The following is a 115,343-nucleotide window of genomic DNA, read 5'->3' on the forward strand; positions in this document are numbered from 1 at the left end:
ATGTCCCGACTCAATCCCCGGCAGCAAGAAGCCGTGAACTATGTCGGCGGCCCTCTTTTGGTGCTCGCCGGTGCAGGCTCCGGCAAGACCAGCGTAATCACCCGCAAGATCGCGCACCTGGTCCAGAATTGTGGCATCCGCGCCCAGTACATCGTCGCCATGACCTTCACCAACAAGGCCGCCCGGGAAATGAAGGAGCGGGTCGGCGGCCTGCTGCGCGCCGGCGAAGGCCGCGGCCTGACGGTCTGCACCTTCCACAACCTGGGCTTGAACATCATCCGCAAGGAACACGCGCGGCTGGGCTACAAACCCGGCTTCTCGATTTTCGACGAGACCGACGTCAAGGCCCTGATGACCGACATCATGCAGAAGGAATACTCAGGCGACGACGGCGTGGATGAGATCAAGAACATGATCGGCGCCTGGAAAAACGACCTGATCCTGCCGCCCGAGGCCCTGGAAAACGCCCGCAACCCCAAGGAGCAGACCGCCGCCATCGTCTACACCCACTACCAGCGCACGCTCAAGGCGTTCAACGCGGTGGACTTCGACGACCTGATCCTGTTGCCGGTCAAGCTGTTCCAGGACCACGCCGACATTCTCGAGAAATGGCAGAACAAGGTCCGCTACCTGCTCGTGGACGAATACCAGGACACCAACGCCAGCCAGTATTTGCTGGTGAAGCTGCTGATCGGTACGCGCAACCAGTTCACCGTGGTAGGCGACGACGATCAGTCGATCTATGCCTGGCGCGGCGCGCGGCCGGAAAACCTGATGTTGCTCAAGGAAGACTACCCGTCGCTCAAAGTGGTGATGCTGGAGCAGAACTACCGCTCCACCAGCCGCATCCTGCGCTGTGCCAACGTGTTGATTTCCAACAACCCCCACGAGTTCGAAAAGCAACTGTGGAGCGAGATGGGCCACGGCGACGAGATCCGCGTGATCCGTTGCCGCAACGAAGACGCCGAAGCCGAGCGCGTGGCCATGGAAATCCTCAGCCTGCACCTGCGCACCGACCGGCCGTACAGCGATTTTGCGATCCTGTACCGCGGCAACTACCAGGCCAAGCTGATCGAGCTGAAACTGCAGCATCACCAGATCCCTTATCGCCTGTCGGGGGGCAACAGCTTTTTCGGACGCCAGGAAGTGAAGGACCTGATGGCCTACTTCCGCCTGATCGTGAACCCGGACGACGACAACGCCTTCCTGCGGGTGATCAACGTGCCGCGCCGGGAAATCGGTTCGACCACCCTGGAAAAACTCGGCAACTACGCCACCGAACGCAAGATCTCGATGTACGCCGCCACCGATGAAATCGGCCTGGGCGAACATCTGGACAGCCGCTTCACCGACCGCCTGGCACGCTTCAAGCGCTTCATGGACAAGGTTCGCGAACAGTGCGCCGGGGAAGATCCGATTTCAGCACTGCGCAGCATGGTGATGGACATCGACTACGAGAACTGGCTGCGCACCAACAGCTCCAGCGACAAGGCTGCCGACTACCGCATGAGCAACGTCTGGTTCCTGATCGAGGCGTTGAAGAACACCCTGGAAAAAGACGAAGACGGCGACATGACGGTCGAGGACGCCATCGGCAAACTCGTGCTGCGCGACATGCTCGAGCGCCAGCAGGAAGAGGAAGACGGCGCCGAAGGTGTGCAGATGATGACGCTGCACGCCTCCAAGGGCCTGGAATTCCCCTACGTGTTCATCATGGGCATGGAAGAAGAAATCCTGCCGCACCGCTCCAGCATCGAGGCCGACACCATCGAGGAAGAACGGCGCCTGGCCTACGTCGGGATTACCCGGGCCCGTCAGACGCTGGCCTTCACCTTCGCCGCCAAGCGCAAGCAATACGGCGAAGTGATCGACTGCGCCCCCAGCCGCTTTCTCGATGAACTGCCGCCGGACGATCTGGCCTGGGAAGGCAACGACGACACGCCGACGGAAGTCAAAGTCGTTCGCGGCAACAGCGCCCTGGCGGATATACGCGCGATGTTAAAGCGCTAGAATCGACTACTTTTTTACCGACTTCAGGCGCTGACGCGTCACCAGAGGAGGCTTCATGGAAGCCCTGCACCAGAAAATTCGTGAACAAGGCATCGTGCTGTCCGACCAGGTCCTGAAGGTTGATGCATTTCTCAACCACCAGATCGACCCGCAATTGATGAAGCTGATCGGCGACGAATTCGCCGCGCTGTTCAAGGACTCGGGCATCACCAAGATCGTCACCATCGAAGCCTCAGGGATTGCCCCGGCGATCATGACCGGGCTGAACCTGGGCGTACCGGTGATCTTCGCCCGCAAGCAACAGTCCCTGACCCTGACGGAAAACCTGCTGTCGGCCACCGTGTATTCGTTCACCAAGAAAACCGAAAGCACCGTCGCCATCAGCCCGCGTCACCTGACCAGCAGCGACCGAGTGCTGATCATCGATGACTTCCTGGCCAACGGCAAAGCCTCCCAGGCGCTAATCTCCATCATCAAGCAGGCCGGCGCCACCGTCGCCGGGCTGGGGATCGTGATCGAGAAGTCATTCCAGGGCGGCCGTGCGGAACTGGATGCCCAGGGCTATCGCGTCGAGTCGTTGGCCCGGGTGCAATCCCTGGCTGGCGGGGTCGTGACCTTCATCGACTGACCCTGTGCCTACTGTGGGAGCGAGCTTGCTCGCGATAGCGGTCTGTCAGAGACATTTGGTGGAACAGATACACCGCTATCGCGAGCAAGCTCGCTCCCACAGGGGAAGGTGCACGCCTTTATGGCGCAGTCGCCTTAAGCCCCGCCAGCAACAACCGCTGAAACAACTCCTCCTTCAGCCCTTCAGGGCTGGCCAACTGCATCCGTTCCAGATGCCCGGCAAACTCCCAGGCCTGCGGCGCATCGAGCGCGGCTTTGCCCAGCTCCAGGATCTCGGTGAGCTTGAACTTGCTCTTGAGCCAGTTCAGCGCCCGCAACAGATCCCGCTCGACCTCATCGAAATCACACCCCAGGGGGTATTCGGGAAACAGGTTCGGATGGCGTGCCTGGATCGCCTGCAAGCGTTCCGATGTGTTGTCGGCGAAGCGCGGGTCGAGGCGGAAATCCTTCGGCAACTTGCCGGCACTTTGCGCCTGCTCGATCAACCCGGGCTGGAAGCGTGAATCGCTGATATTCAGCAACGCCTCGATCACCACAGCGTCGGTCTTGCCTCGCAGGTCGGCGATGCCGTACTCGGTCACCACGATGTCGCGCAGGTGCCGGGGAATCGTGCAATGACCGTATTCCCAGACGATGTTCGAGCTGATCTCGCCCCCGGCCTCACGCCAACTGCGCAGCAGCAGGATCGAGCGTCCGCCCTCCAGTGCATGCGCCTGGGCAACGAAGTTGTACTGCCCGCCCACACCGCTGAGCACCCGCCCGTCTGCCAACTGATCGGCCACCCCAGCCCCCATCAGGGTCATGGTGAAGACCGTGTTGATGAAACGGGCGTCGAGGCGCTGCAGGCGCTTGAGCTGTTCCTGGCCGTACAGCTCGTTGATGTAACTGATGCGCGTCATGTTGAATTCGAGCAGACGGCTTGGCGGCAACTCGCGCAGGCGTTCATAAAAACTGCGCGGCCCGAGGAAAAATCCGCCGTGTATGCAGATGCCGTCAGGTTGCGCGGCCTCGTCGAGGGTGCCGGCGTTGGCCCGTTCCTGGGTCGGAACGTCGGGGTAGACCTTGCGCCGGACAATTCCAGCCTCGGCCAGCACCAACAAACCGTTGACGAACATTTCACTGCAACCGTACAGCCCTTTGGCAAAGGGCTCGACTCCGCCCTCGCGCTCGATCAGTTGCGCCCACTGGCTAAGGTTCAGGTCCGCCAGCAACGCCTGGTAACCGGCATTATCGGCCTGGCGCGCCAACAGCGCTGCCGTCAAGGCATCGCCCATGGCGCCGATGCCGATCTGCAGCGTCCCGCCGTCGCGCACCAGGGTACTGGCGTGCAGACCGATCAGATGATCCTGGAAACCCACCGGCATGTTCGGCGTGGAAAACAACGTGTGGCTGTCCTTCTCGTCGATCAACAGGTCGAAAGCGTCGATACCGACTTCCGCGTCGCCCGGCATGTACGGCAAATCGTTGTGCACCTGGCCGACCAGAAGGATGGTCTCTCCGGCCGCGCGCCGCTTGGCGATCATCGGCAGCAGGTCGAGGGTGATATCCGGGTTGCAGCTCAGGCTCAGGCGATCCGGGTGCTGGGGCTCGCTCGCCACCAACTGCGCCACCAGGTTCAAGCCGGCAGCGTTGATGTCCCGGGCCGCGTGGCTGTAGTTGCTGCTGACGTAGTTCTGCTGGGCCGACGCGCTGTGTAGCAGACTGCCGGGCTGCATGAAAAACTGCTCGACCCGTATGTTGGCCGGCAGGCTGTCGTGATGCAGATCGGCCAGGTAATCCAGCTCGGGGTAATCACCGAAGACCCGTTCGATAAAGGGTTCGAGGAAGCGCTTCTGCAGACCGTCGCCCAGGTTTGGCCGGCCCAGGCTCAAGGCCGTGTAGATCGTCAGCTGTCGCTCGGGCAGTTGTGCGATGCGCCGGTACAGCGCGTTGGCGAACAGGTTGGGTTTGCCCAACCCCAGGGGCATGCCGAGATGAATATGCGCGGGCAGACGCTCGAGCACGTCATCCACCGCCTGTTCGATTGAACACAACTGCACCATCGGACCCTCCTGGACATTCCATGAATGTGGGTTGGACCGAGCTTGCCGGGTCTTGGTTGCGATGAACAGCCCTGGAAAAAACCCAGGCACAAAAAAGCCGCTCGTAAGCGGCTTTTTTGCGCAAGATATCGGCGTATTACAGGCCGGACATCTCTTTGATGGCGCCCTTGAGGTCGTCATCCGAGCAATCGGCGCAGGTGCCTTTTGGCGGCATGGCATTGATGCCAGAGATCGCTTTGGCAAGCAGCCCATCAAGGCCGCCTTCTTTCTTGGAACGTTCACCCCACGCTGCTGCGTCGCCGATCTTCGGAGCATTCAGCAGGCCGGTGCCATGGCAAGCGTTGCAGTGTTTTGCAATCACGTCTTTCGGCGTCTTGGCAGCCCCGCCGCCAGCCGAGGCCACGACTTCCATACCCTTGCATTCCTTGCCCTGGACGCAGACCTGGCCGACGGGTTCAAGGCGCTTGGCGATTTCGTCGTTGGGCGCAGCTTGAGCGCTCGCAGCCCATAGGGCCAATACGGTTGCTGGTGCAGCCAGCATTTTCATAATTAGGTTCACGCGTACACCCTCAATGGTGGCTAGTCACGCCTGCGGCCACGGTTTGCAGGCGGGCGCAAGTATAGCGGTAAGCCCGTCACACTGAAACAACCCCAAAGTCGCAAGGGTCTTGTTTGCGATGACGGTGCCTTCCCTGGGCGCCTTGGCCGTATAGGGCCGGCGCCGCTTTTTCTAGAAATTGGCCGGTGTGGCTGCGCTGATCAGTCGCGCCGGCACGTCGAACGGATTACGGAAACGGTGGGGCTTGGTGCTTTCGAAATAGTAGCTGTCGCCGGCTTCGAGCACGAAGGTTTCGACACCCACCACCAGTTCCAGCCGCCCTTCCACCAGGATCCCGGTTTCCTCGCCCTCATGGGTGAGCATCTCTTCACCGGTGTCGGCACCGGGCGGATAGATTTCGTTGAGGAAGGCGATCGCCCGGCTCGGGTGTGCCCTGCCCACCAGCTTCATGGTCACGGCGCCGTCGGAGATGTCGATCAGTTCGTTGGCTTTATAGACGATCTGGGTCGGTTTCTCCTGAAGGATTTCTTCGGAGAAAAACTCGACCATGGACATGGGAATCCCGCCAAGGACCTTACGCAGCGAGCTGATCGAGGGGCTGACGCTGTTCTTCTCGATCATCGAAATAGTGCTGTTGGTGACGCCCGCGCGCTTGGCGAGTTCACGCTGGGAAAGGCCTTTGAGTTTACGAATGGATTGCAGTCGTTCACCGACGTCCAATGCTGGAGCCTCCAGGGAATCAGGTTGTGAGGAAAGTGAGCGTTATCATGGCGACAGCGTTCAGTATTTACAACACTTTGACTCGAATCCTGTGCGGTGAAGCGACTTTCGGTAGCTGGCGCCGCGCGTCAATGCCCGGAATAGAGCCGTGGCACCCGTCGCAGATTGCAGAAAATCTGATAGGGGATCGTGTCGGCGGCCTTGGCGACATCGCTGGCCAGGATGTTCTTGCCCCACAACTCCACGGTCGAGCCGATCCCGGCCTGAGGGATATCGGTCAAGTCGACACAGAGCATGTCCATCGACACCCGTCCGACCAGTTGGCTGCGCTGCCCATCCACCAGCACCGGCGTACCGGTGGGCGCCTGGCGTGGGTAGCCGTCGGCATACCCCATGGCGACCACGCCGACCCGGGTCGGTTGCGTGGTCACAAAACGGGCACCGTAGCCCACCGGTTCGCCAGCGGGCAATTCGCGCACGCAGATGATCTTCGACTCCAGGGTCATCACCGGTTGCAGGCGCGAGGCGACGGCGTTGGGTTCGTCAAAGGGCGTAGCCCCGTAGAGCATGATGCCCGGGCGCACCCAGTCGCTGGGTATCTGCGGCCAGCCCAGCACAGCCGGTGAGTTGCGCAGGCTGATCTGCGCCACCAGGCCCTGGCGGGCCTTGTCGAATATCGCCAGTTGCTCAGTGCTGCTGGGATCGTGCAGTTCATCGGCACGGGCGAAGTGGCTCATCAAGACGATCTTCGCCACCTTGCCGCTGGCGAGCAGGCGACGGTAGGCCGCCTGGTAATCCGTCGGATGCAGGCCGACCCGGTGCATGCCGGAATCGAGCTTGAGCCAGACCGTGATCGGCTGGCTCAGCGCGGCTTGTTCAATCGCTTCGAGCTGCCACAACGAATGCACCACGCACCAGAAATCGTGCTCGACAATCAACGGCAGCTCGCTGGCCTCGAAAAAACCCTCCAGCAGCAGGACCGGCCCACGGATCCCAGCGGCCCGCAGTTCCAGGGCTTCTTCGATGCAGGCGACGGCGAACCCGTCCGCCGTGTCCTGCAGCGCCTCGGCGCAACGCACCGCGCCATGCCCGTAGGCGTCGGCCTTGATCACCGCAAGGGCCTTGGCCCCCGTGACTTCGCGGGCCAATTGGTAGTTGTGACGCAGGGCTTGGAGATCGATCAGGGCACGGGCAGGACGCATGGCGGCAGGCTTCTAGGCGGTCATGAATAAAAAACCGGTGCTGGCTGACAGCATGAACCACCAACAGCACCGGGAGAGGGATCGTTTGGGCCGGTATTTAAGGCAACGCGGCCACGACGGACAGCTCCACCAGTATCTCCGGCTCGCACAACTTGGCTTCCACCGTGGCACGGGCCGGGGCGACGCCCTTGGGCAACCATTTGTCCCAGACTGCGTTCATGCCTTCGAAGTGGGCCTCGATGTCTTTCAGGTAAATCGTCACCGACAGCAAACGATTCTTGTCGGTCCCGGCCAGGTCCAGCAAGCGCTCGATATTGGCCAGGCTTTCGCGGGTCTGCTGTTCGATACCGGCGTTCATGTCGTCGCCGACCTGCCCGGCCAGGTAAACGGTGCCGTTGTGCACGACAACCTGGCTCATGCGGTCATTGGTGAGCTGGCGCTGGATTGACATGTTTTGCAGACTCCTGGTGTTTGCTGCCATAACGGGAAATATCGAGGCCTTCGGCGCTGATCTGCGGCTTTTTCTTCGCCATCAGGTCGGCCAACAGGCGACCGGAACCACACGCCATGGTCCATCCGAGGGTGCCATGGCCGGTGTTCAGGAACAGATTCTTGAAGGGTGTAGCCCCCACGATTGGCGTGCCATCCGGGGTGGTCGGGCGCAAGCCGGTCCAGAAACTGGCCTGGGCCAGGTCGCCGCCCTGAGGATAAAGGTCGTTGACGATCATCTCCAGGGTTTCGCGCCGGCGCGGGTTTAGGGACAGGTCAAAACCGGCGATTTCCGCCATGCCGCCCACCCGAATGCGGTTGTCGAACCGGGTGATCGCGACCTTGTAGGTTTCGTCGAGAATGGTCGAAGTCGGCGCCATCGCCGGGTTGGTGATCGGTACGGTCAGGGAGTAGCCCTTGAGCGGATACACCGGTGCACGGATCCCGAGAGGCTTGAGCAGTTGTGGCGAATAGCTGCCCAGGGCGAGGACGTAGCGGTCGGCGGTTTCCAGCTTGCCGTCGATCCAGACGCCGTTGATGCGATCACCGGCGAAGTCCAGGCGCTGGATATCCTGGCCGAAGCGGAATTGCACACCGAGCTTCTCGGCCATTTCCGCCAGGCGCGTGGTAAACATCTGACAGTCGCCGGTCTGGTCGTTGGGCAGGCGCAGGGCGCCGGCCAGGATGTCGGTGACATTCGCCAGGGCCGGTTCAACCCGGGCAATGCCCTCGCGGTCGAGTACTTCGAACGGCACACCCGACTCTTTCAGCACGGCGATGTCTTTTGCCGCGCCATCGAGCTGGGCCTGGGTGCGGAACAGCTGGGTGGTCCCCAGGCTACGGCCCTCGTAGGCTATGCCGGTTTCGGCGCGCAGCTCGTCGAGGCAGTCACGGCTGTACTCGGACAGGCGCACCATGCGCTCCTTGTTGATGGCATAGCGGCTGGCGGTGCAGTTGCGCAGCATCTGTGCCATCCACAGGTATTGGTCAATGTCGGCAGTGGCCTTGATCGCCAGCGGCGCGTGGCGCTGCAGCAGCCACTTGATGGCCTTGAGCGGTACGCCCGGTGCGGCCCACGGTGAGGCATAACCCGGCGACACCTGGCCGGCGTTGGCGAAACTGGTTTCCATGGCCGGCGCCGGCTGACGGTCGACCACCACCACTTCAAACCCGGCACGGGCCAGATAATAAGCACTGACGGTACCGATGACGCCGCTACCCAAGACCAGAACGCGCATGTTGATGCCCTCATCGCGGATAACCGCTGACGTTTGTTGTACATAGCTTTGATGGTCGCAGTGTAAAAAAGATTAGCCAGTGCTTTTCACTATATAAACGCCTATATTTGGCGAGAATTCTCGGCAAAAACCCTTTTCACGGAGGCGCATCACCTGTGCGTACCAACACCCAGACCAAACGTGAGCTGGACAAGATCGACCGCAATATCCTGCGCATTCTCCAGGCGGACGGGCGCATCTCCTTCACCGAGCTGGGGGAAAAGGTCGGCCTCTCCACCACGCCCTGCACCGAGCGGGTACGGCGCCTGGAGCGCGAGGGCATCATCATGGGCTACAACGCCCGGCTCAATCCGCAGCACTTGAAGGGTAGCCTGCTGGTGTTTGTCGAGATCAGCCTCGACTACAAATCCGGCGACACGTTCGAAGAGTTCCGACGCGCCGTGCTGAAACTGCCTCACGTGCTGGAATGTCACCTGGTGTCAGGGGACTTCGACTACCTGGTGAAAGCACGGATTTCGGAGATGGCTTCGTACCGCAAGCTGCTGGGGGACATCCTGCTCAAGCTGCCCCATGTGCGCGAATCCAAGAGCTACATCGTGATGGAAGAGGTGAAGGAGAGCTTGAACCTGCCGATTCCGGATTGATGACGGTCTCCAAGGCAAGGGGCGTCTGGACGGCCGCTTTCGCGAGCAGGCTCGCTCCCACATCGTGCGGTGGTGAATACCTTCTTGTGGGCAACGGAGATCCATTGTGGGAGCGAGCCTGCTCGCGAAAGCTGCGACTCGGTATTTCAGACCGCTAGACCAACACCTGCCGAGTGCTGGCCATGTATTCATGAATCTGCTTCTCGACCCGCGGATGAATCAGTTCCACCGGTCGCCGGCCATTGGGACACGGCAAGGTCGCCGTGGTGCCGAACAGCCGGCAGATCAGCGGGCGCTCGTCGTAGACGGTGCAACCGTTGGGCCCCAGGTGCACGCAGTCGAGCGCTTCCATGGCCGCGTCCTGTTCGGCGCGGGTCTTGCGGGGCAAGCGGGCCATTTCCTCGGGCGAGGTAGTCACCGGACCACAGCAGTCATGGCAGCCCGGTACGCACTCGAACGAGGGAATCTGCTGGCGTAGCGTACGGATTTTTTGACTGTTGCAGCTCATCGAGGCGGTTACCGAAGGAGACGGTCCAGGATTCTGCCTTAAAAGCCGCGCACCAGACAGCGCCAGCCGACCGGTGTTGCCCAGTAAGGAATCGCCAGCTTATGCTCCGTAAAATTTCTCAAACACAAAAATCAGGATTACGCACATGAACGCCCGTGTTCAGCAACCTGTCCCGAGCCACGCGCACGCCGCCTCTTATTACGCCGCCAGCAGCCTGCCGCAACCGGACCATCCGCTGCTGCAGGGTGAATTGCTGGCGGATGTCTGCGTCGTCGGTGGCGGGCTTTCCGGGTTGAACACGGCGATCGAACTGGCCGAGCGCGGCATGAGCGTGGTGCTGCTGGAAGCGCACCGGATCGGCTGGGGCGCCAGCGGGCGCAACGGCGGCCAATTGATTCGTGGCGTAGGCCATGGCCTCGATCAGTTTGCGCCGATCATCGGTGCCGAGGGCGTGCGCCAGATGAAGCTCATGGGCCTTGAGGCCGTGGAAATCGTCCGACAGCGCGTCGAGCGTTTCCAGATCCCGTGCGACCTCACCTGGGGTTACTGCGACCTCGCCAACAAGCCCAGCGACCTGGAAGGCTTCGCCGAAGACGCCGAAGAACTGCGCAGCCTGGGTTATCGCCACCCGACCCGACTGCTGCAAGCCAACGAGATGCACAGCGTCGTGGGTTCGGATCGCTACGTTGGTGGGCTGATCGACATGGGCTCGGGGCATCTGCATCCGCTGAACCTGGCCCTGGGCGAAGCCGCCGCCGCGCAGCAACTGGGGGTCAGGCTGTTCGAGCAATCGGCGGTCACACGTATCGACTACGGCCCTGAAGTGAAGGTGCACACCCAACAGGGCTCAGTCCGCGCCAAGACGCTGGTGCTGGGCTGCAACGCTTACCTCAATGGACTCAATCCGCAACTGGGCGGCAAAGTGCTGCCGGCCGGCAGCTACATCATCGCCACCGAACCCTTGAGCCAGGCCCAGGCAAAGGCGCTGTTGCCGCAGAACATGGCGGTCTGCGATCAACGCGTGGCGCTGGATTACTACCGGCTTTCAGCGGATCGACGCTTGCTGTTTGGTGGGGCCTGTCACTATTCCGGCCGCGACCCACAGGACATCGGCGCGTACATGCGGCCGAAGATGCTCAAGGTCTTCCCGCAACTGGCAGATGTGAAAATCGATTATCAATGGGGCGGGATGATTGGCATCGGTGCCAACCGTTTGCCGCAGATCGGCCGGCTCAAGGACCAGCCCAATGTGTATTACGCCCAGGCCTATTCCGGCCATGGGCTGAATGCCACGCACCTGGCCGGCAAATTGTTGGCCGAAGCGATCAGCGGGCAACACAGCAGCGGCTTCGATCTGTTCGCCCAGGTCCCGCACATGACCTTCCCTGGCGGCAAGCACCTGCGCTCGCCGCTGTTGGCGCTGGGGATGTTGTGGCATCGGTTGAAAGAGTTGGTTTAACTCAAAAACCGTGGCGAGGGAGCTTGCTCCCTCGCCACAGGTTCCTTATCGCTTCAAAGCCGCCAGAACGGCTTGAGCCCCTCCTCCCGCGCCTGCTCCCGAGTCAGCCCGATATCACGCAACTGTTCGGGTGTAAGTTCCAGCAAGGCTTGGCGTGTATGCAGACGAAACCAGAACAGGGCCCAACGGCTCAGGCCGGATGGCGGATTGCGCAACATCGCGCTGCGCAGCCCCTTCTCCTGCCCTGCCGCCAGTTCCTGACTGTGTAACGTCAGCCGCACATCGCTCAAGCCGTTCATTTTGATCGCTCCTGTTTACTTGGGTAGCCAGAGGTTTCATGATGCGCGGACGGTCAAAAGCAATACAGATTCAACTCATTATTTTTATGAGCATACAGATTCGGTATTTCCAGCACTGAATTGTCATTTTCCACCCCAACTGTATCGGTTGCAGTGGTCCATCTCATCGGGAGCGCACCATGACCCTCTACGTGAACCTCGCCGAATTGCTCGGTACCCGCATCGAACAGGGCTTCTACCGCCCCGGCGACCGGCTGCCATCAGTGCGGGCATTGAGCACGGAACATGGGGTCAGCTTGAGTACGGTGCAGCAGGCCTATCGCGTGCTGGAAGACAGTGGGCTGGCGATGCCGAGACCCAAGTCCGGCTATTTCGTCCCCGTGGGCCGCGAACTGCCGGACCTGCCGGTGGTAGGCCGTCCGGCCCAGCGCCCAGTGGATATTTCCCAGTGGGACCAGGTGCTGGAGCTGATCCGCGCCGTACCGCGCCCGGACGTGGTGCAACTGGGACGCGGCATGCCGGATATCCATTCGCCGACCATGAAACCGCTGCTGCGCAGCCTGGCGCAGATCAGCCGCCGACAAGACATGCCCGGCCTGTATTACGACAACATCTACGGCAATCTCGCGTTGCGCGAACAGATTGCCCGACTGTCGCTGGACTCCGGCTGCCAGCTGGGGCCCAACGACTTGATCGTCACCACTGGCTGCCATGAGGCCCTGTCGGTCAGCATCCGCGCCACCTGCGAACAAGGCGATATCGTCGCGGTGGACTCACCCAGTTTTCACGGGGCCATGCAAACCCTCAAGGGCCTGGGCATGAAGGCGTTGGAAATCCCCACCGACCCGCTCACCGGCATCAGCCTGGATGCGCTGGAACTGGCGCTGGAGCAATGGCCGATCAAGGCCATACAGTTGACCCCCAGCTGCAATAACCCGCTGGGCTACATCATGCCCGACGCCAATAAACGCGCGCTGCTGACCCTGGCACAGCGCTTCGACGTGGCGATCATCGAAGATGATGTGTATGGCGAGTTGGCCTACACGTACCCTCGCCCACGTACCATCAAGTCCTTCGATGAAGACGGCCGCGTCCTGCTCTGCAGTTCTTTCTCCAAGACCCTGGCGCCAGGCCTGCGCATTGGCTGGGTCGCGCCAGGCCGATATCTGGAGCGGGTACTGCACATGAAATACATCAGCACCGGCTCCACCGCACCACAACCGCAGATCGCCATTGCCGAATTTCTCAAGGGTGGGCATTTCGAACCCCATTTGCGTCGGATGCGTACGCAATACCAGCGTAATCGCGACGTGATGATCGACTGGGTCAGCCGTTATTTTCCACCGGGTACCCGGGCCAGCCGCCCGCGGGGCAGCTTCATGCTGTGGGTCGAATTGCCAGACGGCTTCGACACGCTGAAGCTCAATCGGGTCCTGCTCGACCAAAGCGTGCAGGTCGCCGTCGGCAGCATCTTTTCGGCATCGGGCAAGTACCGCAACTGCTTGCGTATGAACTACGCTGCCAAGCCAACGGCCCAGATCGAAGAGGCCGTACGCAAGGTCGGAACCGCCGCTATCGCGTTGTTGAACGAAACCCAACGCGACATCGTCTGAACTTTACCCAGGGAAGCAGCACCCGACAGCCGATCAACGTGAACAAGCGGAACGATCCTACGTGAGATCCAGCCCGATCCTGCCTGCGCTGCTGTTAGTCGTCTCGCTGCTGAGCGGCTGCGCCAGTCTTGATGTCACCCGCGAGCCCTCCCAGGCCCTGCCGGCCGCCGAATCCTCGTTCGGCCGCTCGGTCCAGGCCCAGGCTGCCACCCATGAAGGGCGCTCGGGCTTTCGGCTGCTGTCGGACAGCACCGACGCGTTCATCGCCCGGGCCGAGTTGATTCGCCACGCCCAAGGCAGCCTGGACTTGCAGTACTACATCGTCCATGACGGCATCAGTACGCGGATGCTGGTGGATGAACTGCTCAAGGCCGCCGACCGGGGCGTGCGCGTGCGCATCCTGCTGGACGACACCACCAGCGATGGCCTTGATCAGATCATCGCGACCCTCGCCGCTCATCCGCAGATCCAGATCCGCCTGTTCAACCCACTGCACCTGGGACGCGCCACCGGCGTGACCCGTGGCCTCGGGCGCCTGCTCAACCTGTCGTTGCAGCATCGGCGGATGCACAACAAGCTGTGGCTGGCGGACAACAGCATGGCCATCGTCGGCGGCCGCAACCTGGGCGATGAGTATTTCGACGCCGAACCCAACCTGAACTTCACCGACATCGACCTGCTCAGCGTCGGCCCAGTGGCCGAACAATTGGGGCACAGCTTTGACCAGTACTGGAACAGCGCCCTGAGCAAACCCATCGAACAGTTCCTGTCCCATCGCCCCACGCCCAAGGACCTGGCCAACAGCCGCCTGCGCCTGCAAGAGTCCCTGGAGCAGACCCACAAGGAAAATCACGCGCTCTACCAGCAGTTGACCGCCTACAAGACCCAGCCACGCCTGGACACTTGGCGCGACCAGTTGATCTGGGCCTGGAACAAGGCCCTGTGGGACGCCCCCAGCAAAGTGCTGGCCAAGGACGAGCCCGACCCACAGCTGTTGCTGACCACGCAACTGGCCCCCGAACTGACGGGCGTCAGCAAAGAATTGATCATGATTTCCGCCTACTTCGTCCCCGGTCAGCCAGGCTTGGTGTACCTGACCAGTCGCGCCGATGCCGGCGTATCGGTGAGCCTGCTGACCAACTCCCTGGAAGCCACCGATGTGCCCGCCGTCCACGGCGGCTATGCGCCGTACCGCAAGGCCCTGCTGCAACACGGCGTGCGCCTGTTCGAGCTGCGACGACAACCGGGCGACAGCGGCGGCAGCCCTCACCTGTTCTACAGCAAATCCTACGGCGAATCGGACTCCAGCCTGCACAGCAAGGCGATCATCTTCGACCAGCAGAAATCATTTATCGGCTCGTTCAATTTCGACCCACGCTCGGTGCTGTGGAACACCGAAGTCGGCGTGCTGGTGGACAGCCCTGAACTCTCCGGCCAAGTCCGTGAACTGGCCTTGCAGGGCATGGCGCCGGCCCTGAGCTATCAGGCCAGGCTGAAAGATGGAACGCTTGTATGGACCACCGAAGACAACGGCCAGACGCACGACCTGGACCGCGAACCGGGCAGTTGGTGGCGCCGGTTCAATGCCTGGTTCAGCATGATGATCGGGTTGGAGCGGATGCTGTAATCCAGCGGGTCTTAAGCGGGTTGGGTGGTCCCGAATGCCCCTTGGCGCAACAGCAGGATCACCAGGCCAAACGCCCCTGCCGCCATGAACAAAGGCAGCGCATGCCCGCTGATCCACTGGCTGCCCGCTCCCGCCGCCAGTGGGCCGACCAGGCAACCAAGGCCCCACAGTTGCGCGACATGGGCGTTGGCCCGCACCAGCGCATCGTCGCGGTAACGCTCGCCGATCAGGATCAACGACAAGGTGAACAAACCACCAGCACTGGCACCGAACAGCACCCACAGCGGCCAGATCAACAGGGTATCGATCAACAGCGGAACCGCCAGGCTCGATAACGTCAGCGCCACCGCACAGCCCGTCAACAGCGCCCGGCGAGAAACGCGATCGGCCAGGGCACCGATGGGCAACTGCAACAGGGCATCACCGACCACCACGGTGCTGACCATCGCCAGCGCGATGTCGGCGGTGAAGCCCTGGCGCAGGCAATACACCGGCAGCAACGTGAGGATCATGGCCTCGAACGCGGCAAACAACGAGACCGCCCAGGCAATCGCCGGCAAGCCTCGGCAGAACGTCCACAAATCGCTGAACGTGACGCTGCCGGCCTCGCTGCTCGGCGCACCGCTACGGCCCAGTAACAGCAAGGGCGCGGCCAACAGCAGACCGACGCCCACCCAGAACCCGTAGTCATGATCGGTCCCCAGCGCGCCCAGCAGCAACGGGCCGGACAACTGGCTCAGGGCGTAGCTGCTGCCGTACAGCGCCACCAGTCGCCCACGCCATTTTTCAATGACCAGTTGATTGATCCAGCTTTCACCGAGAATGAACACCAGGGTCAGGACCACGCCAATCACCAGGCGCAGCAGCAACCAGACCGGATAGCTGGGCAGCAGCGCCAGCAGGCCGATGGACACCGCGCCGCCCCACAGGCACAGGCGCATCAACGCCGCCGTGCCAAACCGCGCCGCCAACCGGCTCGACACCTTGGCCCCGAGCAACACCCCCACGGCCGGCATGGCGGCCATCACACCAATGGCGAACGAGCCATAGCCCCAGCCCTCCAGGCGCAGCGACACCAGCGGCATGCTCACGCCCAAGGCCAGGCCGACGCTCAGGACAGACGCCAACACGGCGAAATAGGTCGCCCAACGCATTCCCACGCTCCTGTGGAGGGTTATCAATCTCAGCCATCCCCCAAAACACTGTGGGAGCGAGCTTGCTCGCGATAGCGGCGCAACATTCAACAAAGTCGTCGACTGTCATACCGCTATCGCGAGCAGGCTCGCTCCCACAGGGGATTTGTATCGACCGCCAATCTTCCGCTCATCTTGGACCAATGTGGGAGCGGGCTTGCTCGCGAAAGCGGAATGTCAGTCAACTTAGCCGTTGAATGTTAACCGCATTCGCGAGCAAGCCCGCCCCCACAAAAGGGATCACAGCTTGATCCAGGTCGACTTCAGCTCGGTGTATTTGTCGAACGCATGCAGCGACTTGTCGCGGCCGTTGCCCGACTGCTTGAAGCCACCGAACGGCGCGGTCATGTCGCCGCCGTCGTACTGGTTGACCCATACGCTGCCGGCACGCAGGGCCTTGGCGGTCAGGTGGGCCTTGGAGATGTCCTTGGTCCATACCGCTGCGGCCAGGCCGTACGGCGTATCGTTGGCGATCTCGATGGCCTGCTCGGCAGTGTCGAAGGCGATGACCGACAACACCGGGCCGAAAATCTCTTCCTGGGCGATTTTCATGGCGTTGCTCACACCATCGAAAATCGTCGGTTCGACATACGTACCGCCGGTTTCCTCAAGGATGCGTTTGCCACCGGCGACCAGCTTGGCTCCGTCGCTGTGCCCCGCCTCGATGTAGGACAGCACGGTGTTCATCTGCTGGGTATCGACCAGGGCACCGACATTGGTGGCCGGGTCCAGGGGGTTGCCAGGCTTCCAGCCCTTGAGGGCTTCGATCACCAGTGGCAGGAATGTGTCCTTGATGGAGCGTTCCACCAACAGCCGCGAGCCGGCGGTGCAGACTTCGCCCTGGTTGAAGGCGATGGCGCTGGCGGCGGATTCGGCGGCAGCTTGCAGGTCCGGGGCATCGGCGAACACGATGTTCGGGCTCTTGCCGCCGGCTTCCAGCCAGATGCGCTTCATGTTCGATTCGCCGGAGTAAATCATCAGTTGCTTGGCGATCTTGGTAGAGCCGGTGAACACCAGCGTATCGACGTCCATATGCAGGGCCAAAGCCTTGCCAACGGTGTGGCCGTAGCCTGGCAGCACGTTCAGCACGCCCTTCGGAATGCCGGCCTCGATCGCCAGTGCGGCGATGCGGATAGCGGTCAACGGGGATTTTTCCGACGGCTTGAGCACCACCGAGTTACCGGTGGACAGCGCCGGGCCGAGTTTCCAGCAGGCCATCATCAATGGGAAGTTCCACGGCACGATAGCGCCCACGACCCCCACCGGCTCACGGGTTACCAGGCCCAACTGATCGTGCGGCGTGGCCGCCACTTCGTCGTAGAGCTTGTCGATGGCTTCGCCGCTCCAGCTCAAGGCTTGGGCCGCGCCGGGAACGTCGATGTTCAGGGAATCACTGATTGGCTTGCCCATGTCCAGGGTTTCGAGCAGGGCCAGCTCTTCGGCATGCTGCTTGAGCAGGCCGGCGAAACGAATCATGGTGGCCTTGCGCTTGCTCGGTGCCAGGCGCGACCAGACGCCGGAATTGAACGTGGCACGGGCGTTTTCGACCGCACGCTGGGCGTCGGCGACGTCACAGCTGGCGATCTTGCCCAACAGACGGCCATCGACCGGGCTGAGGCAATCGAAGGTTTCGCCGGACACCGCATCGGTGTACTCGCCGTTGATGAAGGCGCGGCCTTCGATCTTCAGGTCGCGGGCGCGTTGTTCCCAATCGGCACGAGTCAGGGTGGTCATGCGTGTGTCCTCCTCTTATTGAGTACGAACGCCGCGCGGTGCGCAGCGCTTCAAAAGAATTCTGCCCGGGCCAGCCTGCTTTCGGCGCTATTTTCGGCATAGGGCACCCGCCACCCTAAACCAGCGGCTGGTCATGTTTCAATATATTTGACACAACGCTGGCAAACAGCCTTGCGATGTTCGTTTTAATAAACATAGACTCGAGGCCTTCCAAGCGATCACTGGGGATCACCCGCATGAGCATTCAGGACATCGTCGATTTCAGCCAGGCCAATACCACCGCCGAACGTTATCGCCCGGACCCGGCCAAGGTGTTCAAGGGCGACCCCGAACAAACAGTGTTCAACCACTACAGCAGCCCCTGCGGGCAAATGAACGCTGGCGTGTGGGAAGGCGCCGTCGGCCAGTGGACGGTCAATTACACCGAGCATGAATACTGCGAGATCGTCCAGGGTGTTTCCGTGCTGCGGGACAACGATGGCAATGCCAAGACCCTGCGGGCCGGCGACCGTTTCGTGATTCCTGCGGGGTTCAAGGGTACTTGGGAAGTGCTGGAGCCGTGCCGCAAGATCTATGTGGTGTTCGAACAGAAGGCCTGAAGATTTGTGTCGCTGGATCTGGCCTCATCGCGAGCAGGCTCGCTCCCACAGGGATCTCAGGCGTCATAGGGTCCAGTGTGGGAGCGAGCTTGCTCGCGATGAGGCCCTCACGGACAACAAAAAAGGCCCGTATCTCGCGATACGGGCCTTTTTCGTAAGAAGGGAAAAATCAATTACTTGATTTTGCCTTCCTTGTAGATCACGTGCTTGCGAACAACCGGATCATATTTCTTGATCTCGATTTTGTCCGGGGTAGTACGCTTGTTCTTGTCGGTAGTGTAGAAGTGACCAGTACCGGCGCTCGAGATCAAACGAATCAATTCACGCATGATTAGCTCCCTTAAACCTTGCCATCGCGACGAAGTTCGGCCAGCACGACACTGATGCCACGCTTGTCGATGATGCGCATGCCCTTGGCAGATACGCGCAGACGCACAAAACGTTTCTCTTCTTCAACCCAGAAGCGGTGATGCTGCAGGTTCGGCAGGAAACGACGACGGGTTTTGTTGTTTGCGTGGGAAATGTTATTCCCAGTCACCGGACCCTTACCGGTAACTTGACAGACTCTCGACATGCCTCAGCCCTCTAAAACCACATGCCCAACCCGGCATGGGTTGGCCGCTTAATCTCTCAGTCATTTGGCGCCAGGCGCCGCGTTTCTTTAAGGGTCTTACCGGCTACACCTACAGTGAAGGAACCGGGCCCCTAGAAAAGAGCGCTGCTTTATACCAGAAAGACCACAGTGCAACAACAGCCGATGTGATTTGTCTTCGCAGGATATCCTCGCCCAACCGCCCCGAACGGCGGGGGCAGAGGCTGGCGCAGCCCCTTACCGCTCGTCGCTGCACGCAGGTTTTTTTCACTTGCGCCGGTTTTTGGCCATCGATACGTCGCCGCAGAGTGCCGGAAAATGCAAAAAGGGGATAGTCATTTAGCAGCGAGCCCACTAGGGTAGGCCTTTTCCAGACTGCACTCGCAGATGGGCCTTCGACTTGCACAGGAAACCGACCATGCGCCTCGCTGCCCTACCATTGTTGCTCGCCCCTCTGCTGATCACCCCGCAGGCTTTGGCCGCCGCCCTGAGCGTCTGTACCGAAGCCAGCCCGGAAGGGTTCGATGTCGTCCAGTACAACTCCCTGACGACCACCAACGCCTCCGCCGACGTGCTGATGAACCGCCTGGTGGACTTCGATACCGCCAGCGGCAAAGTGGTCCCCAGCCTGGCCGAGCGCTGGGAAGTCTCCACCGATGGCCTGACCTACGTGTTCAAGCTGCGGCCACAGGTCAAGTTTCACCACACCGACTACTTCACCCCGCGCCGCGACCTGACCGCCGAGGACGTGAAGTTCAGCTTCGAGCGCATGCTCGACCCGGCAAACCCCTGGCACAAGGTGGCGCAAAGTGGCTTCCCCCACGCCCAGTCCATGCAATTGCCGGCGCTGATCAAGAAAATCGACGCGCTCGATCCGCTGACCGTGCGCTTCACTCTCGATCACGCCGACTCGACCTTCCTGGCGACGTTGAGCATGGGCTTTGCCTCCATTTATTCGGCCGAATACGCCGATCAACTGATGCAGGCCGGCACGCCGGAAAAACTCAACAGCCAACCGGTCGGCACCGGCCCGTTCATTTTCAGCCGATTCCAGAAGGATGCCTCGATTCGCTACAAGGCCAACGACGCCTACTTCGGCGGCAAGCCAAAAGTGGATCCGCTGGTCTTCGCAATCACGCCGGACGCCAACGTACGACTTCAGAAACTGCGCCGCAACGAATGCCAGATCGCCCTGTCGCCCAAGCCGCTGGACGTACAAGCCGCCAAGCAAGAACCCACGCTGAAGGTCGAGCAGACCGACGCCTTCATGACCGCGTTCGTGGCGATCAACAGCCAGCATCCGCCGCTGGACAAGCCTGAGGTGCGCCAAGCCATCAACCTGGCCTTCGACAAGCCCAGCTACCTCAAGACCGTCTTCGAAGACACCGCCGAAGCCGCCAACGGCCCTTATCCACCGAACACCTGGAGCTATGCCAAGCACTTGCCGGGCTACGCCCATGACCCGGCCAAGGCCCGTGACCTGCTGGCCAAGGCCGGCTTGAAGGAAGGCTTCAAGACCACCATCTGGACTCGCCCCTCCGGCAGCCTGCTCAATCCCAACCCGAGCCTTGGCGCGCAGCTGCTGCAATCGGACCTGGCGGAAATCGGCATCCAGGCGGAAATCCGCGTGATCGAATGGGGCGAACTGATCCGGCGCGCCAAGGCCGGCGAACATGACCTGCTGTTCATGGGGTGGGCCGGCGACAACGGCGACCCGGACAACTTCCTCACGCCACAATTTTCCTGCGCGGCGGTCAAGTCCGGCACCAACTTCGCCCGATACTGCAACCCCGACCTGGACAAACTGATCAGCGCCGGCAAAACCACCGGCGAACAAGGCGTGCGTGCCAAGCTCTACGAGCAGGCCCAGGCCCAGATCCAGCAACAGGCCTTGTGGCTGCCCCTGGCGCACCCGACCGCCTTCGCGCTCACCCGCAAGGATGTGCAGGGTTATGCGGTGAGCCCGTTTGGGCGCCAGGATTACTCCAAGGTCAACCTCAAATAACCCCTGCCCCACAGCGCCCCTCCTGTGGGAGCCTGTGGAGCCTGTGGAGCTGTGGAGCTGTGGAGCTGTGGAGTCTGTGGGAGCAAAGCTTGCTCGCGATAGCGGTTTTACAGCCAACAGAAGTGTTGTATGTGACGACGGCATCGCGAGCAAGCTTTGCTCCCACAAGGGATTACTCAAGCCTGATCGTGCCTACATCCACCCACATTCCGCCATCGACAACGGCTCCCCATCGCCAACGATGAAATGGTCGAGCACCCGCACATCGATCAGCTCCAGCGCCTCCTGAAGGCGCTCAGTGAGCACCCTGTCGGCCTGGCTGGGCTCGGTGTTGCCGGAGGGGTGGTTGTGGCACAGGATCAGCGCAGCGGCGTTGTGGGCCAGGGCGCGCTTGACGACCTGCCGGGGATGGACGCTGGCGCTGTCGATAGAGCCTCGAAACAGCGCCTCGAAGGTCAGCACCTGGTGCTTGGAATTGAGAAACAGGCAACCGAACACCTCGTGGGGTTCGTGGCGCAGCATCGATTTCAGGTACTCACGCACCGCGAACGGGCTTTCCAGCGACGTTTTTTCCCGTGCCCGCTCAGCCAAATGCCGACGGCTCATTTCCTGAACCGCTTGCAACTGCGCAAACTTCGCCGGCCCGAGCCCCATATGATTACTGAATGTGATCTGATCGGCTTCAAGCAGCGCGCGCAGGCTGCCAAATTGAATCAATAGTTGTCGCGCCAGATCCACCGCGCTTTTGCCCGACACGCCGGTTCGTAAAAAAATCGCCAGCAGCTCGGCGTCCGAAAGACTCCCAGCCCCCAGCGCCAATAACCTCTCCCGCGGCCGCTCGGCGGCGGGCCAATCGCGAATACTCATGGCATCTCCCTGATTGTGGGCGCCGCTGTTCCGTAGCGGTCGCTGTGATATCGTAGCCCATCTTTTTTGCAGGCGATTTGCACCCTGGCAGGCTGCTGCCAAGGGGTTCGCCCTGCACTGACCACTGAAATCGAAAGGCAGGCCTATGCAGCGGCTGTATCGGAAACGCATCGTTCTGGGCGTCGGCGGCGGCATTGCCGCCTACAAGAGCGCCGAGCTGGTTCGCAGGCTTATCGACCAGGGCGCGGAAGTTCGGGTCGTCATGACCCGCGGTGGCAGCGAGTTCATTACTCCGCTGACCATGCAGGCCCTGTCCGGGCACCCGGTCCATCTGGATTTGCTCGACCCGGCGGCCGAAGCCGCCATGGGTCATATCGAACTGGCCAAGTGGGCCGACCTGGTGCTGATCGCCCCGGCCACGGCCGACCTGATCGCCCGCCTGGCCCAAGGCATCGCCGACGACCTGCTGACCACCCTGGTGCTCGCCACCGACGCAGTGGTCGCCGTGGCGCCGGCCATGAACCAGGCCATGTGGCGCGACCCGGCCACCCAGGCCAACCTGCAATTGCTGGAAAGCCGCGCCCTGAAAGTCTTCGGCCCGGCCTCTGGCAGCCAGGCCTGCGGTGATGTCGGCATGGGCCGCATGCTCGAAGCCACCGACCTGGCCCAGTGCGCCGCCGACTGCTTCCAGCGCCAGGCCCTGACCGGCAAGCACGTGCTGATCACCGCCGGACCGACCCAGGAAAACATCGACCCGGTGCGCTACATCACCAACCACAGCTCCGGAAAAATGGGCTTCGCCCTGGCCGAAGCTGCCGTGGAAGCCGGCGCCCGGGTGACGCTGATCACCGGTCCCGTGCACTTGCCGACCCCGGACCGGGTCACGCGCATCGACGTGGTCAGTGCCCGGGACATGCTCGCGGCCTGCGAAGCGGCCATCCCCTGCGACCTGTTCATCGCCTCGGCGGCGGTGGCGGACTACCGCCCCGAAGTCGTTGCCCCGCAAAAATTGAAGAAAGACCCTGCAAGCGGCGACGGCCTGCTACTGCAAATGGTGCGTAACCCGGACATCCTGGCCAGCATCGCCACCCGCCCCGACCGCCCGTTCAGTGTCGGCTTTGCCGCCGAGACCGAACACTTGCTCGATTACGCCGCACGCAAGCTCAAGGACAAGAACCTCGACTTGATCGTCGCCAACGACGTGGCCAACCCGAGCATCGGCTTCAACAGCGAAGAAAACGCCTGCAGCGTGATCGACCGCCAGTTGCACGCCACACTTTTCGCCCAGACCAGCAAGAGCAAGATTGCCCGCCAGCTGATCACTTTTATCGCCGAACGTCTGAACCAGGTTTAATGTCATGCACGCTCTACAAGCCAAGATCCTCGACCCACGCATCGGCAACGAGTTCCCGCTGCCACAATACGCCACACCGGGCTCCGCCGGCCTCGACCTGCGGGCGATGCTCAAGCAGGACACGATCCTGGAACCGGGCCAGACCCTGCTGATTCCTACCGGCCTGTCGGTGTACATCGGCGATCCGGGCCTGGCCGCGCTGATCCTGCCGCGCTCGGGCCTGGGCCACAAGCACGGCATCGTGCTGGGCAACCTGGTGGGTCTGATCGACTCCGACTACCAGGGCGAACTGATGGTATCGTGCTGGAACCGCGGCCAAACGGCCTTCAACATTGCCGTGGGCGAACGCATCGCGCAGTTGGTGCTGGTGCCGGTGGTCCAGGCCCACTTCGAACTGGTCGAAGAGTTCGCCGAAAGCCAGCGCGGCGCGGGTGGTTTCGGGCATTCCGGCAGCCATTGACCGGTGGTTACAGGCCGGGCGTCCTGCCCGGCCCGTTTGTGAAGCCTGTGTTTCAGGACAAAAAATGCGCAATGGCTTTCTGCTAGGTTTCCCACCCGGAATCAATGTATTAGGCGAGCGAGGCCGGGGTAACGCTGTCTCATGGCACTTTCCCACCACGAACTCTCTGTCAAAAACGCCGTCATACCCTTCAGCTTGAGCCTGCCGATGCTAACCGTCGGCCTGTCCAGTCACTTTCCTGATAGAGCGCCCCGCCCATGAACACCCCAGCCGCAATCGCCCCGATCTTCCCTGAAAGCATCTTCCGCGCCTACGACATCCGTGGCGTGGTACCGGAAACCCTCACCGCCGAAACGGCCTACTGGATCGGCCGCGCCATTGGCTCCCAGAGCCTGGCCCAGGGCGAACCGAACGTGTGCGTCGGCCGTGATGGCCGTTTGTCGGGCCCCGAGCTGGTCGAACAACTGATCAAAGGCGTTGCCGACAGTGGCTGCCACGTCAGCGACGTGGGCCTGGTGCCGACCCCGGCGCTGTACTACGCCGCCAACGTGTTGGCCGGCAAGTCCGGGGTGATGCTCACCGGCAGCCACAACCCGTCGAACTACAACGGCTTCAAGATCGTCATCGCCGGCGACACCCTCGCCAACGAGCAGATCCAGGCCCTGCATACCCGCCTCAAGACCAACGACCTGAGCAGCGGCCAGGGCAGCGTCACCAAGGTCGATATCCTTCCTCGCTACAACGACGAGATCGTCAAGGACGTGAAACTCGCCCGGCGCCTGAAAGTGGTGGTCGATTGCGGCAACGGCGCGGCCGGCGTGATCGCCCCGCAACTGATCGAAGCCCTGAACTGCGAGGTCATCCCGCTGTTCTGCGACGTGGACGGCAACTTCCCCAACCACCACCCGGACCCGGGCAAGCTGGAAAACCTCGAAGACCTGATCGCCAAGGTCAAGGAAACCAACGCCGACCTGGGCCTGGCCTTCGACGGCGACGGCGACCGCGTGGGCGTGGTGACCAATACCGGTAGCGTGGTGTTCCCGGACCGCCTGCTGATGCTGTTTGCCAAGGACGTGCTGGCGCGCAACCCGGATGCCGAGATCATTTTCGACGTCAAATGCACCCGTCGCCTGGTGCCGCTGATCAAGGAATATGGCGGTCGTCCACTGATGTGGAAAACGGGTCATTCGTTGATCAAGAAAAAAATGAAACAGAGCGGCGCCCTGCTGGCCGGCGAAATGAGCGGCCACATCTTCTTCAAGGAACGCTGGTTCGGTTTTGACGACGGCATCTACAGCGCCGCGCGCCTGCTGGAAATCCTCAGCAAGGAGAAATCCACGGCCGAAGAGCTGTTCGCAACCTTCCCGAACGATATTTCTACGCCAGAAATCAATATCCATGTGACCGAAGAGAGCAAATTCAGCATCATTGATGCACTGCACGACGCTCAATGGGGCGAAGGCGCCGAACTGACCACCATCGATGGTGTGCGGGTCGACTATCCCCACGGCTGGGGCCTGGTTCGCGCATCCAACACCACACCGGTGCTGGTACTGCGTTTCGAGGCCGACAACGAGGCTGAACTGCAGCGCATCAAGGATGTGTTCCACACCCAACTCAAACGTGTTGCACCTGATCTCCAACTACCGTTTTGATTTTTTGAAGCACTACCGGAGCCCTGAATGACCCTCGAACGCGAAGCCGCCGCCAACACCGCCAAGGTCCTGTCCGAAGCGTTGCCTTATATCCGACGCTACGTCGGCAAGACCCTGGTGATCAAATACGGCGGCAACGCGATGGAAAGCGAGGAGCTCAAGACTGGCTTCGCCCGCGACATCGTGCTGATGAAGGCCGTGGGCATCAACCCGGTGGTCGTACACGGTGGCGGCCCGCAAATCGGTGACCTGCTCAAGCGCCTGTCGATCGAAAGCCACTTCATCGATGGCATGCGCGTGACCGACGCGCAGACCATGGATGTGGTGGAGATGGTCCTGGGCGGCCAGGTCAACAAGGACATCGTCAACCTGATCAACCGTCATGGCGGCAGCGCCATCGGCCTGACAGGCAAGGACGCCGAGCTGATCCGGGCGAAGAAACTCACCGTCACCCGCCAGACACCGGAGATGACCCAGCCGGAAATCATCGACATCGGTCATGTGGGCGAAGTGGTCGGCATCAACACCGACCTGCTGAACCTGCTGGTCAAGGGCGACTTCATCCCGGTCATCGCGCCCATCGGCGTGGGCGCCAACGGTGAGTCGTACAACATCAACGCCGACCTGGTGGCGGGCAAGGTTGCCGAAGCACTGAAAGCCGAAAAGCTGATGCTGCTGACCAACATCGCCGGCCTGATGGACAAGTCGGGCAAAGTCCTGACCGGACTGTCGACCCAGCAGGTCGATGACCTGATCGCCGACGGCACCATCTACGGCGGCATGCTGCCGAAGATTCGTTGCGCGCTGGAAGCGGTACAGGGCGGCGTCGGCAGCTCGCTGATCATCGACGGCCGGGTACCGAATGCGATCCTGCTGGAGATCTTCACCGACACCGGCGTGGGTACCTTGATCAGCAATCGCAAGCGTCCTTAAGCGATACCGGTAAAAAAAGACCCCGCTCAACCTGGTTGAGCGGGGTCTTTTTTTACACCTCTTTTCCAGATGATGCTTTTGTGGCGAGGGAGCTTGCTCCTGCTCGGTCGCGCAGCGACCGCAAAAATGTTGGGGCCGCTGCGCAGCCCAGCGGGAGCAAGCTCCCTCGCCACAAGATCAAAATCAGCGGGCTTCTTAGACGCCGAACTGCGCCCGATAAGCCTCAACCGCCGGCAAATGCTGCTTGAGCTGCGGATCGTCGGCCAAAAACTCCAGCACCTGGTTCAGCGAAACAATGCTGATCACCGGAATGCCGAAATCGCGCTCCACTTCCTGGATCGCCGACAGTTCACCGTTGCCGCGCTCCTGGCGGTTCAGGGCGATCAGCACGCCAGCGGCCTTGGCGCCTTCCTGGGAACCGATGATCTGCATCACTTCGCGAATGGCAGTACCGGCAGTGATGACGTCGTCGATGATCAACACGTCGCCGGTCAGCGGTGCACCCACCAGGCTGCCGCCTTCGCCGTGGGCCTTGGCTTCCTTGCGGTTGAAGCACCAAGGCAAGTCGCGGCCGTGGTGTTCGGCCAGGGCGACGGCAGTGGTGGCGGCCAGCGGGATGCCTTTGTAGGCCGGGCCGAACAGCACATCGAACGGGATACCGCTCTCTACGATGGCCGCCGCATAGAAACGACCCAGTTGCGCCAGGGCGGAACCGGTGTTGAACAGGCCGGCATTGAAGAAGTACGGGCTGGTGCGCCCGGACTTGAGGGTGAACTCACCGAAGCGCAAAACGCCGCGATCGATGGCAAAGCGAATGAAATCGCGCTGATACGCCTGCATGAAAAAAAGCCTCAAATACCGCGGATTTAGCTAAATAGGTACACGGCGTGTATCATACACGCACGTGATTTTTGGGGCCATTTATGCGGATCATCAGTGTGAACGTCAATGGTATTCAGGCTGCAGTGGAGCGAGGTTTGCTCAGTTGGCTGCAAGCACAGAATGCCGACGTCATCTGCCTGCAGGACACCCGCGCCTCCGCCTTTGAACTGGACGATGCAGCCTTCCAACTGGATGGTTACTTCCTTTATGCCTGCGATGCCGAAGTCCCCGCCCAGGGTGGCGTGGCTTTGTACTCGCGGCTGCAACCGAAGGCTGTCATCAACGGTCTCGGTTTCGAGACGGCGGACCGCTACGGGCGCTACCTGCAAGCCGATTTCGACAAGGTCAGCATCGCGACCTTACTGCTCCCTTCGGGGCAGAACGGCGATGAAGATTTGAATCAGAAATTCAAGTTGATGGACGACTTCGCCCGCTACCTGGATAAACAGCGGCGCAAACGTCGCGAGTACATCTATTGTGGCTCGCTGTACGTGGCGCAACAGAAGCTGGATATCAAGAACTGGCGCGACAGCCAGCAATCTCCTGGTTTCCTGGCGCCGGAGCGGGCCTGGATGGACGAGATCATTGGCAACATGGGTTATGTCGACGCCCTGCGCGAAGTCAGCCGGGAAGGCGACCAGTACAGCTGGTGGCCGGACAACGAACAGGCCGAGATGCTCAACCTTGGCTGGCGCTTCGACTACCAGTTGCTGACACCTGGGCTGCGCCGCTTCGTACGCAGCGCCCGCCTGCCACGCCAGCCACGGTTCTCGCAGCATGCGCCGCTGATCGTGGATTACGACTGGACGCTGACCATCTAAGCGTACCGGCGACATCCCCCAGGTCGACCGACCAAAGAAAATGCCCGTATCGCAAGATACGGGCATTTTTTATGGCGAACGCTCCGCGCGGAAGCTCAAGCCGCGGCAAAAAACGGCAGGGCAAGGTACAACTTGATGACGATGACGTTAATGATATCGATGAAGAACGCCCCCACCATCGGCACCACCAGAAACGCTATCTGTGAAGGCCCATAGCGCTGCGTCACTGCCTGCATGTTGGCGATGGCCGTCGGCGTGGCGCCCAACCCAAAACCGCAATGCCCTGCCGCCAAGACGGCTGCATCGTAATGACTGCCCATGATTCTGAACGTCACGAAAATCGCAAACAACGCCATGACCAATGTCTGGGCCGCCAGGATAATGAAGATCGGCAAGGCCAGTGACGCCAGGTCCCACAATTTGAGTGACATCAAGGCGATCGCCAGGAACAGTGACAGGCTCACATTGCCGAGCACGGAGACTTCTCGTTCGAAGACCTGATACAAGCCAAGCGCCGAAAGCCCGTTGCGCAGGACCACCCCCACGAACAAGACGCAAACGAACGTCGGCAACTCGAAGGCGCTGTCGTGGAGCTGCCCATTCAAGAGCGTGCCGGCCAACAGGCTGACCGCAATCAGCGCCAGCGTCTCGATAAACGAAAACGGCGTAATCGAGCGCTCTTTGTTCGGCTGCTCGAACCCCTTGGGCACACGGGGCTTTTCTGCCTCAAGGCAGCCGGGGGCCTGGACACGCTTGATGAGCAAGCGAGCAACCGGCCCACCGATCAAGCCACCCAACACCAAGCCAAACGTCGCAGAAGCCATCGCAAGCTCGGAGGCGGAAGCCAGACCGTACTTCTCACTGAATACCGTCCCCCATGCTGCGCCTGTGCCGTGACCGCCTGCCAAGGTGATCGAGCCGGTCAGCAACCCCATCAACGGATCGAGCCCCAGCGCTTTTGCGAGCCCGATGCCCATGGCATTCTGGACCACCAGCAGGCCGACAACCGCCAGCAGGAAAACCCCAACTACGCGCCCGCCTTTCTTCAGGCTGGCGAAGTCTGCGCTCAGGCCAATCGTGGCAAAAAATGCCAGCATCAACGGTGTTTGCAGCGAAGTATCAAATCGAACTTCAACTTCAACCCCCCGCAAAGCCAGGAGCGCCAAGGCAACTACCAGTCCGCCCGCTACAGGTTCAGGGATATTGTAGGCGCGCAGGAAACCAACACGCGTAACAAGTCCGCGCCCCAATAAAAGCACTAGAGAGTGCGGCGACAAGTGTTCCATAGAAATCGAGCTGAAACATGAGAGTTTATTCTTTGAACATATATTCAGGGGCGAACTTTTTACCTGGACACGCCTCTTGAACAGGTTGATTGGCTCAACACTGATTGGCTTTGAATTCAAGGACCTTCAATGGTCTGAATATATCGAAATATTTCTGAAGGAATATAACTTGGCGCAACTCTATCAATCGAAGCGTCTTATTGCCAAGCATAGAGGCCGCACTGAAACTGTGCAGTTGTGACTAGAAGTGTAATAGCGGAATATGCGCACACTAACTCGCCACGCAATGGAAGACTGCACATAAAGAGAAACATTTATAACTTCAAAAAAGACAATGCCCCGATAAGCCGGGGCATTGTCCTTGAATCGCAGCGGTGATCGTTATTTGACCAGGCGCCAGGTAAACGGATACCGATACGGCTGCCCTTCATTGGCCTTCACACCACCAATGATCGTCAACACCAGCGCACCGATGGCCACCAGGCCAAACAGGAAGAAGCCGATCACCACGACCATCAGCAGCAAGCTGATCGCCGAGGCAATCGCCACGGTGATCTGGAAGTTCAGCGCTTCCTTGCCCTGGGCATCAATGAACGGGTCGGATTCACGCTTGAGCTGCCAGAGCACCAGCGGCCCGATCAGCGTGCCGAACGGAATCCAGATCCCCAACAAGGCGGACAGGTGACAAAACATTGCCCATTGACGCGCCTCTTTGCTCGGCTGGGGCAGCAGGATTTGCTCATCACTCATGACGCTCTCCTTGTCTTGAAGCGGAAATCGATCAGTCAGCCAAGGCGGCCTTTTGCAGTTCGAAGATCTCGTTCATGCCTTTCTTCGCCAACTCCAGCATAGCGTTCAATTCTTCCGGCTGGAACGGCGCGCCCTCGGCAGTGCCCTGGACTTCGATGAAACCGCCGGCACTGGTCATGACCACGTTCAGGTCAGTCTCGGCGGCGGAGTCTTCCAGGTAATCCAGGTCCAGCACCGGTTCGCCCTGGTACATGCCCACGGACACAGCGGCGATCATTTGCTTGAGCGGGTCGCCGCCCTTGAGGCCGCCGCGCTTCTTGATCACTTTCAAGGCATCGACCAGGGCGACCATGGCCCCGGTAATGGACGCAGTACGCGTGCCGCCATCGGCCTGGATCACGTCGCAATCGACATACAGCGTCACGTCGCCCAACTTGGACATGTCCAGAGCAGCACGCAGTGAACGGCCGATCAGGCGTTGGATTTCCAGGGTACGGCCGCCCTGCTTGCCACGGCTGGCCTCACGCTGGTTCCGCTCACCGGTGGCGCGCGGCAGCATGCCGTATTCAGCCGTCAACCAGCCCTGGCCCTGACCCTTGAGGAACCGTGGCACGCCGTTTTCGACACTGACGGTGCAGATGACCTTGGTATCACCGAATTCGACCAGTACAGATCCCTCGGCGTGTTTGGTGTAGTTGCGGGTAATGCGGATCGAGCGAAGCTGATCGGCAGCGCGACCACTTGGACGTTTCATAGGGAATACCTGTACAGGGGACGGAAAACTGCCGAGCATTATAGAGCCGTGAACCGTCATAGGGCAGTTAAACGTCGCTCGACTCTAAAAAGCCGACGCGAGCGAAGCCACGCAAAGGCCTGCCCGACGGGCTGCCACGCTTTGTCGCAAGCGCGGTTGGGGCATACGCCTCACTGCGCTACAATCCTGCGCCTTTGCTGCCCTTGGGCTTTTAATTTACAGATCCCAGGCCCACGACTACCGTCGTGCCGGCCTGCATTGCGAGGAACCTCCATGGTGCACAGCATGACCGCCTTCGCCCGCGTCGAAAAAGCCGGGGCCCAAGGCACGCTGAGCTGGGAACTGCGCTCGGTCAATAGCCGCTACCTGGAGCCGCATCTGCGCCTGCCCGAGTCCTTCCGCGACCTCGAAGGCGGTGTGCGCGAAGCGCTGCGCCAGGGCCTGTCCCGGGGCAAGCTGGAATGCACCCTGCGCTTCACCGAAGAAAGCACCGGCAAAGCCTTGCAAGTGGACCGCGAGCGCGCCGCACAATTGGTCGCCGCCGCCGAAACCGTCGCCAGCCTGATCAAGCACCCTGCCGCCCTGAATCCACTGGAAGTCCTGGCCTGGCCCGGCGTGCTGGTGGGTGACGCGAACGACCCGCAGGCGCTGAACACCGAGGCGATGGCGCTGTTCAATGAAGGCCTCAAGGAACTCAAGGCCGGCCGCGAGCGCGAAGGCGCGGAGCTGGCCCGGCTGATCAACGAGCGCCTGACCTCCATTGAAGAAGACGTCAGCACCCTGCGCGAACTGGTCCCGCAGATGCTCGCCACCCAGCGCCAGAAAGTCCTCGACCGCTTCACCGACATGAAGGCCGAGCTGGACCCGCAACGCCTGGAACAGGAAATGGTCATGCTCGCGCAAAAGAGCGACGTGGCCGAAGAACTGGATCGCCTGAGCACCCACATCATCGAAGTTCGCCGGGTGCTCAAGTCCGGCGGTGCGGCCGGTCGCCGCCTCGACTTCCTGATGCAGGAGCTCAACCGCGAAGCCAATACACTGGGCTCCAAAGCCTTCGACCCGCGCAGCACCCAGGCGGCGGTCAACCTCAAGGTGTTGATCGAACAAATGCGCGAACAAGTGCAGAACATTGAGTAAGGCTAACGACATGACCCACAGCACCGGCACCCTCTACATCATTTCCGCGCCCTCGGGCGCCGGCAAGACCAGCCTGGTCAAGGCCCTGATCGATGCCGAACCGCAGATCCGCGTCTCGGTCTCGCACACCACCCGCGCCATGCGTCCGGGCGAAGTGAATGGCGTGAACTATCACTTCGTCGACCGCGAAGAGTTCGTGAAGATGGCCGAACACGGCGACTTCCTGGAGCGCGCCGAAGTCTTCGGCAACCTTTATGGCACTTCGCAAAGCTACTTGCAGCAAACCCTGGACGAAGGTCACGACCTGATCCTGGAAATCGACTGGCAAGGCGCCGAGCAGGTGCGCAAGCTGATGCCCCAGGCCCGTTCGATCTTCATCCTGCCGCCGAGCCAGCAGGCCCTGCGCCAGCGCCTGACCAACCGTGGCCAGGACAGCGACGACATCATCGAAGGCCGGATGCGCGAAGCGGTCAGCGAGATGAGTCACTACGTCGACTATGATTACCTGATCATCAACGACGATTTCGCCCACGCGCTGGACGACCTGAAGGCGATTTTCCGCGCCAGCCAGCTGCAGCAGAAACGCCAGCAGCAACGTTTCGGCAAATTATTGGCCGAATTGTTGGGCTGAACAGCCCTTCCCAAAACCGCTGCGACGGCTTTACATTGGTAGTCGCAGCGCGCCGAGGGGTTTGGTTAAAAAATCAGCGCTTCCCTAAACGCTGGTGTTTTTTTAAACTGTCGAGTCCGCTCGCCCAACCGGGCAGCGCGCATATTGCATTCGCTCCGAGGAATACCATGGCCCGCGTAACCGTTGAAGACTGCCTAGAACACGTGGAAAACCGCTTTGAGCTGGTCATGCTCTCTACCAAGCGTGCCCGTCAACTGGCCACCGGTGGCAAAGAGCCGTTGGTCCAGTGGGAAAACGACAAGCCTACCGTAGTAGCGCTGCGTGAAATCGCCGAAGGCCTGATGAGCTACGAGTTCATCGCCAACGCTGAAATCGTCGAAGACGAACCGCTGTTCGCAGCGTTCGAGGACGAGTCCAACGAGGCGGTCTAAGCCTATGCCTGGTCGACGTAGCACGGCGCGGGGTCACAGCAAACGGCAGGAGTCATCATCATGCCGAGCATAGACGCCCTCGCCGATCGCTTATCGGCCTACCTCGGCACGGACCAGGTCAATCTGGTCCGCCGAGCCTATTTCTACGCCGAACAAGCCCACGACGGCCAGCGCCGCCGCAGCGGCGAGGCCTACGTCACGCATCCCCTTGCGGTGGCGAATATTCTTGCCGACATGCACATGGACCATCAGAGCCTGATGGCGGCGATGCTGCATGACGTGATCGAAGACACCGGCATTGCCAAGGAAGCGCTGCAAGCGCAGTTCGGCGAAACCGTGGCCGAACTGGTCGACGGGGTCAGCAAGCTGACCCAGATGAACTTCGAGACCAAGGCCGAGGCCCAGGCCGAAAACTTCCAGAAAATGGCCATGGCCATGGCCCGCGATATTCGCGTGATCCTGGTCAAGCTCGCCGACCGCCTGCACAACATGCGCACCCTGGAAGTGCTGTCTGGCGAAAAACGCCGGCGCATCGCCAAGGAAACCCTGGAAATCTACGCCCCCATCGCCAATCGCCTGGGCATGCATGCGATCCGCATCGAGTTCGAAGACCTCGGCTTCAAGGCCATGCACCCGATGCGTTCGGCGCGGATCAACCAGGCCGTCAAGCGCGCCCGGGGCAACCGCAAGGAAATCGTCAACAAGATCGAAGAGTCCCTGAGCCACTGCCTGGCCATCGACGGCATCGAAGGCGAAGTCAGCGGGCGGCAGAAACACCTCTACGGCATCTACAAGAAAATGCGCGGCAAGCGTCGGGCCTTCAACGAGATCATGGACGTCTACGCGTTCCGGATCATCGTCGACAAGGTCGATACCTGCTACCGCGTGTTGGGCGCTGTACATAATTTGTACAAACCGTTGCCGGGGCGCTTCAAGGATTACATCGCGATCCCCAAGGCCAACGGCTATCAGTCGCTGCACACCACGCTGTTCGGCATGCACGGCGTGCCGATCGAGATTCAGATCCGCACCCGCGAAATGGAAGAGATGGCCAACAACGGCATCGCCGCCCATTGGCTGTACAAATCCAGCGGTGACGAACAGCCCAAGAGCACCCACGCCCGCGCCCGGCAATGGGTCAAGGGTGTGCTGGAAATGCAGCAGCGTGCCGGCAACTCCCTGGAATTCATCGAGAGCGTGAAGATCGACCTCTTCCCGGACGAGGTCTACGTCTTCACGCCCAAGGGCCGGATCATGGAGCTGCCCAAAGGCTCCACGGCCGTGGACTTTGCCTATGCGGTGCACACCGACGTCGGCAACAGTTGCATCGCCTGCCGGATCAACCGCCGCCTGGCACCGTTGTCCGAACCGCTGCAAAGCGGTTCCACGGTGGAGATCGTCAGCGCCCCCGGCGCACGACCCAACCCGGCGTGGCTCAACTTCGTGGTCACCGGCAAGGCCCGCACCCATATCCGTCACGCCCTGAAGCTGCAACGCCGCTCCGAATCCATCAGCCTCGGCGAACGCCTGCTGAACAAGGTGCTGAACGGTTTCGACAGCTCGCTGGACAAGATCCCGGTCGAGCGCGTGCAACTGATGCTCCACGAATACCGTCTCGAATTGATCGAAGACCTGCTCGAAGACATCGGCCTGGGCAATCGCATGGCCTACGTCGTCGCCCGCCGCCTGCTCGGCGAAGGCGAACAGTTGCCAAGCCCCGAAGGCCCGCTGGCGATTCGTGGCACCGAAGGCCTGGTGCTCAGCTATGCCAAGTGTTGCACGCCGATCCCGGGCGATCCGATTGTCGGCCACCTGTCCGCCGGCAAAGGGATGGTGGTGCACCTGGACAACTGCCGCAACATCAGCGAAATCCGTCATAACCCGGAAAAATGCATCCAGCTCTCCTGGGCCAAGGATGTCACCGGCGAATTCAACGTCGAGCTGCGGGTCGAGCTGGAACACCAGCGCGGCCTGATCGCCCTGCTGGCCAGCAGCGTCAATGCCGCCGACGGCAATATCGAAAAAATCAGCATGGACGAACGCGATGGCCGCATCAGCGTCGTTCAATTGGTGGTCAGCGTGCACGACCGCGTGCACCTGGCCCGCGTGATCAAGAAACTGCGCGCCCTGACCGGGGTTATCCGCATCACCCGGATGCGCGCGTAGCCCATTCGTTATCAGGAGTCATTCATGACCAAGACCGTTATCACCAGCGACAAGGCCCCGGCCGCCATCGGTACTTATTCCCAGGCGATCAAGGCCGGCAACACCGTGTACATGTCGGGCCAGATCCCACTGGACCCGAAAACCATGGAGCTGGTGGAAGGCTTCGAAGCCCAGACCGTACAGGTGTTCGAAAACCTCAAGGCCGTGGCCGAGGCTGCCGGTGGTTCGTTCAAGGACATCGTCAAGCTGAACATCTTCCTCACCGACCTGAGCCACTTCGCCAAGGTCAACGAGGTGATGGGCAAGTACTTCGACCAGCCTTACCCTGCCCGCGCCGCCATCGGCGTGGCGGCCCTGCCCAAGGGCGCTCAGGTTGAGATGGATGCCATCCTGGTCATCGAGTAATAAGGCCGGCGCAGCCTCTCCCGCTGCGCCGTTTTCGTCTTGAAAGGATTCCACCATGCGCAAAGCGCTTGCTCTCTCGTTGGCAGCCCTGCTTCTGGGCGGCTGTGCCAGCGACCCTGCCGACCGTGACATCAGCGGCACCTGGATCAACCAGGCAGCCATCGACGCTGCCGCCCAGGGCGGCCCGCTTCGCGAAGCGTTGCAGGGCTATGGCCCGAACCTGGAATGGGACGTCAACACCCGGGCCGGTCAGGCGCGCTACACCAACGGCTTTGAAAACGTCGAAGGCAAATTGCTGGGCGAAGAAGACGGCGCCTGGAAAGTCGATTTCTACGGCAGTTCCGCCAGCGAACTCAAGCGTGACGGCGACCAGTTGAGCCAGGCCGCCACCGAGAACGAACCGCAGCAGGTGTTCGACCGCGCTCAAGTGCAGGTACCGGAAGGCGCGCCCATCGGCGCCAGTTTCGAGCGTGCGCTGTATGCCGCCTACCTGGGCGGCACCTGGAACATCGCCAGCGGCCCCGGCCAGGGCGCCACCGTGCAATTCCAGCCCGACGGCCAGGTCAGCGGCCTGCCGGGTGCCGATCGCTACGCCCTGTGCCTGGCCGGCGATTGCGCCTCCATGAGCGGTGGCAACGACAACATCTGGCTGCAGCAGAACGGCCAGGGCAACACCTGGATCTTTGCCCGCGACGGCAAGAAGCTGGAGATCTTCCAGACCGTCAACGCCGCGCTGGCCGATGAAATGCCTTCGTTCACGCCGGGCACTCGGCAGTGGTTGCTGGAAAAGCAGTAAGAGATAGGGCGCGTTGAAATAACTGTACGAGCGCCCCCTCCCGGCAAAGGTTCACGCGCGAGACGCAACAGGCTTTTTTCTACCCAGGCGGATCAGCTCATTGGAGAAACACAGCCCAATGATGATCAGTAGTGCGCCCGGGTACAGGCTTTCGCGCGGCACTTCATTGAGCACAACAAATGCCAGCAGTGCGGCGAACAGCGGCTCGGTCAGCTCCAAGGCTTGTACCTGGGATGGCTTGAGGTACTCGATTGCCTTGGTGGTGCAGAAAAAGCCGAGGATGGTCGGCAGCGCGGCCAGCGCCAGCAGTGCGGCAATCGCCCAGGGCGACAGCTCACCGATCACGAAGCCGTCGACCGAAGCCGGCATCAGCAAGTACAGGCTGCCGAAGAACAGCAACTGACGAGTGAAGTGCAGCCCACCGGACACGCCCATCCGTTTCATGGCTACCGAAAACGCCCCATAGCCGCAGCCCGCCATGGACGCGAGCGCAACGCCTTGGAGCGTGAAGCCCTGCTGCAGATCGGCGCCAAAGATCACTGCGATTCCGGCGATCGCCAAGGCGGCACCCACAGTGGCGTTCGCGGTGATCGCATCCTTGAGGATGATGCGTCCAAGCACAATCGAGGAAATGGAAGCACTGGCCATCAGCATCACGACTACCCCCGCCGCAGCGTAATGCCGATAGGCAGCCGTTTCGAAGTGGAACAGCACAAAGATACCGAGAAACGCGCAGATCGCTGCCTGGGTCCATTTGGCTGTCGTCGCCGGACGCTTGATAAACAGCAGCAGGGCCGAGAGCAGCAGACAACCCAGGACGGTCTTTATGACGGCGACACTGCTGGCGGTGAAACCATTGCTCATGAGCACTTTGCTGAGCACGCCTATCGTGGCGTTAAGTGCGGCGGCGGAGAGTGCAAAGATAACGCCTTTGCTGAAACTGGCTTGCATTGATGACGGTCCTTGTCGCTGTTAGGTCGTTCGATAGGATATTGGCCCACATCGACGACGCAAAAGATGACTGAAGCGGTTGCGGGTGGCCTGCAGATCACTCTTGGCTTCGGCAAGCAACGGATAATGCTCGGCGAGCTCGATGAACCAAGTCAAGACCTGGAAGATACTCAGGATGGTAGGAGCCCATAGAGGACTAGCCCTTGGCGCCGAACCACATCATCGAGCACGCGCCGAGCGGGCCCGCGTCAGCAGCGCCCTTCCAGAATTGCCGCATACCCATCGCGAAAACTCGGATACCGCGGCGTCCAGCCCAAAGCCTTCGCCCGGGCATTGCGGCAGCGTTTGCTGCCGGCACGACGCACGCTGGCGTCTTCAGACCACTCGGTAACGCCCATGTATTCCCGCAGCCAACCCACCACTTCGGCCAGCGGCGCAGGCGCATCATCGACGCCGATGTAGCAATCGTCCAACTCCTTGCCCTGGCGATCAGCTTCCAGCAGGAACGCCAGCAAGCCGGCGGCATCGTCGGCGTGGATGCGATTGGCGTACAGCGGCGGGTCGATCACGACGCGATAGCCTTGGCGCACCTGGCTCAGCAACCACTCCCGACCCGGCCCATAGATGCCGGTCAGGCGCACACGGCTGGCCGGGATGCCACTGTCCAAGGCCACTTGCTCGGCTTCGAGCATCAACCGCCCGGAATAGCCGCCGGCCACGGTTGGCGAGGCTTCATCCACCCACTCGCCCTGCTGCTGCCCATAAACGCTGCTGCTGGACACAAAAAGAAGACGCTTGGGCCGCTGGCCATGCTGCTTCAACCAGCTCAACACATGCTGCAACCCTTCGACATAAGCCGTGCGATAACCCGCTTCGTCATGGTCGGTGGCCGCGGCGCTGTACACCAGGTAATCCAGTGACCCGGTGGGCCAGTCGGCGGGACATTGCTCGCTGAACAAATCCCCCGCCACCCCGATGACGCCCGCTGGCAGCTTCGAAACCGTGCGCCGCAGGCCATGGACTTGCCAATGTTCGGCCACTAACTGGCGGGCCAGGCGGCCGCCGATATCACCGCAGCCGGCGATCAAAACAGAAGGCGCGGACATCAAGAACTCCTCTGGCAAAGCCGCAGACTAGCCTTCGCAGGGGACGAGCGGCTAGCCATGCGAGAAAAAAAGTTACTGTATTACTTTTGTTAACAAGAATTAATTGCAATAATGCCCGTCACTTTTGTTCTCGGCCTCACGAGGCCTGGAAGAACATCAACCTTCTTTTTCCTCTCAGGTCCGGCCAGCATGAAACGTTCTCTAGCCCCCGCTTCGCCAACCAATCGACCTCGTGCCTGGAGCACGGTAGCCGCCCTGCTGTTCAGCCTGCTGCTGGCACCTGTCGCCGCGTTCGCCGATGCGCAGGCACCCGCCACAACGCCGGCCACCGCACCGGCTGCTGCCCAGGCACCGGCCGACCCGGCTGCTCCCGTTGCCACGCCTGTCGCCACCGACCCGGCCCAAGCCGTCGAAGCCGACGCACCTGAAGTGCTCGAAGCCGACAACTCCCTGGGCATGGCCCACGACCTGTCGCCATGGGGCATGTACAAGAACGCCGACATCATCGTGAAAATCGTGATGATCGGCCTGGCCATCGCCTCGATCATCACCTGGACCATCTGGATTGCCAAAGGCTTCGAGCTGCTGGGTGCCAAGCGTCGCTTGCGCGGTGAAATCGCCGCCCTGAAAAAAGCCACCACCCTCAAGGAAGCCAGCGCCACTGCCGCGAAGGCAGGCACTCTTGCCAACCTGCTGGTGCATGACGCACTCGAAGAGATGCGCCTGTCGGCCAACAGCCGCGAGAAAGAAGGCATCAAGGAACGCGTGAGCTTTCGCCTCGAGCGCCTGGTCGCCGCCTGCGGTCGCAACATGAGCAGCGGCACCGGCGTGCTCGCCACCATCGGCTCTACCGCGCCATTTGTCGGCCTGTTCGGCACCGTGTGGGGCATCATGAACAGCTTCATCGGCATCGCCAAGACCCAGACCACCAACCTCGCCGTCGTTGCGCCCGGCATCGCCGAAGCCCTGCTGGCAACGGCCTTGGGTCTGGTCGCAGCGATCCCGGCCGTGGTGATCTACAACGTCTTCGCCCGCTCCATTGCCGGCTACAAGGCCCAGGTCTCCGACGCTTCGGCCGAAGTCCTGCTGCTGGTCAGCCGCGACCTCGACCACCTGCCACCCGAGCGTGGCTCGCAACCGCACATGGTGAAAGTGGGGTAATCGGCCATGGGCCTGCATTTGAAAGAAGGCGCAGACGACGATCTGGCCGAGAACCACGAAATCAACGTCACGCCGTTCATCGACGTGATGCTGGTGCTGTTGATCATCTTCATGGTGGCCGCCCCGCTCGCCACCGTGGACATCAAGGTTGACCTGCCGGCGTCGACGGCCAAGCCTTCGCCACGGCCGGAGAAACCGGTGTTCCTCAGCGTCAAGGCCGACCAGCGGCTGTTCCTGGGAGAAGACGAGGTCAAGGCCGAAACTCTCGGCGCGACCCTCGACGCCAAGACCCAGGGCAAGAAAGACACGACGATCTTCTTCCAGGCCGACAAAGGCGTGGACTACGGCGACCTGATGAGCGTGATGGACGCGCTGCGGGGCGCCGGTTACCTGAAAGTCGGTTTGGTCGGACTCGAGACGGCGCCCAAGAAATGATCACGACGCGCCAAAAGCTGACGCGTTACAGCGGTAGCCTGGCCGTGGTGCTGGGCGTGCATGCGCTGGCCATCGCCGTAGCGCTGAACTGGACATCACGCGCGCCCATCGAATTGCCTCCCCAGGCAATGATGGTCGAGCTGGCGCCGGTACCCGCCCCGCCGCCACCGGCACCGCCAAAAGTCGTCACACCGCCGCAACCTCCCGAGCCGGTCGAAGAATTGCCGCTGCCCAAGCTTGCCGAAGCGCCGAAGCCGGAGATTTCCGTGCCCAAGCCGGTCAAGCCCAAGCCAAAGCCGCAACCGCCCAAACCCAAACCGGTGGAGAAAAAGCCCGAGCCACCGAAGGAACAGCCGTCGGAGCAGAAGCCCAGCGACACCCCGCCAACCCAGTCAGTCGCCGAGAAGTCCGCGCAACCGGCTCCTGGCCCGTCGCCTGCGCAATCGGCGGCCAAGGCCAATTGGCAGGGCACGCTGCTGGCGCACCTGGGCAAGTACAAGAAGTACCCGCCCAGGGCCCAGCAGATGAACAAGGAAGGCACCAACCGCCTGCGCTTCGTGGTGGATGCCGAAGGCAACGTGTTGTCATTCGAACTGGTGGGCAGCTCCGGCACGGAGTTGCTGGACAAGGCCACCCTGGAAATGATCCGCCGCGCCCAACCGCTGCCCAAGCCGCCGACGGAGCTGCTGACCAACGGCACCATCGAACTGACGGCACCGTTTGTGTACTCCATCGACAAGCGCCGGCGTTGACCTTGCAAGCCCCTGTAACAGGGGGCTTTCTTATTTCTGGTAGCAAGCAAAGGCCCCTCTAGAGCAAGGACAACTGTGAGAGCAAAGCTTGCTCGCGATACAGGCACCTCGGTTCCAGCGAGTATCGCGTTGACCTCATCGCGGGCAAGCCTTGCTCCCACAGATCATGCATGCACATTGGACAGTGTCACACCGCACCCCCACTCTGATAACGTGCGTCTATCGATTGCAGCCGGTATGCTTGGCTCGCAACTTCACGGACGCTCGCCATGACCCTCACAGAATTACGCTACATCGTGACCCTCGCCCAAGAGCAGCATTTCGGCCATGCGGCCGAGCGTTGCCACGTCAGCCAGCCGACGCTGTCGGTGGGTGTGAAAAAGCTTGAAGACGAACTCGGTGTGCTGATTTTCGAGCGCAGCAAAAGCGCCGTGCGCCTGACCCCCGTGGGCGAAGGCATCGTGGCCCAGGCACAAAAGGTCCTGGAGCAGGCCCAGGGCATTCGCGAACTGGCCCAGGCCGGCAAGAACCAACTGACCGCCCCGCTGAAAGTCGGCGCGATCTACACCGTCGGCCCGTACCTGTTCCCGCACCTGATTCCGCAACTGCACCGGGTCGCCCCGCAGATGCCGTTGTACATCGAAGAAAACTTCACCCATGTGCTGCGCGACAAGCTGCGCAACGGCGAGCTGGACGCGATCATCATCGCCCTGCCGTTCAACGAAGCCGACGTCCTGACCCTGCCGCTCTACGACGAACCGTTCTACGTCCTGATGCCCGCCCAGCACCCCTGGACCCAGAAAAAAACCATCGACGCCGCCCTGCTCAACGACAAGAGCCTGCTGTTGCTCGGCGAAGGCCACTGCTTCCGCGACCAGGTGCTCGAAGCCTGCCCGACCCTGACCAAGGGCAGCGAAGGCGCCAAGCACACCACGGTGGAGTCCAGCTCCCTGGAAACCATCCGCCACATGGTCGCGTCGGGCCTGGGCATTTCGATCCTGCCGCTGTCGGCGGTGGACAGCCATCATTACGCCCCGGGCGTGATCGAAGTCCGTCCGCTGACGCCGCCCGTGCCGTTCCGCACCGTCGCCATCGCCTGGCGCGCCAGTTTCCCGCGGCCCAAGGCCATCGAGATCCTCGCCGACTCGATCCGCCTGTGCTCCGTGGCCAAGCCGCCCGCTGGCAAGTAAGCCACGGCCATGACGGAGCTGTCGAAAGTGCCGGTCACGGCACTCAAGGGTGTCGGTGAAGCCATGGCCGAGAAACTGGCCAAGGTCGGCCTGGAAAATCTCCAGGATGTGCTGTTTCACTTGCCGCTGCGTTACCAGGACCGCACCCGCGTGGTGCCCATCGGCCATTTGCGCCCGGGGCAGGATGCGGTGATCGAAGGCACCGTCAGCGGCGCCGACGTGGTCATGGGCCGCCGTCGCAGCCTTGTGGTGCGCCTGCAGGACGGCACCGGCGGGCTCAGTCTGCGCTTCTATCATTTCAGCAATGCGCAAAAGGAAGGCCTCAAGCGCGGCACCCGCGTACGCTGCTACGGCGAGGCGCGGCCAGGGGCGTCGGGGCTGGAGATCTATCATCCGGAATATCGCAGCATCACCGGTGACGAACCGCCGCCCGTGGATGAAACCCTGACCCCGGTCTATCCGCTCACCGAAGGCCTGACCCAACAACGCCTGCGCCAGCTCTGCCAGCAAACCCTGACCCTGCTCGGCCCCAGCAGCCTGCCCGACTGGCTGCCCACGGAACTGGCCCGGGATTACCACCTGGCGCCCCTGGCCGATGCGATCCGCTACCTGCACCATCCGCCCGCCGATGCCGACGTGGACGAACTCGCCCTCGGCCATCACTGGGCCCAGCATCGCCTGGCGTTCGAAGAACTGCTGACCCATCAACTGTCCCAGCAACGCCTGCGCGAAAGCCTGCGCTCCCTGCGTGCCCCGGCCATGCCCAAGGCCAGGGATCTGCCGGCCCGCTACCTGGCCAACCTCGGTTTCGCCCCCACCGGCGCCCAGCAACGGGTCGGCAACGAAATCGCCTACGACCTGAGCCAGCCCGAGCCGATGCTGCGGCTGATCCAGGGCGATGTCGGCGCCGGCAAGACCGTGGTCGCCGCCCTGGCGGCGCTGCAGGCATTGGAGGCCGGTTATCAGGTGGCGCTGATGGCGCCCACCGAGATCCTGGCCGAACAACATTTCATCACCTTCCAGCGCTGGCTCGAACCGCTGGGCATCGAAGTCGCCTGGCTGGCCGGCAAGCTCAAGGGCAAGAACCGCGTCACCGCCCTGGCACAGATCGCCGAAGGCGCGCCCATGGTGGTCGGCACCCATGCGCTGTTCCAGGACGAAGTGCAGTTCAAGAACCTGGCCCTGGTGATCATCGACGAACAACACCGCTTCGGCGTGCAACAGCGCCTGGCCCTGCGGCAGAAAGGCGTGGGTGGGCGGATGTGCCCTCATCAGCTGATCATGACCGCCACGCCGATCCCGCGAACCCTGGCGATGAGCGCCTACGCCGACCTCGACACCTCGATCCTCGACGAACTGCCCCCCGGCCGCACACCGGTCAATACCGTGCTGGTCACCGACACCCGACGAGTGGAGGTGATCGAGCGCGTGCGCGGCGCCTGTGCCGAAGGGCGGCAGGCTTATTGGGTGTGCACCTTGATCGAAGAGTCGGAGGAACTGACCTGCCAGGCGGCCGAAACCACCTTTGAGGACCTCACCGCCGCCCTCGGCGAGTTGAAGGTCGGACTGATCCACGGCCGCATGAAACCCGCCGAAAAAGCCGCCGTCATGGCTGAATTCAAGGCCGGCGCCCTGCAGCTATTGGTCGCGACCACGGTGATCGAGGTGGGCGTCGACGTGCCCAATGCCAGCCTGATGATCATCGAGAACCCCGAGCGCCTGGGCCTGGCGCAGTTGCACCAGCTGCGCGGCCGGGTGGGCCGGGGCAGCGCCGCCAGCCATTGCGTCTTGCTGTACCACCCGCCGCTGTCGCAGATCGGCCGCCAGCGGCTGGGGATCATGCGCGAAACCAACGACGGGTTCGTCATCGCCGAAAAAGACCTCGAATTGCGCGGCCCCGGCGAAATGCTCGGCACGCGCCAGACCGGTCTGCTTCAATTCAAGGTAGCCGACCTGATGCGCGACGCCGACCTGCTCCCCGCCGTACGCGATGCCGCCCAGGCGCTGCTGGAACGCTGGCCCGACCACGTCAGCCCGCTGTTGGATCGCTGGCTGCGTCATGGGCAGCAATACGGCCAAGTGTGAGCACGCGCTCAGTTTTCAAGACGCGCGTACCGGACAAGCTGGTTATACTGACCAACTTGTAGGAAAACGGATACAGACCATGACAGAAGCTGCCCTCGTCCCCGAATCCCCGCACGCTCCGTCTGTTATTCGGCTGTTGCTCGAGAAATTGGGCATCGGCTTTGACGAAGTGCTCGAACGCCCCGGCCTGAACCCAGCCCGCAAAGTGCAGGCAGTGTTGCTGCACGATGCCGTTGGCGCGCTCATGGTGCTGTTTCCGCAAAGCCAGCTACTGGACCTCAACCGCCTGGCCGAACTCACTGGTCGCAAACTCACGGCAGTGCCGACCGAACGCCTGGAGCGCATGCTCGGCAAACACAGCCTGAGCCTGCTGCCCGGCCTGCCGGCGCTGACCAGCTCGCCGTGCCTGTACGAAGAAAGCCTGCTGCGCGAACCGAAGTTGCTGATCAATTCCGGCGAACCGGGGCTGTTGCTGGAAGTCACCAGCGAAGCGTTCAAGACCATGCTCACCAAGGCCAGCGCCGCGACGTTCGGTGAACCCGTGAGCAACATCACCCCCAACCTGGACCGCCCGCACGACGACCGCGCGGAAATCACCCAGGCTGTGCAGGCGTTCACCGCCCGGCGTATCCAGCAACGACTGGAAGAAACCATCGAGATCCCGCCGCTGGCCGAAACCGCGCAGAAAATCATCAAGCTGCGGGTCGACCCGGACGCGACCATCGATGACATCACCGGTGTGGTGGAAACCGACCCGGCCCTGGCCGCGCAAGTGGTGAGCTGGGCGGCATCGCCCTACTACGCATCACCCGGCAAGATTCGTTCGGTGGAAGATGCCATCGTGCGGGTCCTGGGCTTCGACCTGGTGATCAACCTGGCGCTGGGCCTGGCCTTGGGCAAGACCCTGAGCCTACCCAAGGACCACCCGCAACACACCACGCCGTACTGGCACCAGTCGATCTACACCGCCGCCGTCATCGAAGGCCTGACCCGCGCCATGCCGCGCGCCCAGCGTCCCGAAGGCGGCCTGACCTACCTGTCCGGTCTGCTGCACAACTTCGGTTACCTGCTACTGGCCCACGTGTTCCCGCCGCACTTCTCGCTGATCTGCCGGCACCTGGAGGTCAACCCGCACCTGTGCCACAGCTACGTGGAACAGCACCTGCTGGGCATCAGTCGCGAGCAGATCGGCGCCTGGCTGATGCGCTACTGGGACATGCCCGACGAACTGGCCACCGCCCTGCGCTTCCAGCACGACCCGCACTACGACGGCGAATATGCCGAATATCCGAACCTGGTGTGCCTGGCGGTGCGCCTGCTGCGCTCGCGCAGCATCGGCTCCGGCCCGGATGAAGAGATCCCGGACGCGCTGCTTGAACGCGTGGGCTTGACCCGGGAAAAGGCCAACGATGTAGTCAGCAAAGTGCTGGACGCGGAAGTGTTGCTGCGGGAGCTGGCTTCGCAGTTTGGCCATTGATTGCCGGGTGGCTGATGCGCTCATTGATGGCTGACGGCCTGATGAGCTTTTGTGGCGAGGGAGCTTGCTCCCGTTCGGCTGCGCAGCAGACGCAAAACCTGCCGACGCGATCCGCCTGGAGGACCGCCTCAATCCATGTGGGGCCGCTTCGCAGCCCAGCGGGAGCAAGCTCCCTCGCCACAGGATTTCCCGACTAGACCTTCTTGGCCTTCTTCGGCTTCAAGTACTTGGTCAGCCCCTGGAACCAGATCACCAGCGCCGGGTTGCCCTTGATCTGGATCGACTTGTCCTGAATCCCCGTCATGAACGCCAGCTGCTTGTTCTTCGCCTGCATCGTGGCGAAGCCATAGGCGGCGTCCTTGAAGGCAATGGCGAACGCAGGCTCCGAGTAAGTGCCGGACTGGCTAGTGATGCGCTGGTTTTTCACGGTGAAATGCCGGGCGACCTTGCCGTCCAGGGTTTGCAGCTGGAACACCAGCTCCTTATCGCCCAACTGCTGCTGGAACGCCGGATTGGTCCGGCTGGCCTTGCCCATCAACAACCCCAGCATCCACAGCAGAAAACGAAATTTCATGGGCACAACCTCGTGAGAAAAGATCAATGGCTGGCAGTTTAGCGATTCTTCGGCTTAACGCCATCATCGAATCGCTTTAGCGGAAGATCAGCTAGTTTTCGCGAAAGATGACTGCCAAGTCACAAAAACAGAAATCAAAAGATCGCAGCCTTCGGCAGCTCCTACGTCGATTTCTGTAGGAGCTGCCGAAGGCTGCGATCTTTTGATCTTTTTACTCTCCTGTTCCTCGGACATTTCCTTCAAAACGCCGGGCTGTTCATGAACTAGGCGCGGTGGGCGTGGGCCGCTAACCTCTGTTCGTCACCAAAAAACGGTGACACGGACGTGCAAGTCCGACCTGGAGCACAATTGGTTATAGCTATTGGACGAGCATTTTTTTATGCTCGCGCCCCGTTATGGCAACTGTGCGTGGGAGACCTTCGGGTCTGCCGGATACTCCGGGCCGGTCTTGCACACTTACGCACAGTTGCCACCCTTTTCGAATGCAAGCGAGAGGATGTCAGCCCCAATACCGGAAAAATAATATGTTCAAGGTCACTCCCAATCCGCCGCAAAACGGCCACAAATCCCGCGTCCAAGCGCAGGAAGAAAAAAAGCTCGATGACGCCGCCACCCGCGCCCTCGACTACTACCTCAACCCAAAGCCCGCCTCACCGCCAGAACCCGACAGCACCAAGCTGTTCATCGTCGCCCCCCACATCGACACCGAAACCCTGCTGGCCAACGCCTCCGAAGACCTGCTCTCCATCAGCACCATCGCCGCCGACCTGGCTGACGACGTGGATGACTCACGCCGCTGTGTCGCCCTGGCTATCAGCCGTATGGCCGATGGGGTGCAGTTGTTGGTTGAGCGGGCGTTGGATCATCTAGAAACCAAGGAGGCGGTGGCGCCCGGCGCCAAGGTGTAGAGCTTTGCATTGATGCAGGCTGAACCGGCGCCATCGCGAGCAAGCTTTGCTCCCACAGATCCTGCTCAAACAGAGCTGAGGGTGTACGACCGGGAGAACCAGGTCGGCTGTTAGGCCGCCTCGCGAGCAAGCTTTGCTCCCACAGGTCCTGCTCAAACAGATCTGAGAGGTGTACGACCGCAAGAGCCAGGCCGGCTACTAGGCCGCCTCGCGGTGGACGTTGATCTCCGCGCCCCGTTAACCACGCTGGCCGAACGCAGGCATTGTGGAGTGGGCATCCCGGCATGGATGCCGGGATAGCCGCGCTGGGCCATGGATGGCCCTTCGCGGCGGGCCCACGGAGCAATGTCGGAGTGAGGGCATGCCGAGCCTAAGCGAGGCACCAAGTGGTGGGGCAAAAGCGTTTTGGTTACTTTTGCGCTCTTCAAAAGTGACCCGCCGTCAGGGCGGAACCCTAAGCCGCCGTTACCGCAACAACGGATATGTACCCAGAAACAACTGTGGGAGCGAACTCACTCGCGAAGGCGGTGTATCAGTCGACATTAATGCCAACTGAACCAGCGCTATCGCGAGCAAGCTCGCTCCCACAGGGTTTTGGCTGCTGATCAATGATCAGCCGCCATCACTCAATCAAACATTCGGGCAAGGCACCGGTGCCCAGTCGCCCAGGTCCGGGTTTTTGCACATGCTGTTGACCTGAGTGGTACCCGCACTGGCGACCTGCTTGCTTTGATCCTGTTTGGCCTTGGCGTCCTGCAAGGTTTTCTCAGTGGCGACCGCTTCTTTAGGCACGGTTGGCAGTTCTTTCTTCTTCGCCGGCGTCACTTTTTTCTTGGTCTTGGTGCTGGTCTGCGCCACAACCTGCGTGGTATCGGCAGTGGCCACAGTCACCACGTCAGTACGCTGCACACCCACTTGCTGCAGGTCTTTCTCGTAAGCCTGGGTGTAGTTGTTCAGGTCTTCGGACGCTTTGCCGTTGACCGCGACGATCAGGTCGTTCGACTCTTTCAGGCCGGCGACGATTTCTGCCAGGCGCTTGCGGCCTTCAGTGTCATTGACGGTCTTGGCCTTGCGGTCGGCAACCAGTTTGCTGAACGCGCTCTGGTAGCACTGCTGCGAAGCCTTGGCGTAGGCAGTGCTGCGGTCGATGTCCGACGCGCTTTTGCTGACGTCGGCAGCGTAGGAGGCGATGCGCATGTTGTCATCGGCGATCTGCTTCTGGCGCTCGGTGTAGTAACCGGCTGCACCACCGGCCAGGGCGCCGCCTGCGGCACCGATGGCGGCGTTGCGGCCACGGTCTTCCTTATCGGCGGTCAGGACGCCCAGCAGTGCACCACCGACTGCGCCGACGGCAGCGCCGGTGACCACGGACTTGGTCATGTTGCCTTCGGTGGAGCGCAGGTGCTGCACCGGCTCGTAGCAGTTCGGGTAGTACTCGACCTTGGTGCTCGAGGCGACCTTGGAAGTCGGCGACGTGGCGCAGCCGGTCAGTACGGTGCTGAAGCCGACAGCGACCATCAGCAAGTGACGCTTGGAAACCGAAGCCAAAGGTTTACGGGAGAAAAGCATAGTTGTGTTCTCTTTTAAGTGTTGACCAGCTCAGCGCGGCGCTATCGCCGCCTGAGTCCCTTCCAAGCTCGCTGACAACGAACACTCAAGACCGCTGAGCGTTCGATGCGAGCAATTCCTTCAATATCGCCGCCGGGTCGGCTCGTTTTTGCTGACGATAATCCCCGACATGACGAACGAATAACGTTGCACGCGCCACCAGGCTCTTGCCCAGTACCGGCTTGCGCTCCAACTCTTCCTTGATGCGTTGAAACTGCGCCTGGATCACGGCATCGGTGTAGCGCGTGCCGGTCGCCAGGTTGTCGATGTAGATCGCCACCGCGCCATCCAGCGCGCTGCGGCCGTTGTCGATGGCCGTAGCGAACAACGTGGCGCTGGCCTCGTCCTTGGCATCCAGGGCGGCTTGCCGGCTGTTCTGCAGATTGGTCAGGCGAATGTTGTAGTTGTTGACCGTCTCGGCCACCAGGGCCGACGACTGAATCAGGTTGCCCGCCGCTTCCTCGCGCTGCTGGGCGATGAGCGAGACGTTGCGCTTGAGCTCTTCGTTGACCAGGCCCAGTTCGGCTTGCAGGCGCGGGTCGGCGCTGGCGGCGATGATGCTGTCCAGGCGCTTGGTCGGGTCGTCGGCATCATCGATGGCATCGGTCAGCGACGCGAGCCGACCTTCTTTCTGCCATTGGGCAAACAACTCCTTGTAGCGCGAACGCGGCGCCGACAAGGCACCGACGGCCACACGAAAACCGGTGGTCTCGTTGCTTTGCTCGGTGCCGTCGGCGGCGAACAGCGGGTATTCGCGGCGCATGCCGGTGAACAGCGTGCCCTCGCCTTCCAGGTAGTTGCCACCCTTGACCACGAAGCCGCCATAGGCGCCCTGGCGGCGACCAGCGTGCACCAACTGGAAGGATTCCTGGACCATCTCGGCGGCGTTGCCCACCACGTCGAACAGGCCGATAGGGTTCGGCAGCTTGGTGCCGATGGGCATCAACCGCGCCGCCTGGCCAGTGCCACCGGCGACCTGGTTGAACACCGCCCAATCGGCCAGCGGCCCGTCGCTTTCACTGCCTTCCAGGCGCCGCGGAAACAGGCGCCCTTCCAGGTCCTGGCGGCTGACGGCTTGCCCACCACGAGCGGCGAATTCCCACTCGACTTCCGTCGGCAAACGCACAAAACCCAGCCCGCCGTCTTCGGCGGAAGTACCGCGACCGCTCACCGGCAGCAGGTCCTTGTGGTATTTCATCAGCCAAGCGCTGTACACCGCCGAGAAGCGCTCGGCCTCGAACTTCGACAGTTTCACCTTGGGCAACCGCCCCGCCACGCCTTGGGGCAAATCGGCTTGCAAGGTTTCGCAGGCCGGCGCCGCTTCGCCGCTGGCCAGCGATTGCGCCTGGGCCATGACCTGGGCGTATTGCCGGGCCGTGACCTCGTACTTGCCGATGAAGTACAGCATCGGCTTGAGCGGCGTCTTGGCGTCGGTCTTGGGCATCAACGGCGTGATGGTCTTGTTCCAGTCCTTGGGCAGATCCTTGAGGGTGAACTGGCCGTTGATGAAGTCGCGCCGGTAGCCGGAAATGAACGACTGTTGATAGCCCGCCTCGCCTTCGCTGAACGGGTAACCGAGGCTGATCTCGCGGTCGTCCAGGGTGCCCTGGGCGAGGATGTAGACGTAGCGGAAGACCATCTGGCCTTCGCACGGCAGCGGCAGGCTGACGTCGTCCGGCAGTGGCTTGGGGTTGTCCAGCTTGTCCGTGCTCTCATCAGCCCAGACCAAACCGGCGAGGCTCAGCGCCACGGCGGCGCCCAATAACTTATACATCGCGAATTCCTTCACACGCCTGAATGCGCGCCACCCGCCAGCCACCACAAGCCGCCGCGACGGCACTGACGCCGAGCACGGCCACCAGGGCCAAGGTGTAGTGACGCACCAACAGATGACTGGCGTATTCACCGGGCATCTGCGCAAATAAATAATTCAGGCCCGACTGCGCCAGGCCATACAGGCCAGCACTGAGCAGGGCCGCAAGTGTGGCGCTGTAGAGCGCCTGCAACACCACGAACAACAACAGCGCCGCGGTGGAAACCCCCAGCAGGCGCAACACCGACAGCTCCCGGCGCTTACGTTCGACCGCCGCCAGGGCGCCAGCAAAAATCGCCGCGAACGCGCCGGCCAAGGCCAACCCGGCGATGATCCAGAATACGATCGACAGATTGCGGCTCAGCGATTGCACTTGTGCGATGGTCTGGGCCTGGGTCGATACCAACAGGTTTTGCCCTGCGAAATACTGCCGCAGCGGCTCGACATCGCCGAGGCTGCGGGCGTACAAACGAAACGCCGGGTAGACCCGTTGCCCAGCCACGCCCACCACATCCCCCGGCCAGCCGAACGCGGGCACAGCACGGCCGTCGCGGTAATCCTCCGCCGCCTCCAGCAACGCCAGCGGCGCAAACAAGCCGTCCCGGGCGAAGGCTTCCAATGGCAGCACGTGCAGCACCTGCACGCGGGTGCGCTGCGCCTCGCTGCGACCGGCCACCTGCCGGCCGAAACTGGCCTGCAACCAATCGCCGGCCTTGGCGCCGAGCTTTTCAGCGGCGGTCTGGCTGAGCACCACTTGATCCAGGCCTTGCGGCACCGGCAAGTGATCGAACAAGGGATCGCTGGCTGCGGTGGGAATCATCTCGACCGTGACGAGCGACGCATCGCCGCTCAAATCTGCCGTGGCGGCGATCTGCCGGGTGCGCGGCAAGGCAAAGGCCACGTCGCCGCGCTGGCTCAATTGTTCGACGAACTCGGCACTGAAGCGACCGCCGCCCAAGGGAATGATTTCCCGGGTGGCCGGGTCGTTCTGCAAGCGTTCGGTGAGGCTGCTGACCAAGCCGAACTTCAGGCCGAACAGCACCAGCAACGGCGCCACCACGGCCACCAAAGCCAACACCGAGCAGGCCGACAGCCAGGCATCGTTGCGGTAATCCTGCCAGGCCAGGGAAGCCACCAGCGCGCCGCGCATCAGCAAGCCTCCCCGAGGGTGGCGGTGACACCGCCGTCGACGTCGCGACGGCAACTGATGCGCCGCACCTGCAAACCGCTGGCACGGGCCAACGCCTCGTCATGGGTGGCGATCACGCAGCAGACGCCGTGCTCGCGCGCCTGGGCCACCAGCAACTGCATGACGCGCTCGGCGTTCAGCGGGTCGAGGGCGGCGGTCGGTTCATCGGCCAGCAGCAGGCGCGGCCCATGGGCCAACGCCCGGGCACAGCTGACCCGCTGACGTTGGCCGACAGACAAGTCCGCCGGTTTTTTGTCCAGTTGATCGGCAATGTCCAACTGCCCAGCCAGGCGCGTCACGCTTGCGTCATCCTTCAAGCCCAGCAATTTGCGCGACAACGCGATGTTGCCGCGCACGTCCAGGAAGCCCAACAGGCCGCCGGTTTGCAGAACATAACCCAGGTAACGGCTGCGCAGCTCGGCCAAGGTGCCCTGTTGCGACGCACGCCACAATTTGGCGATGTCCAGCGGCGTATCGGCAGGCGCGAAGTCGAACTGCCCGACCTGATCCGGTGCCAATACCAGCGCCAGCAAGTCCAGCAAGGTGCTCTTGCCACAGCCGCTGGGGCCGACCACCGCCAGTTGTTCACCGCCGCGCAAGTGCAGTCGTGGAATCACCAGGCTGTAGCGCTGGCTGCCGGTGCCCCGGCTTTTATGCACGGCGTTCAGGGTCAGCATCACGGCAGCGTCGACAACGGAACGCGGTACAAGGCGTCACCCGGCTCGGCATCGCCGAAGCGCACCCAGTTGGCGAGGTCGTTGTGGAAGGTTTCGTAGAGGCGGATTTTCGAATCCAGCTCGTCGATGAAGTCTTCCTGCTCGGCCACGCTCAAGGACAGCCACAGGTCCTGGGTCATGTTCAGCGACTTGCTGCGGTACGGCAGCCCTTCGAGGTACTCGCCGAGAATCCCGCCGTCGGCCAGGTTGCCGCCCTTGCGCAGGGCCGACGGGTCGCGGCTCATGTAGGCACTGGCGCTGGCGATTTCCTGGAAGAAATCCTTGGGCGAACTCTGGGTCTTGCGGGCCGCGTCGACGATCAGCTTGAGCGACTGCTGCAGGTCATTGAGTTGCAGCTTGGTCAGCATCACGCAGACCTGGAACGCCGGCAGTGCCGGGTTGGTCAGGTCGCGGTCGGCGGTCCAGGCGCTGACCAGTTGCGGCGCCTGGCTGGCGGATTTACGCCCCAAAAAGTCCATGTGCATCGCGTAGCCAACCGCGGCCGATTTGTCGGCCAGGCTCGGCGCGGCACTGAGCAGTGGCACGCTTTGCGCCTTGTTGCTGCGCACCTGATGCACCAGGTCGGCAAACACCGAACCGATCTCGTCGACGCGCTCGCCGAACTTGCGCACATCGGCGCCCGGCACCGGAATGTACAGGTCGCCGATCTGCGGGTTGGCGTCGGCGGTCAGGGTGCGGTACTGGCTTTGGGCACCGCCGTGGGTTTTCTTGCCGGCGTCGCTGAGCAGGTGCAGGGCGTAGATCTTGATCTGCTTGCCCAGCGCCGCCTGGCGCACTTCGGCCTCGTTCATTTGCGTGGCGGCAAATGGATCGTTCTTGCGCAGGGCCCCGGCGTCGGTGACCAACAGGATCAAACGCCCACCGTAACCGGACCAGTCCATGCCTTCGACGGCTTCCATGACCCCGGCAAACGCATCTTCGTTGAACGAATGGCTCGACACCGTCGATGCCTTGACCTGCCGCGCCAGCTCCATGAAGCGTTGTGGGTCGCGGCCCTGCTCCAGGGTGATCAAGGTCTTGGCGACGTATTCCAGGCCCGGGGTTTTCTTGATGCTGCTGCGGAAACCCACCATGCCGAAGCTGACACTGTCCAACTCGCCACGCTCGGCGATGCGGGTTTGCAGTTCGTGGACCACGTCGCGGACCTGGTCGATGTAGGGTTGCATCGATACGGTGGTGTCCACCACCAGCACCACGGCCGTGCGGAACGCGTCGGCATTGGCGGTGGTGATCGGCGTGTTGCTCGCAGCCTTGGGGGTGTTGCCAGGGTCGATCGACGCGACATTCAGCAACTGCACCGGCTGGCCGTTTTCATCCAGGCTTTCGCGGGAATCGAAAATCGGCAACAGGTAGAACTGGCTCTGCGGCACCGCGCTCGCGGCCGGCTCCAGGGCCAGCACTTGCTGGTCCTCCTGCGGGCTCTGCTGGGCCTTGAGCAACACGTTCCTGGCCGCCGAAGGGTTAGCCAAGAGCTTTTCCACTTCGCCGGCCTGACGCAGGAACATCACCGGCGCACGGCCGGAACGTTCGGTGAACTTGAGCACCAGGCTTTGCTTCCAGTCGCTGACCTGGGCGGCGGGCAACCAGCCGTCGCTGCGCCCGTCGGTGGCTGCGCCGACCCGCACCCACGAACCGCCGTCGATGTCCTTGCGCTGATACACGTACAGCACGGAAAACGCCGGCAGCGCCTTGCCCGGTGCGGCGCCCGGCGCATCGGCGAGCTTCGCCCCCGGTTTGCTGAGCACGCGCTGGAACAAGGTTTTCTTGCCGGCCATCAACAGCGGACGCTGGCCGCCATCGGCCTCGGTCGCCACCGGTGGCTGAGCCGGCGGGGCAACGGGTGGTTTGACTGCTGGCACTTCCGGGGCCTTCGGCGGCGACACTTCAGGAGGCTTGACCGAGGTGGTCGTGGCCACTGGCGTCTTCACGTCTTTGCCGTCATCACCGGACAACCACCAATAACCCACGCCACCCAACGCCAGCGCCACGGCGACCGCAACGGCAGCCAGGGCGAACACCGGCCCCTTGCGTTGCTCCGACACCGAGGATTGAACCGTCGGTTTTATCGGCGGAGGAACTGGCTTGGACTGTGGTTTTGCCTGCGATTGTGGCGGCGGTGGTGAGTAAGCCGGGCCGCTGGGAATGTCGATGGACATGGGCGTCAAACCCGCCAAGTCATCCACATTCGGCGTCTCCGGCAGTTGCAACGACAACGGCCGGATCAGCGTCGCTTCCGCCGACTCGTCTGGCAGGTTATCCAACGCCCGCAGCAACGCCGCCGCATCCGGGAAACGCTCCGCCGGATCCTTCGCCAGCAGCTTGCGCAACACGTCCTGGTAACGGCCGTGGTGCACCGGCAGTTCCGGCAACGGTTCGGTCAGGTGCGCCAGGGCCGTGGAGAGTGCGTCGTTGCCGGTATACGGCAGTTTGCCAACAAGGATTTCGTAGAGCACCACGCCCAGGGCATACAGGTCGGCGCGGCCGTCGATGTCTTGCCCACGGGCCTGTTCCGGGCTCATGTAGCTGGGCGTGCCGACCGCGAAGCCGGCCTGGGTGAACTGGGTCCGGTCGTCCAGGGACTTGGCGATGCCGAAGTCCGAAAGCACCGCCGTGCCATCGGCGCGGAACAGGATGTTGGCCGGCTTGACGTCACGGTGGACCAGGCCCAGCCCGTGGGCATAACCCAAGGCCGAGGCGATCTGGCGGATGTAGGTCAGGCCCTGCTCCGGCGTCAGGCCCGCGGCGATGCGTTCCTTGAGCGTGCCGTTGGGCAGGTACTCCATCGCCATGTAGTACAGCTCACCGACGTTGCCGATGTCATGGATGGTGACGGTGTGCGGGTGCGACAGGCGCGCCAGGGTCTTGCCTTCGCGCAGGAAACGCTCGCAGAAGGTCGGGTCGGCCGCCAGGGCGGCGGCCATCACTTTCAACGCCACTTTGCGTTCCAGCGAACGCTGGGTCGCCAGGTACACGCTGGCCATCGCGCCTTCACCGATCGGCCCTTCGATGTCGTAGCCGGGGATGACAATGTTCAGGGTCAAGCTCATGACGGCACCTTCACGACCACCACGGTGATGTTGTCCGGCGCGCCGCGCATCAGGCCCAGGGACACCAGGCTGCTGGCGATTTCGCCGGGCTCGTCGTGGCTCAATACCTCGCGGATTTCATCGTCCTCGACGGTCTTGGTCAGCCCGTCGCTGCACAACAGGTAACTGTCGCCGGGCACCAGCAGCAGCTCGGTCAGCGCCAGGTTCAGTTGCGCCTCGACGCCAATGGCCCGGGTGACGATGTTGGCCCGTGGATGCACCCGCGCCTCGGCTTCGCTGAGCAGGCCGCTGTCCTGCAGATCCTGGACGTAGCTGTGGTCGCGGGAGATGCCTTCGAGCACGCCGTCGCGCAGGCGATACAAACGGCTGTCACCGGCCCACAGGCACATGCCGCGCAGGTCGCGGGCGGCCAACACCACCACGGTGCTGCCCATCATCGTCACGCCACGGTTGGCGGTTTCTTCACGCACGGCGGCGTTGACCCGCAGCAGGTCGCTTTGCAGCGCCGCGACGTATTCGTCCAGCGAACGCCCGACGGCAATGCTGCGCAGGCTGTCGACGATCAGGCTGCTGACGTAGTCGCCCGCCGCATGCCCGCCCATGCCGTCGGCCACGACCCACAGGCCGTTTTCCGGCAGGTCCAGGCAGGCGTCTTCGTTGACCTGGCGGACCATCCCGACATGGCTCTTGCTTGCAGACTTGATTGCTTTTCCGGCACTTGGACGCATCTACACAACACCTTCTTGGCCGAGCAAAAATTGCGCAAAATCAGCTGCCGCCGGCAGTCCCTGGCAGCGCATCAAACCCGGGGCAATGCGTTCCGATCCCTGGCCCCACCACAGGCTCGCGCCTTCGCAGGCCGCCTCGGCGAGGGCGCTCATGCGCCGCTGCGGGTCGGTGGCATCGAAGCGATGCAGGCTGGCGAAGCGGCTGCTCGGCGTGCGCGGCAGGTACATCGGGCTGCCCAGGGTCTCCAGCTGTTCGTTGAACGCCTCGAAACTGGCCTCGACACTCAACGTGCTCAGCAACAGGTTCTCGACTCGCTCAAACCACTCGTCCGCCCCGCCCACCACCGACGCCGGGTCCGCGTCGGGCTCCAGCAGCATCGCGACGGTCAGCGGAAAATAACGACCGACCCGGTCGATGCTCGGCATCACCACGCCGACCGCGGCGTCCGGGCCACACACTCCCGGCGCGACCATGAAGCGCCACAGCGGGCTGACCAGATAGGCATCCAGCCAGCGCTCGCCAAGGCTGCTCTGGCTGGCGAGCAAACCCGCCGCCAGCCACGAATCCCACGGGCCGATAAAACTCTGGGGCAAGCCACGGCTGACGAAATCGCCGCGGCTGGCCAACTTTCCATAGAAGCCCGGTGTACTCATAGCCGCTCCGGCAGGCTGAAGCCGCTGAGCACCCGGCTCTTGAATGGGTTGAAGGCGCTGTTGGCCCGCAGCTCATAAGAGGCGCTGGCGCCATCGACCCGCAGCCGCAGGTTGAAGCGGTCCGGCGAGTTGCCGGCGGTCAGGTCCGATTGCTCCAGCAGCCGGAACCAGGCCCACGGCCCATCCAGGGTGATGCCGGAGCGACCGCTGGACGACGGTGGCATGATCGAGATCCGCACCACGCCGATGCTGCCCGGGTTCGGCCACTGCATGGCGGTCGGGCGGCTTGGGCCGTGGTCGTAGCTCAGTTGCTGGCCGTCGAGGTCGAGCAGGAACTGGGTGATGGTCGAGTCCATCGCCACCGGCTTGAGCTCGAAACGGACCATCGGCTGCGTGCCGCCGGAACGGAAGAACGCATCGCGGATGGTCGCCGCGCGCTGGAAGGTCTGCAGCACGCCAGGGGCGATGCCGAGCTTCTGCGCCGCGCCCGGCTGCCAGCGCCAGGTCGGGGTCGAGGTGTCGACGTAGGGTTGCAGGTACTTGCGGAAGTAGTTGTCCATCACCCCGCCGACGCCGAAGAACTGGCCGAAGTCATCCAGGGTCGCGTCCCGCGCACTGCCTGGCGACATCGGATAGCGCCCGGCCAGGGACTGGCGATAGATGTTCACCACTTCGCTGGTCCAGGCGGCGTTCAGTTGGTTGCGCACCCCGCCCATCATGCTGTTGGTGGTGGAGTTGACCACCGACTTGACCAGGCCCTGCACCAGCGGCGGCTGGCGTTCGGCATTAAGGCTGACGCGCGTAGCGGCGGCTGCTGCCTGGTTCTTGGCTTCGCCGAGCAAGGCGTCGCCACTGGCACCGACCATGGCGCTGACCTGCACGTACAGGGCGTTCATGTCCGCCAGCAGACCGTCGATGACCGCCGGCTCGCCTTCGCTTTTGCTGACGATGCTGTTGAGCTCGGCGAAGTGCGCGGTGATCGGGTCATCGCTTTGCGCCGGTGCGTTTTGCGTCGCCTGCTCCTGGCCGAGCAAGCTGCCCAGGCGTTCCTTGAGCTTGTCCACACCGCCTTCTACCGGCGTACCTTGGGCGGCCAGCAGGCGTTCATCCTGTTGCAGGTCGGTTTCCTTCGCCACCGCCACCAGCAGTTTTTTCAACGGCGAGGTCGGGCCGGAAATCACCCGCAGCACATCGGCGGCCTGGGCCACGCTGGTGATCGGCACAAAGTCGATGTCGGCCAGCAAGGCGTCCCATTGGCGCAGGTAGTCCTGGAAGTACAGGCGACGCACATCGGCGGCCAGGCTGGCGACGTTCTGCTGATCGGCCTCTTCGTGGCCCAGCACCCATTGCTCTTCGGCCAGAGTGCCGGTCTGGCTCAGGCTGGTGAGCAGGAAGCCCTGGCGATAGCCCTTGACGGTGAAGAACCCGCTCAGCGGCTCGCCCAATGGCTTGCCGCTCTTGCGGCTGAACACCAGCGCCGCATCACGCCCGGCGGCTTCGTTGATGCGGAAGTCCGGGATACCTTCGGGCAGTTTCTGGCGCTTGATGCGGTCATAGACCCGCTGGGCCACCGGCAATTGCTGCAACTGGCGGCGCAGGTCTTCGACCAGGCGTGGGTCGAGGCGCGCGAGGGGCGGACGCCGCTCGAACAGCGCCTGCAAATGCGCGGTCAGGGCCTGGCGCTGCTCGGCCGGCAAATCCCGCGGCAGGCTGCGATCCCAATCCAGGGCGATCCAGGCCTTGATGAAGTCGGCATCGTAATGCTCGGTGTCGGCGAGCATCAGGTAGGCCTTCAAGCCTTCGTAGAGGAAATCCGAATTGCCGCCGCTGTGCAGTTGCTCTTCGATGCGCGTCAGCAAGCGTGGCGCGAACACCGCGATCAGCAGCTTGCGATAGACACTGCCAGACTCGGCTTCGAGCATGTCGCCCTGGTACAGGCCCAGGCCTTCGGCCCAGCTCGGTGCGTCGTCAGCCAGGTGCTTCACGGCGTTGAGCAACGGCAACACGGCGAGGACGTCGCGTTGCGCCGGGCTGAGGTTCTGCACGGTTTGCCCCAATGGCGCGACCTTCTGGTCGACCTGGGCAATGTAGGCCTGGTTGGCGCGGTAGCTGACCCACCACAACGTGCTGACAACCAACACCAGCACCACGGTGGAGGCCAGAACGCCGCGGGCGATCCACTTGCGCCGTCGCTCGACTTTCGGATCAACACCCACCAGCCCGCGCTCGGCGAAGGCCACGGCGGTGAAGAGTTTTTCGATGAAGTAGCTGCGCCCGGTGCCGGTCTGGCGCGCCAGGTGCTGACGGTCCAGGTTCATGCTCTGGGCCATGGAGCCGATCAGGCGATCGATCGGGCTGCCTTCCTGGGTGCCACTGGTGAAATACACGCCGCGCAGCAACACACGCTCTTCGAAGGCGTTGGGTTTGAACACGCCTTCGAGGAAGCTTTGCAGGCAATCTTTCAAGGCGCCGAACTGCTGCGGGAAACCGTAGATCAGATCGCGCCGCGCCGGGTCGCGCTCTTGTTGCAGGCGTTCCACCAAGCGGTCGTTGAGGCGCTGCTCAAGGCCGGTGAACTCACTTTGCAGGTGCGCCAGCGGGCTGTCGCTGCTCTTGCCATCGTCCAGGGCGAAGGTCATGCCCCAGACCTGGGCGCGCTCTTCCTTGCTCAGGGTATCGAAATACTCCATGAATCCGGGCACGAGGTCGAGCTTGGTCAGCATCAGGTAGATCGGGAAGCGCACGCCCAGTTGGGTGTACAGCTCCTGGATCCGCAGCCGGATTGCGGCGGCATGGGCGGCGCGCTCGGCGTCGCTGCCCAGCAGCAGGTCGGACAGGCTGATGGCGATGAACGCGCCATCAATCGGGCGCCGGGCCCGTTGTTTTTTCAACAGGCCAAGGAAGCCCAGCCAGGCGGCCTTGTCGATGGTCGCGTCGCTGTCCTGGGTGGTGTAGCGGCCGGCGGTGTCGAGCAGGACCGCCTGGTCGGTGAACCACCAATCGCAATTGCGTGTACCGCCGACACCGCGCACGGCCCCGGCGCCCAGTTGCGCGGCCAGTGGGAAATGCAGCCCGGAGTTGACCAGCGCGGTGGTCTTGCCCGAACCCGGCGGGCCGATGATCACGTACCACGGCAGCTCGTAGAGATTACGGCGCTCGTCACCGCCCAGCTTGGCTTTCTTGAGCAGGGCCAAGGCTTCGTCCATGCGCTGGCGCAGGGTTTCGAGCTCTTCGGCGGTGGCGATGCTGGTCGGGTCCGGTGGGGTTTGCGCGGCCAGGCTGCGCATCACTTCGGCGGCCTGACGGCGCGCCTGGATGATGCGCAGCACCCGGTAGGCGATCCATACCGCGAACACCAGGATGATCAAGGCCCAGCGGCGGCCTTCGGGCACCAGCCAATCGAGCAGCGGGCCCACGAACCAGATGATCAGGCTCAGGGCGATCAGCCCCAGCAATGGGATGACCCAGCGGGTCATAAAACTGAAAAACGCCTTCACTCGACCCCCTCCGCCAATACTGTGATTTCAACCCGTCGGTTGCGCGCACGCCCCTCTGTGGTGGCGTTGGATGCCAACGGCTCGGTGTCGCTGCGGCCTTCGGCGCTGAAGCGCTCGGGCTGGCCAGTCTTGGCCGAGAGAATTTGCAGCACCGATTGCGCCCGCGCTTCGGACAACGCCCAGTTGGACGGGAACCGGAGGGTGGCGATCGGGCGATTGTCGCTGTGCCCGGTGACCAGGACCTGGCCCTTGACCTTGCGCACCGCATCGGCGATGCGCAGCATCAGCGGCTGGAAATCGTCCTTGATGCTGGCGCTGCCCGAGGCGAACAGTTCATCGCCGCGGATGGTCACCACCGAGCGGTCGACGGCGTCTTCCACGGCAATGCGGTTGGCGCGGATTTCATCGGCGAGGAAGCCGGCCAGGCGTGGGCGCTCGATCACTTTGGGCTGCACCACAGGACGGTCGATGGTCTGCACCGGGATTTCACCAAGGAAATGAATGTTCTTGAACACCGGCTCGGCATCGGAGGCCAGTTTCATGCGCAGGCCGAACAGCAGCGCCAGCAACAGGGCTGCACCGATGGCCACGGCGATCCACGGCGGCATGAATTGCGCCAGTCGATCACGGGCCACAGTGACACCGCGCCAGTGCGGCGACAGCTCGCGCTCGTAATCGCCACGGGCACTGCGGATGACGGCGGCGGTGCGCTCACGCAACGCTTCCAGTTGGCTGCGACCGTCGTTCATCACCCGGTAGCGCCCTTCGAAACCCAGGCACATGCACAGGTACAAAAGCTCCAGCAGATACAGGCGCTCGCGCGGGCTTTGCAGGCAATGCTCCAGCAGCTGGAACACCTTCTCGCCGCCCCAGGCTTCGTTGTGCACGGTGATCAACAGGCTTTGCTTGCCCCAATCGCTGGTGCCGCCCCACGGGGTGCTCAACACCGCTTCGTCCAGCGCGGTGCACAAGGCGTAGCGGGCCAGCAATACATCGTTGCGCACCACGCCGGCGGCCTCGGCGCGCTCTTCGAACTGGCGCAGGTAGGCCAGCAGTTGTGCGCGCAGACTGGCCGGCGCCGGGTGGGCAATGGTGTTGCGCAGGCGCGTCAGCAGGGCCAGCAGTGGGCCGGCGGCGCTTTCCAGCGGGTTGAGGCCCTCGGCCTTGCCGGTCAGCACCGGCGCGGCCGGCATCGACAGCGGTGCAGGCGCAGGCGTCGGCTGTGGCCGGCCAGCGTCCGGGCGGAAGGGATCTCCACCACGGCCACCGGGCGTCGGCATGAACTGGGTACGATCGTCGTTACTCATCGCGGTTTATCCTCGGATCGCCCAGAAGGCCAGGTTCAGCCCTGGGAACTGGCCGGCGATGTGGAACGCAAACCCGCCGGAGTTGCTCAACTGTTGCCAGTGATCGCTGCCCCGGTCGAGTTCGTAGTAAGTGGAGCCGGCGTGGTACGGCAGCTGCCGCGGCGCCACTGGCAACGGCAGCAGGCCGATGCCCGGCAGTTGCAGGTTGACCAGGTCGCGGATGTGCTCCACCGAACCGACCTTGCTCTGCTGGCCGAAGCGGCCGCGCAGGGTCTCGGCCGGCACGTCGGCGCGCACCACCAGGATGAAACTGGCACTGTCGAGCAGGGTCTTGTCGGCCAGCATCGCCACGTGGATGCCGTAGGCTTTCTCGACAATCGGAATCGGTGTCGCCTTGCTGTCGATCAGCATCGACAAGGCTTCGCGCAGGGCCTGCATCACAGGCGTGTAGCTGAGCGTCAGGTCATCGTGCTGGTAAGGCGGGTATTGCTGCGGTCGTCGCCCGGACGCGGTGAACGTGGAGAACTCCCCGGCCAGGCTCACCAGCTCGCTGTAGAAACGCTCGGGATGCAGCGGGCTCAACTGGCTCAGGTGCTGGATCAGCGGCTGGGCGCGGTTGACCAGTTGCAACAGCATGAAATCGGCAATTTCCGAGGCGCCACCGGCGCCGGACGCCACCACCCGCCCGGCCAGGGCTTCGCCGCGTTGATGCAGCAGGCCCAGCAGTTCACTGCGGAACGCCGCCAGCGGTTTGGAGGCGATCACATCCAGCAGCGGCGGGATGTAGGCGTCGTCGAGCACCAATGCACGGTCGGCGCGTTTTTCCTTGATGCGCACCACGCCGATGGCGGCGTAGTCGCCGATGCCATCCTGCTCGGTCAGCAACCGCAGCGCCCGCGAGCCGAGGGCCACCGGTGCGCGATTCTCGAACGGTGCGTTGTCGTCGCGCACTTCGCACACTTGGCTCACATAACGCGCAGCGCCGAGGTCTTCACCTTCGTCCACGGTGTCCCGGGCGCCGGCGCGCTTGAGCGGCAGGGCCAGGTACACCAGGCCATCGCGCAGGTTGTCGTCGACGTTCAATGGGATCGGCGCCAGGTCGTCCTGGGGAATGTTGAAGGGCGTACCGTCCGGCAGCAGGCCGCGCGCCGAGATGATTGCCAGCTTGCCCTGGGCCAGCAGGCCCTGGTCGATCAGCAATTCGGAAAAACCCCAGGCGCCGGCCGACAACGGGCGGCTGCGTGCGTCGATGAGGTTTTCCAGGTAACGGTCATGCTGTTGGAAGTGCTGCGTTCCAATGAACATGCCTTCCGACCAGACCACGCGATTGTTCCAAGACATGGGGGCTCCGATTGCCTATTGGGCAGGGCTGGATGGGGGGACGACGACGGCGCTGCGCACGGCGCGCACATCGAGGCTGATCTGGTATTCGGTGTATTCGCGCGCCGGGACATTCATCACCGTGCGCCACAGCGACTGGTCCAGTTCGCGATAGCCCACGAGTATTCCGATGTGCCGCGTGGCCGGGTCGAGGTCGCGTTGCAGGCTCAGTTGCTGGCCGGGCTGGATCAGCACTTCGTCCTGGTCGATGAGGTCGGCGCCCAGCGTGGCCTGGGCCCGTTCGGCCAGGGCGAAATAATCGGAACGGCCAAAGGTGGCGGCATTTTTCAGTTCGAAAATGCGCACCCTGACCGGGGCCGGCTGGCCGGTGGCGCCGGGGTTGAGGCCGGCAATGGCGTGAAAGTGCAGCTCGATGGCGGCGGTGTCGGCCTCAGCTTCTTCGGGCTGGGGGTTGGCCGCATCCTTGGCGCACGCCGTCAGCAGAAGCACGGTAGCGACTGCGAGTAAAAACCTGGGAATCATCCTGCGTCCTCAATGACGTTTGAGCTATCCGTTGTGTGCCGATCAATCTTGTTATGGGACGGCGCCGCTCAGCGGCGTCGCTGTCGCGTACTGTGTTCTTCGTAGGCGCGGCTGAACTCGCGACCGAACAGGTCCTGGAAATCCTCCTGGGCTTCCCGGGAAATGTTGCTGTAGAGCTCGGTGAACTGCTGCCAGTACTGGGCCTGTCGCGAGCCACTGAAAATACCCGAGAGCCCACCGGGCTTGGCCATGCGTTCTTCCAGTTGCGCCGGCTCGAAGCGCCCCAGCAAGTGCTTGATGGCCGCTTCCACACCGGCCATCACCGCCAGTTGGTGGGCCCGCAAGTCATCGAAACTGTCACGCACCGCCGCGTCCGGGGCCATGAACGCCTGGTTGCCGTGGCGCAACAGCAACAGCAAGGCTTCATCCACATTGGGGGCAAATTTCAGCGGGTTGTTTTCCACCGGCTGGATCATCGTCTGCTGGATACGGAACTCACCCTTGAGGCTGCTGCGGGCGCGCAAGACATCGATCAGGCCTTCGACCATCAACCGATAACTGCGCCCGATGCTTTCCATCTGTGCTTCGGCGTTGGCCTTGTCCAGGCGCAACTGGTCCAGCCCGGCACCGCGCAGGAACGCTTGCAGCAAGTCGGGTTGATTGGCCTCGACCGGGACGACTGGAGCAACTGGAGCAACTGGAGCAACTGGAGCTGCGACCGGGGGCTCGACGCGGGTGACCGACGCTTCAGGCACGGCTGCCGGCGGCGGTGCAATGATTTCAGCAAAGATGTCGGCGAGCGGAGCCTGCGGGGCAGGCGTCGCGACCGGCTCAACCACTGGCGGTAGCGGCACAGGCGGCGGGGCCACGGGCAGCGGGGCAACCGCCACTGGTGCGGGTTTGTCGCTGAACGGGTCCCAGTCGTCCGGAATCACCGAGGCAGACGGCGGCATCACCGGCTCCACCACGGGCGGCGGGCTCGGCCGGGGAATCGGTGTCGGCGGGCGGAAATCGTGTTGCTCGGCCGGCACATGGTCGGGCTGGGTGGCGGGCGGGACACTGCTCGGGCTCAAGAAATCGAACAGGTCCGGCAGGGTGTCCATGGCCGACCCACCCTGGAAATGCGCAGGCGACGTCATTTGAATCGGCGATGGCGCATGCATCGGCGACGGTGTATGCACCGCTGCACCCTGGCGCCCCATCAAGGCCTCGAAACTGCTGGGCGATTCGGCAAACGGGTTGCTGTCGGTGACCGGCAGGCTGAAATCGACGCGCGCCTGGATTTCATAATCACCGATGCGGATCACTTCGCCATCTTGCAGGGGTTCGCTGTTGCCCTTGCGCAGGCGAACACCGGCCTTGACCAATTCCACACCATTAGTGCTGTTATCGGTTAAGTAATAACGCCCTTCTTTGTATTGGATAACGCAATGTTTGCCGGAAACCAGACGCTCAGGGTCCGGCAATACCCAGTCATTATCGGAATTACGGCCAATTGCCATCACCCCCTGATCCATGGACTTTTCAGAACACTGGCCTGGGGTAATCTTGTGATAACTAGTGATAGTCAAACACAGCGGCATCTTGCCTCCTTGCTAATACATCGCGCGCGGGCGGGTGAAGTGAGGATTGATGCCCTGACTACCCACCAACAACCTTGCCAACCACCGCGAAACGGCTTTTTGCCAGCATGATTGCTGATCATAACCGGCTTGCGTGACAAAAACCCCACGTCAGTTGCCGCTTCGACCGATGGGTCGAGCAGGCTGTTAAGCGCATCACAACTGTTACAGAGGGGCTACACTGGTGAAATAGCTTACCTTGACAAGCGATAAGTACTACACCAAAAATGCACAACTTCTTGAATATAGATGATGGCACTTTAAAATCACTTAAGGTTTAAAAGGCCATTACCGTCAAGGAACATGTGAGTTTCATCCGAAACTTGCGTGTGAACTGCCCGACTTCTTCAGCGGGTGATAGGGAGATCGATCCAAGTGGATGTGCCTTTGTTGCTCGCCGCCGTTTCCGCGACTTCGCCGTGCGGTGAAGATTTGGAATATGACGCGGATTTCTTGCGCCTGGAACGCGACTCCCGGGGTCAGCCCGAGCGCAGCATGGGCGATTCGATCCTGCCTGCCGAGCCTCCTGAATGGCGCAGCATCCAGCAGCAGAGCCTGGACTTGCTGCAACGCAGCAAAGACCTGCGCATCACCCATTTCCTGTTGCAAAGCTCCCTGGCCCTCGAAGGCCTGCCGGGCATGGCCCGTGTGCTGACGCTGATCAGCGAACTGCTCAAGCAATACTGGGCCGAGCTGCATCCGCGCCTGGACGCCGATGACGACAACGACCCCACCGTACGCATCAATGCCCTCGCCGGCCTGACGTCCGATATCACCATTCGCCTGCTGCGCGAGAGCATCCTGGCCCGTTCGCGGACCTTCGGTGCCGTCAGCCTGCGCGCCGCCGCCAACGCCAGCGGCCTGCAAAGTTTCCCGGATGAAAACCTCGGCGCCGAACAGCTCGCCGGGGCCCTGCTCGACAGCGACCCCGAGCAGTTGGAAATCACCCGCGCCGCCCTGCTCGAAGCCCGCAGCGCCGCCGAAGCCATCGAACAACAGGTCAGCGACCAGGTCGGTTCCGCCCAGGGCGTGGACCTTGGCCCTCTGAAGCAACCGCTGAAGATGGCCCTGCAGATTCTCGGCCAGTTCGCCCCGCAGAGCGGCGACAGCGCCTTGTCCGATCCGGTCAGCGACGACAGCGCCGCGCCAACTGAATATGCCAGCGCGCCAAGTACACCGCGCAACACCAGCACGAGCACCGTCAGCGGCGAAATCAACAACCGCGACGACGTGCTGCGCAGCCTGGACCGGATTCTCGCTTACTACACCCGTCATGAGCCCTCCAGCCCGCTGCCGGTGCTGTTGAACCGGGCCAAGAATCTGGTGCACGCCGACTTCGCGGCCATCGTGCGCAACCTGATTCCCGACGGCATGAGTCAATTTGAAAACCTGCGCGGCCCAGACAGCGAATAAAAAGCGAACGGATCACGCAGTCACGTCACCGGTACCCCCGATGACGCCAACACCGTCGCTCAAGCGACCAGGAGCAGCAACGTGGCGAAGCAAAGTTCTCAGAAATTCATCGCGCGCAACCGCGCGCCTCGAGTGCAGATCGAGTACGACGTCGAGCTCTACGGCGCCGAGAAAAAGGTCCAGTTGCCCTTCGTCATGGGCGTGATGGCCGACCTCGCCGGCAAGCCCGCCGAGCCTCTGGCAGCGGTGGCTGATCGCAAGTTCCTCGAGATCGACGTCGATAACTTCGACTCGCGCCTCAAGGCCATGCAGCCGCGCGTGGCGTTCCATGTGCCTAACGAATTGACCGGCGAAGGCAACCTGAGCCTGGACCTGACGTTCGAAAGCATGGACGACTTCAGCCCGGCGGCCGTGGCCCGCAAGGTCGACTCGCTGAACAAGCTGCTCGAAGCGCGCACCCAGTTGGCCAACCTGCTGACCTACATGGACGGCAAGACCGGTGCCGAAGAAATCATCATGAAGGCGATCAAGGACCCAGCGCTGTTGCAGGCCCTGGCGAGCGCGCCGAAGCCAGCACAGGACCAATGATCATGACTGACAATACAGCTCGCGAAGGCGTGCAAAACCTGGGCGCAACCGAAGAAACCAGCGAGTTCGCGTCCCTGCTGCTGCAAGAATTCAAACCCAAGACCGAGCGCGCCCGCGAAGCCGTCGAAACGGCCGTGCGCACCCTGGCCGAGCAGGCCCTGGCGCAGACCGACCTGGTGTCCAACGACGCCATCAAGTCGATCGAATCGATCATCGCCGCCATCGACGCCAAGCTCACCGCCCAGGTCAACCAGGTTATCCACCACCCCGACTTCCAGCAACTGGAAAGCGCCTGGCGTGGCCTGCACTACCTGGTCAACAACACCGAGTCCGATGAGCAGCTCAAGATCCGCGTGCTCAACATCTCCAAGACCGACCTGCACAAGACCCTCAAGAAATTCAAGGGCACCGCGTGGGACCAGAGCCCGATCTTCAAGAAGATGTACGAAGAAGAATACGGCCAGTTCGGCGGCGAGCCTTACGGCTGCCTGGTAGGCGACTACTACTTCGACCAGTCGCCACCGGATGTCGAGCTGCTGGGCGAACTGTCGAAAGTCTGCGCGGCCATGCACTCCCCGTTCATCGCTGCGGCATCGCCGACCGTGATGGGCATGGGCTCGTGGCAGGAACTGTCGAACCCGCGCGACCTGACCAAGATCTTCACCACCCCGGAATACGCCGGCTGGCGTTCGTTGCGTGAATCGGAAGACTCGCGCTACATCGGCCTGACCATGCCACGCTTCCTGGCGCGCCTGCCGTACGGCGCCAAGACCGACCCGGTGGAAGCCTTCGCCTTCGAAGAAAACACCGACGGCGCCGACAGCTCCAAGTACACCTGGGCCAACGCCGCTTACGCGATGGCGGTGAACATCAACCGTTCGTTCAAACACTTCGGCTGGTGCTCGCGCATCCGTGGCGTGGAGTCCGGCGGTGAAGTGGAAAACCTGCCAGCCCACACCTTCCCGACCGACGACGGTGGCGTGGACATGAAGTGCCCGACCGAAATCGCCATCTCGGACCGCCGTGAAGCGGAACTGGCGAAGAACGGTTTCATGCCGCTGCTGCACAAGAAAAACACCGACTTCGCCGCGTTCATCGGCGCCCAGTCGTTGCAGAAACCGGCCGAATACGACGACCCGGACGCCACCGCCAACGCCAACCTGGCCGCGCGCCTGCCGTACCTGTTCGCCACTTGCCGTTTCGCCCATTACCTCAAGTGCATCGTGCGCGACAAGATCGGTTCCTTCAAAGAGAAGGACGAGATGCAGCGCTGGTTGCAGGACTGGATCCTCAACTACGTCGACGGTGACCCGGCGCACTCCACCGAGACCACCAAGGCCCAGCACCCGCTGGCTGCAGCCGAAGTAATCGTTGAAGAAGTCGAAGGCAACCCGGGGTACTACAACTCCAAGTTCTACCTGCGCCCGCACTACCAGCTCGAAGGGCTGACCGTGTCGCTGCGCCTGGTATCGAAACTGCCGTCGGCCAAGGGCGCGTAAAAAGATTTACTGAACGGTGCAAGGCCAATGTGGGAGCGAGCTTGCTCGCGATGGCGGTGGATCAGTTGTCATGCGTATGTCTGACACTGCGCTATCGCGAGCAAGCTCGCTCCCACAGGCGATCTTCAGTGGGTTGGAGATCATCGGGTCCGTTCGGCACACGTAATTTCGCAAGGTCAGCGTCAACCAAACAATGTGGTAGAGACCACACAGGGAGAAAACATGGCTGTTGATATTTTCATCAAGATTGGCGACATCAAGGGCGAGTCCATGGACAAGGCCCACAAGGACGAGATCGATGTCCTGAACTGGAGCTGGGGCATGTCCCAGTCCGGCAACATGCACGTGGGCAGCGGCGGTGGTGCGGGCAAGGTCAACGTCCAGGACCTGTCCCTGACCAAGTACGTCGACAAGGCGTCGCCGAACCTGATGATGCACTGCGCCAGCGGCAAGCACATCGACAAGGTCAAGCTGACCGTGCGCAAGGCCGGCGGTGAAAGCCAGGTCGAGTACATGATCATCAACCTGGAAGAAGTGCTGGTTACGTCCCTGAGCACCGGCGGCTCGGGCGGCGATGATCGCCTGACCGAAAACGTCACCCTGAACTTCGCCAAGGTGCTGGTGGACTACCAGCCACAGAAAGCCGACGGCACCAAGGAAGGCGGTCCGGTCAAGTTCGGCTGGAACATCCGTCAGAACGTCAAGGTGTAATCGAACACGCCCCCGGTGCCAGGCGCCGGGGGTGTTTGGTGCTTGCTCGAATCCAATTCTTTCCCACGTGGTATCTGAGTCATGGCCAAGCCTTCGTTTGTCAATTTGTGGAACAGCTATCCGCCCTACCCCTCCGCCAGCCCGGCTTGCGACGGTCCCTATATCAACCAGTGCGCCATTCGTATGAGCATCGCCTTGTGCGGGGAAAAGACCTTTCCGGTCAACACTTCGACTTATACGCTGGATCCCAAATGCGCCCATGGACATGCCCGCGGCGCGGAGTCATTGGCCAACTGGCTATGGAAGAAGAACCGCCTCGGCCCGCCGAAGGTCTACACCACCAGCGTGGCAGACCGCACAACACTGATGGGCAAGACCGGAATCATCTTCTTCAAGGACTGCTACCAACAGAATAGCGACACTGCCGGCCGACCTACTGGCGATCACATCGACCTGTGGAACCGTGGCCTGACCAAGAGCGGTGATCTGTTCTCAAGATCCAAGGCCATCTGGTTCTGGGAGCTTTCGTGATGCGCAGCCCTTGGTTTCTTTCGGCGCTGGCGGCAAGCCTCGTCAGTCTAAGCGCGTGCGCCGGGCAGGAAACAGTCGCTCCAGCAGCCCCAACCCAAGCAGTTTTCGTCGGACATCCGGTGAGCCTGATCGACGTTCAAGGTCGCTGTACGCTCGTAAAACCTGACCAGAGCCACCTGGCGCTCGATATGGAGTGGCCTTGCCAGTTCAGCCTGGGTCCGGACAAGCAACTGCGTGTGGAGACTTTCAACCAAGTGCCGATCTTCTTGGTCGAACGCAGCGAACACATGCCCGCTCCCAGCCGCGATTGCTTGACCAAAATTCAAGCAGTACGCCTGGTCAAGGAAACATTCGAGGTCTCGGATGTGAGTCAGTTCGCCTCCTGCGGCCCTGGCCAATGGGATCAAAAAATGTATACGGCGCTCTTTCGGTGGTAACCGAAATCGCCACCCGCGATCGCCTGCAACCGTCCCTGCTGGACCGGTTGACCGACGACGATCCGACCAACCCCAAGGAAAGCGCCGACAAGCGCGTGCTCTCCCTGACCCAATTGAAAGCCTCGGTGCTGCGTGACCTGGCGTGGCTGCTCAACACCACGTCATTGCTCAGCGCCGATGCCACGCTGCATACCCCGGCGGGCACGTCGGTGGTGAATTTCGGCCTGCCGGCACTGGCCGGCAACAGCGCGTCGAACGTCGATGTCTCGGCCCTGGAAACCTTGATCCACCAGGCCATTGCCACCTTCGAACCGCGGATCCTGCGTCACACCCTGCGGGTGCGGGCCCGGGCCACGGCCGAGATGAACCACAACGCGTTGAGTTTCGAGATCGAAGGCGATCTCTGGGCCCAGCCGGTGCCGCTGCGCCTGATGCTGCAAACCGACCTGGACCTGGAAACCGGCCATGTGCGCGTGGTCAACGCCGACCAGCGGAGACGCTCATGAACCCACGCCTGCTGGAGCTGTACAACCAGGAACTGCACCACGTGCGCGAAAGCGCGGCGGAGTTCGCCAAGGAATACCCGAAGATCGCCAGTCGGCTGACGTTGTCCGGCATGGACTGCGCCGACCCGTATGTCGAGCGCCTGCTAGAAGGCTTCGCCTACCTGACGGCGCGGGTGCAGCTCAAGCTCGACGCCGAGTACCCGACCTTCACCCACAACCTGCTGGAAATCGCCTACCCGCATTACCTGGCGCCGACGCCGTCGATGACCGTGGTGCAATTGCAGGCCGACCCGGACGAAGGCTCGCTGAGCAGTGGTTTCCCGCTGCCGCGCGATACGGTCCTGCGTGCCGCCCTGGGGCGTGAAACCCAGACCTGCTGCGAGTACCGCACCGCCCACGCGGTGACGTTGTGGCCGTTGCAGGTCAGCCAGGCCGAATACTTCGGCAACCCGTCCGCCGTGCTCGGGCGCCTGGCCGCCAGCGAACCGAAAGCCAAGGCCGGCCTGCGCATCACACTGCGCACCGGCGCCGAGCTGCCGTTCAACAGCCTGGCCCTGGACAACCTGCCGCTGTACTTGAGCGGTGCCGACGAACAGCCTTTCCGCCTCTACGAACAACTGCTGGGCAATGCCTGCGCAGTGTTCGCCCGCAAGCCCGGCGGCGACTGGGTGGAGCGGCTGCCCCAGGATGCGTTGCGCTCGCGCGGCTTCGACGATGCCGACGCCGCGCTGCCGGTGGTGCCGCGGGCCTTCCAGGGCTATCGCCTGTTGCAGGAATACTTCGCCCTGCCCCACCGTTTCCTGTTTGTCGACTTCACCCAGTTGAGCCGCGCGGTCAAGCGTTGCGACGGCCAGGAGCTGGAGCTGATCGTGCTGTTCGACCGTCACGACCCAAGCCTGGAAGGCAGCGTCGGCGCTTCGCAGTTCCTGCCGTTCTGCACCCCGGCCATCAACCTGTTTCCCAAGCGCCTGGACCGCATTCACTTGTCGGATCGGGTCAACGAACACCACGTGATCGCCGACCGTACCCGGCCGATGGATTTCGAAGTGCATTCGCTGAACGGCCTCACCGGCCACGGCACCGGGCCCGAGCAGCCGTTCCTGCCGTTCTACGCCGTGCGCGATCCGTCCCGTTACGGCCGCGACCAGGCCTATTACACCGTGCGCCGCGAACCGCGCGTGCTGTCCAGCGATCAACGACGCAACGGCCCGCGCTCGACCTACATCGGCAGCGAAACCTTCGTCAGCCTGGTGGACAGCCAGCAAGCGCCCTATCGCCACGACCTGCGCCAACTGGGTGTGACGGCGTTGTGCACCAACCGCGACCTGCCGCTGTTCATGAGCGTGGGCAACGGCAAGACCGACTTCACCCTCGCCGACAGTGCTCCGGTGGGCGCCGTGCGCTGCGTGGCCGGGCCCAGTCGCCCACGGGCCAGCCACGCCCACGACGCCAAGGCCTGGCGGCTGATCAGCCAGTTGTCACTGAACTACTTGTCGTTGAGCGAACAAGGCCAAGGCGCGGCCGCCCTGCGTGAACTGCTGCGCCTGTACGGCGACAGCAACGACGCGGCGCTGCAATTGCAGATCGAAGGCCTGCGCGAAGTCAGCAGCAAGGCCTGCACCCGGCGCCTGCCGATGCCCGGCCCGATCGTGTTTGGTCGAGGCCTGGAAATCACCCTGGAATTCGATGAAAACGCGTTTCGCGGCACCGGGGTGTTCCTGCTCGGCGCGGTGTTCGAGCGCTTCCTGGCACGCTATGTGTCGATCAACAGTTTTACCGAGACGGTGATCCGTACCACCGAACGCGGCGAGATCATGCGATGGAAAGCCAAGCCCGGACGTCGTCCGACCCTGTGAGTACCCTGGAGGCGATGCACCAGGAGCCCTGGGAATATGACTTCTTCCAGGCGCTGCGACGCATCGAGTGCGAATCCCCCGAGCTGCCGCGCCTGGGCCATTCCCTGCGCCTGGCCGATGACCCGTTGCGCCTCGGACAACGGGCCGAATGCACCTTCGCCCCGGCCACCCTCGCCTCGGTGCAACCGGGCAGCGACGGTGCGCCGGCACGCCTGGAGCAATTTTTCTTCGGTCTCGGCGGCCCCAACGGCCCGATGCCGCTGCACATCACCGAATACGTGCGCGAACGCCAGCGCAACAACGCCGACAGCACCAGCAAGCGCTTCCTCGATGTGTTCCATCATCGCCTGCTCAGCCTGTTTTATCGGGCCTGGGCCGAAGCGCGGCCGACGGTCAGCCATGATCGCCCGGACGATGACTATTGGTCGGCGCGCCTGGCCGCCCTCAGCGGTCGGGGGATGCCGAGCCTGCTCAACCAGGGGTTGATCCCCGACACGGCGAAGCTGCACTACAGCGGCCACCTGGCGGCGCAAACCCGCTACCCGGACGGTTTGAAGGCGATCCTCAGCGAGTACTTCGGCCTGCCGGTGGAGATCGAAGAATACGTCGGCCAATGGCTGGAACTGCCCGAACGCAGCCGCGTCGGGGTCAGCGCTCATCAATTGGGCGTGGACTTCTGCCTGGGCCGCTTCGTGTGGGATCGCCAGCACAAATTCCGCATTCGCCTGGGGCCACTCAAGCTCGTTGACTACATGGGCATGCTGCCCGGCAGCCAACCGTTCAACGAGCTGGTGGCCTGGGTCGCCGAATACTTGGGCCATGAACTGGACTGGGACCTGAACCTGGTCCTGGAGCAACCCGAAGTTCCGGCACTGCAACTCAATGGGCGTTTCCGCCTGGGTTTCAACACCTGGCTGGGCCGTCCCGAAACAGATGCCAACGATTTAATACTGGCCCGGCATTACGCCGAACAGGCCAACACCTCACAGACCTCAAGGAGCCATGAGCATGGGTGAAATCAGTCGCGCCGCGTTGTTCGGCAAACTCAACAGCGTGGCCTACAAAGCCATTGAAGCCGCCACCGTGTTCTGCAAATTGCGCGGTAACCCTTATGTGGAACTGGCCCACTGGTTTCACCAGTTGCTGCAACTGCAGGACTCGGACCTGCACCGCATCATTCGCCAGTTCAACATCGAGCCGGCGCGCCTGGCCCGCGACCTGACCGAAGCCCTGGACCGCCTGCCACGGGGTTCGACGTCGATCACCGACCTGTCGTCCCACGTGGAAGAAGCCGTGGAACGCGGCTGGGTCTACGGCAGCCTGATGTTCGGCGAAAGCCAGGTGCGCACCGGTTACCTGGTGCTGGGCATTCTCAAGACCCCGAGCCTGCGCCACGCGCTGCTGGGCCTGTCGTCGGAGTTCGACAAGGTCAAGGTCGAAGCCCTGAGCGAACGGTTTGACGAATACGTCGGCGACTCGCCGGAAAACGCCCTGACTGCCAGCGACGGCTTCAATGCCGGTGCCGTGCCGGGCGAAGCCAGCGGCGCCATGGCCCCTAGCGCCATGGGCAAACAGGAAGCCCTCAAGCGCTTTACCGTCGACCTTACCGAGCAGGCCCGCAGCGGCAAGCTCGACCCAATCGTCGGCCGTGACGAAGAGATCCGCCAACTGGTGGACATCCTCATGCGCCGCCGGCAGAACAACCCGATCCTTACCGGTGAAGCCGGCGTGGGCAAGACCGCGGTGGTCGAAGGCTTTGCCCTGCGCATCGTCGCCGGCGACGTGCCGCCGGCCCTCAAGGACGTGGAACTGCGCAGCCTTGACGTTGGCCTGTTGCAGGCCGGCGCGAGCATGAAAGGCGAGTTCGAACAGCGCCTGCGCCAGGTCATCGAAGACGTCCAGGCCTCGCCCAAGCCGATCATCCTGTTCATCGACGAAGCCCACACCCTGGTGGGTGCCGGCGGCGCCGCCGGCACGGGCGACGCGGCCAACCTGCTCAAGCCGGCGTTGGCCCGCGGCACCTTGCGCACCGTGGCCGCCACGACCTGGGCCGAGTACAAGAAGCACATCGAAAAAGACCCGGCCCTGACCCGCCGTTTCCAAGTGGTGCAAGTGGCCGAGCCGTCGGAAGACAAGGCCCTGCTGATGATGCGCGGCGTGGCCTCGACCATGGAAAAACACCACCAGGTGCAGATCCTCGACGAAGCCCTGGAAGCCTCGGTCAAGCTGTCCCACCGCTACATTCCCGCGCGCCAGCTGCCGGACAAGTCCGTGAGCCTGCTGGACACCGCCTGCGCCCGCGTCGCCATCAGCCTGCACGCCGTACCGGCCGAAGTGGACGACAGCCGTCGGCGCATCGAAGCGCTGGAAACCGAGCTGCAAATCATCGCCCGTGAACACGCGATTGGCGTGGTCATCGGCAGCCGCCAGACCCAGAGCGAAAACCTGCTGAGCGCCGAGCGCGAACGCCTGGCCGAGCTGGAAGGCCGTTGGGCCGAAGAGAAAACCCTGGTGGACGAACTGCTCGCCACCCGTGCCACCTTGCGCGAACGCGTTGGCGTGGTGGACAGCGAAGACAACAGCGAAGCTTCTGACAACGAAAGCCACCAACTGCGTGAAAAACTGGTGGACCTGCAACAGCGCCTGACCGCGCTGCAAGGCGAAACCCCGCTGATCCTGCCGACCGTGGATTACCAGGCCGTGGCCTCGGTGGTCGCCGACTGGACCGGTATCCCGGTGGGCCGCATGGCCCGCAACGAACTGGAAACCGTGCTCAACCTAGACCAGCACCTGAAGAAACGCATCATCGGCCAGGACCATGCCTTGCAGATGATCGCCAAGCGCATCCAGACCTCCCGCGCCGGCCTCGACAACCCGAGCAAGCCGATTGGTGTGTTCATGCTCGCCGGCACTTCCGGCGTGGGCAAGACCGAAACCGCCCTGGCCCTGGCCGAAGCCATGTACGGCGGCGAACAGAACGTTATCACCATCAACATGAGCGAGTTCCAGGAAGCCCACACCGTGTCGACCCTCAAGGGCGCGCCACCGGGCTACATCGGCTATGGCGAAGGCGGCGTGCTGACCGAGGCCGTGCGGCGCAAACCGTACAGCGTGGTGTTGCTGGACGAGGTGGAAAAGGCCCACCCGGACGTGCATGAGATCTTCTTCCAGGTGTTCGACAAAGGCGTGATGGAGGACGGCGAAGGCCGGGTGATCGACTTCAAGAACACCTTGATCCTGCTGACCACCAACGCCGGCACCGAGCTGATCGCCCAGGTCTGCAAAGACCCGCAGAACGTGCCCGAGCCGGAAGAAATCGCCAAGGCCCTGCGCCAACCGTTGCTGGAGATTTTTCCGCCGGCCTTGCTCGGCCGCCTGGTGACGATCCCGTACTACCCGCTCAGCGACGAGATGCTCAAGGCCATCACCCGCCTGCAACTCAACCGCATCAAGAAGCGCGTGGAGAGCACCCACAAAGTCGCCTTCGACTACGACGACGCAGTGATCGACCTGATCGTCTCGCGTTGCACCGAAACCGAAAGCGGCGGGCGCATGATCGACACCATCCTGACCAACAGCCTGCTGCCGGACATGAGCCGCGAGTTCCTGACCCGCATGCTCGAAGGCAAGGCTTTGGCCGGGGTGCGGATCAGCGCCGTGGATAACGAATTGCAGTACGATTTCAGCGACGCGGCCTGACCCGAAGGAGCACCGCATAACCCTGTGGGAGCGAGCTTGCTCGCGAATGCAATCTGTCAGTGCCATTGATGTTGCCTGACACACCGCCTTCGCGAGCAAGCTCGCTCCCACAGTGGTATTCGGTTCCGCCAGTTACTACAACCTGCACGAGACCCTCGATGTTATTCAACCAAGCCACCCGCCTGGCCAAGATCACCAGCCCCCTGGGACCTGAGGTACTGCTGCTCAAGGACATGGGCGGCGGCGAAGAACTGGGGCGGCTGTTCAACTATGAGTTGCAGCTGCACTCGCTGGATAACGCCATCGACCTCAATCAGGTGCTCGGCAAGCCCATGTGCGTGAGCCTGCAACTCGATGGCGGTGGCGAGCGTTATTTCCATGGCATCGTGGCCCGTTTCAGCCAGAACGTCGACCAGGGCCAGTTCGCCAGTTACCAGGCCACCCTGCGCCCGTGGTTTTGGCTGCTGACCCGTACCTCCGATTGCCGGATTTTCCAGAACCTCACCATCCCGCAGATCATCAAGCAGGTGTTCCGCGACTTGGGCTTTTCCGATTTCGAAGACGCCCTGAGCCGGCCTTATCGCGAGTGGGAATACTGCGTGCAGTATCGCGAGACCAGCTTCGATTTCGTCAGCCGCTTGATGGAACAAGAAGGCATCTACTACTTCTTCCGCCATGAGCAGGGCCGGCATGTGCTGGTGCTGGCCGATGCCTATGGCGCCCACACCACGGCCCCCGGCTACGGTTCGGTGCCGTACTACCCGAAGAATGAGCAGCAGCGCGAGCGCGACCACATCCACGACTGGCACCTGGCCCAGGAAGTCCAGCCGGGTTCGCTTGAGCTCAACGACTACGATTTCCAGCGCCCCAGCGCACGCATCGACGTGCGCTCGGCCATGCCACGCCCGCACACGGCCGGCGACTATCCCCTGTACGACTACCCTGGCACCTACGTGCAGAGCCAGGACGGCGAACACTACGCCCGCACCCGCATCGAAGCCTTGCAGACCCAGCACGAACAGGTCGAGCTGGCCGGTAACGCTCGGGGCCTGGGCTCGGGGCATCTGTTCAGCCTCACCGGCTTCACCCGCCAGGACCAGAACCGCGAATACCTGATCGTCGGCGCCCGCTACTACATTTCCCAGGAAAGCGGCGAAACCGGCGGTGGGGCGCCTTCGGCGCAGTTCGAAAGCAGCCTGACCTGTATCGACGCCCAGCAAAGCTATCGACCACTGCCCATCACCCATCGCCCTATCGTCAAGGGCCCGCAGACTGCCTTAGTGGTGGGTCCCAAGGGCGAGGAAATCTGGACTGATCAGTTCGGCCGGGTGAAGGTGCACTTCTATTGGGATCGGCACGACCAGTCCAACGAAAACAGCTCGTGCTGGATTCGCGTGTCGCAGGCATGGGCCGGGAAAAACTGGGGCTCGATGCAGATCCCGCGCATTGGCCAGGAAGTGATCGTCAGTTTCCTCGAAGGCGACCCGGATCGGCCGATCATCACCGGCCGCGTCTACAACGCCGAACAGACCGTGCCCTATGACTTGCCCGCCAATGCCACCCAGAGCGGGATGAAAAGCCGTTCGAGCAAGGGCGGCACGCCGGCGAATTTCAACGAAATCCGCATGGAAGACAAGAAAGGCGCCGAGCAGCTGTACATCCATGCCGAACGTAACCAGGACATCGTGGTCGAGGTGGATGAAAGCCACTCGGTGGGCCATGACCGCAACAAGAGCATCGGCCACAACGAGACGGTGACCATCGGCAACAACCGCCTGCGCATCGTCAAGCAGGAGGACATCCTCTCCGTCGGCCAGCGCAAGACCGACAGCATCAGCCAGAGCTACGTGATTGAAGTGGGCGAAAACCTGCGCCTGGTGTGCGGCGAAAGCATCCTGGAGCTCAACGCCAGCGGCCAGATCAACCTGACCGGCGTACAGATCAGCTTCTACGCCAGCGGCGATGCCGAGTTCAACACCGGCGGCGTGCTGCACCTGAACAACGGCGGCGGCCCGGGTGCCACGCCGGACGGCCAGGGCGTCAAGGGCAGCATCGATGCCAACATCCAAGCCGCGTTCCCTGCACCCAAGGGCTAACCTCGAGATTTTTGCGCCATGACTTACCGCCTCAATGAATTCCAGTTCCAGCTGCCGCCCAGCGAATTGCTGGACGCGACAATCAACATCCTCAAGTTCCCCGAACTGGGCACGTCCTTGATCGTCAGCCGCAGTTTGCTGGCCGAGGGCGAGACCCTGCAAAGCAACCTCGACGACCAGCTCAAGCGCCTGGAAAAACAGGTCCAGGACCTGCGCTGCCAACCGGGCGCCACCGTGCGCGTAGGCGCCAACCAGGAAGTCGAAGCCATCGAACTGCGCAGCCAGTTCAACAAGGGCAATGAAAAGGTCTTCCAGTTCCAACTGGCCCTGGTGCTGCCCGGCACCCGCAAAATGCTTGCTCTGAGCTACGTGAAAGCCGAGAAACTGGGCGATGCCGAAGCGGCGCATTGGGCAACGATCAAGGGTTCGCTGCTGTTCGACGTTCTGGCTTGATGAGCACCTTGCATGTCTGACGCACTCTGGGCCGCTCGGCTAGGCGACGCGCTGAACCACACCTCGATGATGGCCGATATCCTCGGCGGCGTCCTGGAAGTGGCCGCGAACATTGCGATCACCGCGGTAGCGACGGCTGCCGTGGTCGCGGCCACGGGCATTACCGTTGCCACCGGCGGCTTGGGTTGCTTCCTGCTCGGCGCGGTGGTGGGCGCCGTGGTCGGCCTCGCCATGAGCAAGACCGGGGCCGACAAGGGGCTAAGCGACATATGCGAGGGCATCGGCAACGCCCTCTTCCCGCCCACGGTGCAGGCCAACATCCTCACCGGCTCCACCGACACCTTGACCAACAACATCCCTGCCGCCCGCGCCGCCGGGGCGATCGAGTCCCATGTCGCGCCGGCCGGCACCGAACTTGAAGCACCCGAAGCCGAACCCAGCTACCTGGACATGGCCGAGAATTTCTTCTCGCAGATGTGGCGTCCCACGGTCGCCGTGCCCGCGCCCGGTGCCGTGCCCAAGCCGCTGGACATGATCACCTGCATGAAACACCCGCCGATGCCGCCGCAGTTCCTGGCCGAAGGCTCGGACAAAGTCACCATCAACGGTCAGCCCGCCGTGCGCAGCGGCGACCGCAGCACCTGCGATGCGACCGTGGTATCAGCCGGGCTGATTTCCCCTGACGTGACCATTGGTGGCGGTTCGGTAGTGGTGCGCGAGATCCGCAGCGGCAAGACCCCGGGCGTCGGGCTGGCGGTCACGGCGCTGCTGATGCTCAAGGGCGGCAAGGGTAAATTCCTCAGTAACCTGCCGTGCATGTTGGTCGGCGGTGCGGCGTCGATGGCGGTCAGTAGCGCGATGGGCGCCGCAGCCAACGCCGCGATGGGCTCCTCGAACCCCGTGCACGCCGCCACCGGGGCCAAAGTGCTGGGCGATGTCGAGGAGATGGACTTCGTCCTGCCCGGCATCTTGCCGATCGACTGGCAACGCTTCTACAACAGCCGCGACGAACGCCGCGACGGGCTGTTCGGTGCCGGTTGGAGCGTGCCCTACGAGGTACGCGTCGAAATCCTGCCCCATCCAGACGGCGGCGAAACCCTGGTCTATAGCGACGAACAGGGCCGACGCATCGACATGGGCTCCATCCCGTTGGGCGGTGCCGTGTTCAGTGCCGGTGAAGGCCTCAGCGTGCGACGGCATGCCAACGGCGAGCTGCTGATAGAGAGCGCGGACGGGCTGTACCGCTTGTTCGAACCCACGCCAGCCAATGCAGCGCTGCTGCGCCTGGACCAACTGGGTGACCGCAACCACAACCGTATCCACCTGGAATACGACGATAACGGACGCCTGGCGCAACTGCGTGACACCTTCGACCTGACCCGCATCGCACTGGCGTATGACGAGCGCTGGCCACAACGAGTCAGCCGGATCGACCGCCTCTATGCCGATCAACGTCGGGAAGTGCTGATGCACTATGGCTACGACGGCCAGGGCGATCTGGCACAGGTCAGTCAGTCCAACGACCAGGTGAAACGTCGCTACACCTACGACGCCGGGCGGCGAATGGTGGAACACCAACTGCCTACCGGGCTTCGCTGTTTCTATGAATGGGCGTTGGTTGAAAACCTGGAATGGCGCGTGGTTCGCCACTGGACCGACGCGGGCGACGCCTACACCTTCGATTATGACCTGGCCGCCGGGACCACGCGCATCACCGACGGTTTGCAGCGCATCAGCACCCGTCGCTGGGATACCCGCTATCGGATCACCGAAACCACCGACGCGTTGGATCGCACCTGGACCTTCCAGTGGAACGACGAAAGCCAGTTGCTGGGGGCGACCGATCCCAACGGCGGACAACATCAGTTCAGCTATGACGAAGCGGGCAACCTCTGCGAAACCCGCGACCCGCTGGGGCGCAGCGAGTCAACCCTGTGGCTCGAACACTGGGCCCTGCCCCTGGCTGAAACCGATGCCGCGGGAAATACCTGGCAGTACCACTATGACGCGCGGGGCAACCGCATTCGCGAAACCGACCCGCTGGGCCACGTCACCCGCTATCGCCACGACGCCCACGGCCAAGTGGTGGAGGTCATCGACGCCACCGGCAAAAGCAAGACCATGCGCTGGACGGCGCTTGGGCAACTCAGCGAACACACCGATTGTTCCGGTTACACCACACGGTTGAGCTATTGCGAGCGCGGGCTGTTGCTCAGCAGCACCGACGCACTGGGAGAGCGGACGCTTTTCAGCTACGACGACCAGGGTCGGCTGCTGAGCAAGCAACTGCCGGACGGGCGCACCGAGCACTATCAGCGTGACGCAAGCGGACAGTTGATCGGCTATAGCGACCCGGCTGGACACACGACAAATTTCCAACACACCCTAAGCGGTCAACTGCGGGTGCGCACCGACGCCCATGGCCGCCGGGTGGAGCTGAGCTACGACAACTACGGACGCCTCCTGGCCCTGACCAACGAAAACGGTGAGCGCTACCGGTTTGCCTGGGACGCCGCCGACCGCTTGACCGCCCAACACAGCCTGGACGGCAGCCTCAAGCGCTACGCCTACGACCCGCTGGACAACGTCACCCGCATGGAAGCGCTCGCGGTGCCCGGCAGCACCGACCTGGACCTCTCGCCCCAAGCCCCCATCATTCATGAGCTGGAGCGCGATGCGATGGGGCGACTGGTGGCGAAAGTCACCGCAGACGGACGCACCGAGTACCGCTATGACGCGCTCGACCAGGTCAACGCGATCACCTTCACCAGCCAGACCGGTGAAGTACAAAGCCTGGGCTTGCGTTACGACGCCCTGGGGCAATTGATTACCGAGCAAGGCTGGGCGGGGAACCTCGAACATCGCTATGACGAACTGGGCAACCTGACCCAGACGCTGCTTCCCGACGGTCGTTGGCTGAACCGCCTGCACTATGGCAGCGGTCACCTGCACCAGATCAACCTCGACGGCCAGGTCATCAGCGATTTCGAACGCGACCGCCTGCACCGCGAAGTGCTGCGCACCCAGGGGCGCCAGAGCACCCGCAGCGAATACGACCGCAGTGGCCGCCTGCGGGCCCGTCAGCGGCGGCAACAGGGTCAGTCCACGCTGCTGCCGCCCGTGGCGCAATCGCTGTTTGGTTATGACGCCAGCGATCAGCGGGTGGAGCGCTTCGACAGCCAGCCCGAAGCGTCCCATCGCCAATTGCTGCACTATGACGCCACCGGCCGCATTCTCGCCAGCCAGGACAACCTTCAAGGCCAGCGTGAAAGCTTCGCCTATGACCCGGCCGCCAACCTGCTGGACGGTCTGGGCACAGGCCAGGTCGCGCATAACCGCTTGTTGACCTACCAGGACAAGCGCTACCGCTATGACGGTTTCGGTCGCATGGTGGAAAAACGCAGCGCCCGACGTGGCGTCCAGCGTTTTCGCTACGATGCTGAACAACGCCTGGTGGAAGTGCGCAACGATAACGGCTCGGTCGTAAAAATGACCTATGACCCGTTGGGTCGACGCATCGAAAAAGCCGAGTACGACCGCCACGCCACGCTGCTCAACCGCACCCGTTTCACCTGGGATGCGCTGCAACTTTTGCAGGAACACCGCGACAGCCAGACCAGCCTCTACATCTACGCCGACGACAGCCACGAACCCCTGGCGAGGGTCGACGGCCTGGGCGAGCAACAGAAGGTCCGTTATTACCACAACGACCTCAACGGCCTGCCCGAACAGCTCTCGGAAGCCGACGGCCACACACTCTGGCGAGCCCGTTACCAAGTGTGGGGCAACACCGCCGAAGAGTTGCGCGAACCGTATTACATCGAAGAGCAGAACCTGCGCTTCCAAGGTCAATACCTGGACCGCGAAACCGGGCTGCACTACAACACCCTGCGTTTCTACGACCCGGACATCGGCCGCTTCACCACACCGGACCCCATCGGCTTAGCTGGAGGGCTGAACCTCTACCAGTACGCGCCGAACCCGGTGAGTTGGATCGACCCCTTCGGGCTGATGAAATGCTCGACGCCGCCCAAGGGTCGCAAGGTCAACCGAACGGTGTATCGCTTTGAAGAGCCGGGGCGGATCAGCACGACTTGGACGGCGCACAAGTGGAACGTCGCCTCCAGGCACCGTTACACCGCCCCCGGCCTGGGCGGTGTCTATGGCGCCAACTCACGCAAGACCGCCATGGGCGAAGTCAATCACTGGGGCGTGGACCTGTCCACACGGGTGCTGGTCAGCAAGAAAGTGCAGCTCAACAACGTCCTGGACCTGACCCGGGCCGATGTGCGCAAACAATTGGGGGTCTCCCTCAAGAGCATTACCGGCGACAAATACACCCAGACCCATCAAATCGGCGCCTGGGCCAAGGCTAATGGTTATGATGGGATCCTGGCGCCGTCGGCGCGAAACCCGACCGGCAGCAACTTGATTTCCTTTGCAGGTTTTTAGAATGGGACTGGAAGACGAATACGTCGGCGATGCCGATTGGCAGCATTTCGTGCGGTTGTACGAAGAGGACTACCTCGACGACAACGCGCGCGCGCTGGCCAAGGCCATGGATGACAACCTCGACATGGCCGTCGTGCTCTACGGAAAAAGAGGGCTCAAGGAAGGGTTCTGGTGGCTGGAACAGACCGTGCCCGCCCTGGGCAACAAACGCCCGGTCGATTGCCTCAAGACCCCGAAACTGATCAAGCGCCTGAGAATGGCCCTGATGAGCATGCCGTAACCCACAAGGACACAGATGCAATGGAAGGCATCCAATTGCTTGAACACACCCTCCCCAGCCACCCTACCCGCCTGAGCAACGTGCATGTCTGACGCGCTCTGGGCCGCCCGCCTGGGCGATGCACTCAACCACACCTCGATGATGGCCGACATCCTTGGCGGCGTATTGGAGGTGGCAGCCAACATCGCGATCACCGCCCTGGCGACCGCCGCCGTGGTCGCGGCCACGGGCATCACCGTCGTCACCGGCGGCCTGGGTTGCTTCGTCCTGGGCCTGGTGGTGGGCACCATCGTCGGCCTGGCCATGAGCAAGACCGGGGCCGACAAAGGCCTGAGCAATTTATGCGAGGGCATCGGCAACGCCCTCTTTCCGCCCACGGTGCAGGCCAACATCCTCACCGGCTCCAAGGACACCTTCACCAACAACATACCCTCGGCCCGCGCCGCCGGCGCTGTTGTTTCCCATGTCGCGCCGGCCGGCACCGAACTGGAAATGCCCGAGCCGGAAGAAGAACCCAGTTACCTGGACATGGCCGGGAATTTCTTCTCGCAAATGTGGCGCCCCACTGTCGCCTCGCCAGCCCCCGGTACGGAGACCCGGCCGGAAGACCTGGTGATCTGCACCAAGCACCCACCCATGCCACCGCAGTTCATGGCCGAAGGTTCGGACAAGGTCACCATCAACGGCCAGCCCGCCGTGCGCAGCGGCGACCGCAGCACCTGCGATGCGACCGTAGTGTCGGCCGGGCTGATTTCCCCTGACGTGACCATTGGCGGCGGCTCGGTGGTGGTGCGCGAGATCCGCAGCGGCAAGACCCCGGGCGTAGGCCTGGCGGTCACCGCGCTGCTGATGCTCAAGGGCGGCAAGGGCAAGTTCTTCAGCAAACTGCCGTGCATGCTGGTGGGCGGCGCGGTGTCCATGGCCGCCAGCAGCGCGGCGAACGCAGCCGCCAACGCAGCCCTGGGCTCGTCGAACCCGGTGCACGCCGCTACCGGGGCCAAGGTGCTAGGCGGTGACGAGGACCTGGATTTCGTCTTGCCCGGCATCCTGCCGATTGACTGGCAGCGCGTGTACAACAGCCGCGACGAACGCCGTGACAGCCTGTTCGGCGCCGGCTGGAGCGTCGCCTACGAAGTCCAGGTAGAAATCCTGCCCCACCCCGAGGGCGGCGAAACCCTGGTCTACACCGACGAACAAGGCCGGCCCATCGACATGGGTTCCATCCCCTTGGGCGGCGCAGTGTTCAGCGCCGGTGAAGGCCTGGCGGTGCGCCGTCATGTGAACGGGCAATTGCTGATCGAAAGCGAAGACGGCCTGTACCGTTTGTTCGAACCTTCGCCAACCAACCCATCACACTTGCGCCTGAGCCAACTGGGCGACCGCAACGACAACCGCATCCACCTCGACTACGACGACGCCGGACGCCTGGCGCGGCTGCGCGACACCTTCGACCTGGTGCAAGTCGAGCTGATCCGCGAACACGAACGCGTCACCCACATCGAGCGCCTCTACCCCGACCAATCCCGGGAAGTGCTGGTCAGCTACGCCTACGACACGGCCAACACCCTCGCCGAAGTGCGCGACGCCACCGGCCAGGTGCAACGGCGCTTCAGCTACGACGCCGGGCAGCGGATGGTCGAGCACCAGTTGCCCAGCGGCCTGCATTGCTTCTACGAATGGGCCCTGATCGACGACCAGGAATGGCGCGTGGTCCGGCACTGGACCGACGAAGGCGACGCCTACCAGTTCGACTATGACCTCAAGGCCGGCATCACCCGCATCAGCGACAGCCTGCAACGCATCAGCACCCGACACTGGAACAGCCAGCACCAGATCACCCAGTTCACTGACAACCTCGGCCAGACCTGGCTGTTCGAATGGAACGATGAGCGCCAGTTGCTCAGCGCTACCGATCCACAGGGCGGCCAGTACCAATTCAGCTACGACGACGCCGGCAACCTGCTCAGCGAAACCGACCCGTTGGGCCGCAGCGAATCCACCCTCTGGCTCGAACACTGGGCCCTGCCGCTGGTAGACACCGACGCCGCCGGCCACAGCTGGAAATACCGCTACGATCAACGCGGCAACTGCACGGTGGAAACCGACCCACTGGGCCACATCACCCGCTACCGCTACGACACCCACGGCCAGGTCGTGGAGATCATCGACGCCACCGGCAAAAGCAAAAAGCTGCGCTGGAACCCGTTCGGCCAATTGGTGGAGCACGTCGATTGCTCGGGTTACCCGACGCGCTTCAGCTACGACGCGCGCGGTTACCTGCAAATCATCACCGACGCCCTCGGCGAGCGCACCCAATTCAGCTACGACGCCCAGGGACGTCTGCTCAGCAGCCAGTTGCCGGACGGCCGAACCGAACACTACCAGCGCGACACCGCCGGCCACCTCATCGGCTACACCGACCCGGCCGGGCACACCACGCTTTACCAACACAACCGCCGCGGCCAGGTCCGCCAACGCACAGACGCCCAAGGCCGGCAGGTGCAGTTCGCCTACGACAGCTTCGGCCGGCTGCAAGCGCTGACCAACGAGAATGGTGAGAGCTACCGGTTTGCCTGGGATATCGGGGATCGGTTGATCGAACAACAAGACCTGGATGGCAGCACCAAGCGCTACGACTACGACCGCCTCGACAACGTCGCGGCGGTGACGGCGATGCCTGCGCCGTACGGCACGGGCCTGGCGCTCATTCCCGAAACACCGCCGGCGCCCATCGTCCATCGCCTGGAACGCGACGCCGTGGGCCGGCTGATCGCCAAAGTCACCGACGATGGCCGCACCGAATACAGCTACGACCCGCTGGACCAACTCACCGCCGTCACCTTCACCGACCTGCAAGGCAACGCCCAGACCCTGAGCTTCGCCTACGATGCCCTCGGCCAGTTACTCGCCGAAAACAGCGGCGCCGGAAGCCTGCAACACCACTACGACGAACTCGGCAACCTGATCCAGACCCAACTGCCCGATGGCCGCTGGGTCAACCGCCTGTACTACGGCAGCGGCCACCTGCACCAGATCAACCTCGACGGCCAGGTCATCAGCGACTTCGAACGCGACCGCCTGCACCGCGAAGTGCTGCGCACCCAAGGGCAGATCAACACCCGCAGCGAATACGACCGCAGCGGCCGCCTGCGCGCACGGCAACGCCGTCACAGCAGCCAACCCTCGCTGTTGCCGGCGGCGGTGCAAAAACACTTCGAGTACGACCCCGCCGACAACCTCATCGGCAAACTCGACCAGCAACCCGCCGCGCAACAGCGCCAGCTCCTGCACTACGACGCCACCGGCCGCATCATCGCCAGCCAGGACAGCCTGCATGGCCAGCGCGAGACCTTCACCTACGACGCCGCCGCCAACCTGCTGGACGGCCCGGCCCCCGGCGCTGGATTGGTGGTGCACAACAAACTGCTGACCTACCAGGACAAGCGCTACCGCTACGACGCCTTCGGCCGGATGATCGAAAAACGCAGCGCCAAACGCGGCGTGCAACACTTTGCCTATGACGCCGAAAGCCGCTTGATTGAAGTCCGCAACGACAACGGCAGCGTGGTGAAAATGGCCTACGACCCGCTGGGCCGGCGCATCGAAAAAACCGAACACGACAGCAATGGTTACCCGCTGGGCGAAACTCGCTTCACCTGGGATGGCCTGCGCCTGTTGCAGGAACACCGCCACCAGCAAACCAGCCTGTACCTCTACGAAGACGACGGCTACGAACCCCTGGCCCGCGTCGACGGCAGCGGCCCGCTGCAAAAAATCCGCTACTACCACAACGACCTCAACGGCCTGCCGGAACAACTCACCGAAGCCGACGGGCACAATGTTTGGCAGGCGACGTATCGGGTGTGGGGCAATACGCTGGAGGAAGTGCGCGAGCCGTATTACATCGAAGAGCAGAATTTGCGGTTCCAGGGGCAATACCTGGATCGGGAAACGGGGCTGCATTTCAATACGTTCAGGTTTTATGATCCGGATGTGGGGCGGTTTACTACGCCGGATCCGATTGGGTTGAACGGTGGTCTGAATTTTTACGCCTACAGTCCCAACCCCTTTGGATGGATCGATCCATTGGGTCTATCTTGTCGCCTGAACTCTGTAGGCAGAACCCCTGGGAAGAGCAGCCGTACCGGCAAAGCGGTGATCGCGCGGATGAGAGCCGAAGGTAAAATAATCGGCACCGGGAAAAACATGAGATTCCAGAGCACCGACAAGAAATGGTATTCCATTAAAGACGCCGACATGGCTCATAAAACGGATGCCGTTAAATACTGGAACTCCAAAGGCGGTTTCCATGGGGCTAAAACCAAAGAAGTGAGGGGATGGATGCGCGACCCTGACAATTATGAGCTGGAATATTATTCCCATAACCGCTCCAAAGGCGCGCTCCTGACGGATCGATATAGGGACCCCGGCGATTTTATTGGCCCCGCAGAAAAGCCCATTTACTAGTAAAGGAACGTCATATGAAAGACTTGGCAGATGAAAGCCCGACGCTGGCAGACGAAGTAATGCGCATCATGGCGTCGGGTAATGAGCTCGATGAGCAAAACAAAAAAAATGAAGCTCAAGCCCTGTACCAAAAAGCTTGGGAATTGCTTCCTGAACCGAAGCTGGAATGGACACCTTTGTCAGCCTGGGTCACAGGTTCTTTTTTCAACCTGCATTTTGACAATGGGGATTTCGAGGCTGCTAAAGACTGGGCACAAAAGACCTTGGATGGCCGGGAATCGGATATCGATACAGGGCCGCTGATTAACCTGGGAATGGTCTATTTTGAGCTGGGAGACCACGCGCAGGCTTATAGGTACTTTGATGACGCCTACAGCTTCGGCAAAGCTCGAGCCTTTCAAGAAAGACCCAAAAAATATCTGAAGTTTTACTTGGAAAAAAAGGCCTGACCAAAGCATGGCTCTAGAGCCCTCGGTTTCTAGCCCGGACAAGCTTTGACATTTATATGCCGATCGAGCCAACGGATGAGCATGAAGTGATTGCCCCACGAGACTCGCTCAGGTCTACGTCATGAGTGTGGAAATTCGCAAGCACCTGGAAGCGGAGTTACTGGCGGCGCTGAAGCAAACAACGTCACCCCACCTTGACCTGAAGGCCAGCAAAAATAAACTTGACCTGCTCGCTGCCAAGGAAAAGCTTGGGGAAATCTACGTTCAACACTTGACCAAGGCCGACGGTTATTACGCGGGGTTGGATATCTATACGTGCGAGGCCTTTAGCTTCTGTAAAGAGCAATCTCCGCCCTACGAGAGCCGGCTGCTGAATTCATCATTTTTGTCGAAGAGCTCCTTGTCGGAGGAAGCAAAACAGTTCGGTGACGAGCTGGGCGGCATCATCAGAACTCCGTTCCCTCAAGCCATCGGCGCAACCGTCAAAAAAATAACCGAACGGCTCGAGAAATTTTACCTGCCCAAGGCAGAGCACAGCGTTCTTGGCTCCCCCGCATTAATCGATGACGTGTTGGCCGAGCCGGATAACTATGCGTTTCCATTCCTGACGATTGTCTTTGCAGCGCACAAAAACAATCTGAGCCTGGATTCGGATGTGCTCAAGAAAGCCCTGGCGACTAAATCAATATTTGGGAACAAGCCGTTCGATCTGGCGCTTGCGAACAAATTACTAGGCGCAGGTTAAGCGCAAATTCCCGTGGCGAGGGAGCTTGCTCCCGCTGGGCGGCGAAGCCGCCCCAAAAAGAACGTCATATTGAAGACTTGGCGAAAGGTCAGAACACTTCAATAGCTGAAAAAAGGAGCATCCAAATGCGGCTGACCCTCGAAGAATCCGAACGCGCCCTCTCTGTGCAAGAGTTGAATGAGTTCCAAGAAAAATTCAATGTGGAATTACCGACAGCCTTTAGGCAATTTTATCTAAAGCACAACGGCGGCGATTTGTCTGAGAGCAGTAGCGAGAATGATTTCTTGCTGGGTGGATTCACTCCGATCAAATACGGACAAGCCCCTATCGAAACGGTCTATCGCGACTTGACGGACGACTTTCCGTCGCTAAAACAAATGATCCCCTTTGCGTATGATCACGGTGGCAACTCCTTCCTCTTATCCGTTAAGGAAGCTGACTTCGGGAATATCTACCTGTACTTGATGGATGAGGAGGATCTGGCGTTCGTATGCGAATCATTTGAGGAGTTCCTTGCTGAACTCACAGGCCAATAGAGCCGGTGGCGTCACCGCTGGACAGGCTTACCATGCTGCCTGGAAATGACCTACCCACGAGCCTGTGAAGCGATAGCCTCACGAGGCTCGCTCAGGTCTACGTATGAGTATTGGATTTCAAGAGGACGTTACGAATCCAGAGTCATCAAAAAAGAGCCGGCCGGCCCAGTTGCTCGTTGGAAAGTCGAGATTTTGAGCGAAGAAACGCGAATCGACGCAGGCGGGAACCAGACCCAGCGAGGCATTCAAGACCATGATCTTAAAAGAAATTTACCTATACCCCGACCTGGGCGAATTCAGCGACGAAATTATTCATCCGTTTCGCGACCAAAGCCGATCGATTTGCAATTTTCTTGAGCGCCACCTGAGTGCAGAAAAATTCGAAACGCCGAACTTCAAGAAAATCTGCTTTGTCGGCACCCGCCAAGCCGTCAATGAGCCCTATGTCAACTCCAGCGGCGCGCTCATCGTCAATGTCAGTCTAGATACTGAACTGTATAAAAAATGCACATCGGTCAACGAGCTCAATGAGTTCTTTATACAACTGTTGCTGGAAGGCCTGGAAAAATGCCGCCCACATACGGCCTTGCCCCTGGATCTGCTGAAAAACGCAATGGATGAGTTCCGCCGCAACCACTATAAAAACGAGTGGACCTTCAAGCAGAAAAAAATAAAAGGGTCGGATTATGTCTGCGTCCTGGAGTGCCAGTTAACCATCGACTGCTTCCTCATGAACCTTAAGGTCTTGAGGAAAGACACACCGGTACTCGACAAAGAAATTCTGCGAACCGCGCCCGACGAAATAGCGTTCGGTCCGTACCTCAAAGACCTCAAGGAAGAAGGCGGCAGAATAAAGGTCATCGACAAGTCGGGCGTGGCCTTCTACACCACCACGGTTTCTAGCTTGGACAAGCTTTGACAGCTGTCCAAAGGGCGAAATGCCGATCGAGCCAACACCACAGGGCCTGATCCGAAACACAGATCACGTGGCGAGTGAGCTTGCTGGCAGAAATCGAAACTCAGATGGCCTGACTCAGGTTATTCAATTACCTTGAAACTCTGGCATGACCTCCGGAGCAGCATTGATGACTCAGATTTTTCATCACCGTGACCTACGTACTGGAATGCATCGCCAAGCATCCGGTCAATCGGGCTAACGAACTGCGCCCCTGGAGCGTGTCTCTTACACTCACAAACACTGCGAGGCTGCCTGACCCATGGCTAAAACTGTTCGCTTGCCAAAGCCCGAGCGTGACTTGTTGCTACTGCATATAGAGCTGAAGTGGATGACTCCAACGATTTGGCGTCGGTTCGCAGTACCTGAAAACATTACCTTGGGCAGGTTGCATCAGGTGATCCAGATCGTGATGGGTTGGAGCGATTACCATCTGCATGAGTTTGAAATTGCCGGTGAGAATTATGGCGTGCCCGATCCTGATGGCTGGGGGCCGGCGGTGAATCCGGAAGCTCGTAAAACACTGATCAAGGCACTGAACGGAAAGCGGACATTCAATTATCTCTATGACTTCGGTGATGAGTGGCATCACTACATCAAGGTCGAAAAAACATTACCCGCTACTGCCTGCCCTCAAGTGCCGTACTGCATCGAGGGCGCCAATGCTTGCCCACCGGAAGACGTGGGTGGAGGGCCGGGTTACGAAGTGTTTTTAGAGGCCATGGCTAACCCTGAACATCCCGAGCATGACGCTATGGTGGAATGGTACGGGGAGACCTTCGACCCGACGATCTTTGATTGCGAACGCGTGAATCAGTGGTTTAAACAGATCAAGGTCTGAGTTGAAACAGGTGGGGTTCGGATACTTACCCTTCAGATGGGTATGTAACGTGCTACCGCCATCGCGAGCAAGCTCGCTCCCACAGGGGGCTGGCGGTTAGCATCCATTTTGTGGCGAGGGGATTTAGCGAAACGTCGCACCGCCCCGCTGGGCGGCGCAGCAGCCCCAAAACGGCAAGCGCACTCCTACAGAAAAACCGCTGCGCCACCGAGCAAGAGCAAGCTCCCTCGCCCCGAATCCTGGGCATTAAGAAGGCTTGTTTATTCTCCCTCCGCAACGCTTCCACCAAGCTACGCATCCTTGCGCCATTGCCTACAACTACGCCAGAATTCGCCCGCTTGTGCGCCGTTCCCATGGCTTCTATCGTTTTCCCTGCCACTGCCCATCAGTGGTCGGGCTTGGCGGCCCGGTACACGAAAGGCGCAACAGCCCCTCAATAGGATTGCGATGCCTCTGGCATTGGCACTCCTATGTTATGGCGGGTTGCGCAAGGATCCCTTCGGGGATGCCGGGTTCCTTTCGTTCCGGTCCGCCAACCTTGTTTAATCCGTCACCCTATCTGCTTGGCGGCAGACGGTGATGGTTCCTCTTACGAAAGGAGCTGCACCATGTTCAAAATTACACCGAATCCCCCCGAAGCAGATCGCACCTCTGCGTCCACTAAATCCAAAACGAAGAAACAAGACGAAGCAGAAAAGCGCGCCTTGGATTACTACCTGCTACCGAAACCGGAAAAGTCCGAAGATGCATCCAAACCGGACCAGCTATTCACCGTGGCAAAAAACGTCGACAACGAATGCCTGCTCGCCAACCTCAGCGAAAACCTGGCATCAGCCGACGCGATGATCAGCAACCTGGCCTTCGACCTGGAAGGCCCCCGCCGCCACATCGCCCTCGGCATCCAGCAATTGATCGAACTGAGTTCAATGCTGGCCAGCCGTGTGCTCGATAACGTCGACCCACGATAGCCGCCACACCACCAACCCGTGGCGAGGGAGCTTGCTCCCGCTGGGTGGCGAAGCCGCCCCAAAACAGGCCGGCGCATTTCTCCGGAAAAACCGCATCAGCCGGTTTACGACGGCTGCGCCGCCGAGCGGGAGCAAGCTCCCTCGCCACGAACAGCAGTCGTAGCGATCAAAATAGGGACTAGGTTATGGCTCGTTTCACCATTCAAGAATGTCACCACCAAGACCACACACCACCCAAGGCGTCACGCAATCGAGCTGCACTAATACGCCGCTGCCCCGGATCAAACGCCAGCGCCATCCGTAGCACCGCCCAGCAACGCCTGGGCAGGTTGTGCGGCGCCTTGAGCGCGCGCTCCAATCGGGCATCGCGAGCCTGGGTGGACGGTAACCGCTGGAACGGGTGTTGGCCGCTCGCCAGTTCATACACCACGCAAGCCACAGCGTAGACATCGGCACCCGCTGAAAGGGGCGCACCTTCAAGCAGTTCAGGCGCTGCGTAACCAGGGGTCCAGGCGTTAAGGCGTTCACGGTTCAGGTTTGGCAGGTGCTGAGAAGGCCCTTCTTCGGCCAGGCCCAAACCGAAATCGAACAGGCGCAGGCCTTCTTCGCTCAACATGATGTTGCTTGGCTTCACATCGCCATGCAGTACGCCACGGCCGTGGGCGTATGCCAGGGCATCGAACAGCGGCACGGCGATAGCCTTGAGTTCGGGCCACGGCAGCCCGAGGGGCCGTTCGCAAAGCAGTTTGTCCAAGGTCAGGCCACGCATCAGCTCCATGGTGATGAAGGCCCGTCGTTGGGCTGTGTCCACTTCGAAGGCGTAGGGGCGCAAAATATTCGGGTGGTGCAATCGCCGCGTCAGGGCGAACTCGCTGTAGAGCAGCGTACTCGCATCGGGTGACGCGTCGAATGCCTCGCTGAGCATCTTCACGGCAACGTACGGATCGGGATCAGCGAATTGTTCGTGCAGCAGATCCCGCGCGCGGTAAACAACCCCCATGCCGCCCGCCCCAAGCAAGCGTTCAAGGCGATAGCGTCCTGCGAGTATGTCCGGTGTTTCGCTGACGCAAAGCTGGCTGGATGTCACAGCAGGCACAGCGTTGGCGAAGGTGGAATACGTCGGGTGGCTACCCTCCTCATTCACGGGCGGACCACCACGGCCGTCAGGTTATCCCGTGCCGGGCCACGCAGAACGTCGTCGAAAAGATGCTCCAACGCCACGCGCGGCGAAGCCAGGTCCAAGGCACTGCCAAGGGCTTGCGCGCCAAGGCCTTGATACAGGCCGTCACTGCACAGCAAAAACGTATCGCCCGGGTGAACATCCAGCTCCAGCACCTCCAGCGTCAGGTCTGGCGCGGCGCCCACCGCACGGGTCAGTGCCTTGGCCGCAGGATGGGCGAAGGCCTCATCGCGGCTGATGTGTTGCGTGTCGATCAGTTGCTGTTGCAGTGAATGGTCCTTGGTCAGTTGGTACAGTCGTCGACCGCGCCACAGATAACAACGGCTGTCACCCGCCCAGATGCAGACCCCGCGGTTTCCTTCCAACAACAGCGCCACCACGGTGCTGCCGATAATGCCGGGATGATCGTCGGTGACGGTCAGCTCCTGGCTCAATCGGCGGTTAGTCCAGCGCAGGCATTGGCGCACCGCTTTCGAACGTTCAGCCAAGTCCCGGTACAGCGGCAGTTCCGTCAGGTTGGCAACGATCAGCTGGCTGGCAATGTCACCACCCGAGTGGCCACCCATGCCGTCGGCCACCGCCCACACCCCCTGTTGTGGGCAATCGAGAAAAGCATCCTCATTCCGTGGCCGGGTCTTGCCAGGGTCCGTGCGCGCAGCGCTGTACCAGGGGCCGGCCGCCATCAAAGCTGCACCGGCAGGCGAAATGTGCGCAGCACGCTCATGTCGAAAGGGTTCGGCGTACGTTGGCTCGTCAGCAGATAGTTGGCGCGCAGGCCACCCAGGTCTGCCTTCAATACGCGGACATCGCGCCCGGTCAGGTATTCGCTCTGCATCAGGTCGAACAACCGAAACAGCGACCACGGCCCGGTATTTTTCTCGATGCCCACGCCTCGCCCAACCATTTTGTCCAGCACCAGAGCGGTTCGACCATTCTGTGCGTCGCTTGGCCAGGTAAACGCCACCGGCAGGATTGGACCGTGGCGGTATTCAAGCATCTGGTCACCGAAACGGAATTCAGCACGGCTTACCGCAGGGTCCAGGGTGTACGGCTCAAGCTTGAACTGTACTTGCGGTTCGGTCGGGTTTTCGGCGAAAAAGCTCCGGCGAATGGTGTGCGCGGTTGCCATTTGATCGAGATAGACCCGGGACATCGGCAAGCTCTGACCGTCGATGCTGCGCAGGCGGTAGTGTCCCGCGGAGCCGCTGACGAAGGGCTGCATGTAATTGTCGAAGAATCGATCGACGATACCCTGGTCCTTGAAGAACTCCCGGAAGTCATTGAGCGCGACGTCGCTGGCACTGTGGGCACTGAACGGGTATCGCTTGTTGATCGCCTTGCCGTAAAAGCTGTACAGCTCGCTCTGATAACGTTGGTTCAGGTAACGATAAGAATCATTGAGCACCAAGCGCCAGCTGTCCTCAGCCATCACGTTGAACCAAGCACTGACCGGCCGCGGCAGGCGGGCAGACGCACCGCGCAGGTGACTCAACGCATCGCGCTGGCCGCCCATGCGGTGCCTGGCCAGCTCGAACGCCGCTTGTTCCGGGGCACTGGCGCGAGCCAGGTTTGCCAGTTGCAATTGCACCTCATCAATGGCCCGCAAGGCCTGGACCAGATCTGCCGTCGGACCATTGTCCGGGTCCAGCAGGCGATGCAGCGGCTCGAAACGTCGTCGCAAGGATTTTTGCGCGGTGTCCGGCAGGCTTTCGGCCAAGGACGCAGAGGCTTTCCCAACCACGGCGGCGAGTTTTGTAACGGCATGTCCACCGTTCCCTGCCGCCTGCGTCAGGTCGTCGATTTGCTCGGCAACAGCCTGGATTCGAGTGTGTTCGCGCACTTGCACAAGCATCCGCAGAATCGGCGAATGAGCCGAGGTCAGCCCCGCGAGTTGCTCGGCGCCCTCACCAGCATTGCTGATGGTTTGCAAGGCGACCTGGCCGACCGCTTCGCTCCAGTGGTCGGCATAGTCACGAAAATACAGTTGTTCGAGTTCGACCATCAGGCGACGCATGTCCATGCCGCTGAGGCCCTCACCTTCACCCAATACCCAGTTGTCCCGCAGCAACTCGGTGACCAGGGCCGTGCCTTGAACCGAAAAGTAGCGTTCGTAACCCTGGCGGGTATAGAAACCGGGAATCACACGGTCGGTGCCGACCAACAACGCACCTTGCGAGCCCAGGTGTTGGCTGAGTCGGTATTGCGGCAGATGGCTGGCCTGTTCGTGCAGCATTCTGTACACGACGGCTGCCAGGGACTCCCGGCGCAAGGCTTCCCGGGCCTGGGCTACCAGCGGTTCGTTGAGCGCATGGATAAAAGGCAGCTCCAACAGGCGCTCAAGGTGGACATTCAGGCCCTCCTGCAGCGCCGTGTTGCCGGGATGACGAAGCGACCCATCGTTGGCCAGCCAGTCCTTGAGCCAGGCAACATCGCGGCGCTCTTGCAGGCCCAGCATCAAGTACGCACGCAGGCTGTTGAGCAGTTGCTCGCGGTCATTCCAGTCGTTGCGGACATGCGCTTCCAGCCTCTGCGCAACCTTCGGCAACAGTCGCGCCTGTAATTCACGCTCGTAGGCGTCGGTCACCGCAGGGTTGCTCGCATCGCCCTGGTACAGACCGACGCGCTCGTGCAAAGGCACCGCCCTGTAGGGCGGGAAAACCCGGGTGGCCTCGAAACGGATATCCAGTGATTCGAGCATCGCGGCCCAGTCATCAGCATTTACCTGGATTGATTGCTGCTGGTCCCAGCGTTGCGCCAGCGTACGCAAGCTGTCCAGTCGCTCGTGGTTGGCCGAAAAACCGTGCGCCCACAACACGCCACACAGGCCAATGACCGTCAGCGCCCCAAAATACAAGGCTCGCTGCCCCCAATGGAGACGACGGCGCTCGTGCTGAACGAGGTCGGTCAGATCGGCTTCCGGAAAAATCACCCGGCTGATCAAGTGATGGATGAACCGCGAGCGCCCGCTGGGCGTGGTATTGGTTCGGCCCGGCGGCGATGCGCTGGTCAGATAGAAACCACGCAACGTACCGACGCCGCCGGTAAACGCCTGCTCGACCAGCAGACACAGGCCGGCACCGAGTTGTCCAAGTTGGTGAGGGAAATCAAGCATGCAGCTACGGCGCAGCGGGTCGCGCTCCTGATGCATGCGCATGATCACCTGGCTGTTGAGGCGATGCAGCAGCGCCTCGAACTCGGCACGTAACACGGCCACATCACTGCCACGCTGGTCCCGGCTGAAACTTGCACCCAATACCTGGTCGTTTTCTTCGCGAGTCAACGAATCAAAGAACTCATTGAAACCTGGCACGCCGTCCGCTTTGCTCAGGACCAGATAAACCGGGACATCGACGTGCAGTCTCTGTTGCAGTTCCTGCAGGCGGCCACGAATCTGGCGGGCCAGCGTAGTCACTTCGTCCTCGCTGCCCAGCAACAGGACCTCGGTCGGTACCGTCACCAGTACACCGCTCAACGGACGACTGCGGCGACGCTTGCGCAGCAGTTCGAGCAATACGGTCCAGGCACTGCTGTCGACATCACTGTCCGTTTGGGTCAGGTAGCGCCCGGCAGTGTCGACCAGCACGGCGTGCTCGGCAAAATACCAATCGCAATAACGGGTACCCGACGTGTCGCCGATTGGCTTGCGCTCAAGCTTGTCGAGAGGGAACTCCAGGCCCGAGCAGTCCAGCAGACGGGTCTTGCCGCTGGCAGGCGGGCCGATCAGCAGATACCACGGCAGATCGTTGCGCCAGCGTTCGCTGCGGCCGGGATAAAGGCTCGAGGACCTTAGCGTGGATAATGCCTGCTTGAAGCGCGAGCGCACTTCGCGCCGCTCATCATCAATCCTGGCCTGATGCAGGGCCCGAGCCTGCTCGGGGGCGTTTTGCTGGAAATTCGCGCTTGAACCACCGCGCCCATTGACGAAAACCATGGCCAAGCCCCAGCACAGCATTAACACGCTGACGGTCAGCAACCGCGCTGTCGGGCTTGCCCAGAATTTGTAGTCATTGACGGCCAGAAGTGGCCCGGCGAACCACACCAGCAACGCGATACAAAGCACCGCCAGCAGCGTCCAAATCCACGTCTGGCGCACCCAGGCACCGGCTTTCCTGAAAAGCAATTTCATGACACGTCCCTGTTTACGGCAGCGGCTGAGCGGCGACCGGCTCTGACAGTTGATAAGGTTGCAGTACGCTTCGGCGTTGCTCGTCCAATACCCAGGCGAAACTCGAGTACACCACCCCCAGGCAGACCAGCGTAAAAACCGCTACCGTCCAGGCCGGAACAATGCGCACTGGGCTGCGTCGCGCGCCATCGAAGCCTTCCCAGCGAGGCGACAGTTCACGAGGGATGTCACCGCGAGCCTGGCAGATCAGCCGATACAGGGCATCGCGCAGACTTTCGAGCTCGAGCATCCCACGGGTCTGGACCCGATACTTGCCCTCGAAGCCCAGGGACAGGCACAGATACAACAACTCAAGCATCGACAGGTGCTTGATGGGGTTTTTCGACAAGCGCTCAAGCAATTGAAAGACCTTCTCGCCGCCGAAGGTTTCGTTGTGGAAAGTGCTGAGCAGGCTTATCTGTGACCACCCACCTCCATGGCCCCACGGTGTAGTGACGATCGCCTCGTCGATCGCTGAGCAGAGCACGTAACGCGCCGCGATCAACTGACTGTTTTCAACACCGTCCTGCAAGGCACAGGCTTCGAACTGCTCCAGGCCTCGCTTCAGTTCCCCTTTGAGGGCTTGCAGGTCCTCGCGTTCGCGGCCGTGCTTGAGTTGCACCATTTGCGACAACAATCCGGACGCCGCCGCGACCAGCGGATTAAGGCTGACATTGAGGGCCTGGGACCGCGGCAGGTGCGCGGCGTAGATCATTCGCTCTTGCAACTGTTCGAAACGTGGCGGCGCAACAGCGTCGGTCAAGGGGCCAGAAACAGGACGTTGTCCATGGTGGTCGAACAGGACGGTTGTTTCGTCCTGGGGATTGTCCTTATCCATTTCGTTCAATTCCTGATGGCCCAAAAATTCAGTTCAAGCTCCGCGAAATCACCGCACACATGGAACGCGAAGCCTGCCGAGCGCTTCAGTTGCGCCAGGTCTTCGGAGCTGGGCTCCAGGATGAAATAGGTTTTGTTGGCATGGAATGCGATCTGTCGCGGAGCCACGGGCAGAGGCCTGATCTTGATACCGGGCAGATGCAGGTTGACCAACTGGCGGATGCGCTCCACCGAGCCAACCTTGAGGTTCGACGGCAGTCGATGGCGCAACTCTTCGCTGTCACAGTTGGCGCTAGCCGCCAGTACGAATGAAGCCGTATCCAGCAGGGTAAGGTCCTGCATCGGCGAGACGGTGATTCCATATTGGCGCGGCTGCAATTGCAGCTCGATCGCGTGCTGCTCGAGCACCATCGACAGCACCTGGCGGATCGCTTGCATCAGGCTTCGAAAACATGCGCCCTGTTCGCTGTGCTGGTAGCGGTTGGTGAGCGGCGGACGCTTGCTGTCACTGGAGAACGTCGCCAGTTCACCCAACAGGGCCAGTAGCATTCGGTAGAGCGTTTCGGGATGTACTTGCTCCAGGTCCAGATAATGACGCAGCAACAGTTCGCTACGGTTGATCAGTTGCAGCATCATGAAATCGCCCACTTGTGCACCACCGGCCTTGCCATTGAAGCGGATCCGCTCGGCAAGGCTGTCACCCCGATGGGCAAGCATGCCGATGATCTCCTTGAGACACGACAGCAAATAATGGGATGAACGAGCCTGGAGGAAGGTCGGCACAAAGTCCGGGTCGAGCCTGATCACTCCATCGGCAGTGGTATCGAGCACCTCACAGAGCTTGAGCTTCACAAACGCATGATCGCTCTGTTGCTCGCCCAACAGCAGGCGCAGGTCCGGCCGGCCACAACTGATCTGGCTCCCGCCGGAATCTCCGGCGTTGGAGTCGGTCACCTGCGCGTCGTAGATGGTGTAGCGCGCCAGCACATCAGATTGCTCCGGACGACGGGACTCGATGTGGTTGCCGGTCACCAATGGCAGCGCGAGGTAGATCGGTGTATTGCTGGTATTGGACGGTACTTCCAGGGCCAACGGCTCGGTGTTGCCACCGAGCTCGAACAGGCTGCCGTCCGGCAGGACCCCGCTGGCCTGGCTGACCACCAGTTGGCCCATGTTGAGAAATTGCAGATCGATTTCCAGCGCCAGGAATCCCCAGGCGTAACTGGCCAGCAACCGGGTACGAACCTTCAACTGGTGATCGAAATAACGATCGTTGTGTTGCAAATGTTGTGGACGCAACAACATGCCTTCTTGCCAGACGACTTTATCGTGATTCATCGGTCATCTACCTTGGCCTGTCTTTCAAGCGTGTTGGCGATCCCATCCTGGTCGAGGGTCAGGTTCGCTTCGGTCAACTGCGTCGCAGCCACTGGCAGTGTGTAGCGCCAGCGGGCGTGTGGCAGGTCTCGGTACGCCGCGAGTATGCCGACGTAACGTCCATCCCCAGTGATACCGAGCCTGAGCTCGACGGTTTCACCTGGGCGCAATTCCAGCTCTTCGCTGGAAACCAGATCGGGGGCCAGTGTTTCCCTCGCGCGCTCATAGATGCTGAAGAAATCCGAGTTTTCAAAGGCTACCGGATGCCTGAGTTCGAACAACCGCACCACCACTGGCGAGGGCCGCCCATTGAGATCGGGGTTGAGCCGATCACTGGCCGTCAGGGCGAGGTCGAGCTTGGTCATCGTCGAACAGGGCGACAACGTGGTGCAACCGCCCAACAGCAGGGTCATGGCCAGCGCCGTCAAAGTCTTGAATAAGTGCATCGTGCAGTGCGACATGGACGTCATCCGTGGTGATCGATTTGCAGGCTGGCAATCAGACGAACCTGTTCTTCATAGGTCTGGGTCTGGGTCAGGCGCGGTTCGCCTTTCAACTCCGAGCGGGTACGCAAGCTCTGCTGCAAACCATGGATGCTTTGCTTGAGCAGCAGCGCTGCATTGATCGCCAGGGTTTCGCGGGCCTCGCTATCAAGGCTTTCGAGATCCATGCCGAGGGCAATAGCGAAGCGCTCCCAAAAATCTTCGCGCGGATGATCCATAGCGTTGGCACGAGGGATGGGCGCAGGCCTTGGTTCAACGAGCTCTTCGACCAAATCCGGCAACAGCAGGCTTTCCATGTCGATACGCGCATAATCTGGGCGCCCAAGGGTGTCTGGTGGTACGGCAGTGGGATTTATCAGCTCATCGATGCCCAGCAAGACCCGCTCCTGTTGGTCCAGTGCTTTCAGCGGGTCGAGCTCCAGAAAGGCATCGTCCGGAATGAGACTGTCGACCGACGTTGAGCGAGCGGCTTCGGCAACGCTGCTCGACGGCCCGACGACCAGGCGCGCCAGGACCTCGAATTCACCCATGATGTAGGCGTCTCCGTCCTGTATCCGTACCGGCTCGCCCTTGGGCAGGCGCGCACCGCTTTCGCGGTGGGTCGTACCGTTGCCACTGGTATCGGTCAGGAAAAACGCACCCTCACGGAAGCTGACCTGCGCGTGACACTTGGACAGCAGGCGGTCGCGGTCAGGGATCATCCAGTGGCAGCCCTCGCCCCGACCAATCACTCCGCCGGCCGGTCCGAAAGTCTTGTGAAACAGCCGTACAGGGACGAACTGGTTGGCGTTCAGCATTTCGAAAACAAGATCCATCTATTAAAGGCTCCTTGGATCACTTACCGCGATTGATCGCCTGTGGATCACCCAGGGGGCGATAATCACTGTCGTTGAATTTGTAATTGCCACTACAACCGCCGAGGACAAATGACACGAGGAGCGCCAGCAGGACGGCTCGCCAGGGGAAAACAGGCATCGAAATTTCTCCAGAAATGGAAGGACCGGGCTGGAATGGCTACGAACAAGGCAAGGATCAATCATTGAAATCACTACGCTGAACGTTCAGGCGCGCAAGGCGATAGACCAGCGTGCGTAGCGGCAAGCCAAGTTCACGGGCGGCACGCGCCTTGTTGCCCGAACTCTCACGCAGGCCATCGATCAGCAGGCCACGTTCGATCTGCTCCATCCGTTCACGCAGGCTCACGCGGCCCCGTTCGGCTGGGGTCTGGATGTGTAGTGCAAAATGCTCGACAAGCAGTTCGCCGCCCTCGCACAAGAGCACGGCCCTTTCTACGATGCTCTTGAGTTCACGGACGTTTCCCGGGAAGTCGTAGGCAGCCAGGTGATCGAGCGCTGCGTCTGACCAGCGCACCGGATCACGCTGCAGGAGTGTGCAAGCCTTGTCGGCAAAATTCCGCGCCAGCTCAATGATGTCGCCGTCGCGCTGGCGCAACGCCGGTAGCGGAATTGGAAACTGCGCAAGGCGGTAATACAGGTCTTCGCGGAACTTGCCCTCCTCCATCAGTTGCTTCAGGTCGCGGTGGGTGGCGGCGATGATGCGCACGTCGACATGGTGAGTGACGTTGGACCCCAACGGCCGGATTTCGCCTTCCTGCAACACTCGCAACAACTTGGCCTGCAGGGATAACGGCATATCACCGATCTCGTCGAGCAACAGCGTGCCGCCGTTGGCCGCGTCGAACAGCCCGGCGCGGTCCCGGTCGGCACCGGTGAACGCGCCCTTGCGATAGCCGAAAAGCTCACTCTCCAACAAGTTCTCGGGAACCGCCGCACAGTTCTGCACGATAAACGCCTTGGATCGACGCGGGCCGTAATCATGGAGGACCCGGGCCACCACCTCCTTGCCGGTACCGGTCTCACCCCGCAGCAGGACGGTATAGGGGCTGTGCAGTACTTTACTGAGCAATGAGCAGGTCTTGCGCATGGCCATGCTCTTGCCAATCAGGCCGTAACTGACGGCGCTCGGCAGGCTTGTGGTATCAGGCTCTGACTCATCAACAGGACCGCGCAGGCGCTGTAACAGATGCATCTGACCAAGCGCGAAGGTCCCAAGATGCCCCAGGGACTCAGCGATACCATGCAGGTCGAGGTGCTGATTGCTCGCGCATAGCAACAAGCCTCCGACCCCATCCTGCGGATCGCCCAGGGGAACGCAAAGCAGCGACTGCCAGGGTCTGGCCCGCGGCGGCAGGAAACCGGTTTCGTGCACGCTGTCGCTTAACGCGTCGAGGCACACCACACGGTTCTGGCACAGGGAAAATTGCAACAATTGCTCGGAGTGGTAGTCGGAGGGCAGGCTTTTCGGGTCACGAAATTGCAACTGGCCTTCCAGGCACTCGGTGTTCATTTCCAGGCGGGTGCGAGTGGCATCGAGCAGGTACAACTGCACCAGTTCACAGCCACTGAGCCGCGCTACGCCCTGGATGAACTTCCCCACCAGCTCAGCACCGTCCGCCAAACGTGAAAGGTCGGAAAACTGCGCCAGAAGCGCTTCGGCATAGTCCAACGGTTGCGAGAGTTTCTTGAACATGGCGCCCACCTCAGGAGAACTCACACGCGAGACTGGCGTCGCCGTTGAGCACGGCGTGTACATGCCGTAGCTGTTCGCCACCGGCCATGGCGGCGAGCAACCGGTCGGCAACCAGCGGCATCAGGTGCAGGTCAAGCAGTTGGTCAATCAGTCGTGCGCCACGATCATTACGACTGCAACGCTCGACCAGGTGGTTCACAAGGTGCCCGCAATAACTGAAACCCAATTGACGACGATGCAGCCGCTCGCCCAGGCGGTCGAGTTTGACTTCCACCAGTTCACGTAACACCGGCCCGTTGAGCGGGTAGTACGGCACCACGCACATGCGCGCCAACAGCGCGGGTTTGAAATGTTGACTGAGTATTGGGCGAATGGACTCTTCAAGGCATTCGGCACTTGGTTTTGTACCGTTTTCGCACAACTCGTTGATGCGTTCGCTGCCCAGGTTCGACGTCATCAGGATCAGGGTGTTGCGAAAATCAATCTCCCGCCCTTCTCCGTCGTTGGCCAAGCCCTTGTCGAATATCTGGTAGAACAGATTCAACACATCCGGGTCGGCTTTTTCGACCTCATCGAGCAGCACCACTGAATAGGGCTTTTGCCGCACGGCTTCGGTGAGCATGCCGCCTTCGCCAAAACCGACGTAGCCCGGCGGCGCGCCAATCAGCCGGGAAACCGTATGTTTCTCCTGGAATTCGGCCATGTTGAGCGTGGTGATAAAACGATCACCGCCGTAGAGCAGGTCGGCCAGGGCATGCGCCGTCTCGGTCTTGCCGACGCCACTGGGCCCTACCAACAGAAACACGCCCACCGGAGCGTCGGGTTTGTTCAGGCCTGCGGCGGCGGCACGCATCGCGCGATCAAGCGCCCGCACAGCCGGCTCCTGACCACGAATACGAGCACGCAGGTCCGTAGCGAAACTGGCGACTTTCAAACTGTGCTCCCGCGCCAGTTGTGCCAGCGGTATACCGGTCCAGGCACTAATGACTTCGGCTACCAGTCGCGGGCAAACTTCGAAGCTGACCAGGCGCTCCTGGACTTGCGCAGCCACCAACGTGCCGTGTGTTTCATGCAACGCCGCTTCCAGTGCTTCGACGCTGAGGGGCTGATCCACCGAGGCTTCCCGTGCCTTGGCCAATTGCTGGCGAAGCGACAACAGGCGTTCCGCAAGAATACGTTGCTCGGCCCATTGGATTTCCAGCGTTCGGCGCTCGTCTTCGATGGCCTCCAGGCGCACCTCCAGCGCTTCCAGCGCCTGAAGATCAATCGATATGCCGGCCTGCGCATCACGACGAAGCGCTTGGCGCTGGCGCTCGCCTTCAGCCAACTCGCCGCGCAATCGCTCCAGGCTATGCGGCGCAGCGGCCAGGCTGATGCGCACGCGGGCGCAGGCAGTGTCCAACACATCCACAGCCTTGTCTGGCAACTGACGACCAGCCAGGTAGCGGGCCGACAATTGCGCCGCCGCGACCACCGCATCATCCCGCAGGTAAATGCCGTGACTGTTCTCGTAGACCCGGGCCAGACCACGCAGAATGGTCACTGCCTCACTGACGGTCGGCTCGTGCAATTGCACCGGTTGGAAACGACGGGCCAGGGCCGGGTCTTTTTCAAAATATTTTTTGTACTCGTTCCAGGTGGTAGCCGCGATAGTACGCAGCTCGCCCCGGGCCAAGGCCGGCTTGAGCAGGTTGGCCGCATCGGCGCCCCCGGCGTTGCCACCCGCGCCAATCAAGGTGTGAGCCTCATCGATGAACAGGATGATGGATTTTGGCGAAGCCTTGACCTCGTCGATCACCCCTTTGAGACGACGTTCGAATTCACCTTTTATGCTGGCGCCGGCCTGCAGGAGCCCCATATCCAGCGAAAGCAGCTCGACGCCTTCGAGTACTGACGGTACTTCTGCGGCGGCGATGCGCAACGCCAGGCCTTCGACGATGGCGGTCTTGCCCACGCCTGCCTCACCGACCACGATTGGATTGTTCTTGCGGCGACGAACGAGGATATCGATCATCTGCCTGATTTCACCGTCGCGACAAAGCACCGGGTCGAGTTGACCTTCACGAGCCTGCCGGGTCAGGTCATGGGTGAAGCGCGCCAGCAGGGAGTCGTCCGGCTTGGCGGAGTGATCGGCTACCGGGTGGGTCTGTTGCGACAAGGCGAAATCTTTCAACCGATCGACGTTCAGTCGGGTGAGCAGCGCCTGGTAAGCACTCCCTGCATAGCGAAGCGGGTTGCGCAGCAACGCCAGGATCAACGCGGCTTGTCCGACCTGGCTGCAGCCCAGCTCGAGATTGGCTACCAGCAGTGCATCCTGCAACCATTGCACCAGCTCCGGGGCGAATACCGGATTGCGCGAAGCGCTGTGCCCCATCCGTGGTTGCAGCGCAGCGCTCAGTTCACCTGCGCTTACCTGGGCATCTTGCAAGGCTCGCGCGAGCAGGCCCTGCGGACGTTCCAGCAAGCCCAGCATCAAGTCTTCCACCAGGACTTTGTCTGCCCCACGGGCGACGCATTGCTCGGCCGAGCGCGACAGATCGCTTCTGGTTTCGGCGTCCAACGCCTGGATCAGTTGCTGAAGGTCTACGTTGATCATGTCATTCATTCCTAATGAATTTTGCTGCCGAGGGTCACCACGCCATCGGCGCGCTCGTGCCCCAACCAACTGGTCCATCCCAGGCGGCAGATGTTCTGTTCTCCGATGCACAGCTCCCGAATGTCCTGCCGGCGCAGGACCAGGCGAATGTCATATTCGAGGGGATCACGCAGGGTGAAACGCACCAGTGAGCACAACGGCAGGTAACCGATGCCGATGGGCAGGAATTCGTGAAAACGCTGCCAGTCCAGTTCGCTGATATGGATCCGGAACTTGCCGCTGCGGTCGCGCACCTGTTCACCCAGCACCAGGTCTTGGCTCAGCAGGCTATTGGCGCTCCCCAGGCGATTGCGCTGTTCGCCAAGGATGTCCACACGCCGCTCGATGCACTGCTCAAGGTTCAGTTCGGCGTGCTTGAAGTAATAACGCAGCACGGCCTCGATCAGAGCTGCCGAATGAGCACGAAGACTCAGCAGGCCCAGATACGGCAGCAGACGCTTCCAGTTCAGTTGACTGGCCTTGCGAATGTCTTCGCCGCCCAGGCCGATCAGCGCAAACAACTGCTCGGAAAAAGGGTCTTTAGCACCGCTCTGAAAACTTGCGCAGTAACGATACTTGCGCCAGATCGGCAGCATCAGTCGTTGCAGGCGGTGGTGGAAGACGTCGAGGAAGTCGCGCGTCGGATTGCCCTCCTCCTCCCCCAGGGCCTGCTCACCATAGAACGCCGGTAGCGGCGACCCTGCCCCTACCAGGCTGATCAGGTTCATGCCCAGGCGCGCTCGCACCTGGCCGTTTTCTTCGAAAAACTCCACACGATCGATGTCGCTGGCGGGGAACCCCAGGCTTGGGTTGGCCTGGAACTCCAGCCGGTCATACAGCGCCTCATCATCCAGGTCAGGGTAAACCTCGCGCAGCCGATCAACGACCAACAACACGGCCTGAAATAGCGAGTACTCGCGTATCCCTCGCGTCAGCCCGTTTATAGAAGCGGCTGCTGGCCCATGCGGGGTGTCCATTGATAAACCTCTCCTTGTGTACTGTTCACCCGCAGTTCGTGGTACGAATTGAGGCTGGCATAAAGCGCGAAGAATTCGTTGAGTACCGAGGCGAAGACGAACAGGTCGCCCTCGCCGATGTAGCCCTGGGGGTCGATGGTCAATTCGGTGCGCAAGCCACGAACCGGCAAGCCTCGATGCAGGCGGTCGACATGCTGGTGCCTGATCGACTTGAGCCCATCCAGCAAACGCTTGCTGACCTTCTCTGTCTGCTCGTCGTAGTAGCGCGGAAAATCGTAGGTTTCGAGAATCACCTTGAGTGCATTGACGTCCGCCAGCGACAGGTAGTTGAGTGACATGTTGCTGATCAGCTTCCAGAGGAAATCGCGGTTGAGCGGGGGAGCGAAGCTCGAAGTGACCGGCCCGATGTTGCGGAAACTCAGCGACTCGGGGCTTTTTTCGCCCGGCTGGTCGATGTCACCCGGTTTGAGCTGGCGCGGCAGGTTCTGGTTGGTGCACATCAACTCGATCGACAGGGTTTCATGGGGGTGAGAGTGCCGGAAACCGAAGCCCAGGCAGGTGTCCAGGCCACCGTGCAGCAATGAAGGGCGCTGACGAACGCTGTAGTAGGGTCGGCTGTGGGGCACATCGAAGCTTGAATCGTGCTCGAAGGATTCGAACGGCACATAGGCCTGATAACCCAGGCCACCGGGGTTCCAACCAGTGACGCTTTCGACCGAGAACACGCCGCAGTGCTCCTGGGCATAATCGGCGGGCAGCAACAGGTATTCGTCCTGTTTGCTGTCCAGGCGGATTGGCTGGGCGTCATGCTTGAACAGATTGACGATCGGCGTGCAGTGAAGCTTTATGTTGTCCAGTGTCGGGCGCATCCGCTGGATACCGCTTTTGCCAATATCGAAGCGCAGCTCCAGACCCCGCATCTGTTCGACGCTGCTGCGCGGAGCAGCGTTGATCACGTCCAGGCCATTGACGTCGACGAACAGGAACTTGTCCTGGAAGGCGAAGTATTCCTGCAGGTAGCGATAGCCGCGAAAGGTATTCAGCGGATACGGGATCAGCGCTTCCTCTTCGGCAAACCCTACCGGCTGGACACGATCGGCTGGGACCCTGAACATCATAGGGCTGCCATCTGCAGCCCGCAGGGCCCCGCCGGTGCCGTCCAGCGGGATCAGCTCGATACCTTCAAGATTGCGCAAAAGGCTGAGGTAGAGCATCTGGCTGATGTAACGCTCGCCGGTCAAGTGCAGACGCAATTGGCTCAGTTGCAGTTCGCCCAAATGACCGTCGCAACACATCTCCAGGCGCAGGCTCAACAGCGACCCATCCCCTTTCACTGAATAACTCAACCTGGTCAGATCAAGCGCCAGCACCTCGGTGGGGTAACACGTCAGGAAACGGCAACGCACCTGCTGCACAGGCTTGCTTTCGACCGGCGTATCACGCTCCACCCGCAGTGCGGGGCCGGACCGCTGCAGTGGATCGAACTGCAAGATGCTGAAGGCCGGCAACGGCCGCATGTAGTTCGGCCACAACAGCTGCATCAGCGAATGGCTCAGCTCCGGCAATTGGTCATCGAGCTTCTGGCGCAGCCGCCCGGTCAGGAATGCAAACCCCTCCAGCAGCCGCTCCACATCCGGGTCCCGTCCGGCCTGCCCCAGAAAGGGAGCCAACGCCGGGTTACGCTCGGAGAAACGTCGACCCAGCTGGCGGAGCGCCGTCAGCTCGCTCTGGTAGTAATGATTGAACGACATGTATGGCTATCCTTGTCTGACCTTGACCTGACCGCTGCCGTCCAGGCACGCGGAAAAACTGACCTGTCGCCTGACCCCCTCCACATCCAGCAAAGCGTCGATGCTGAAGGACAGGCGAAGCGGATCGGCATGACTTGGTATTGAAACGACACAGACATTCCTGAGGCGTGGCTCGTAGGCCTTGATGAACGCCTCGATCGCTTTGCGGGCCTGGCTCCCTGCGTCGTGCAGGCTCAAGCGCATGTCATTGAGATCCGGTAGCCCATAATCGGATAGCGTCTGCACGCTACCCGCCCGGGTGCTGAGCATCTTGGCCAGATGCGCAGCCACCGATGTCACGACACACATCTCACGGCTCAAGCCCGCGCGCTTTTCTGAATCACCGGCCAGGCGCTCGAAAAGGCTGCCGTACGTCATGAGCGCGCCTACGCCTTGTCCAGCTTGCCAACCAACGACAGCGTGAAATCGGCCCCCATGTATTTGAAGTGAGGCCGTACGTTCAGGCCTACCCGATACCAACCCGGCTCACCTTCAACGTCGCTGACTATGATCTTCGCTGCGCGCAGCGGACGGCGGCCACGAACTTCGGCGCTCGGGTTCTCCTGGTCGGCCACGTACTGGCGGATCCAGTTGTTGAGCTCACGCTCCAGGTCTGTGCGCTCCTTCCATGACCCCAATTGCTCGCGCTGCAGAACCTTCAAGTAGTGAGCCAGTCGATTGACAATCATCATGTAAGGCAACTGAGTGCCAAGCTTGTAGTTCAGCTCCGCATGCTTGTCCTCGGCACCGTTACCAAAGAACTTCGGCTTCTGCACGGAACTGGCGGAGAAGAACGCGGCGTTGTCACTGCCTTTGCGCATGGTCAGGGAGATGAAGCCTTCCTCGGCCAATTCGTACTCACGTCGGTCGGACACCAGCACTTCGGTCGGGATCTTGGTTTCGATCTCACCCATGCTTTCGAAGTGGTGCAACGGCAGGTCTTCAACCGCGCCACCGCTTTGAGGACCAACGATATTCGGGCACCAGCGGAATTTGGCAAAGCTGTCGGTCAGCCTTGTACCGAACGCGTATGCCGTATTGCCCCACAGGTAGTGCTCGTGGCTATTGGCAACGGTTTCCTTGTAGACGAATGATTTGACCGGGTTCTCTTGCGGATCATAGGGGTTGCGCAACAGGAAGCGCGGTACGGTCAGACCAAAATAGCGAGCGTCTTCCGATTGGCGGAAGCTCTGCCATTTGGCGAATTGCGGACCTTCGAAGTGGTCCTTCAGGTCCTTGAGGTCTGGCAGGCCAGTAAAGCTTTCCAGGCCAAAGAATTTCGGACCGGCAGCAGCAATGAACGGCGCATGGGACATGCAGGCGACACTGGACACGTACTGCATCAACTTCACGTCCGGCGAGCTTGGCGACATGAAGTAGTTGGCGATGACCGCACCTACCGGCTGCCCGCCGAACTGACCGTATTCAGCGGTGTAGATATGCTTGTACAGGCCTGACTGCATGACTTCTGGCGAGTCCTCGAAGTCGTCCAGCAAATCGTCCTTGGAAACATTGAGCATTTCTATCTTGATGTTTTCGCGGAAGTCGGTGCGGTCAACCAGCAACTGCAAACCGCGCCATGCCGATTCCAAGGCCTGGAATTGTGGGTGGTGGAGGATTTCGTCCACCTGGCGACTGAGCTTGGCGTCGATCTCGGCGATCATGCGATCGACCATGGCCTTCTTGACCGGCTCGCCGCTGTTTTGCGGCTTGAGCAACTCTTCGATGAACGCAGACACGCCTCGCCTGGCAATGTCGTAGGCGTCATCGTCCGGGGTCAGGCGAGTCTGGGCGATGATGCTCTCAAGAATGCTGTAATCAGCGTTGTCCTGGCTTTGCTGCTGTACGGCATGGGTACTCATGTTTCGGCTTCCTTGGCTGAAAGAATCAAGCGTTCTTCGCTGTGGTGTTCAGGCCCAGCTCATCCAGTACGCGGCGGCGGGAATCGTCATTGCCGAGTACACCTTCGATGGCCTTGCGAAACGCCGGCGCGTTACCCAATGGCCCTTTGAGCGCCATCAGGGCGTCGCGCAACTCCATCAGTTTGCTGAGCTCCGGCACTTGCTCGACCAGGCTCGCCGGGGTGAAATCCTTCATCGAGTTCACACGCAGCTGTACTGCCAGCTCTTCAGTTTCGCTTTCTTCCTGAAGACGATTCGGTACGCTGAGGGTCAGGTTCAGCTCTTGCTTGGCCAACACCTCGTCGAAGGTCATCTTGTCGATGCCAATCGGTTTGCGATCCTCGATCTTGCGTTCATCCCTGCGGTGGGTGTAATCACCGATCGCCAATAGCTTCAAGGGCAGTTCAATTTCTTCCTGGGCACCGCCGGTGGCAGGTTTGAAGGTAACGTTGATGCGTTCCTTGGGGGCGATCGAGCCTTCTTTGGCCATGACTTTCTCCTTACAATTTTGGACCCGGAGGCCTATTCAATGACCCGTTCCAGGTCTAGGTGACACAACCTGCGATAGGTCTCGTCCTTGCACTCGCGTATGACGTGGTTCTGAGGCAATAACTCGCAGCAGCTGTGCAACAAATGCAGTACCTGTAACTCCAGGGTGGGCTCCCAGGTATTCAGGCCGGCGTGTTGCAGTGTCTGGTCGAGGACCTCGAGCTGGACTTTCGCGAGTTCGTATTTCCTCGCCGAGAAGCACAAGCGAGCCATCGCGAACCGCCAGAGGAAACACTCGCGTGCCCCAAGAGCGTTTTGCATGCCTTGCCTGAGTAACTGGACGGCGGGTTTGAGGCCATCCCTGGACAGGATCGAATGGGCCTCTTCCAGCGTCAGTTCCCAAGGCGCATCATTGTGGGTGGTATCGATTTCGGGTGCCGCGCCGGGGTTTTGCAGATGAGGCATAACCTGGGACGCGATCCACGCCCGCGTGGCGGGATCGGCGAACGGCGTACCGTCATGCCAGCGCAATTCGATAACCCCCGGCAGGCGCTGGATGAATAGCGCGAAATGGACCTCCACTTCACCCATGGCCAACTCGGCGTTCAATCCTTGCAGGCACTCCCAGGCAAGCCGCTGGCCATCGAGCCAGAACGGAGCCTTCGCCAGGCTGGCCTCGATCTCCACCAGCAGGTTCGCGTAATCGCCTTGGTGGAGACTGTCCTGATAAGCCTTGAGTTTGTCCGCCGGCAGTCCCCGCAACTGCGTGATCTGCTCGGCGTTGCGCTCGGGCATGGCGTCAATGGCCAGCCAGGTCAACGTACGATTCAGGCGCAGGGCCCGAACGTCGGTTGCTTTTTGCTTGAGCCACCAGATGCATAACGGCCCTGCGCTTTCCTGCTGGGCACGCAGAGACTTGTGAGCTTCTTTTTCGTTTTCGATCGGAGCGCCGGGCGTGAGCAGTTGGGTGGCAACTTGCTTCACCTGAGCCACTACCGTCCCAATGGCACCCGCCTGCGGCAGGTTGTCTGTGGCACGCTGGATCATCGTGTTGAGGCGCCGACACAACGGGAGTAGCAGAGGCGCATCATCACCCAAGTGGGCGGTGCAGGCGGTATCGAGACCTTCAAGTTGTTCTGTCAGATGGCGGAACAGCGGCAACTGCTCCTTGATCGCAACGTCATCGCCCAACGCCTGCTCCAGGCGAGGCACCAACCAATTGATGCTGGCGGCACGGGTTCGATTTTTGATCGGATGAATGTCAGGCCAATGGTTTTTACACAAGTGGTGCAAAAGACAGAGGCCGGCCAGCAGCCCTTGGAGAGATTCACGCTGATACAGCGCCCAAACCAGCCAGGCCGCCACTCGCAAGTCCTTCGACTGGGTACGCAACAGCGCTTCACTTCCTTCACGGATCTTCAGCCAGTCGACCTGGCCGCTTTCGTGCATCGACTGGGCTTTGCCCAGCTCGCTTTCCAACGCCTCGTATTCATTCGAAAAACGCACGTCCGCACCCGCAAAACCCTCTTTGGAGATGGGCGTTTTGGCGAGAGCCAGGTAATGGGCGGACAGTTTTCCGGAATACGACATTCACGACCCTGTTAAGAGAATTCAGTTTGTGAGATGGGCAGTTTTGGCGGCAGGGTTATTCAAGGTGAATATTCGGTTTTGCTTGTAGGAAGTTTCGCCAAATACAATCAAGGCATACCTAAAAACTCACACCGCCCCAACCAGCGGAACGCAGCGAAGAATGCCAAAGTTTTAAAAATAAAAAAGTAGGACCTTTCCTTTTTTCAAAAAAAACTACCCCTTCCGAAACTCCCAATGCCGATTCCTTCCTGTCAAGGTCGAACCACCATCGAGCCAACTAAAAAACACTTCAAATCATTTCATTCTCAGTTCCTACTTGCTGCGAAGAGAACTCTTACATCCTTTTCTTTTTTTGCGGCTCTCTGCGCGCACGCCCCTCAAGACTGCTTCAATGTGATCAGGAGTCAAAGCCAACGCCCAAGGACCCGCGAATGTTCCACACCCCTGATTTGCGCAAAATTTATCTCACAATTCCTGACCTCGAACATGACCTAAAAGTGTTGGCCTTCGAAGGCTGCGAAGCCATTAGCACACCTTATTCGTTTGATATCGAGCTCGTCAGCGAACAAAGCGATATGGATTTGGAATACTTGTTAAACCAGCAGGCATTTCTTGCATTCAACAAACAGGGAAGCGGTGTTCATGGGCTGATTTATCGTGTTGTACAAGGCGACACTGGCAAACGCTTGACGCATTACAAGATAAGACTGGTTCCACGATTGACTTACTTGGAACACCGCACCAACCAGCGTATTTTTCAACACGTCAGTGTTCCGCAGATCATTACATCGGTCCTCAAGGAGCACGGTATTCTCACTGACGCCCATTGCTTCCAGTTGAGTGCAAGTTATTCGCCTCGTGACTACTGCGTGCAGTATCGCGAATCCGACTTGCACTTCATCGAGCGCCTGTGTCACGAAGAAGGCCTGCATTATCACTTCCAGCACAGTGAGTCGGGCCATCACTTGGTATTTGGTGATGACCAGACTGTATTCCCCCGGCTTGAGCACCGCACTGCTTATAAACACGGCAGCGGCATGGTTGACGACGAGCCGGTTATCCATCGATTTGGCCTGCGACTGGAGACCCGGACCAGCCGCGTCACGCGCCGTGATTACGATTTCAAGAAGTCGACATTCCCACTGGAGAGCAGCTGCCAGCCCGGCGTCGAAAAGATCCAACCAGACTTGGAGGCCTATGATTATCCAGGCGACTTTACCCAGGAAAAACGCGGCAGGTTATTGAGCCGGCGAGCCCTGGAACGTCATCGTGTCGACTACCGCCAGGCCGAAGGAAAGAGTGATCAGCCGGCACTGACGACGGGGCACTTCCTGACATTGAGCGGGCACCCTCGTCAGGAATGGAATGATCTATGGCTCCTGACCGAAGTGCATCACGAAGGCAAACAGCCGCAGGTACTGGAGGAAATCACCCCCAGCGACACTGGCAGGGCTGAAGAGCACTTCAATCAGGGCTATCGCAATCACTTCGTTGCCACGCCTTGGGATGCGATCTTTCGTTCGCAACGGGTTTACCAAAAACCACGTGTATGGGGCAGCCAGACGGCAATCGTCACGGGGCCCAAGGGCGAAGAGATCCACTGCGACCCGTATGGCCGGGTCAAGGTCAGGTTTTTCTGGGATCGTGCGGGGCACCTCGACGACGGCAGCAGCTGTTGGTTGCGAGTCGCCTCCAATTGGGCGGGCAACAGCTACGGGGGCGTCACGATCCCGCGGGTGGGCATGGAGGTGTTGGTGACCTTCATGGAAGGCGATCCCGACAAGCCCCTGATCAGCGGATGTCTGACCAACAGCGCCAACGCTCGGCCCTACCCGCTGCCTGCGCACAAGACCCGCACCGTGTTTCGTTCTTGCAGCTCGCCGGGCAACAACGGCTTCAACGAGCTGCACCTGGAAGACCGCGCCGGTCAGGAGCTGATCTATCTGCGGGCCCAGCGTGACATGGAACAGAAGATCGAAAACGACAGCCGACTTGAGATTGGCAACGAGCGGCGGGAGACCATCAGGGGCAACAGCATCACCGTTCTGCACGCCGAGGAACATCGGACCACCGCCGCCGACCGTACCGTCCAGGTCGAAGGCAATGACTATCTACGCGTCGCCAACCGCCATACCCGTGTCGATCAGACACTGGCCGTCGAGGCCGGGCAGCAAATACAGATCAAGGCCGGCGCTCATGTGATCCTTGAAGCAGGTGCAACCCTCAGTTTGAAAGCCGGGGGCCAGCACATCCTGATCAACCACAGCGGTATCTACAGCAGCAGTGAAATCCAGCTCGGCGGCGCCCCCATGGCCGGTGCTACCGCCTCATCATTCACGCCTGGCTTGACCGATCCCTTGGCGGCTCCAGCCCCCGTGCTCGCCCCCACTCAACGCGCTCTGATAACGGCCAGCAAAGCAGCGGGATTGGACTTTTGTCCGATCTGCGAGGCCTGCCGCGAGGGTCTCTGCCCAATGGAAGTCGCCGCCGCATGACTCGCTCACTCCCCCATCAATGGTTGATCGAACAGCAACGCCTCGGCCACACCCTGTGTGTCGTTCTGGACTCAGAACATGAGCACCACACGCGCCAGGCATTGCTCAAGAACAGTCGTCCCGACCAGTACCTGAGCGTGTACGGCCAAACGCTGGTTGCTGACCTCGCTGACGTGGGGC

94 protein-coding genes and 3 pseudogenes (1 of these 97 running past the window's edge) are annotated in these 115,343 nt (G+C 61.5%); 49 read left to right on the top strand and 48 right to left on the bottom strand.

Annotated features, from left to right (window positions below; translation table 11 throughout):
- Nucleotides 1-2,010, top strand: a complete 2,010-nt coding sequence (rep, locus tag HU749_RS00005; protein ID WP_014340843.1) for a DNA helicase Rep — start codon at nucleotides 1-3, stop codon at nucleotides 2,008-2,010.
- A 55-nt stretch (nucleotides 2,011-2,065) separates the two neighbouring features.
- Nucleotides 2,066-2,638, top strand: a complete 573-nt coding sequence (locus HU749_RS00010; protein WP_014340844.1) for a xanthine phosphoribosyltransferase — start codon at nucleotides 2,066-2,068, stop codon at nucleotides 2,636-2,638.
- A 118-nt stretch (nucleotides 2,639-2,756) separates the two neighbouring features.
- Here the strand turns inward: HU749_RS00010 and HU749_RS00015 are convergent, their stop codons facing one another.
- The 6 genes from HU749_RS00015 to dadA all read right to left on the bottom strand — a co-directional run bounded on the left by HU749_RS00015 (nucleotide 2,757) and on the right by dadA (nucleotide 8,887).
- Nucleotides 2,757-4,679: an acetyl-CoA hydrolase/transferase C-terminal domain-containing protein gene (locus HU749_RS00015; RefSeq protein ID WP_095961887.1), complete on the bottom strand. Its 1,923-nt coding sequence runs from the start codon at nucleotides 4,677-4,679 to the stop codon at nucleotides 2,757-2,759.
- Between the two features lie 136 nt (nucleotides 4,680-4,815).
- Complete coding sequence (locus HU749_RS00020) at nucleotides 4,816-5,238, bottom strand: c-type cytochrome (protein WP_172436017.1); 423 nt, start codon at nucleotides 5,236-5,238, stop codon at nucleotides 4,816-4,818.
- A 171-nt stretch (nucleotides 5,239-5,409) separates the two neighbouring features.
- On the bottom strand, nucleotides 5,410-5,958 hold the full coding sequence (locus HU749_RS00025) for a cupin domain-containing protein (protein ID WP_003206841.1): 549 nt from the start codon (nucleotides 5,956-5,958) through the stop codon (nucleotides 5,410-5,412).
- A 128-nt stretch (nucleotides 5,959-6,086) separates the two neighbouring features.
- Nucleotides 6,087-7,160, bottom strand: coding sequence for an alanine racemase (gene alr / locus HU749_RS00030; RefSeq protein ID WP_186649364.1), 1,074 nt, complete (start codon nucleotides 7,158-7,160; stop codon nucleotides 6,087-6,089).
- A 97-nt stretch (nucleotides 7,161-7,257) separates the two neighbouring features.
- The gene (locus HU749_RS00035; RefSeq protein ID WP_003206844.1) at nucleotides 7,258-7,611 is read right to left on the bottom strand and encodes a RidA family protein; all 354 of its coding nucleotides are present in this window, start codon (nucleotides 7,609-7,611) and stop codon (nucleotides 7,258-7,260) included.
- Nucleotides 7,583-8,887 carry a D-amino acid dehydrogenase gene (gene dadA / locus HU749_RS00040; RefSeq protein ID WP_024618128.1) on the bottom strand — a complete coding sequence of 435 codons (1,305 nt, stop codon included), beginning with the start codon at nucleotides 8,885-8,887 and terminating at the stop codon, nucleotides 7,583-7,585. Before dadA ends, HU749_RS00035 begins: the two co-directional genes overlap by 29 nt.
- Before the next feature lie 155 nt (nucleotides 8,888-9,042).
- On the opposite strand from dadA, the gene HU749_RS00045 reads away from it, so the two are divergent.
- On the top strand, nucleotides 9,043-9,531 hold the full coding sequence (locus tag HU749_RS00045) for an Lrp/AsnC ligand binding domain-containing protein (RefSeq protein ID WP_003206849.1): 489 nt from the start codon (nucleotides 9,043-9,045) through the stop codon (nucleotides 9,529-9,531).
- A gap of 154 nt (nucleotides 9,532-9,685) precedes the next feature.
- Here HU749_RS00045 and HU749_RS00050 read toward each other — a convergent pair whose 3' ends face one another.
- Nucleotides 9,686-10,039 (bottom strand): YkgJ family cysteine cluster protein, encoded by a 354-nt coding sequence (locus tag HU749_RS00050; RefSeq protein WP_003206850.1) that lies wholly within the window; start codon nucleotides 10,037-10,039, stop codon nucleotides 9,686-9,688.
- A 145-nt stretch (nucleotides 10,040-10,184) separates the two neighbouring features.
- Between HU749_RS00050 and HU749_RS00055 the strand changes: the two genes are divergently transcribed.
- Nucleotides 10,185-11,498, top strand: a complete 1,314-nt coding sequence (locus tag HU749_RS00055) for an NAD(P)/FAD-dependent oxidoreductase (RefSeq protein WP_186649366.1) — start codon at nucleotides 10,185-10,187, stop codon at nucleotides 11,496-11,498.
- A gap of 53 nt (nucleotides 11,499-11,551) precedes the next feature.
- Here HU749_RS00055 and HU749_RS00060 read toward each other — a convergent pair whose 3' ends face one another.
- On the bottom strand, nucleotides 11,552-11,797 hold the full coding sequence (locus HU749_RS00060; RefSeq protein WP_046064460.1) for a DUF1127 domain-containing protein: 246 nt from the start codon (nucleotides 11,795-11,797) through the stop codon (nucleotides 11,552-11,554).
- Between the two features lie 179 nt (nucleotides 11,798-11,976).
- On the opposite strand from HU749_RS00060, the gene HU749_RS00065 reads away from it, so the two are divergent.
- Together HU749_RS00065 and HU749_RS00070 are read left to right on the top strand one after the other, a co-directional pair.
- Nucleotides 11,977-13,410: an aminotransferase-like domain-containing protein gene (locus HU749_RS00065; protein WP_046064461.1), complete on the top strand. Its 1,434-nt coding sequence runs from the start codon at nucleotides 11,977-11,979 to the stop codon at nucleotides 13,408-13,410.
- Between the two features lie 61 nt (nucleotides 13,411-13,471).
- Nucleotides 13,472-15,037: a phospholipase D family protein gene (locus HU749_RS00070; protein WP_079303049.1), complete on the top strand. Its 1,566-nt coding sequence runs from the start codon at nucleotides 13,472-13,474 to the stop codon at nucleotides 15,035-15,037.
- 11 nt (nucleotides 15,038-15,048) lie between these two features.
- Here HU749_RS00070 and HU749_RS00075 read toward each other — a convergent pair whose 3' ends face one another.
- Entirely contained in the window at nucleotides 15,049-16,191 is a 1,143-nt protein-coding gene (locus HU749_RS00075) for an MFS transporter (protein ID WP_079303050.1), read from the bottom strand.
- A gap of 279 nt (nucleotides 16,192-16,470) precedes the next feature.
- Complete coding sequence (locus tag HU749_RS00080; RefSeq protein WP_014340855.1) at nucleotides 16,471-17,964, bottom strand: aldehyde dehydrogenase; 1,494 nt, start codon at nucleotides 17,962-17,964, stop codon at nucleotides 16,471-16,473.
- Between the two features lie 236 nt (nucleotides 17,965-18,200).
- Here HU749_RS00080 and HU749_RS00085 point away from each other — a divergent pair, with 236 nt between their 5' ends.
- On the top strand, nucleotides 18,201-18,563 hold the full coding sequence (locus HU749_RS00085) for a cupin domain-containing protein (RefSeq protein WP_046064464.1): 363 nt from the start codon (nucleotides 18,201-18,203) through the stop codon (nucleotides 18,561-18,563).
- 173 nt (nucleotides 18,564-18,736) lie between these two features.
- On the opposite strand, the gene rpmG is transcribed toward HU749_RS00085, so the two are convergent.
- Both rpmG and rpmB read right to left on the bottom strand, forming a co-directional pair.
- Nucleotides 18,737-18,892, bottom strand: coding sequence for a 50S ribosomal protein L33 (rpmG, locus tag HU749_RS00090; protein ID WP_003177274.1), 156 nt, complete (start codon nucleotides 18,890-18,892; stop codon nucleotides 18,737-18,739).
- An 11-nt stretch (nucleotides 18,893-18,903) separates the two neighbouring features.
- Nucleotides 18,904-19,137, bottom strand: a complete 234-nt coding sequence (rpmB, locus tag HU749_RS00095) for a 50S ribosomal protein L28 (RefSeq protein WP_003177273.1) — start codon at nucleotides 19,135-19,137, stop codon at nucleotides 18,904-18,906.
- 436 nt (nucleotides 19,138-19,573) lie between these two features.
- On the opposite strand from rpmB, the gene HU749_RS00100 reads away from it, so the two are divergent.
- Nucleotides 19,574-21,160 (top strand): ABC transporter substrate-binding protein, encoded by a 1,587-nt coding sequence (locus HU749_RS00100; protein ID WP_186649369.1) that lies wholly within the window; start codon nucleotides 19,574-19,576, stop codon nucleotides 21,158-21,160.
- Nucleotides 21,161-21,352: 192 nt separating this feature from the next.
- On the opposite strand, the gene radC is transcribed toward HU749_RS00100, so the two are convergent.
- Complete coding sequence (radC, locus tag HU749_RS00105; protein WP_014340857.1) at nucleotides 21,353-22,027, bottom strand: RadC family protein; 675 nt, start codon at nucleotides 22,025-22,027, stop codon at nucleotides 21,353-21,355.
- A gap of 145 nt (nucleotides 22,028-22,172) precedes the next feature.
- Here radC and coaBC point away from each other — a divergent pair, with 145 nt between their 5' ends.
- From coaBC to argB, 4 genes and pseudogenes are all read left to right on the top strand, one after another.
- Complete coding sequence (gene coaBC / locus HU749_RS00110) at nucleotides 22,173-23,381, top strand: bifunctional phosphopantothenoylcysteine decarboxylase/phosphopantothenate--cysteine ligase CoaBC (protein WP_046064467.1); 1,209 nt, start codon at nucleotides 22,173-22,175, stop codon at nucleotides 23,379-23,381.
- A gap of 4 nt (nucleotides 23,382-23,385) precedes the next feature.
- Nucleotides 23,386-23,841: a dUTP diphosphatase gene (gene dut, locus HU749_RS00115; protein WP_186649371.1), complete on the top strand. Its 456-nt coding sequence runs from the start codon at nucleotides 23,386-23,388 to the stop codon at nucleotides 23,839-23,841.
- A 251-nt stretch (nucleotides 23,842-24,092) separates the two neighbouring features.
- Nucleotides 24,093-25,496: pseudogene (locus tag HU749_RS00120) on the top strand (phosphomannomutase/phosphoglucomutase); the annotation flags it as partial.
- Nucleotides 25,497-25,523: 27 nt separating this feature from the next.
- Entirely contained in the window at nucleotides 25,524-26,429 is a 906-nt protein-coding gene (gene argB / locus HU749_RS00125; RefSeq protein WP_003206871.1) for an acetylglutamate kinase, read from the top strand.
- A 195-nt stretch (nucleotides 26,430-26,624) separates the two neighbouring features.
- Here the strand turns inward: argB and pyrE are convergent, their stop codons facing one another.
- The gene (gene pyrE / locus HU749_RS00130) at nucleotides 26,625-27,269 is read right to left on the bottom strand and encodes an orotate phosphoribosyltransferase (protein WP_003206873.1); all 645 of its coding nucleotides are present in this window, start codon (nucleotides 27,267-27,269) and stop codon (nucleotides 26,625-26,627) included.
- A gap of 83 nt (nucleotides 27,270-27,352) precedes the next feature.
- Between pyrE and crc the strand changes: the two genes are divergently transcribed.
- The gene (gene crc, locus HU749_RS00135) at nucleotides 27,353-28,132 is read left to right on the top strand and encodes a catabolite repression control protein Crc (RefSeq protein WP_013694557.1); all 780 of its coding nucleotides are present in this window, start codon (nucleotides 27,353-27,355) and stop codon (nucleotides 28,130-28,132) included.
- 95 nt (nucleotides 28,133-28,227) lie between these two features.
- On the opposite strand, the pseudogene gltS reads toward crc, so the two are convergent.
- The 3 genes and pseudogenes from gltS to rph form a co-directional block, all read right to left on the bottom strand.
- A pseudogene (gene gltS / locus HU749_RS00140) lies at nucleotides 28,228-29,437 on the bottom strand (sodium/glutamate symporter).
- Nucleotides 29,438-29,799: 362 nt separating this feature from the next.
- Entirely contained in the window at nucleotides 29,800-30,168 is a 369-nt protein-coding gene (locus HU749_RS00145; protein ID WP_013694558.1) for a DUF4870 domain-containing protein, read from the bottom strand.
- 31 nt (nucleotides 30,169-30,199) lie between these two features.
- Entirely contained in the window at nucleotides 30,200-30,922 is a 723-nt protein-coding gene (gene rph, locus HU749_RS00150; protein WP_003177262.1) for a ribonuclease PH, read from the bottom strand.
- Between the two features lie 273 nt (nucleotides 30,923-31,195).
- On the opposite strand from rph, the gene HU749_RS00155 reads away from it, so the two are divergent.
- The 6 genes from HU749_RS00155 (at nucleotide 31,196) to HU749_RS00180 (ending at nucleotide 36,488) form a co-directional block, all read left to right on the top strand.
- The gene (locus HU749_RS00155) at nucleotides 31,196-32,059 is read left to right on the top strand and encodes a YicC/YloC family endoribonuclease (protein WP_046064471.1); all 864 of its coding nucleotides are present in this window, start codon (nucleotides 31,196-31,198) and stop codon (nucleotides 32,057-32,059) included.
- Between the two features lie 10 nt (nucleotides 32,060-32,069).
- Complete coding sequence (gene gmk / locus HU749_RS00160; protein ID WP_003206877.1) at nucleotides 32,070-32,690, top strand: guanylate kinase; 621 nt, start codon at nucleotides 32,070-32,072, stop codon at nucleotides 32,688-32,690.
- Between the two features lie 167 nt (nucleotides 32,691-32,857).
- Nucleotides 32,858-33,121, top strand: coding sequence for a DNA-directed RNA polymerase subunit omega (gene rpoZ, locus HU749_RS00165; RefSeq protein WP_003177259.1), 264 nt, complete (start codon nucleotides 32,858-32,860; stop codon nucleotides 33,119-33,121).
- Between the two features lie 60 nt (nucleotides 33,122-33,181).
- The gene (gene spoT / locus HU749_RS00170; RefSeq protein WP_003206879.1) at nucleotides 33,182-35,287 is read left to right on the top strand and encodes a bifunctional GTP diphosphokinase/guanosine-3',5'-bis pyrophosphate 3'-pyrophosphohydrolase; all 2,106 of its coding nucleotides are present in this window, start codon (nucleotides 33,182-33,184) and stop codon (nucleotides 35,285-35,287) included.
- A 24-nt stretch (nucleotides 35,288-35,311) separates the two neighbouring features.
- Complete coding sequence (locus HU749_RS00175) at nucleotides 35,312-35,692, top strand: RidA family protein (RefSeq protein ID WP_003206880.1); 381 nt, start codon at nucleotides 35,312-35,314, stop codon at nucleotides 35,690-35,692.
- Between the two features lie 55 nt (nucleotides 35,693-35,747).
- Nucleotides 35,748-36,488, top strand: a complete 741-nt coding sequence (locus HU749_RS00180; RefSeq protein ID WP_046064472.1) for a hypothetical protein — start codon at nucleotides 35,748-35,750, stop codon at nucleotides 36,486-36,488.
- A 51-nt stretch (nucleotides 36,489-36,539) separates the two neighbouring features.
- Here the strand turns inward: HU749_RS00180 and HU749_RS00185 are convergent, their stop codons facing one another.
- Nucleotides 36,540-37,439 carry a DMT family transporter gene (locus HU749_RS00185; RefSeq protein ID WP_079303057.1) on the bottom strand — a complete coding sequence of 300 codons (900 nt, stop codon included), beginning with the start codon at nucleotides 37,437-37,439 and terminating at the stop codon, nucleotides 36,540-36,542.
- Between the two features lie 248 nt (nucleotides 37,440-37,687).
- Nucleotides 37,688-38,545 carry an SDR family oxidoreductase gene (locus tag HU749_RS00190; protein WP_186649378.1) on the bottom strand — a complete coding sequence of 286 codons (858 nt, stop codon included), beginning with the start codon at nucleotides 38,543-38,545 and terminating at the stop codon, nucleotides 37,688-37,690.
- Nucleotides 38,546-38,734: 189 nt separating this feature from the next.
- Between HU749_RS00190 and exbB the strand changes: the two genes are divergently transcribed.
- The 6 genes from exbB (at nucleotide 38,735) to HU749_RS00220 (ending at nucleotide 45,645) form a co-directional block, all read left to right on the top strand.
- Nucleotides 38,735-39,706: a tonB-system energizer ExbB gene (gene exbB, locus HU749_RS00195; protein ID WP_079303059.1), complete on the top strand. Its 972-nt coding sequence runs from the start codon at nucleotides 38,735-38,737 to the stop codon at nucleotides 39,704-39,706.
- A gap of 6 nt (nucleotides 39,707-39,712) precedes the next feature.
- Nucleotides 39,713-40,141 (top strand): TonB system transport protein ExbD, encoded by a 429-nt coding sequence (gene exbD, locus HU749_RS00200; RefSeq protein ID WP_003206888.1) that lies wholly within the window; start codon nucleotides 39,713-39,715, stop codon nucleotides 40,139-40,141.
- Nucleotides 40,138-40,893 carry an energy transducer TonB gene (locus tag HU749_RS00205; protein ID WP_079303060.1) on the top strand — a complete coding sequence of 252 codons (756 nt, stop codon included), beginning with the start codon at nucleotides 40,138-40,140 and terminating at the stop codon, nucleotides 40,891-40,893. Before exbD ends, HU749_RS00205 begins: the two co-directional genes overlap by 4 nt.
- Before the next feature lie 269 nt (nucleotides 40,894-41,162).
- The gene (locus HU749_RS00210) at nucleotides 41,163-42,083 is read left to right on the top strand and encodes a hydrogen peroxide-inducible genes activator (RefSeq protein ID WP_003206891.1); all 921 of its coding nucleotides are present in this window, start codon (nucleotides 41,163-41,165) and stop codon (nucleotides 42,081-42,083) included.
- Between the two features lie 9 nt (nucleotides 42,084-42,092).
- Entirely contained in the window at nucleotides 42,093-44,168 is a 2,076-nt protein-coding gene (recG, locus tag HU749_RS00215; protein WP_079303061.1) for an ATP-dependent DNA helicase RecG, read from the top strand.
- A gap of 79 nt (nucleotides 44,169-44,247) precedes the next feature.
- A complete protein-coding gene (locus HU749_RS00220) occupies nucleotides 44,248-45,645 on the top strand; it encodes an aminoacyl-tRNA deacylase and HDOD domain-containing protein (protein ID WP_186649380.1) in 1,398 nt (465 codons plus the stop codon).
- A 193-nt stretch (nucleotides 45,646-45,838) separates the two neighbouring features.
- Here HU749_RS00220 and HU749_RS00225 read toward each other — a convergent pair whose 3' ends face one another.
- Nucleotides 45,839-46,219 carry a helicase gene (locus HU749_RS00225; RefSeq protein ID WP_186649382.1) on the bottom strand — a complete coding sequence of 127 codons (381 nt, stop codon included), beginning with the start codon at nucleotides 46,217-46,219 and terminating at the stop codon, nucleotides 45,839-45,841.
- A gap of 524 nt (nucleotides 46,220-46,743) precedes the next feature.
- Here HU749_RS00225 and HU749_RS00230 point away from each other — a divergent pair.
- Nucleotides 46,744-47,127, top strand: a complete 384-nt coding sequence (locus HU749_RS00230; RefSeq protein ID WP_014340872.1) for a DUF6124 family protein — start codon at nucleotides 46,744-46,746, stop codon at nucleotides 47,125-47,127.
- A gap of 630 nt (nucleotides 47,128-47,757) precedes the next feature.
- On the opposite strand, the gene tagQ is transcribed toward HU749_RS00230, so the two are convergent.
- The 12 genes from tagQ to tagH (HU749_RS00290) form a co-directional block, all read right to left on the bottom strand.
- Nucleotides 47,758-48,696, bottom strand: a complete 939-nt coding sequence (tagQ, locus tag HU749_RS00235; protein ID WP_046064481.1) for a type VI secretion system-associated lipoprotein TagQ — start codon at nucleotides 48,694-48,696, stop codon at nucleotides 47,758-47,760.
- Nucleotides 48,697-48,781: 85 nt separating this feature from the next.
- Nucleotides 48,782-50,509 carry a formylglycine-generating enzyme family protein gene (locus tag HU749_RS00240; RefSeq protein WP_186649384.1) on the bottom strand — a complete coding sequence of 576 codons (1,728 nt, stop codon included), beginning with the start codon at nucleotides 50,507-50,509 and terminating at the stop codon, nucleotides 48,782-48,784.
- Entirely contained in the window at nucleotides 50,502-51,698 is a 1,197-nt protein-coding gene (locus tag HU749_RS00245; protein ID WP_186649386.1) for an ABC transporter permease, read from the bottom strand. The genes HU749_RS00240 and HU749_RS00245 overlap by 8 nt, the downstream gene beginning before the upstream one ends.
- Nucleotides 51,698-52,414 carry an ABC transporter ATP-binding protein gene (locus HU749_RS00250; protein WP_186649592.1) on the bottom strand — a complete coding sequence of 239 codons (717 nt, stop codon included), beginning with the start codon at nucleotides 52,412-52,414 and terminating at the stop codon, nucleotides 51,698-51,700. The genes HU749_RS00245 and HU749_RS00250 overlap by 1 nt, the downstream gene beginning before the upstream one ends.
- Nucleotides 52,414-55,521, bottom strand: a complete 3,108-nt coding sequence (locus tag HU749_RS00255; RefSeq protein WP_186649388.1) for a serine/threonine-protein kinase — start codon at nucleotides 55,519-55,521, stop codon at nucleotides 52,414-52,416. The genes HU749_RS00250 and HU749_RS00255 overlap by 1 nt, the downstream gene beginning before the upstream one ends.
- Nucleotides 55,518-56,249, bottom strand: coding sequence for a PP2C family protein-serine/threonine phosphatase (locus tag HU749_RS00260; protein WP_046064486.1), 732 nt, complete (start codon nucleotides 56,247-56,249; stop codon nucleotides 55,518-55,520). Before HU749_RS00260 ends, HU749_RS00255 begins: the two co-directional genes overlap by 4 nt.
- Nucleotides 56,250-56,903, bottom strand: coding sequence for a type VI secretion system-associated protein TagF (gene tagF, locus HU749_RS00265; RefSeq protein WP_186649390.1), 654 nt, complete (start codon nucleotides 56,901-56,903; stop codon nucleotides 56,250-56,252). It lies immediately after the preceding gene.
- The gene (tssM, locus tag HU749_RS00270) at nucleotides 56,900-60,400 is read right to left on the bottom strand and encodes a type VI secretion system membrane subunit TssM (protein WP_186649392.1); all 3,501 of its coding nucleotides are present in this window, start codon (nucleotides 60,398-60,400) and stop codon (nucleotides 56,900-56,902) included. The genes tagF and tssM (HU749_RS00270) overlap by 4 nt, the downstream gene beginning before the upstream one ends.
- On the bottom strand, nucleotides 60,397-61,707 hold the full coding sequence (locus tag HU749_RS00275; RefSeq protein WP_013694571.1) for a DotU family type VI secretion system protein: 1,311 nt from the start codon (nucleotides 61,705-61,707) through the stop codon (nucleotides 60,397-60,399). The genes tssM (HU749_RS00270) and HU749_RS00275 overlap by 4 nt, the downstream gene beginning before the upstream one ends.
- A gap of 6 nt (nucleotides 61,708-61,713) precedes the next feature.
- Complete coding sequence (gene tssK / locus HU749_RS00280; protein ID WP_079303072.1) at nucleotides 61,714-63,048, bottom strand: type VI secretion system baseplate subunit TssK; 1,335 nt, start codon at nucleotides 63,046-63,048, stop codon at nucleotides 61,714-61,716.
- Between the two features lie 15 nt (nucleotides 63,049-63,063).
- Nucleotides 63,064-63,570 (bottom strand): type VI secretion system lipoprotein TssJ, encoded by a 507-nt coding sequence (tssJ, locus tag HU749_RS00285; RefSeq protein WP_014340883.1) that lies wholly within the window; start codon nucleotides 63,568-63,570, stop codon nucleotides 63,064-63,066.
- A 68-nt stretch (nucleotides 63,571-63,638) separates the two neighbouring features.
- A complete protein-coding gene (gene tagH / locus HU749_RS00290) occupies nucleotides 63,639-65,153 on the bottom strand; it encodes a type VI secretion system-associated FHA domain protein TagH (protein ID WP_186649395.1) in 1,515 nt (504 codons plus the stop codon).
- Nucleotides 65,154-65,567: 414 nt separating this feature from the next.
- Between tagH (HU749_RS00290) and tssA (HU749_RS00295) the strand changes: the two genes are divergently transcribed.
- The 21 genes from tssA (HU749_RS00295) to HU749_RS00395 all read left to right on the top strand — a co-directional run bounded on the left by tssA (HU749_RS00295) (nucleotide 65,568) and on the right by HU749_RS00395 (nucleotide 92,674).
- Nucleotides 65,568-66,605, top strand: a complete 1,038-nt coding sequence (gene tssA, locus HU749_RS00295) for a type VI secretion system protein TssA (RefSeq protein ID WP_014340885.1) — start codon at nucleotides 65,568-65,570, stop codon at nucleotides 66,603-66,605.
- 81 nt (nucleotides 66,606-66,686) lie between these two features.
- Nucleotides 66,687-67,193 (top strand): type VI secretion system contractile sheath small subunit, encoded by a 507-nt coding sequence (gene tssB, locus HU749_RS00300; protein ID WP_003206923.1) that lies wholly within the window; start codon nucleotides 66,687-66,689, stop codon nucleotides 67,191-67,193.
- A 2-nt stretch (nucleotides 67,194-67,195) separates the two neighbouring features.
- The gene (gene tssC / locus HU749_RS00305; protein ID WP_003206925.1) at nucleotides 67,196-68,692 is read left to right on the top strand and encodes a type VI secretion system contractile sheath large subunit; all 1,497 of its coding nucleotides are present in this window, start codon (nucleotides 67,196-67,198) and stop codon (nucleotides 68,690-68,692) included.
- 222 nt (nucleotides 68,693-68,914) lie between these two features.
- The gene (locus HU749_RS00310; protein ID WP_003206927.1) at nucleotides 68,915-69,403 is read left to right on the top strand and encodes an Hcp family type VI secretion system effector; all 489 of its coding nucleotides are present in this window, start codon (nucleotides 68,915-68,917) and stop codon (nucleotides 69,401-69,403) included.
- An 81-nt stretch (nucleotides 69,404-69,484) separates the two neighbouring features.
- Complete coding sequence (locus tag HU749_RS00315; RefSeq protein WP_046064492.1) at nucleotides 69,485-69,934, top strand: type VI secretion system amidase effector protein Tae4; 450 nt, start codon at nucleotides 69,485-69,487, stop codon at nucleotides 69,932-69,934.
- Nucleotides 69,934-70,371 carry a hypothetical protein gene (locus tag HU749_RS00320; protein WP_041476204.1) on the top strand — a complete coding sequence of 146 codons (438 nt, stop codon included), beginning with the start codon at nucleotides 69,934-69,936 and terminating at the stop codon, nucleotides 70,369-70,371. Before HU749_RS00315 ends, HU749_RS00320 begins: the two co-directional genes overlap by 1 nt.
- Nucleotides 70,365-70,877 carry a type VI secretion system baseplate subunit TssE gene (gene tssE / locus HU749_RS00325; RefSeq protein ID WP_003206934.1) on the top strand — a complete coding sequence of 171 codons (513 nt, stop codon included), beginning with the start codon at nucleotides 70,365-70,367 and terminating at the stop codon, nucleotides 70,875-70,877. Before HU749_RS00320 ends, tssE (HU749_RS00325) begins: the two co-directional genes overlap by 7 nt.
- Nucleotides 70,874-72,733 carry a type VI secretion system baseplate subunit TssF gene (gene tssF, locus HU749_RS00330; RefSeq protein ID WP_046064494.1) on the top strand — a complete coding sequence of 620 codons (1,860 nt, stop codon included), beginning with the start codon at nucleotides 70,874-70,876 and terminating at the stop codon, nucleotides 72,731-72,733. Before tssE (HU749_RS00325) ends, tssF (HU749_RS00330) begins: the two co-directional genes overlap by 4 nt.
- Nucleotides 72,697-73,749 carry a type VI secretion system baseplate subunit TssG gene (gene tssG, locus HU749_RS00335; RefSeq protein ID WP_186649398.1) on the top strand — a complete coding sequence of 351 codons (1,053 nt, stop codon included), beginning with the start codon at nucleotides 72,697-72,699 and terminating at the stop codon, nucleotides 73,747-73,749. The genes tssF (HU749_RS00330) and tssG (HU749_RS00335) overlap by 37 nt, the downstream gene beginning before the upstream one ends.
- Nucleotides 73,742-76,432 carry a type VI secretion system ATPase TssH gene (gene tssH, locus HU749_RS00340; RefSeq protein WP_186649399.1) on the top strand — a complete coding sequence of 897 codons (2,691 nt, stop codon included), beginning with the start codon at nucleotides 73,742-73,744 and terminating at the stop codon, nucleotides 76,430-76,432. Before tssG (HU749_RS00335) ends, tssH (HU749_RS00340) begins: the two co-directional genes overlap by 8 nt.
- A gap of 158 nt (nucleotides 76,433-76,590) precedes the next feature.
- Nucleotides 76,591-78,528, top strand: coding sequence for a type VI secretion system Vgr family protein (locus HU749_RS00345; protein ID WP_046064496.1), 1,938 nt, complete (start codon nucleotides 76,591-76,593; stop codon nucleotides 78,526-78,528).
- Between the two features lie 18 nt (nucleotides 78,529-78,546).
- Complete coding sequence (locus tag HU749_RS00350; protein ID WP_046064497.1) at nucleotides 78,547-78,981, top strand: DcrB-related protein; 435 nt, start codon at nucleotides 78,547-78,549, stop codon at nucleotides 78,979-78,981.
- Nucleotides 78,982-78,993: 12 nt separating this feature from the next.
- The gene (locus HU749_RS00355; protein ID WP_186649402.1) at nucleotides 78,994-83,433 is read left to right on the top strand and encodes an RHS repeat-associated core domain-containing protein; all 4,440 of its coding nucleotides are present in this window, start codon (nucleotides 78,994-78,996) and stop codon (nucleotides 83,431-83,433) included.
- A 1-nt stretch (nucleotide 83,434) separates the two neighbouring features.
- Nucleotides 83,435-83,713 carry a hypothetical protein gene (locus tag HU749_RS00360; RefSeq protein ID WP_046064499.1) on the top strand — a complete coding sequence of 93 codons (279 nt, stop codon included), beginning with the start codon at nucleotides 83,435-83,437 and terminating at the stop codon, nucleotides 83,711-83,713.
- Between the two features lie 84 nt (nucleotides 83,714-83,797).
- Nucleotides 83,798-88,180: an RHS repeat-associated core domain-containing protein gene (locus HU749_RS00365; protein WP_186649405.1), complete on the top strand. Its 4,383-nt coding sequence runs from the start codon at nucleotides 83,798-83,800 to the stop codon at nucleotides 88,178-88,180.
- A 14-nt stretch (nucleotides 88,181-88,194) separates the two neighbouring features.
- Nucleotides 88,195-88,629, top strand: coding sequence for a tetratricopeptide repeat protein (locus HU749_RS00370; protein WP_027912816.1), 435 nt, complete (start codon nucleotides 88,195-88,197; stop codon nucleotides 88,627-88,629).
- A 121-nt stretch (nucleotides 88,630-88,750) separates the two neighbouring features.
- Entirely contained in the window at nucleotides 88,751-89,374 is a 624-nt protein-coding gene (locus HU749_RS00375; protein WP_186649408.1) for a hypothetical protein, read from the top strand.
- 125 nt (nucleotides 89,375-89,499) lie between these two features.
- Nucleotides 89,500-89,910 (top strand): SMI1/KNR4 family protein, encoded by a 411-nt coding sequence (locus HU749_RS00380; RefSeq protein WP_039013267.1) that lies wholly within the window; start codon nucleotides 89,500-89,502, stop codon nucleotides 89,908-89,910.
- Nucleotides 89,911-90,163: 253 nt separating this feature from the next.
- On the top strand, nucleotides 90,164-90,829 hold the full coding sequence (locus HU749_RS00385; protein WP_079303078.1) for a hypothetical protein: 666 nt from the start codon (nucleotides 90,164-90,166) through the stop codon (nucleotides 90,827-90,829).
- Nucleotides 90,830-91,127: 298 nt separating this feature from the next.
- Nucleotides 91,128-91,706, top strand: coding sequence for a plasmid pRiA4b ORF-3 family protein (locus tag HU749_RS00390; protein WP_186649411.1), 579 nt, complete (start codon nucleotides 91,128-91,130; stop codon nucleotides 91,704-91,706).
- Nucleotides 91,707-92,314: 608 nt separating this feature from the next.
- Nucleotides 92,315-92,674 (top strand): DUF6124 family protein, encoded by a 360-nt coding sequence (locus HU749_RS00395; protein ID WP_041476206.1) that lies wholly within the window; start codon nucleotides 92,315-92,317, stop codon nucleotides 92,672-92,674.
- 211 nt (nucleotides 92,675-92,885) lie between these two features.
- On the opposite strand, the gene HU749_RS00400 is transcribed toward HU749_RS00395, so the two are convergent.
- From HU749_RS00400 to tssA (HU749_RS00475), 16 genes and pseudogenes are all read right to left on the bottom strand, one after another.
- Nucleotides 92,886-93,818, bottom strand: coding sequence for a serine/threonine-protein kinase (locus tag HU749_RS00400; protein WP_186649414.1), 933 nt, complete (start codon nucleotides 93,816-93,818; stop codon nucleotides 92,886-92,888).
- Nucleotides 93,815-94,540: a PP2C family protein-serine/threonine phosphatase gene (locus HU749_RS00405; protein ID WP_079303083.1), complete on the bottom strand. Its 726-nt coding sequence runs from the start codon at nucleotides 94,538-94,540 to the stop codon at nucleotides 93,815-93,817. Before HU749_RS00405 ends, HU749_RS00400 begins: the two co-directional genes overlap by 4 nt.
- Nucleotides 94,537-97,980: a type VI secretion system membrane subunit TssM gene (gene tssM / locus HU749_RS00410; RefSeq protein WP_186649416.1), complete on the bottom strand. Its 3,444-nt coding sequence runs from the start codon at nucleotides 97,978-97,980 to the stop codon at nucleotides 94,537-94,539. Before tssM (HU749_RS00410) ends, HU749_RS00405 begins: the two co-directional genes overlap by 4 nt.
- A gap of 13 nt (nucleotides 97,981-97,993) precedes the next feature.
- On the bottom strand, nucleotides 97,994-98,857 hold the full coding sequence (gene icmH, locus HU749_RS00415; RefSeq protein WP_079303085.1) for a type IVB secretion system protein IcmH/DotU: 864 nt from the start codon (nucleotides 98,855-98,857) through the stop codon (nucleotides 97,994-97,996).
- Nucleotides 98,858-98,862: 5 nt separating this feature from the next.
- Nucleotides 98,863-100,194, bottom strand: a complete 1,332-nt coding sequence (gene tssK, locus HU749_RS00420; protein WP_079303086.1) for a type VI secretion system baseplate subunit TssK — start codon at nucleotides 100,192-100,194, stop codon at nucleotides 98,863-98,865.
- Nucleotides 100,191-100,694 carry a type VI secretion system lipoprotein TssJ gene (gene tssJ / locus HU749_RS00425; RefSeq protein WP_079303087.1) on the bottom strand — a complete coding sequence of 168 codons (504 nt, stop codon included), beginning with the start codon at nucleotides 100,692-100,694 and terminating at the stop codon, nucleotides 100,191-100,193. The genes tssK (HU749_RS00420) and tssJ (HU749_RS00425) overlap by 4 nt, the downstream gene beginning before the upstream one ends.
- A gap of 65 nt (nucleotides 100,695-100,759) precedes the next feature.
- Nucleotides 100,760-101,551 (bottom strand): annotated as a pseudogene (tagH, locus tag HU749_RS00430) (type VI secretion system-associated FHA domain protein TagH); the annotation flags it as partial.
- A gap of 19 nt (nucleotides 101,552-101,570) precedes the next feature.
- The gene (locus tag HU749_RS00435; protein ID WP_041476208.1) at nucleotides 101,571-101,711 is read right to left on the bottom strand and encodes a hypothetical protein; all 141 of its coding nucleotides are present in this window, start codon (nucleotides 101,709-101,711) and stop codon (nucleotides 101,571-101,573) included.
- A gap of 57 nt (nucleotides 101,712-101,768) precedes the next feature.
- Nucleotides 101,769-103,286, bottom strand: coding sequence for a sigma-54 interaction domain-containing protein (locus tag HU749_RS00440; RefSeq protein WP_186649418.1), 1,518 nt, complete (start codon nucleotides 103,284-103,286; stop codon nucleotides 101,769-101,771).
- A 10-nt stretch (nucleotides 103,287-103,296) separates the two neighbouring features.
- A complete protein-coding gene (gene tssH / locus HU749_RS00445) occupies nucleotides 103,297-105,882 on the bottom strand; it encodes a type VI secretion system ATPase TssH (protein ID WP_186649420.1) in 2,586 nt (861 codons plus the stop codon).
- Nucleotides 105,883-105,893: 11 nt separating this feature from the next.
- Entirely contained in the window at nucleotides 105,894-106,898 is a 1,005-nt protein-coding gene (tssG, locus tag HU749_RS00450; RefSeq protein ID WP_186649422.1) for a type VI secretion system baseplate subunit TssG, read from the bottom strand.
- A complete protein-coding gene (gene tssF / locus HU749_RS00455; protein WP_186649425.1) occupies nucleotides 106,862-108,649 on the bottom strand; it encodes a type VI secretion system baseplate subunit TssF in 1,788 nt (595 codons plus the stop codon). The genes tssG (HU749_RS00450) and tssF (HU749_RS00455) overlap by 37 nt, the downstream gene beginning before the upstream one ends.
- A gap of 6 nt (nucleotides 108,650-108,655) precedes the next feature.
- On the bottom strand, nucleotides 108,656-109,066 hold the full coding sequence (tssE, locus tag HU749_RS00460) for a type VI secretion system baseplate subunit TssE (RefSeq protein ID WP_014340909.1): 411 nt from the start codon (nucleotides 109,064-109,066) through the stop codon (nucleotides 108,656-108,658).
- 8 nt (nucleotides 109,067-109,074) lie between these two features.
- A complete protein-coding gene (gene tssC, locus HU749_RS00465; RefSeq protein ID WP_046065847.1) occupies nucleotides 109,075-110,550 on the bottom strand; it encodes a type VI secretion system contractile sheath large subunit in 1,476 nt (491 codons plus the stop codon).
- Between the two features lie 25 nt (nucleotides 110,551-110,575).
- Nucleotides 110,576-111,079 carry a type VI secretion system contractile sheath small subunit gene (gene tssB / locus HU749_RS00470; RefSeq protein WP_046065848.1) on the bottom strand — a complete coding sequence of 168 codons (504 nt, stop codon included), beginning with the start codon at nucleotides 111,077-111,079 and terminating at the stop codon, nucleotides 110,576-110,578.
- Between the two features lie 32 nt (nucleotides 111,080-111,111).
- Nucleotides 111,112-112,668, bottom strand: coding sequence for a type VI secretion system protein TssA (tssA, locus tag HU749_RS00475; protein ID WP_046065849.1), 1,557 nt, complete (start codon nucleotides 112,666-112,668; stop codon nucleotides 111,112-111,114).
- Between the two features lie 431 nt (nucleotides 112,669-113,099).
- Between tssA (HU749_RS00475) and HU749_RS00480 the strand changes: the two genes are divergently transcribed.
- Both HU749_RS00480 and HU749_RS00485 read left to right on the top strand, forming a co-directional pair.
- Nucleotides 113,100-115,163: a type VI secretion system Vgr family protein gene (locus HU749_RS00480; RefSeq protein ID WP_079303095.1), complete on the top strand. Its 2,064-nt coding sequence runs from the start codon at nucleotides 113,100-113,102 to the stop codon at nucleotides 115,161-115,163.
- Nucleotides 115,160-115,343 carry the 5' end (the start) of a DUF4123 domain-containing protein gene (locus HU749_RS00485; RefSeq protein ID WP_079303096.1) on the top strand. It continues 671 nt past the right edge of the window, so only the first 184 of its 855 coding nucleotides appear in the window; the start codon lies at nucleotides 115,160-115,162; its stop codon lies off the right edge, out of view. Before HU749_RS00480 ends, HU749_RS00485 begins: the two co-directional genes overlap by 4 nt.

It is taken from the genome of Pseudomonas ogarae, from assembly GCF_014268695.2.
GTDB lineage: Bacteria > Pseudomonadota > Gammaproteobacteria > Pseudomonadales > Pseudomonadaceae > Aquipseudomonas > Aquipseudomonas kilonensis.

What these genes read in the sequence shown, in the direction of transcription:
- rep (WP_014340843.1), top strand. Translation starts at nt 1, where the DNA reads ATGTCCCGACTCAATCCCCGGCAGCAAGAAGCCGTGAACTATGTCGGC.
- HU749_RS00010 (WP_014340844.1), top strand. Translation starts at nt 2,066, where the DNA reads ATGGAAGCCCTGCACCAGAAAATTCGTGAACAAGGCATCGTGCTGTCC.
- HU749_RS00015 (WP_095961887.1), bottom strand. Translation starts at nt 4,679, where the DNA reads ATGGTGCAGTTGTGTTCAATCGAACAGGCGGTGGATGACGTGCTCGAG.
- alr (WP_186649364.1), bottom strand. Translation starts at nt 7,160, where the DNA reads ATGCGTCCTGCCCGTGCCCTGATCGATCTCCAAGCCCTGCGTCACAAC.
- HU749_RS00035 (WP_003206844.1), bottom strand. Translation starts at nt 7,611, where the DNA reads ATGTCAATCCAGCGCCAGCTCACCAATGACCGCATGAGCCAGGTTGTC.
- dadA (WP_024618128.1), bottom strand. Translation starts at nt 8,887, where the DNA reads ATGCGCGTTCTGGTCTTGGGTAGCGGCGTCATCGGTACCGTCAGTGCT.
- HU749_RS00050 (WP_003206850.1), bottom strand. Translation starts at nt 10,039, where the DNA reads ATGAGCTGCAACAGTCAAAAAATCCGTACGCTACGCCAGCAGATTCCC.
- HU749_RS00055 (WP_186649366.1), top strand. Translation starts at nt 10,185, where the DNA reads ATGAACGCCCGTGTTCAGCAACCTGTCCCGAGCCACGCGCACGCCGCC.
- HU749_RS00060 (WP_046064460.1), bottom strand. Translation starts at nt 11,797, where the DNA reads ATGAACGGCTTGAGCGATGTGCGGCTGACGTTACACAGTCAGGAACTG.
- HU749_RS00065 (WP_046064461.1), top strand. Translation starts at nt 11,977, where the DNA reads ATGACCCTCTACGTGAACCTCGCCGAATTGCTCGGTACCCGCATCGAA.
- HU749_RS00075 (WP_079303050.1), bottom strand. Translation starts at nt 16,191, where the DNA reads ATGCGTTGGGCGACCTATTTCGCCGTGTTGGCGTCTGTCCTGAGCGTC.
- HU749_RS00080 (WP_014340855.1), bottom strand. Translation starts at nt 17,964, where the DNA reads ATGACCACCCTGACTCGTGCCGATTGGGAACAACGCGCCCGCGACCTG.
- HU749_RS00085 (WP_046064464.1), top strand. Translation starts at nt 18,201, where the DNA reads ATGAGCATTCAGGACATCGTCGATTTCAGCCAGGCCAATACCACCGCC.
- rpmG (WP_003177274.1), bottom strand. Translation starts at nt 18,892, where the DNA reads ATGCGTGAATTGATTCGTTTGATCTCGAGCGCCGGTACTGGTCACTTC.
- rpmB (WP_003177273.1), bottom strand. Translation starts at nt 19,137, where the DNA reads ATGTCGAGAGTCTGTCAAGTTACCGGTAAGGGTCCGGTGACTGGGAAT.
- HU749_RS00100 (WP_186649369.1), top strand. Translation starts at nt 19,574, where the DNA reads ATGCGCCTCGCTGCCCTACCATTGTTGCTCGCCCCTCTGCTGATCACC.
- radC (WP_014340857.1), bottom strand. Translation starts at nt 22,027, where the DNA reads ATGAGTATTCGCGATTGGCCCGCCGCCGAGCGGCCGCGGGAGAGGTTA.
- coaBC (WP_046064467.1), top strand. Translation starts at nt 22,173, where the DNA reads ATGCAGCGGCTGTATCGGAAACGCATCGTTCTGGGCGTCGGCGGCGGC.
- dut (WP_186649371.1), top strand. Translation starts at nt 23,386, where the DNA reads ATGCACGCTCTACAAGCCAAGATCCTCGACCCACGCATCGGCAACGAG.
- argB (WP_003206871.1), top strand. Translation starts at nt 25,524, where the DNA reads ATGACCCTCGAACGCGAAGCCGCCGCCAACACCGCCAAGGTCCTGTCC.
- pyrE (WP_003206873.1), bottom strand. Translation starts at nt 27,269, where the DNA reads ATGCAGGCGTATCAGCGCGATTTCATTCGCTTTGCCATCGATCGCGGC.
- crc (WP_013694557.1), top strand. Translation starts at nt 27,353, where the DNA reads ATGCGGATCATCAGTGTGAACGTCAATGGTATTCAGGCTGCAGTGGAG.
- HU749_RS00145 (WP_013694558.1), bottom strand. Translation starts at nt 30,168, where the DNA reads ATGAGTGATGAGCAAATCCTGCTGCCCCAGCCGAGCAAAGAGGCGCGT.
- rph (WP_003177262.1), bottom strand. Translation starts at nt 30,922, where the DNA reads ATGAAACGTCCAAGTGGTCGCGCTGCCGATCAGCTTCGCTCGATCCGC.
- HU749_RS00155 (WP_046064471.1), top strand. Translation starts at nt 31,196, where the DNA reads ATGGTGCACAGCATGACCGCCTTCGCCCGCGTCGAAAAAGCCGGGGCC.
- gmk (WP_003206877.1), top strand. Translation starts at nt 32,070, where the DNA reads ATGACCCACAGCACCGGCACCCTCTACATCATTTCCGCGCCCTCGGGC.
- rpoZ (WP_003177259.1), top strand. Translation starts at nt 32,858, where the DNA reads ATGGCCCGCGTAACCGTTGAAGACTGCCTAGAACACGTGGAAAACCGC.
- spoT (WP_003206879.1), top strand. Translation starts at nt 33,182, where the DNA reads ATGCCGAGCATAGACGCCCTCGCCGATCGCTTATCGGCCTACCTCGGC.
- HU749_RS00175 (WP_003206880.1), top strand. Translation starts at nt 35,312, where the DNA reads ATGACCAAGACCGTTATCACCAGCGACAAGGCCCCGGCCGCCATCGGT.
- HU749_RS00180 (WP_046064472.1), top strand. Translation starts at nt 35,748, where the DNA reads ATGCGCAAAGCGCTTGCTCTCTCGTTGGCAGCCCTGCTTCTGGGCGGC.
- HU749_RS00185 (WP_079303057.1), bottom strand. Translation starts at nt 37,439, where the DNA reads ATGCAAGCCAGTTTCAGCAAAGGCGTTATCTTTGCACTCTCCGCCGCC.
- HU749_RS00190 (WP_186649378.1), bottom strand. Translation starts at nt 38,545, where the DNA reads ATGTCCGCGCCTTCTGTTTTGATCGCCGGCTGCGGTGATATCGGCGGC.
- exbB (WP_079303059.1), top strand. Translation starts at nt 38,735, where the DNA reads ATGAAACGTTCTCTAGCCCCCGCTTCGCCAACCAATCGACCTCGTGCC.
- exbD (WP_003206888.1), top strand. Translation starts at nt 39,713, where the DNA reads ATGGGCCTGCATTTGAAAGAAGGCGCAGACGACGATCTGGCCGAGAAC.
- HU749_RS00205 (WP_079303060.1), top strand. Translation starts at nt 40,138, where the DNA reads ATGATCACGACGCGCCAAAAGCTGACGCGTTACAGCGGTAGCCTGGCC.
- HU749_RS00210 (WP_003206891.1), top strand. Translation starts at nt 41,163, where the DNA reads ATGACCCTCACAGAATTACGCTACATCGTGACCCTCGCCCAAGAGCAG.
- recG (WP_079303061.1), top strand. Translation starts at nt 42,093, where the DNA reads ATGACGGAGCTGTCGAAAGTGCCGGTCACGGCACTCAAGGGTGTCGGT.
- HU749_RS00220 (WP_186649380.1), top strand. Translation starts at nt 44,248, where the DNA reads ATGACAGAAGCTGCCCTCGTCCCCGAATCCCCGCACGCTCCGTCTGTT.
- HU749_RS00225 (WP_186649382.1), bottom strand. Translation starts at nt 46,219, where the DNA reads ATGAAATTTCGTTTTCTGCTGTGGATGCTGGGGTTGTTGATGGGCAAG.
- HU749_RS00230 (WP_014340872.1), top strand. Translation starts at nt 46,744, where the DNA reads ATGTTCAAGGTCACTCCCAATCCGCCGCAAAACGGCCACAAATCCCGC.
- tagQ (WP_046064481.1), bottom strand. Translation starts at nt 48,696, where the DNA reads ATGCTTTTCTCCCGTAAACCTTTGGCTTCGGTTTCCAAGCGTCACTTG.
- HU749_RS00240 (WP_186649384.1), bottom strand. Translation starts at nt 50,509, where the DNA reads ATGTATAAGTTATTGGGCGCCGCCGTGGCGCTGAGCCTCGCCGGTTTG.
- HU749_RS00245 (WP_186649386.1), bottom strand. Translation starts at nt 51,698, where the DNA reads ATGCGCGGCGCGCTGGTGGCTTCCCTGGCCTGGCAGGATTACCGCAAC.
- HU749_RS00250 (WP_186649592.1), bottom strand. Translation starts at nt 52,414, where the DNA reads ATGCTGACCCTGAACGCCGTGCATAAAAGCCGGGGCACCGGCAGCCAG.
- HU749_RS00255 (WP_186649388.1), bottom strand. Translation starts at nt 55,521, where the DNA reads ATGAGCTTGACCCTGAACATTGTCATCCCCGGCTACGACATCGAAGGG.
- HU749_RS00260 (WP_046064486.1), bottom strand. Translation starts at nt 56,249, where the DNA reads ATGCGTCCAAGTGCCGGAAAAGCAATCAAGTCTGCAAGCAAGAGCCAT.
- tagF (WP_186649390.1), bottom strand. Translation starts at nt 56,903, where the DNA reads ATGAGTACACCGGGCTTCTATGGAAAGTTGGCCAGCCGCGGCGATTTC.
- HU749_RS00275 (WP_013694571.1), bottom strand. Translation starts at nt 61,707, where the DNA reads ATGAGTAACGACGATCGTACCCAGTTCATGCCGACGCCCGGTGGCCGT.
- tssK (WP_079303072.1), bottom strand. Translation starts at nt 63,048, where the DNA reads ATGTCTTGGAACAATCGCGTGGTCTGGTCGGAAGGCATGTTCATTGGA.
- tssJ (WP_014340883.1), bottom strand. Translation starts at nt 63,570, where the DNA reads ATGATTCCCAGGTTTTTACTCGCAGTCGCTACCGTGCTTCTGCTGACG.
- tagH (WP_186649395.1), bottom strand. Translation starts at nt 65,153, where the DNA reads ATGCCGCTGTGTTTGACTATCACTAGTTATCACAAGATTACCCCAGGC.
- tssC (WP_003206925.1), top strand. Translation starts at nt 67,196, where the DNA reads ATGACTGACAATACAGCTCGCGAAGGCGTGCAAAACCTGGGCGCAACC.
- HU749_RS00310 (WP_003206927.1), top strand. Translation starts at nt 68,915, where the DNA reads ATGGCTGTTGATATTTTCATCAAGATTGGCGACATCAAGGGCGAGTCC.
- HU749_RS00315 (WP_046064492.1), top strand. Translation starts at nt 69,485, where the DNA reads ATGGCCAAGCCTTCGTTTGTCAATTTGTGGAACAGCTATCCGCCCTAC.
- HU749_RS00320 (WP_041476204.1), top strand. Translation starts at nt 69,934, where the DNA reads ATGCGCAGCCCTTGGTTTCTTTCGGCGCTGGCGGCAAGCCTCGTCAGT.
- tssF (WP_046064494.1), top strand. Translation starts at nt 70,874, where the DNA reads ATGAACCCACGCCTGCTGGAGCTGTACAACCAGGAACTGCACCACGTG.
- tssG (WP_186649398.1), top strand. Translation starts at nt 72,697, where the DNA reads ATGGAAAGCCAAGCCCGGACGTCGTCCGACCCTGTGAGTACCCTGGAG.
- tssH (WP_186649399.1), top strand. Translation starts at nt 73,742, where the DNA reads ATGGGTGAAATCAGTCGCGCCGCGTTGTTCGGCAAACTCAACAGCGTG.
- HU749_RS00345 (WP_046064496.1), top strand. Translation starts at nt 76,591, where the DNA reads ATGTTATTCAACCAAGCCACCCGCCTGGCCAAGATCACCAGCCCCCTG.
- HU749_RS00350 (WP_046064497.1), top strand. Translation starts at nt 78,547, where the DNA reads ATGACTTACCGCCTCAATGAATTCCAGTTCCAGCTGCCGCCCAGCGAA.
- HU749_RS00355 (WP_186649402.1), top strand. Translation starts at nt 78,994, where the DNA reads ATGTCTGACGCACTCTGGGCCGCTCGGCTAGGCGACGCGCTGAACCAC.
- HU749_RS00360 (WP_046064499.1), top strand. Translation starts at nt 83,435, where the DNA reads ATGGGACTGGAAGACGAATACGTCGGCGATGCCGATTGGCAGCATTTC.
- HU749_RS00365 (WP_186649405.1), top strand. Translation starts at nt 83,798, where the DNA reads ATGTCTGACGCGCTCTGGGCCGCCCGCCTGGGCGATGCACTCAACCAC.
- HU749_RS00370 (WP_027912816.1), top strand. Translation starts at nt 88,195, where the DNA reads ATGAAAGACTTGGCAGATGAAAGCCCGACGCTGGCAGACGAAGTAATG.
- HU749_RS00375 (WP_186649408.1), top strand. Translation starts at nt 88,751, where the DNA reads ATGAGTGTGGAAATTCGCAAGCACCTGGAAGCGGAGTTACTGGCGGCG.
- HU749_RS00380 (WP_039013267.1), top strand. Translation starts at nt 89,500, where the DNA reads ATGCGGCTGACCCTCGAAGAATCCGAACGCGCCCTCTCTGTGCAAGAG.
- HU749_RS00385 (WP_079303078.1), top strand. Translation starts at nt 90,164, where the DNA reads ATGATCTTAAAAGAAATTTACCTATACCCCGACCTGGGCGAATTCAGC.
- HU749_RS00390 (WP_186649411.1), top strand. Translation starts at nt 91,128, where the DNA reads ATGGCTAAAACTGTTCGCTTGCCAAAGCCCGAGCGTGACTTGTTGCTA.
- HU749_RS00395 (WP_041476206.1), top strand. Translation starts at nt 92,315, where the DNA reads ATGTTCAAAATTACACCGAATCCCCCCGAAGCAGATCGCACCTCTGCG.
- tssM (WP_186649416.1), bottom strand. Translation starts at nt 97,980, where the DNA reads ATGAAATTGCTTTTCAGGAAAGCCGGTGCCTGGGTGCGCCAGACGTGG.
- icmH (WP_079303085.1), bottom strand. Translation starts at nt 98,857, where the DNA reads ATGGATAAGGACAATCCCCAGGACGAAACAACCGTCCTGTTCGACCAC.
- tssK (WP_079303086.1), bottom strand. Translation starts at nt 100,194, where the DNA reads ATGAATCACGATAAAGTCGTCTGGCAAGAAGGCATGTTGTTGCGTCCA.
- tssJ (WP_079303087.1), bottom strand. Translation starts at nt 100,694, where the DNA reads ATGTCGCACTGCACGATGCACTTATTCAAGACTTTGACGGCGCTGGCC.
- HU749_RS00435 (WP_041476208.1), bottom strand. Translation starts at nt 101,711, where the DNA reads ATGCCTGTTTTCCCCTGGCGAGCCGTCCTGCTGGCGCTCCTCGTGTCA.
- HU749_RS00440 (WP_186649418.1), bottom strand. Translation starts at nt 103,286, where the DNA reads ATGTTCAAGAAACTCTCGCAACCGTTGGACTATGCCGAAGCGCTTCTG.
- tssH (WP_186649420.1), bottom strand. Translation starts at nt 105,882, where the DNA reads ATGATCAACGTAGACCTTCAGCAACTGATCCAGGCGTTGGACGCCGAA.
- tssG (WP_186649422.1), bottom strand. Translation starts at nt 106,898, where the DNA reads ATGGACACCCCGCATGGGCCAGCAGCCGCTTCTATAAACGGGCTGACG.
- tssF (WP_186649425.1), bottom strand. Translation starts at nt 108,649, where the DNA reads ATGTCGTTCAATCATTACTACCAGAGCGAGCTGACGGCGCTCCGCCAG.
- tssE (WP_014340909.1), bottom strand. Translation starts at nt 109,066, where the DNA reads ATGACGTACGGCAGCCTTTTCGAGCGCCTGGCCGGTGATTCAGAAAAG.
- tssC (WP_046065847.1), bottom strand. Translation starts at nt 110,550, where the DNA reads ATGAGTACCCATGCCGTACAGCAGCAAAGCCAGGACAACGCTGATTAC.
- tssB (WP_046065848.1), bottom strand. Translation starts at nt 111,079, where the DNA reads ATGGCCAAAGAAGGCTCGATCGCCCCCAAGGAACGCATCAACGTTACC.
- tssA (WP_046065849.1), bottom strand. Translation starts at nt 112,668, where the DNA reads ATGTCGTATTCCGGAAAACTGTCCGCCCATTACCTGGCTCTCGCCAAA.
- HU749_RS00480 (WP_079303095.1), top strand. Translation starts at nt 113,100, where the DNA reads ATGTTCCACACCCCTGATTTGCGCAAAATTTATCTCACAATTCCTGAC.